Annotated in this window: 112 protein-coding genes, 1 tRNA gene and 1 pseudogene (2 of these 114 cut by a window edge); 79 read left to right on the top strand and 35 right to left on the bottom strand. The window is 66.3% G+C overall.

Annotation, left to right across the window (positions count from 1 at the left end):
• A protein-coding gene (locus tag AC1D2L_RS04185) for a DUF3750 domain-containing protein (protein WP_476844543.1) crosses the window boundary here: on the bottom strand, positions 1-169 show its beginning. 572 nt of this gene lie to the left of the window's left edge; 169 of the gene's 741 nt are visible here — the first part of the coding sequence; it begins with the start codon at positions 167-169; its stop codon lies beyond the left edge, outside the window.
• 212 nt (positions 170-381) lie between these two features.
• Here AC1D2L_RS04185 and AC1D2L_RS04180 point away from each other — a divergent pair, with 212 nt between their 5' ends.
• The 5 genes from AC1D2L_RS04180 to AC1D2L_RS04160 all read left to right on the top strand — a co-directional run bounded on the left by AC1D2L_RS04180 (position 382) and on the right by AC1D2L_RS04160 (position 4,814).
• On the top strand, positions 382-1,434 hold the full coding sequence (locus AC1D2L_RS04180; protein ID WP_476844672.1) for a polyamine ABC transporter substrate-binding protein: 1,053 nt from the start codon (positions 382-384) through the stop codon (positions 1,432-1,434).
• Between the two features lie 38 nt (positions 1,435-1,472).
• Positions 1,473-2,633 (top strand): ABC transporter ATP-binding protein, encoded by a 1,161-nt coding sequence (locus AC1D2L_RS04175; RefSeq protein WP_476844671.1) that lies wholly within the window; start codon positions 1,473-1,475, stop codon positions 2,631-2,633.
• Positions 2,630-3,529, top strand: coding sequence for an ABC transporter permease (locus AC1D2L_RS04170; protein ID WP_476844542.1), 900 nt, complete (start codon positions 2,630-2,632; stop codon positions 3,527-3,529). Before AC1D2L_RS04175 ends, AC1D2L_RS04170 begins: the two co-directional genes overlap by 4 nt.
• On the top strand, positions 3,526-4,311 hold the full coding sequence (locus AC1D2L_RS04165; RefSeq protein ID WP_476844541.1) for an ABC transporter permease: 786 nt from the start codon (positions 3,526-3,528) through the stop codon (positions 4,309-4,311). The genes AC1D2L_RS04170 and AC1D2L_RS04165 overlap by 4 nt, the downstream gene beginning before the upstream one ends.
• Before the next feature lie 233 nt (positions 4,312-4,544).
• Positions 4,545-4,814, top strand: coding sequence for a hypothetical protein (locus tag AC1D2L_RS04160; protein WP_476844540.1), 270 nt, complete (start codon positions 4,545-4,547; stop codon positions 4,812-4,814).
• Positions 4,815-4,878: 64 nt separating this feature from the next.
• Here AC1D2L_RS04160 and scpA read toward each other — a convergent pair whose 3' ends face one another.
• From scpA to AC1D2L_RS04140, 4 genes are all read right to left on the bottom strand, one after another.
• Positions 4,879-7,044 (bottom strand): methylmalonyl-CoA mutase, encoded by a 2,166-nt coding sequence (gene scpA / locus AC1D2L_RS04155; RefSeq protein ID WP_476844539.1) that lies wholly within the window; start codon positions 7,042-7,044, stop codon positions 4,879-4,881.
• Entirely contained in the window at positions 7,041-7,865 is an 825-nt protein-coding gene (thiD, locus tag AC1D2L_RS04150) for a bifunctional hydroxymethylpyrimidine kinase/phosphomethylpyrimidine kinase (RefSeq protein WP_476844538.1), read from the bottom strand. The genes scpA and thiD overlap by 4 nt, the downstream gene beginning before the upstream one ends.
• A 16-nt stretch (positions 7,866-7,881) precedes the next feature.
• Positions 7,882-9,771 carry a methylmalonyl-CoA mutase subunit beta gene (locus tag AC1D2L_RS04145; RefSeq protein ID WP_476844537.1) on the bottom strand — a complete coding sequence of 630 codons (1,890 nt, stop codon included), beginning with the start codon at positions 9,769-9,771 and terminating at the stop codon, positions 7,882-7,884.
• 172 nt (positions 9,772-9,943) lie between these two features.
• Positions 9,944-10,330 (bottom strand): DUF2267 domain-containing protein, encoded by a 387-nt coding sequence (locus tag AC1D2L_RS04140; protein ID WP_476844536.1) that lies wholly within the window; start codon positions 10,328-10,330, stop codon positions 9,944-9,946.
• 151 nt (positions 10,331-10,481) lie between these two features.
• Between AC1D2L_RS04140 and AC1D2L_RS04135 the strand changes: the two genes are divergently transcribed.
• The 10 genes from AC1D2L_RS04135 (at position 10,482) to AC1D2L_RS04090 (ending at position 19,568) form a co-directional block, all read left to right on the top strand.
• On the top strand, positions 10,482-12,044 hold the full coding sequence (locus tag AC1D2L_RS04135) for a helicase HerA-like domain-containing protein (protein ID WP_476844535.1): 1,563 nt from the start codon (positions 10,482-10,484) through the stop codon (positions 12,042-12,044).
• Positions 12,045-12,242: 198 nt separating this feature from the next.
• A complete protein-coding gene (locus tag AC1D2L_RS04130) occupies positions 12,243-13,625 on the top strand; it encodes a dipeptidase (RefSeq protein ID WP_476844534.1) in 1,383 nt (460 codons plus the stop codon).
• Entirely contained in the window at positions 13,622-14,203 is a 582-nt protein-coding gene (locus AC1D2L_RS04125; protein ID WP_476844533.1) for an LOG family protein, read from the top strand. The genes AC1D2L_RS04130 and AC1D2L_RS04125 overlap by 4 nt, the downstream gene beginning before the upstream one ends.
• Positions 14,204-14,362: 159 nt before the next feature.
• Positions 14,363-14,758 carry a hypothetical protein gene (locus tag AC1D2L_RS04120; RefSeq protein ID WP_476844532.1) on the top strand — a complete coding sequence of 132 codons (396 nt, stop codon included), beginning with the start codon at positions 14,363-14,365 and terminating at the stop codon, positions 14,756-14,758.
• On the top strand, positions 14,694-16,004 hold the full coding sequence (locus AC1D2L_RS04115; protein WP_476844531.1) for a DNA-packaging protein: 1,311 nt from the start codon (positions 14,694-14,696) through the stop codon (positions 16,002-16,004). The genes AC1D2L_RS04120 and AC1D2L_RS04115 overlap by 65 nt, the downstream gene beginning before the upstream one ends.
• Positions 16,005-16,215: 211 nt before the next feature.
• Positions 16,216-17,400 (top strand): phage portal protein, encoded by a 1,185-nt coding sequence (locus AC1D2L_RS04110; protein WP_476844530.1) that lies wholly within the window; start codon positions 16,216-16,218, stop codon positions 17,398-17,400.
• Positions 17,397-17,609 carry a hypothetical protein gene (locus AC1D2L_RS04105; RefSeq protein ID WP_476844529.1) on the top strand — a complete coding sequence of 71 codons (213 nt, stop codon included), beginning with the start codon at positions 17,397-17,399 and terminating at the stop codon, positions 17,607-17,609. Before AC1D2L_RS04110 ends, AC1D2L_RS04105 begins: the two co-directional genes overlap by 4 nt.
• On the top strand, positions 17,593-17,781 hold the full coding sequence (locus tag AC1D2L_RS04100) for a hypothetical protein (protein ID WP_476844528.1): 189 nt from the start codon (positions 17,593-17,595) through the stop codon (positions 17,779-17,781). The genes AC1D2L_RS04105 and AC1D2L_RS04100 overlap by 17 nt, the downstream gene beginning before the upstream one ends.
• Positions 17,778-18,299, top strand: a complete 522-nt coding sequence (locus tag AC1D2L_RS04095; RefSeq protein ID WP_476844527.1) for an HK97 family phage prohead protease — start codon at positions 17,778-17,780, stop codon at positions 18,297-18,299. Before AC1D2L_RS04100 ends, AC1D2L_RS04095 begins: the two co-directional genes overlap by 4 nt.
• A 24-nt stretch (positions 18,300-18,323) precedes the next feature.
• Positions 18,324-19,568 (top strand): phage major capsid protein, encoded by a 1,245-nt coding sequence (locus tag AC1D2L_RS04090; RefSeq protein ID WP_476844526.1) that lies wholly within the window; start codon positions 18,324-18,326, stop codon positions 19,566-19,568.
• A 54-nt stretch (positions 19,569-19,622) separates the two neighbouring features.
• On the opposite strand, the gene AC1D2L_RS04085 is transcribed toward AC1D2L_RS04090, so the two are convergent.
• Together AC1D2L_RS04085 and AC1D2L_RS04080 are read right to left on the bottom strand one after the other, a co-directional pair.
• Entirely contained in the window at positions 19,623-20,459 is an 837-nt protein-coding gene (locus tag AC1D2L_RS04085) for a S1 family peptidase (RefSeq protein WP_476844525.1), read from the bottom strand.
• 64 nt (positions 20,460-20,523) lie between these two features.
• Positions 20,524-21,300: a S1 family peptidase gene (locus AC1D2L_RS04080; protein ID WP_476844524.1), complete on the bottom strand. Its 777-nt coding sequence runs from the start codon at positions 21,298-21,300 to the stop codon at positions 20,524-20,526.
• A gap of 72 nt (positions 21,301-21,372) precedes the next feature.
• Here AC1D2L_RS04080 and AC1D2L_RS04075 point away from each other — a divergent pair, with 72 nt between their 5' ends.
• The 22 genes and pseudogenes from AC1D2L_RS04075 (at position 21,373) to AC1D2L_RS03970 (ending at position 43,660) form a co-directional block, all read left to right on the top strand.
• Positions 21,373-21,942 (top strand): head-tail connector protein, encoded by a 570-nt coding sequence (locus AC1D2L_RS04075; RefSeq protein WP_476844523.1) that lies wholly within the window; start codon positions 21,373-21,375, stop codon positions 21,940-21,942.
• A gap of 3 nt (positions 21,943-21,945) precedes the next feature.
• Positions 21,946-22,281 (top strand): phage head closure protein, encoded by a 336-nt coding sequence (locus tag AC1D2L_RS04070; RefSeq protein ID WP_476844522.1) that lies wholly within the window; start codon positions 21,946-21,948, stop codon positions 22,279-22,281.
• Positions 22,278-22,688, top strand: coding sequence for a DUF3168 domain-containing protein (locus AC1D2L_RS04065; RefSeq protein ID WP_476844521.1), 411 nt, complete (start codon positions 22,278-22,280; stop codon positions 22,686-22,688). The genes AC1D2L_RS04070 and AC1D2L_RS04065 overlap by 4 nt, the downstream gene beginning before the upstream one ends.
• 23 nt (positions 22,689-22,711) lie before the next feature.
• Positions 22,712-23,122 carry a phage major tail protein, TP901-1 family gene (locus AC1D2L_RS04060; RefSeq protein ID WP_476844520.1) on the top strand — a complete coding sequence of 137 codons (411 nt, stop codon included), beginning with the start codon at positions 22,712-22,714 and terminating at the stop codon, positions 23,120-23,122.
• Between the two features lie 10 nt (positions 23,123-23,132).
• The gene (locus AC1D2L_RS04055; protein ID WP_476844519.1) at positions 23,133-23,489 is read left to right on the top strand and encodes a gene transfer agent family protein; all 357 of its coding nucleotides are present in this window, start codon (positions 23,133-23,135) and stop codon (positions 23,487-23,489) included.
• Positions 23,486-23,692: a phage tail assembly chaperone gene (locus tag AC1D2L_RS04050; protein WP_476844670.1), complete on the top strand. Its 207-nt coding sequence runs from the start codon at positions 23,486-23,488 to the stop codon at positions 23,690-23,692. Before AC1D2L_RS04055 ends, AC1D2L_RS04050 begins: the two co-directional genes overlap by 4 nt.
• 230 nt (positions 23,693-23,922) lie before the next feature.
• Entirely contained in the window at positions 23,923-24,516 is a 594-nt protein-coding gene (locus AC1D2L_RS04045) for a phage tail tape measure protein (RefSeq protein ID WP_476844518.1), read from the top strand.
• 16 nt (positions 24,517-24,532) lie between these two features.
• Positions 24,533-25,173: pseudogene (locus tag AC1D2L_RS04040) on the top strand (phage distal tail protein, Rcc01695 family).
• A 9-nt stretch (positions 25,174-25,182) separates the two neighbouring features.
• Positions 25,183-26,064: a DUF2163 domain-containing protein gene (locus AC1D2L_RS04035; RefSeq protein ID WP_476844517.1), complete on the top strand. Its 882-nt coding sequence runs from the start codon at positions 25,183-25,185 to the stop codon at positions 26,062-26,064.
• The gene (locus AC1D2L_RS04030; protein ID WP_476844516.1) at positions 26,061-26,501 is read left to right on the top strand and encodes a C40 family peptidase; all 441 of its coding nucleotides are present in this window, start codon (positions 26,061-26,063) and stop codon (positions 26,499-26,501) included. Before AC1D2L_RS04035 ends, AC1D2L_RS04030 begins: the two co-directional genes overlap by 4 nt.
• Positions 26,501-30,421 carry a baseplate multidomain protein megatron gene (locus AC1D2L_RS04025; RefSeq protein ID WP_476844515.1) on the top strand — a complete coding sequence of 1,307 codons (3,921 nt, stop codon included), beginning with the start codon at positions 26,501-26,503 and terminating at the stop codon, positions 30,419-30,421. Before AC1D2L_RS04030 ends, AC1D2L_RS04025 begins: the two co-directional genes overlap by 1 nt.
• A 100-nt stretch (positions 30,422-30,521) precedes the next feature.
• Positions 30,522-30,800, top strand: coding sequence for a PepSY domain-containing protein (locus AC1D2L_RS04020; RefSeq protein ID WP_476844514.1), 279 nt, complete (start codon positions 30,522-30,524; stop codon positions 30,798-30,800).
• A 60-nt stretch (positions 30,801-30,860) separates the two neighbouring features.
• Positions 30,861-31,529 (top strand): response regulator transcription factor, encoded by a 669-nt coding sequence (locus AC1D2L_RS04015; protein WP_476844513.1) that lies wholly within the window; start codon positions 30,861-30,863, stop codon positions 31,527-31,529.
• Positions 31,530-31,538: 9 nt separating this feature from the next.
• Positions 31,539-32,915 carry a sensor histidine kinase gene (locus AC1D2L_RS04010; RefSeq protein WP_476844512.1) on the top strand — a complete coding sequence of 459 codons (1,377 nt, stop codon included), beginning with the start codon at positions 31,539-31,541 and terminating at the stop codon, positions 32,913-32,915.
• 56 nt (positions 32,916-32,971) lie between these two features.
• On the top strand, positions 32,972-34,102 hold the full coding sequence (gene ccmI / locus AC1D2L_RS04005) for a c-type cytochrome biogenesis protein CcmI (RefSeq protein WP_476844511.1): 1,131 nt from the start codon (positions 32,972-32,974) through the stop codon (positions 34,100-34,102).
• Between the two features lie 41 nt (positions 34,103-34,143).
• Positions 34,144-34,611 carry a cytochrome c maturation protein CcmE gene (gene ccmE / locus AC1D2L_RS04000; RefSeq protein WP_476844669.1) on the top strand — a complete coding sequence of 156 codons (468 nt, stop codon included), beginning with the start codon at positions 34,144-34,146 and terminating at the stop codon, positions 34,609-34,611.
• A 7-nt stretch (positions 34,612-34,618) separates the two neighbouring features.
• Positions 34,619-36,601, top strand: a complete 1,983-nt coding sequence (locus tag AC1D2L_RS03995) for a heme lyase CcmF/NrfE family subunit (protein ID WP_476844510.1) — start codon at positions 34,619-34,621, stop codon at positions 36,599-36,601.
• Entirely contained in the window at positions 36,598-37,077 is a 480-nt protein-coding gene (locus tag AC1D2L_RS03990; RefSeq protein ID WP_476844509.1) for a cytochrome c-type biogenesis protein, read from the top strand. Before AC1D2L_RS03995 ends, AC1D2L_RS03990 begins: the two co-directional genes overlap by 4 nt.
• 127 nt (positions 37,078-37,204) lie before the next feature.
• Entirely contained in the window at positions 37,205-38,395 is a 1,191-nt protein-coding gene (locus AC1D2L_RS03985) for a trypsin-like peptidase domain-containing protein (protein WP_476844508.1), read from the top strand.
• A 118-nt stretch (positions 38,396-38,513) separates the two neighbouring features.
• The gene (locus tag AC1D2L_RS03980; RefSeq protein ID WP_476844507.1) at positions 38,514-39,194 is read left to right on the top strand and encodes a winged helix-turn-helix domain-containing protein; all 681 of its coding nucleotides are present in this window, start codon (positions 38,514-38,516) and stop codon (positions 39,192-39,194) included.
• On the top strand, positions 39,181-40,686 hold the full coding sequence (locus AC1D2L_RS03975; protein WP_476844506.1) for a HAMP domain-containing sensor histidine kinase: 1,506 nt from the start codon (positions 39,181-39,183) through the stop codon (positions 40,684-40,686). The genes AC1D2L_RS03980 and AC1D2L_RS03975 overlap by 14 nt, the downstream gene beginning before the upstream one ends.
• Before the next feature lie 16 nt (positions 40,687-40,702).
• On the top strand, positions 40,703-43,660 hold the full coding sequence (locus AC1D2L_RS03970) for a bifunctional [glutamine synthetase] adenylyltransferase/[glutamine synthetase]-adenylyl-L-tyrosine phosphorylase (protein WP_476844505.1): 2,958 nt from the start codon (positions 40,703-40,705) through the stop codon (positions 43,658-43,660).
• 3 nt (positions 43,661-43,663) lie between these two features.
• Here AC1D2L_RS03970 and AC1D2L_RS03965 read toward each other — a convergent pair whose 3' ends face one another.
• The 3 genes from AC1D2L_RS03965 to AC1D2L_RS03955 all read right to left on the bottom strand — a co-directional run bounded on the left by AC1D2L_RS03965 (position 43,664) and on the right by AC1D2L_RS03955 (position 50,338).
• Complete coding sequence (locus AC1D2L_RS03965; protein ID WP_476844504.1) at positions 43,664-45,775, bottom strand: PAS domain-containing sensor histidine kinase; 2,112 nt, start codon at positions 45,773-45,775, stop codon at positions 43,664-43,666.
• Positions 45,776-46,175: 400 nt separating this feature from the next.
• Positions 46,176-48,821: an aminopeptidase N gene (gene pepN, locus AC1D2L_RS03960; protein WP_476844503.1), complete on the bottom strand. Its 2,646-nt coding sequence runs from the start codon at positions 48,819-48,821 to the stop codon at positions 46,176-46,178.
• Between the two features lie 92 nt (positions 48,822-48,913).
• Positions 48,914-50,338 (bottom strand): cation diffusion facilitator family transporter, encoded by a 1,425-nt coding sequence (locus AC1D2L_RS03955; protein WP_476844502.1) that lies wholly within the window; start codon positions 50,336-50,338, stop codon positions 48,914-48,916.
• 96 nt (positions 50,339-50,434) lie between these two features.
• Between AC1D2L_RS03955 and AC1D2L_RS03950 the strand changes: the two genes are divergently transcribed.
• The 7 genes from AC1D2L_RS03950 to ureC all read left to right on the top strand — a co-directional run bounded on the left by AC1D2L_RS03950 (position 50,435) and on the right by ureC (position 56,525).
• Positions 50,435-50,884 (top strand): VOC family protein, encoded by a 450-nt coding sequence (locus AC1D2L_RS03950; RefSeq protein ID WP_476844501.1) that lies wholly within the window; start codon positions 50,435-50,437, stop codon positions 50,882-50,884.
• Positions 50,885-51,091: 207 nt separating this feature from the next.
• Positions 51,092-51,985 (top strand): PfkB family carbohydrate kinase, encoded by an 894-nt coding sequence (locus tag AC1D2L_RS03945; RefSeq protein ID WP_476844500.1) that lies wholly within the window; start codon positions 51,092-51,094, stop codon positions 51,983-51,985.
• Between the two features lie 113 nt (positions 51,986-52,098).
• Positions 52,099-52,953 carry an urease accessory protein UreD gene (locus AC1D2L_RS03940; protein ID WP_476844499.1) on the top strand — a complete coding sequence of 285 codons (855 nt, stop codon included), beginning with the start codon at positions 52,099-52,101 and terminating at the stop codon, positions 52,951-52,953.
• A gap of 10 nt (positions 52,954-52,963) precedes the next feature.
• Entirely contained in the window at positions 52,964-53,284 is a 321-nt protein-coding gene (locus AC1D2L_RS03935) for a hypothetical protein (protein WP_476844498.1), read from the top strand.
• On the top strand, positions 53,281-53,901 hold the full coding sequence (locus AC1D2L_RS03930) for an urease subunit gamma (protein WP_476844497.1): 621 nt from the start codon (positions 53,281-53,283) through the stop codon (positions 53,899-53,901). Before AC1D2L_RS03935 ends, AC1D2L_RS03930 begins: the two co-directional genes overlap by 4 nt.
• A gap of 34 nt (positions 53,902-53,935) precedes the next feature.
• Complete coding sequence (locus tag AC1D2L_RS03925) at positions 53,936-54,748, top strand: DUF1003 domain-containing protein (protein WP_476844496.1); 813 nt, start codon at positions 53,936-53,938, stop codon at positions 54,746-54,748.
• A gap of 40 nt (positions 54,749-54,788) precedes the next feature.
• A complete protein-coding gene (ureC, locus tag AC1D2L_RS03920) occupies positions 54,789-56,525 on the top strand; it encodes an urease subunit alpha (protein ID WP_476844495.1) in 1,737 nt (578 codons plus the stop codon).
• Positions 56,526-56,710: 185 nt separating this feature from the next.
• Here the strand turns inward: ureC and AC1D2L_RS03915 are convergent, their stop codons facing one another.
• Positions 56,711-57,334 carry an FMN-dependent NADH-azoreductase gene (locus AC1D2L_RS03915; protein WP_476844494.1) on the bottom strand — a complete coding sequence of 208 codons (624 nt, stop codon included), beginning with the start codon at positions 57,332-57,334 and terminating at the stop codon, positions 56,711-56,713.
• 77 nt (positions 57,335-57,411) lie between these two features.
• Between AC1D2L_RS03915 and AC1D2L_RS03910 the strand changes: the two genes are divergently transcribed.
• The 6 genes from AC1D2L_RS03910 to AC1D2L_RS03885 all read left to right on the top strand — a co-directional run bounded on the left by AC1D2L_RS03910 (position 57,412) and on the right by AC1D2L_RS03885 (position 61,779).
• The gene (locus AC1D2L_RS03910) at positions 57,412-57,831 is read left to right on the top strand and encodes a winged helix-turn-helix transcriptional regulator (RefSeq protein ID WP_476844493.1); all 420 of its coding nucleotides are present in this window, start codon (positions 57,412-57,414) and stop codon (positions 57,829-57,831) included.
• A gap of 136 nt (positions 57,832-57,967) precedes the next feature.
• Positions 57,968-58,726, top strand: coding sequence for an urease accessory protein UreE (locus AC1D2L_RS03905; protein WP_476844492.1), 759 nt, complete (start codon positions 57,968-57,970; stop codon positions 58,724-58,726).
• Between the two features lie 6 nt (positions 58,727-58,732).
• On the top strand, positions 58,733-59,419 hold the full coding sequence (locus AC1D2L_RS03900) for an urease accessory protein UreF (RefSeq protein WP_476844491.1): 687 nt from the start codon (positions 58,733-58,735) through the stop codon (positions 59,417-59,419).
• The gene (gene ureG, locus AC1D2L_RS03895; protein WP_476844490.1) at positions 59,416-60,048 is read left to right on the top strand and encodes an urease accessory protein UreG; all 633 of its coding nucleotides are present in this window, start codon (positions 59,416-59,418) and stop codon (positions 60,046-60,048) included. Before AC1D2L_RS03900 ends, ureG begins: the two co-directional genes overlap by 4 nt.
• Positions 60,049-60,076: 28 nt before the next feature.
• Positions 60,077-60,658: a HupE/UreJ family protein gene (locus AC1D2L_RS03890; protein WP_476844489.1), complete on the top strand. Its 582-nt coding sequence runs from the start codon at positions 60,077-60,079 to the stop codon at positions 60,656-60,658.
• Positions 60,659-60,765: 107 nt separating this feature from the next.
• The gene (locus AC1D2L_RS03885) at positions 60,766-61,779 is read left to right on the top strand and encodes a DNA topoisomerase IB (protein ID WP_476844488.1); all 1,014 of its coding nucleotides are present in this window, start codon (positions 60,766-60,768) and stop codon (positions 61,777-61,779) included.
• Positions 61,780-61,981: 202 nt separating this feature from the next.
• On the opposite strand, the gene AC1D2L_RS03880 is transcribed toward AC1D2L_RS03885, so the two are convergent.
• On the bottom strand, positions 61,982-62,803 hold the full coding sequence (locus tag AC1D2L_RS03880; RefSeq protein WP_476844487.1) for an ATP-binding cassette domain-containing protein: 822 nt from the start codon (positions 62,801-62,803) through the stop codon (positions 61,982-61,984).
• A gap of 538 nt (positions 62,804-63,341) precedes the next feature.
• Between AC1D2L_RS03880 and AC1D2L_RS03875 the strand changes: the two genes are divergently transcribed.
• The 8 genes from AC1D2L_RS03875 to AC1D2L_RS03840 all read left to right on the top strand — a co-directional run bounded on the left by AC1D2L_RS03875 (position 63,342) and on the right by AC1D2L_RS03840 (position 71,887).
• Positions 63,342-65,393: a hypothetical protein gene (locus AC1D2L_RS03875; RefSeq protein ID WP_476844486.1), complete on the top strand. Its 2,052-nt coding sequence runs from the start codon at positions 63,342-63,344 to the stop codon at positions 65,391-65,393.
• Positions 65,394-65,572: 179 nt separating this feature from the next.
• Entirely contained in the window at positions 65,573-67,525 is a 1,953-nt protein-coding gene (locus AC1D2L_RS03870; protein ID WP_476844485.1) for a S8 family serine peptidase, read from the top strand.
• 222 nt (positions 67,526-67,747) lie between these two features.
• A complete protein-coding gene (gene dusA / locus AC1D2L_RS03865; RefSeq protein WP_476844484.1) occupies positions 67,748-68,779 on the top strand; it encodes a tRNA dihydrouridine(20/20a) synthase DusA in 1,032 nt (343 codons plus the stop codon).
• Between the two features lie 10 nt (positions 68,780-68,789).
• Complete coding sequence (locus tag AC1D2L_RS03860) at positions 68,790-69,251, top strand: PaaI family thioesterase (RefSeq protein WP_476844483.1); 462 nt, start codon at positions 68,790-68,792, stop codon at positions 69,249-69,251.
• A gap of 114 nt (positions 69,252-69,365) precedes the next feature.
• Complete coding sequence (locus tag AC1D2L_RS03855) at positions 69,366-69,665, top strand: ArsR/SmtB family transcription factor (protein WP_476844482.1); 300 nt, start codon at positions 69,366-69,368, stop codon at positions 69,663-69,665.
• A gap of 46 nt (positions 69,666-69,711) precedes the next feature.
• Positions 69,712-70,152, top strand: a complete 441-nt coding sequence (locus AC1D2L_RS03850) for an SRPBCC family protein (protein ID WP_476844481.1) — start codon at positions 69,712-69,714, stop codon at positions 70,150-70,152.
• Positions 70,153-70,339: 187 nt separating this feature from the next.
• Positions 70,340-71,089 carry a DUF899 domain-containing protein gene (locus AC1D2L_RS03845; RefSeq protein WP_476844480.1) on the top strand — a complete coding sequence of 250 codons (750 nt, stop codon included), beginning with the start codon at positions 70,340-70,342 and terminating at the stop codon, positions 71,087-71,089.
• An 87-nt stretch (positions 71,090-71,176) separates the two neighbouring features.
• Entirely contained in the window at positions 71,177-71,887 is a 711-nt protein-coding gene (locus AC1D2L_RS03840) for a DUF1428 domain-containing protein (RefSeq protein ID WP_476844479.1), read from the top strand.
• A 75-nt stretch (positions 71,888-71,962) separates the two neighbouring features.
• Here the strand turns inward: AC1D2L_RS03840 and AC1D2L_RS03835 are convergent, their stop codons facing one another.
• Complete coding sequence (locus AC1D2L_RS03835; RefSeq protein ID WP_476844478.1) at positions 71,963-73,192, bottom strand: SMP-30/gluconolactonase/LRE family protein; 1,230 nt, start codon at positions 73,190-73,192, stop codon at positions 71,963-71,965.
• Between the two features lie 314 nt (positions 73,193-73,506).
• Between AC1D2L_RS03835 and AC1D2L_RS03830 the strand changes: the two genes are divergently transcribed.
• On the top strand, positions 73,507-74,340 hold the full coding sequence (locus tag AC1D2L_RS03830; RefSeq protein WP_476844477.1) for a sulfite exporter TauE/SafE family protein: 834 nt from the start codon (positions 73,507-73,509) through the stop codon (positions 74,338-74,340).
• 59 nt (positions 74,341-74,399) lie between these two features.
• Here AC1D2L_RS03830 and AC1D2L_RS03825 read toward each other — a convergent pair whose 3' ends face one another.
• Both AC1D2L_RS03825 and AC1D2L_RS03820 read right to left on the bottom strand, forming a co-directional pair.
• Positions 74,400-74,576, bottom strand: a complete 177-nt coding sequence (locus tag AC1D2L_RS03825) for a DUF1289 domain-containing protein (RefSeq protein WP_476844476.1) — start codon at positions 74,574-74,576, stop codon at positions 74,400-74,402.
• Positions 74,573-75,421 carry an adenosylcobinamide-GDP ribazoletransferase gene (locus AC1D2L_RS03820; protein ID WP_476844475.1) on the bottom strand — a complete coding sequence of 283 codons (849 nt, stop codon included), beginning with the start codon at positions 75,419-75,421 and terminating at the stop codon, positions 74,573-74,575. Before AC1D2L_RS03820 ends, AC1D2L_RS03825 begins: the two co-directional genes overlap by 4 nt.
• A gap of 124 nt (positions 75,422-75,545) precedes the next feature.
• Between AC1D2L_RS03820 and cobT the strand changes: the two genes are divergently transcribed.
• From cobT to AC1D2L_RS03805, 3 genes are all read left to right on the top strand, one after another.
• Positions 75,546-76,565, top strand: coding sequence for a nicotinate-nucleotide--dimethylbenzimidazole phosphoribosyltransferase (gene cobT, locus AC1D2L_RS03815; protein ID WP_476844474.1), 1,020 nt, complete (start codon positions 75,546-75,548; stop codon positions 76,563-76,565).
• Positions 76,566-76,652: 87 nt separating this feature from the next.
• Positions 76,653-76,916, top strand: coding sequence for a hypothetical protein (locus AC1D2L_RS03810; protein ID WP_476844473.1), 264 nt, complete (start codon positions 76,653-76,655; stop codon positions 76,914-76,916).
• 166 nt (positions 76,917-77,082) lie between these two features.
• Positions 77,083-77,526: a hypothetical protein gene (locus AC1D2L_RS03805; protein ID WP_476844472.1), complete on the top strand. Its 444-nt coding sequence runs from the start codon at positions 77,083-77,085 to the stop codon at positions 77,524-77,526.
• A gap of 43 nt (positions 77,527-77,569) precedes the next feature.
• Here the strand turns inward: AC1D2L_RS03805 and AC1D2L_RS03800 are convergent, their stop codons facing one another.
• Complete coding sequence (locus tag AC1D2L_RS03800; protein WP_476844668.1) at positions 77,570-79,090, bottom strand: sensor histidine kinase; 1,521 nt, start codon at positions 79,088-79,090, stop codon at positions 77,570-77,572.
• A gap of 190 nt (positions 79,091-79,280) precedes the next feature.
• Between AC1D2L_RS03800 and AC1D2L_RS03795 the strand changes: the two genes are divergently transcribed.
• The 5 genes from AC1D2L_RS03795 (at position 79,281) to AC1D2L_RS03775 (ending at position 82,097) form a co-directional block, all read left to right on the top strand.
• Entirely contained in the window at positions 79,281-79,832 is a 552-nt protein-coding gene (locus tag AC1D2L_RS03795) for a thermonuclease family protein (RefSeq protein WP_476844471.1), read from the top strand.
• Positions 79,833-79,922: 90 nt separating this feature from the next.
• The gene (locus AC1D2L_RS03790) at positions 79,923-80,534 is read left to right on the top strand and encodes a glutathione S-transferase family protein (protein WP_476844470.1); all 612 of its coding nucleotides are present in this window, start codon (positions 79,923-79,925) and stop codon (positions 80,532-80,534) included.
• Complete coding sequence (locus AC1D2L_RS03785; protein WP_476844469.1) at positions 80,534-81,001, top strand: hypothetical protein; 468 nt, start codon at positions 80,534-80,536, stop codon at positions 80,999-81,001. Before AC1D2L_RS03790 ends, AC1D2L_RS03785 begins: the two co-directional genes overlap by 1 nt.
• Positions 81,002-81,009: 8 nt before the next feature.
• The gene (locus tag AC1D2L_RS03780) at positions 81,010-81,474 is read left to right on the top strand and encodes a hypothetical protein (RefSeq protein ID WP_476844468.1); all 465 of its coding nucleotides are present in this window, start codon (positions 81,010-81,012) and stop codon (positions 81,472-81,474) included.
• Positions 81,471-82,097 carry a uracil-DNA glycosylase family protein gene (locus AC1D2L_RS03775; protein WP_476844467.1) on the top strand — a complete coding sequence of 209 codons (627 nt, stop codon included), beginning with the start codon at positions 81,471-81,473 and terminating at the stop codon, positions 82,095-82,097. Before AC1D2L_RS03780 ends, AC1D2L_RS03775 begins: the two co-directional genes overlap by 4 nt.
• A 12-nt stretch (positions 82,098-82,109) precedes the next feature.
• Here the strand turns inward: AC1D2L_RS03775 and AC1D2L_RS03770 are convergent, their stop codons facing one another.
• Positions 82,110-82,493, bottom strand: a complete 384-nt coding sequence (locus AC1D2L_RS03770) for a hypothetical protein (protein WP_476844466.1) — start codon at positions 82,491-82,493, stop codon at positions 82,110-82,112.
• A 168-nt stretch (positions 82,494-82,661) separates the two neighbouring features.
• Positions 82,662-83,747 carry a TRAP transporter substrate-binding protein gene (locus tag AC1D2L_RS03765; RefSeq protein ID WP_476844465.1) on the bottom strand — a complete coding sequence of 362 codons (1,086 nt, stop codon included), beginning with the start codon at positions 83,745-83,747 and terminating at the stop codon, positions 82,662-82,664.
• A gap of 313 nt (positions 83,748-84,060) precedes the next feature.
• Here AC1D2L_RS03765 and speB point away from each other — a divergent pair, with 313 nt between their 5' ends.
• Positions 84,061-85,128: an agmatinase gene (gene speB, locus AC1D2L_RS03760; RefSeq protein WP_476844464.1), complete on the top strand. Its 1,068-nt coding sequence runs from the start codon at positions 84,061-84,063 to the stop codon at positions 85,126-85,128.
• On the top strand, positions 85,125-85,610 hold the full coding sequence (locus AC1D2L_RS03755) for an Lrp/AsnC family transcriptional regulator (RefSeq protein WP_476844463.1): 486 nt from the start codon (positions 85,125-85,127) through the stop codon (positions 85,608-85,610). Before speB ends, AC1D2L_RS03755 begins: the two co-directional genes overlap by 4 nt.
• Before the next feature lie 146 nt (positions 85,611-85,756).
• Here the strand turns inward: AC1D2L_RS03755 and AC1D2L_RS03750 are convergent, their stop codons facing one another.
• Complete coding sequence (locus AC1D2L_RS03750) at positions 85,757-86,425, bottom strand: spermidine synthase (protein ID WP_476844462.1); 669 nt, start codon at positions 86,423-86,425, stop codon at positions 85,757-85,759.
• A 25-nt stretch (positions 86,426-86,450) separates the two neighbouring features.
• A complete protein-coding gene (locus AC1D2L_RS03745; RefSeq protein ID WP_476844461.1) occupies positions 86,451-87,935 on the bottom strand; it encodes a SulP family inorganic anion transporter in 1,485 nt (494 codons plus the stop codon).
• 379 nt (positions 87,936-88,314) lie between these two features.
• Between AC1D2L_RS03745 and rocD the strand changes: the two genes are divergently transcribed.
• The 4 genes from rocD (at position 88,315) to AC1D2L_RS03725 (ending at position 92,040) form a co-directional block, all read left to right on the top strand.
• The gene (gene rocD / locus AC1D2L_RS03740; protein ID WP_476844460.1) at positions 88,315-89,535 is read left to right on the top strand and encodes an ornithine--oxo-acid transaminase; all 1,221 of its coding nucleotides are present in this window, start codon (positions 88,315-88,317) and stop codon (positions 89,533-89,535) included.
• 220 nt (positions 89,536-89,755) lie between these two features.
• Positions 89,756-90,529, top strand: coding sequence for a transporter substrate-binding domain-containing protein (locus AC1D2L_RS03735; RefSeq protein WP_476844459.1), 774 nt, complete (start codon positions 89,756-89,758; stop codon positions 90,527-90,529).
• A gap of 69 nt (positions 90,530-90,598) precedes the next feature.
• The gene (locus AC1D2L_RS03730) at positions 90,599-91,327 is read left to right on the top strand and encodes an ABC transporter permease (RefSeq protein WP_476844458.1); all 729 of its coding nucleotides are present in this window, start codon (positions 90,599-90,601) and stop codon (positions 91,325-91,327) included.
• A complete protein-coding gene (locus AC1D2L_RS03725) occupies positions 91,324-92,040 on the top strand; it encodes an ABC transporter permease (protein WP_476844457.1) in 717 nt (238 codons plus the stop codon). The genes AC1D2L_RS03730 and AC1D2L_RS03725 overlap by 4 nt, the downstream gene beginning before the upstream one ends.
• A 15-nt stretch (positions 92,041-92,055) precedes the next feature.
• Here AC1D2L_RS03725 and map read toward each other — a convergent pair whose 3' ends face one another.
• Positions 92,056-92,805, bottom strand: coding sequence for a type I methionyl aminopeptidase (gene map, locus AC1D2L_RS03720; RefSeq protein ID WP_476844456.1), 750 nt, complete (start codon positions 92,803-92,805; stop codon positions 92,056-92,058).
• A gap of 143 nt (positions 92,806-92,948) precedes the next feature.
• Between map and AC1D2L_RS03715 the strand changes: the two genes are divergently transcribed.
• Positions 92,949-93,815 carry an NAD(P)-dependent oxidoreductase gene (locus tag AC1D2L_RS03715; protein ID WP_476844455.1) on the top strand — a complete coding sequence of 289 codons (867 nt, stop codon included), beginning with the start codon at positions 92,949-92,951 and terminating at the stop codon, positions 93,813-93,815.
• Between the two features lie 82 nt (positions 93,816-93,897).
• Here AC1D2L_RS03715 and AC1D2L_RS03710 read toward each other — a convergent pair whose 3' ends face one another.
• Genes AC1D2L_RS03710 through solA form a run of 3 tightly spaced genes read right to left on the bottom strand, consistent with a single transcriptional unit; the run spans position 93,898 to position 97,155 of the window.
• Positions 93,898-95,088, bottom strand: coding sequence for a multidrug effflux MFS transporter (locus tag AC1D2L_RS03710; RefSeq protein ID WP_476844454.1), 1,191 nt, complete (start codon positions 95,086-95,088; stop codon positions 93,898-93,900).
• The gene (locus tag AC1D2L_RS03705; protein ID WP_476844453.1) at positions 95,085-95,990 is read right to left on the bottom strand and encodes a DMT family transporter; all 906 of its coding nucleotides are present in this window, start codon (positions 95,988-95,990) and stop codon (positions 95,085-95,087) included. Before AC1D2L_RS03705 ends, AC1D2L_RS03710 begins: the two co-directional genes overlap by 4 nt.
• A gap of 25 nt (positions 95,991-96,015) precedes the next feature.
• Positions 96,016-97,155, bottom strand: coding sequence for an N-methyl-L-tryptophan oxidase (gene solA / locus AC1D2L_RS03700; RefSeq protein WP_476844452.1), 1,140 nt, complete (start codon positions 97,153-97,155; stop codon positions 96,016-96,018).
• A 168-nt stretch (positions 97,156-97,323) separates the two neighbouring features.
• Between solA and AC1D2L_RS03695 the strand changes: the two genes are divergently transcribed.
• Positions 97,324-99,093: a methyl-accepting chemotaxis protein gene (locus AC1D2L_RS03695; RefSeq protein WP_476844451.1), complete on the top strand. Its 1,770-nt coding sequence runs from the start codon at positions 97,324-97,326 to the stop codon at positions 99,091-99,093.
• A gap of 14 nt (positions 99,094-99,107) precedes the next feature.
• Here AC1D2L_RS03695 and AC1D2L_RS03690 read toward each other — a convergent pair whose 3' ends face one another.
• The 4 genes from AC1D2L_RS03690 to moaA are packed head-to-tail and all read right to left on the bottom strand — an operon-like array spanning position 99,108 to position 103,030.
• Positions 99,108-99,872: a hypothetical protein gene (locus tag AC1D2L_RS03690; protein ID WP_476844450.1), complete on the bottom strand. Its 765-nt coding sequence runs from the start codon at positions 99,870-99,872 to the stop codon at positions 99,108-99,110.
• Between the two features lie 14 nt (positions 99,873-99,886).
• Entirely contained in the window at positions 99,887-101,344 is a 1,458-nt protein-coding gene (locus AC1D2L_RS03685) for a hypothetical protein (protein WP_476844449.1), read from the bottom strand.
• Positions 101,334-101,921, bottom strand: coding sequence for a hypothetical protein (locus AC1D2L_RS03680; RefSeq protein WP_476844448.1), 588 nt, complete (start codon positions 101,919-101,921; stop codon positions 101,334-101,336). Before AC1D2L_RS03680 ends, AC1D2L_RS03685 begins: the two co-directional genes overlap by 11 nt.
• A gap of 59 nt (positions 101,922-101,980) precedes the next feature.
• Positions 101,981-103,030, bottom strand: a complete 1,050-nt coding sequence (gene moaA / locus AC1D2L_RS03675; RefSeq protein ID WP_476844447.1) for a GTP 3',8-cyclase MoaA — start codon at positions 103,028-103,030, stop codon at positions 101,981-101,983.
• A gap of 123 nt (positions 103,031-103,153) precedes the next feature.
• Between moaA and AC1D2L_RS03670 the strand changes: the two genes are divergently transcribed.
• Positions 103,154-103,525: a gamma-butyrobetaine hydroxylase family protein gene (locus tag AC1D2L_RS03670; RefSeq protein WP_476844667.1), complete on the top strand. Its 372-nt coding sequence runs from the start codon at positions 103,154-103,156 to the stop codon at positions 103,523-103,525.
• Between the two features lie 94 nt (positions 103,526-103,619).
• Here AC1D2L_RS03670 and AC1D2L_RS03665 read toward each other — a convergent pair whose 3' ends face one another.
• The 5 genes from AC1D2L_RS03665 to AC1D2L_RS03645 all read right to left on the bottom strand — a co-directional run bounded on the left by AC1D2L_RS03665 (position 103,620) and on the right by AC1D2L_RS03645 (position 106,339).
• On the bottom strand, positions 103,620-104,201 hold the full coding sequence (locus tag AC1D2L_RS03665) for a L,D-transpeptidase (protein WP_476844446.1): 582 nt from the start codon (positions 104,199-104,201) through the stop codon (positions 103,620-103,622).
• A gap of 177 nt (positions 104,202-104,378) precedes the next feature.
• Positions 104,379-105,266, bottom strand: coding sequence for a transglycosylase SLT domain-containing protein (locus tag AC1D2L_RS03660; RefSeq protein ID WP_476844445.1), 888 nt, complete (start codon positions 105,264-105,266; stop codon positions 104,379-104,381).
• Positions 105,267-105,275: 9 nt separating this feature from the next.
• Complete coding sequence (locus AC1D2L_RS03655; RefSeq protein ID WP_476844444.1) at positions 105,276-105,635, bottom strand: RidA family protein; 360 nt, start codon at positions 105,633-105,635, stop codon at positions 105,276-105,278.
• A 183-nt stretch (positions 105,636-105,818) separates the two neighbouring features.
• Complete coding sequence (locus AC1D2L_RS03650; protein WP_476844443.1) at positions 105,819-106,016, bottom strand: hypothetical protein; 198 nt, start codon at positions 106,014-106,016, stop codon at positions 105,819-105,821.
• Positions 106,017-106,117: 101 nt separating this feature from the next.
• Positions 106,118-106,339, bottom strand: coding sequence for a hypothetical protein (locus AC1D2L_RS03645; protein ID WP_476844442.1), 222 nt, complete (start codon positions 106,337-106,339; stop codon positions 106,118-106,120).
• Between the two features lie 446 nt (positions 106,340-106,785).
• On the opposite strand from AC1D2L_RS03645, the gene AC1D2L_RS03640 reads away from it, so the two are divergent.
• A complete protein-coding gene (locus AC1D2L_RS03640) occupies positions 106,786-106,998 on the top strand; it encodes a hypothetical protein (protein ID WP_476844441.1) in 213 nt (70 codons plus the stop codon).
• Between the two features lie 340 nt (positions 106,999-107,338).
• On the opposite strand, the gene AC1D2L_RS03635 is transcribed toward AC1D2L_RS03640, so the two are convergent.
• Positions 107,339-107,413, bottom strand: a tRNA-Val gene (locus AC1D2L_RS03635).
• A 37-nt stretch (positions 107,414-107,450) separates the two neighbouring features.
• Positions 107,451-108,140: a phosphoglycolate phosphatase gene (gene gph / locus AC1D2L_RS03630; RefSeq protein WP_476844440.1), complete on the bottom strand. Its 690-nt coding sequence runs from the start codon at positions 108,138-108,140 to the stop codon at positions 107,451-107,453.
• A gap of 195 nt (positions 108,141-108,335) precedes the next feature.
• On the opposite strand from gph, the gene AC1D2L_RS03625 reads away from it, so the two are divergent.
• Complete coding sequence (locus AC1D2L_RS03625) at positions 108,336-108,683, top strand: hypothetical protein (RefSeq protein WP_476844666.1); 348 nt, start codon at positions 108,336-108,338, stop codon at positions 108,681-108,683.
• Between the two features lie 123 nt (positions 108,684-108,806).
• A protein-coding gene (locus tag AC1D2L_RS03620) for an NAD-dependent succinate-semialdehyde dehydrogenase (protein ID WP_476844439.1) crosses the window boundary here: on the top strand, positions 108,807-110,176 show its 5' portion. Its footprint extends 82 nt past the window's final position; 1,370 of the gene's 1,452 nt are visible here — the first part of the coding sequence; it begins with the start codon at positions 108,807-108,809; its stop codon lies off the right edge, out of view.

Genomic DNA, 110,176 nt, shown 5'->3' with positions numbered 1-110,176 from the left:
CGGTCGCCTCGGGCTCGGTGGCGGCGGCGGGCAGCAGCTTTGCACTCGACCAGTCGGCGCGCTGCCAGTCCTGCGCCAGCGGTTGCCAGTACCACCAGGCGGCATGGCTTGCGACGGGAAGCAGGAAAAGCACGGCAAAGACGAGCAGGAACAGGCGGAGGGGATGCATGCTCGACGATATGTGCCGGGCTCGTTGCATCGCAAGATCGAAGCTGCGTCAGACTGCACGCCTGCCGTTCACGAAAAGGTGGTTGAGGCTTGCCGGCAAGCTGGTAGCGTGCCGCATTCGACGCAAGATCGATTGAAAGGATTGGGGAATTGAGTCGTTCGGCATGGGGGCTGAGGGGGCTGGTCGGAGCGTTCGCGCTGGGACTCGCCGTGATGACGGGGGCGCCGTCGCAGGCGCAGGACAAGCAGCTGCGGATCTTCAACTGGTCCGACTATGTCGACCCCGAGGTGCTGGATGCCTTCAAGAAGGAAACCGGGATCACGGTGGTCTACGACACCTTCGACCAGATGGAGACGGTCGAGACCAAACTGCTGGCTGGCAAGACCGGCTATGACCTCATCGTGGTGACGGCATCGTTCCTGCCGCGCCATATCCCGCTCGGCCTGTATGCGCCGATCGATCGCGCCAAGGTGCCGAACCTCAGGAACGTCTGGCCGGAGATCCAGGGCCGTCTGGCGAAATACGACCCCGGCAACACATTCGCCGTGAACTACATGTGGGGCACGACCGGGATCGGCTACAACGTCGCCAAGATCAAGGAGCGGCTCGGCCCCGATGCGGTCATCGATTCCTGGCGCATCCTGTTCGAGCCCGACCAGCTCAAGAAGCTGTCGAACTGCGGCGTGCATGTCCTGGACGCCGTCGAGGAGATGTTCCCCGCTGCCCTGCGTTATCTCGGCCTCAATCCCGATTCGAAAGCCGAGGCAGACCTCAACAAGGCCGGCGAGCTGCTGCGCAAGATCCGCCCGCACATCCAGAAATTCCACTCGTCGGAATACATCAACGCGCTCGCCAATGGCGATATCTGCCTGGCTGTCGGCTACTCCGGCGACATCCTCCAGGCCAGGAAACGCGCCGAGGAAGCCAAAAACAGGGTCGAGATCGCTTATTCCATCCCGAAGGAAGGCGCGCTGATGTGGTTCGATTCCTTTGTCATTCCGAAGGACGCCGGCAATCCAGAAGCTGCGCTGAAGTTCATAGACTTCGTCAACCGTCCCGAAATGGCCGCCAGGAACTCCGACTTCATCCAGTACGCAAACGGCAACCTTGCCTCGAAGCCGTTGCTCTCGGCGGCGGTCCGCGACAATCCGGGCATCTATCCGCCCGATGCGGTGATGGCGCGGCTGTACACGATCACGCCCTATGACCAGAAGGCGCAGCGGCTGGTGAACCGGCTCTGGACACGGGTCAAGACCGGCAAGTGAGCACCACCGGACCCGTGGCCACGCCAGCGCTCACCGGCGTGTCGCCGCGAAAGCCATCGCCCGGCAGCGTACGGCGGGCCTTCCAGCCCTGGAACGACCCGGCGGCCAGACCGCTCGTCGAATTCCGGAGCGTGACCAAGCGCTTCGGCACGATGACGGCAGTCGCGGAGCTTTCGCTGTCGCTCTACCCGCGCGAGTTCTTCGCGCTGCTCGGCCCCTCCGGCTGCGGCAAGACCACGCTGATGCGGATGCTGGCGGGGTTCGAACAGCCGGATGCCGGCCGCATCCTGCTGGATGGCGTCGACATCACGGAAGTGCCGCCGCATCTGCGGCCGGTCAACATGATGTTCCAGTCCTATGCGCTGTTCCCGCATCTCAACGTCGCCGACAATATCGGCTACGGCCTGCGGCGCGAGGGCCTGCCGCGCGCCGAGATCGCGCGTCGCGTCGAGGACATGCTCGCGCTTGTGAAGCTCGATGGCCTCGGCAAGCGCCGGCCCGACCAGCTCTCGGGCGGGCAGCGTCAGCGCGTGGCACTCGCCCGCTCGCTGGCAAAGCGGCCAAAGCTTCTCCTGCTGGACGAGCCGATGGCCGCGCTCGACCGCAAACTGCGGGAAGCGACGCAGTTCGAACTAATGGATTTGCAGAGCGAGCTCGGCCTGACCTTCATGGTCGTCACCCATGACCAGGACGAGGCGATGACCATGGCAGACCGGATGGCGGTGATGGATCACGGCAGGCTCGTCCAGATCGCGCCGCCGGACGTGATCTACGAGGCGCCGATCAACCGCTACGTCGCCGAGTTCGTCGGCGACATCAACGTGTTCAATGGACGCGTCGCAGGCGCGGAGGGCGAGGTCTACCGCATTGAGACCCCGCACGCGGGCACAATTTCGCTCGATGAGCAGCAAGGCCGGCTCGTTCTTGGCCAGCAACTCCTTGTCGGTCTGCGGCCCGAGAAGATCGACATCAGCCATGATGAGCCCGCGGACGTCGCGAACAAGGTGCGCGGCGAGATCTGGGATATCGGCTATCTCGGCGATTTCACCATGATCCAGGTCATGGTCGGCGGCGAGCACGGCCAGTTGCTCAAGGTCGCGCTGGCAAACCGCAGCCGGCGCAGCGCTCAACCTTTTGCCTGGGAGGACAGGGTCTGGCTGTCCTGGGACATCGAGGCGGGGCTGGTGCTGGAGCCATGAGCGCTCCGCCTGCCCGGCGTCTCGGCCGCCTCGTCGTGGCTTTGCCCTATCTCTGGCTGCTCGGCTTCTTCCTGGTGCCTTTCGCCATCGTGCTGCGCATGGCGCTGTCGGATGCGGCCACCGCCCTGCCGCCCTATGCCCCGCATTTCGAGGGGCTATCGATGCTTGGCGAATTCCTGTCTCAGCTCGATCTCGAGAATTTCCGCCTGCTCGGCGAGGATGCGCTCTACTGGCAGAGCTATCTTTATTCCCTGCGCATCGCGGCGCTGACGACCCTGATCGCGCTCGCGATCGGCTATCCGCTGGCATACGCGATGGCTTCTGCGTCCAGGCGCTGGCAAGCCGTCCTCGTGGTGATGGTGATCCTTCCCTTCTGGACGTCCTTCCTAATCCGCGTCTACGCCTGGATCGGGATCTTGCGTCCAGATGGCCTGCTCGACGCAGCCTTGCGCGCGCTCGGCTTCGAAGTTGAGGCGCTGCGCCTGCTCAACACCGAAACGGCCGTCCTGATCGGCATGGTCTATTCGTATCTGCCCTTCATGGTGCTTCCGCTTTTCACGACGCTGCAAAAACTCGACCGCAGCCTGCTGGAAGCGGCTGCCGATCTCGGTGCAACGCCGATCAAGGCTTTCCTCACCGTGACGTTGCCCCTGTCGCTGCCGGGCATTCTGGCCGGCAGCGCGCTCGTCTTCATCCCGGCGGTCGGCGAGTTCGTGATCCCGGACCTGCTCGGCGGCCCCGATACCACCATGATCGGCAAGGTGCTTTGGACCGAGTTCTTCTCTAACCGCGACTGGCCGTTGGCCTCTGCGGTGGCGATCGCGCTGCTCTTGCTGCTCGTCTTGCCGCTCGTCCTGCTCCAGCGGGCCAGGCTTTCGCGGGGAGGGGCGGCATGAAGCGCCTCGGCCCTGGCCTGATCCTGGCGCTCATCGCCGGCTTCGCCTTCCTCTATTTGCCGATCCTGGCGCTGATCGCCTACTCCTTCAACTCCTCGCGGCTGGTTACGGTCTGGGGCGGATTTTCCACGCATTGGTATGGCGCGCTGCTTCACAACCAGCCGCTGCTCGATGCCGCGTGGCTGAGCATCCGGCTCGGTCTTGTCTCCGCGACGGCTGCAACAGCGCTCGGCACGCTCGCCGCACTGGCTCTGACGCGTCACGGCCGCTTCTTCGGGCGTACGCTGTTCTCAGGGATGGTGCTGGCGCCGCTGGTGATGCCCGAGGTGGTGACGGGGCTGTCGCTGCTGCTGCTGTTCGTCTCGGCCGATGTCGAGCGCGGCTTCTGGACGGTGACGATCGCCCACGCGACCTTCGGAATGGGCTTTGCCTGCATCGTCGTGCAGGCGCGCCTCGCGGGCTTCGACCGCTCGCTGGAAGAGGCCGCGCGCGACTTGGGAGCGACCCCGCTCGTCACCTTCGCGACCGTGACATTCCCGCTGATCTGGCCGGCCGTGGCCGCGGCCTGGATGCTCGCGTTTACGCTGTCGCTGGACGACCTCGTGATCGCGAGTTTTACGACGGGGCCCGGCGCCACAACCCTGCCGATGCGGCTCTATTCGGCCGTGAAGCTCGGCGTCTCCCCAGAGATCAACGCCGCCTGCACGATCATGATCGGGGCTGTGGCGGTCGTGGTCATCGTGGCGTCGCTGCTGCTGAAGCGCGACCAGGCTGCGGCGTGAGACTACCGCTCAGACCTCCCCGTCATTGCGAGCGCAGCGAAGCCATCCAGGAGCCGTAGAGCGCTGCCGCCTCTGGATTGCTTCGTCGCTGCGCTCCTCTCAATGACCGTGGTGCGCAACTCCGCCCAGCTAAACGGCGGCTGAACGGCGCCCTCAAGGGCCGTTCAGCTGCACTCTGCGAATGTCCGGGTCAGGCAAGGGGATGTCCCCCGCCATCAGACAGGACAGGAACCATGTTCCGCAGATTTGCCGGGATCAGCCTCGCCACCTTCGTGATCGGCGCGACCGCATTGACCGCGGCCAGCCTCGCGACAACGCAATCGGCACAGGCCTTCGGAGACCGCTACGAGGGTGGCTACGAGCGGCCGGCTCCCCGGTGGCGTCCGCCGCCGCCGGCCGTGCATGGCTATTGGGGCCATCAGCGCTGGCGCCGCTACAATGACGGCTTTGGTTGGCGCCCGCCGCCGCCACCGCCGCCGCGCTACGGCTACGGTTGGCGGTAATTGCCGCGCACTGCCGACCTGTGACCGTGGAAGGGGACGTGCCTTGCCAGGCGCGTCCCCTTTTTCATTCCGCTGCGGTTCGCTGGGCATACCCCAGCCGCGCGTTCAGTTCTTCGAGGAGCTTTTCCGCTGCATCGGCGATCACCGTTCCCGGCGGGAAGATCGCGCTGGCGCCCGCTTGCATCAGCGCATCGAAATCCTGCGGCGGGATCACGCCGCCGACCACGATCATGATGTCGGGCCGGCCGGCCTGGGCCAGCGCCGCCTTGAGCTCCGGCACCAGCGTCAGATGGCCCGCCGCCAGCGAGGACACGCCGATGATGTGCACGTCGTTCTCGACGGCCTGCCGGGTTGCCTCCTCGGGTGTGGCGAAGAGCGGTCCGATGTCGACGTCGAAGCCGAGATCGGCGAAGGCGGACGCGATGACCTTCTGGCCCCTGTCATGGCCGTCCTGGCCCATCTTGGCGACGAGGATGCGCGGCCGGCGGCCATCGGCTTCCTCGAATGCCTCGGTCATCCCCTGCACTCGCATGACGGCTGGGTTCATCGTGCCGACCTCCCGCTTGTAGACGCCGGAGATCGACTTGATCTCGGCCCGATGGCGCCCAAATACCTGCTCCATCGCCATCGAGATTTCGCCGACGGTGGCCTTTGCGCGGGCGGCCTTGACCGCGAGGTCGAGCAGGTTGGCGTCGCCGCGTGCGCCATCGGTCAGCGCAGTGAGTGCCGCCTGGACATCGGCCTCGTTGCGCTCGGCCTTGAGCCTGCGCAGCTTCTCGAGCTGCTGGCTGCGCACGGAGGCGTTGTCGACCTTGAGGACGTCGATGGAGGCTTCGTTCTCCGGCTTGAACATGTTGACGCCGATGATGCCCTGCTGGCCGCCATCGATGCGGGCCTGCGTCTTGGCCGCGGCCTCCTCGATGCGCAGCTTGGGAATGCCGGCTTCGATCGCCTTTGCCATGCCGCCCAGCGCTTCGACCTCCTGGATATGGCCCCAGGCCTTGGCGGCGAGCTCGGCAGTGAGCCGCTCGACATAATAGGAGCCGCCCCAGGGGTCGATGACGCGCGTCGTGCCGCTCTCCTGCTGCAGCACGATCTGCGTGTTGCGGGCGATGCGTGCGGAGAAATCGGTCGGTAGCGCCAGGGCTTCGTCGAGCGCGTTGGTGTGCAGCGACTGGGTATGGCCTTGGGTGGCTGCCATCGCCTCGATCATGGTGCGCGGCACGTTGTTAAACACGTCCTGCGCCGTCAGTGACCAGCCCGAGGTCTGGCAATGCGTCCGCAGCGGCAGCGACTTCTCGTTGGTCGCGCCAAAGTCCTTGACGAGCTTGGCCCAGATCAGGCGTGCCGCCCGGAGCTTGGCGACCTCCATGAAGAAGTTCATGCCGATCGCCCAGAAGAACGACAGGCGTGGCGCGAAGACATCGACGCCCAAACCCGCCCGCTGGCCCGCCCGGATATATTCGACGCCGTCCGCCAGCGTGTAGGCGAGCTCAAGGTCCTGCGTCGCTCCCGCCTCCTGCATGTGGTAGCCGGAGATCGAGATCGAGTTGAATTTCGGCATGTTCTGCGACGTGTAGGAAAAGATGTCGCCGATGATCCGCATCGAAGGCGTGGGCGGATAGATATAGGTGTTGCGGACCATGAACTCCTTGAGGATGTCGTTCTGGATGGTCCCCGAGAGCTTTGCCGCCGGCACGCCCTGTTCTTCCGCCGCCACGATATAGAGCGCCAGCACGGGCAGGACCGCGCCGTTCATCGTCATCGAGACGCTCATCTGCTCGAGCGGGATGCCGGAGAACAGCGTGCGCATGTCGTAGATCGAGTCGATCGCGACGCCCGCCATGCCGACATCGCCGCCGACGCGCGGGTGGTCGGAATCGTAGCCGCGATGAGTCGCCAGATCGAAGGCAACCGAGAGGCCCTTCTGTCCCGCCGCCAGGTTGCGGCGATAGAAGGCGTTGGAATCCTCAGCCGTCGAGAAGCCCGCATATTGCCGGATCGTCCAGGGCTGGTTGACGTACATGGTGGGGTAGGGACCGCGCAGATAAGGCGCGATGCCAGGCAGGGTGTCGACGAAGGGCAGGCCCGCGCGATCGGCCGCCGTGTAGAGCGGCTTGACGGGAATGCCCTCGGGCGTCAGCCAGTCCTCGCCTCCCGGCAATGCGGCTGGACCTGCCGGCTTGCCGTCGGCGAAGGCGAGCTGAGAAAAGTCCGGGATCGCGGTCATGGCTGTCCCCCGTCGGTTGGATCCCACCAATGGTGGAAATGATGCACCGGCCCGTGGCCGTGGCCAACCTGAACCTGATCGGCCGCCGCGATGGCCGCTGTGATGTAGGTCTTGGCGTGGCCAACGGCCTCGGGGAGGTCGAGGCCCTTCGCCAGTCCCGACGCGATCGCCGAGGACAGGGTACAGCCGGTGCCGTGTGTGTTGCGCGTCTCGTAGCGCGGCGCACTGAAGCGCTGTCGGGCGCCGCCGGCGAGCAGCAGCAGGTCGCTGCTGACGTCGCCGCGGCCATGCCCGCCCTTGATCAGTACGTTGGCTGCGCCGAGCGCCATGAGTTTCTCGGCCTGCGCGTCGACGGCAGCCTCGGTCTGCGCCTCGCTTGTTCCCAGCAGCGCCGCGGCTTCTGGAATATTCGGCGTGATCAGCGTCGCCAGCGGGAAGAGGTGGCGGCGGATCGCATCGACGGCATCGGATTCGAGGAGGCGCGCGCCCGACGCGGCGATCATCACCGGGTCCAGCACGATGGTGCGGGCGTTGTGACGCTTCAGCCCGGCCGCCACCGTCTCGATCAGTTCGGCTGTCGCCAGCATGCCGATCTTCACCGCGGCGACGTCGAGATCCTCGAACACGGCATCAATCTGCTGGGTAACGAAGGCGGCGGGCACGGCGTGGATGCCGCTGACGCCCCTCGTGTTCTGCGCGGTCAGCGCGACGATGACGCTCACGCCATAGACCTGATGCGCCGCGAAAGTCTTGAGGTCGGCCTGGATACCGGCGCCGCCGCTCGAATCCGAGCCGGCGATCGTCAAGGCGATGGCTGTCACGTCGTCAAATCTCCGTTCAGGCGGTCGCAATGGCGTGCGCGCGCTCCAGCGCATTGAGCACGTCGCAGCCTGCAAAAATGAACGAGGTCACGCCCGCTTTGTTCAGGGCGGCTTCGCTGTCGCCCGGGCGTCCGGCGAGCCAGACGGTGGCTCCCGCCGCAGTGAGTGCTTCCGTGGCGGCGCTACCCTCGGCGGCATAGCCGGCGTCGGATCCGCACAGGCAGGCCAGGCGCGCGCCCGATACCTCGAAGGCTGCCACCAGTGCGGCGAGGTCGGTCACGCCGTCGCCCGCGAAGCCCTCGCCGCTGGGGGCAGCGAGCCCGCCCGCCTCGAATAGGTTTCGCGCGAAACCGGCGCGTGCTGCGAAATCGGCGATCGGGCCCAGCGTTGCGAGGAAGACCGCAGGCCGATCGGCAAATGCCTCCGCCTTGTCGCGCAAGGTCTCGTAGGGCTCGGCCAGCCGATGGCTGGGCAGAGGTTCCGTGCTGATCGCGCTCGCGACAGTCCGGTCTGCAGCCTCGACCGGCCCGACCGCGAGCACGGTCACTGCCGCTTCCTTGAGATTGGGGAACTCGCTGGTGCCCGTAATCGGCTCGCGGCGGCTGGCTATGGCCTTGGCGCGGCTCTCGCGTTGCTTGGCGAGGCCCGACTGAACATGGCCGTTGAGCAACGCGGACACGATACCCGGTAGTCCGTCGGCTGCCTCGCGCTCCAGCCCCTGAAGCTTCGTCCAGGCCTGTTCACAAAGCGCCTGCGTCAGGGCTTCGAAACTGCCGGCGCCGGCTGCGGGATCGGCGACGCGCCAGAGGCTCGCCTCCTCGAGCAGCACAAGCTGCGTGTTGCGGGCGACCCGCCGGGCAAAGGCGTCGGGCAGGCCAAGCGCGGCGGTGAAGGGCAGGACTGTGAGCGAATCCGCGCCGCCGACTCCGGCCGAGAAGGTCGCGATGGTGCCGCGAAGCAGGTTGACCCAAGGGTCGCGCTTCGTCAGCGAGCGCCAGGCGGTCTCGGCGTGGAGCAGCATCGGCTTCGGCGCGAGGCCGCAGGCGCCCTGGACGCGCTCCCAGAGCAGGCGCGCCGCCCGGAACTTGGAGATGGTCAGGAATTCATCGGTATCGGCGACGAGCACAAAGGATATCGCGTCGCGCGCCGTGTCCAGCGCCATCCCATTGGCTTCCAGCGCGCGCAGATAAGCGATCGCCGTCGCCAGGGCCGCGCCGAGTTCCTGCGCCTCGCTGGCTCCCGCCTCGTGAAAGGGGCGGACGTCCACGGTGATGAAGGGCCCCTTGAAGCCGCGCCCGCTCAGCTCGCGGATCGCCTCAGCGAGCTCGCGGCCGGTCTCCTGCCAGGACGCTGGCAGCGAACCCTGGCTGGCGAGCACGCCGATGGGATCGAGCCCGAAGTCGATCGAGGTCGTCTGGGGAGCATGGCTCCTACTCTCGACGAGATCCGCCATCAGACGCGCCTTTGCGACGCCGTGCGCTACCGGATCGATCCGCAGGCGGATCAGGTCGAGCATCACGCCGTTGAGGGCGGCATCGAGGGCCGCGCTATCCTCGGCGACGAGGCCGTATCCGCGTGCCGCCTGGGCTCCCGCGAAGCTCAGCGAAAGAGAATCCGCGCCGCCTTCGAGATCGGCGAGCGCAAGCTTCCTCGCCTCCTCAGGGACGGGATGATCGAGCCGTGCCGTGACATGCCAGCGGCCCGCTTCGGCACGCACTGGCCGGCCGGTTGGCTCCGCCGCGGGGTAGAGTGGTTCGATGCGGATGCCGTCGGCACTGCGGCCGACCAGACGCTTCTCGAAGTCTCCGCCCTTCAGGACCTTGTCGACCGCCGCGCGCCACGCGTCATGCGAAGGCGTCGGGAATGCATCGAGATAAGCCAGATCGGGTGTCGGGGCCGAGTCCATGCGCGCCGGTGCTCCTCTCCTGCCATTGTGCAGTCGTGGGCTGCTGATTGCCATGCGGCAACGCGCACCGCCACCCTTCTTGTCGGAAAAAGCGGATGCGCAAATCCGCCCCGAAACGACAACGCCGCCCGAGGGGCGGCGTTGCTTCAGGCTGCTTGCCTGCAAGGACCGCTCAGACGAACTGGCCGAGGCCCGGGATCGCGCCGACGATGGCGCCCATCGTGTCTTCGCCGGCCTGCTCGCGACCAACCGCGAACATTTCCTTCGAAACGGTCTGGATCTGGCCCATCGAGAGGCCTGCGCCCATCAACTGGCCGCCCAGCGCCATCACGCCGCCACCGCCGCCCATCAGGCCGCCGACCATGCCCATCAGGCCGCCCTTGGCGCCGCCCTCGGCGTTGGCGAGGTCCTGCGCGCCCGGAAGCGCTGCCATCAACTGGCCGATCTCGGCTGCCGGGCCTTCCTTCTGCAGGAACGCGAGGATGATGCCGATCGCCTTGCGGGCGAGCTCTTCGTTGAGCCCGGAGGCCGCCACGATGCGGGAGATCAGTTCATCCATGTTCATGTCCTTGAGTTTATCTCAGCTGAGAGAAGCTGGCGATAGTTTACATGTTTACGATCCGATTCCAACCGGCTTCGGGCTTCCGCCGGCTGGCTCGTTTCGCTACACCCGATGCTCGACTTATTCGACAACCTGACAGGCGGATATCATGGCGAAAGCGGAGATCACGGTCGATCCAGGCGCGATCCTGATCGGCAAGAGCTGGAAAGCCGAGAATCTGCTGCTCAAGCTTGCCAACCGCCACGGCCTGGTGACCGGCGCGACAGGGACCGGCAAGACCGTGACCCTGCAGGTCATGGCCGAGGGTTTTGCCCGCAACGGCGTGCCGGTCTTCGCTGCCGATATCAAGGGCGATCTCTCGGGGATCGCGGCGCCCGGCGATTCCAAGACCCCTTTCGTAAACCGCGCCGAGGAGATCGGCGTGAAGTACGAGCCCGACCAGTTCACCACCGTGTTCTGGGACGTTTTTGGCGAACAGGGCCATCCGGTTCGCGCCACCATCTCCGAGATGGGGCCCCTCCTGCTCGCCCGCCTGCTCGATCTCAACGACACCCAGGAAGGCGTGCTCAACATCGCCTTCCGCATCGCCGACGAGCAGAAGCTCCTGCTGCTCGACCTCAAGGATCTGCGCGCGATCCTGGCGCACATCGCCGAGAACGCCTCCGAGCTCACCACCAAATACGGCAATGTCACCGCCCAGTCGGTCGGCACGATCCAGCGCGCCTTGCTCGTGCTAGAGAACCAGAAGGGCGACATGTTCTTCGGCGAGCCTGCGCTCGACATCAACGATCTCATGAAGACCGACCGCTACGGCCGCGGTATCGTCAACATCATGGCCTCCGACAAGCTGATGGCCAATCCGAGGCTCTACGCCACCTTCCTGCTCTGGCTGTTGTCGGAGCTGTTCGAGCAGCTGCCCGAAGTCGGCGATCTCGAAAAGCCCAAGCTGGTGTTCTTCTTCGACGAGGCGCACCTGCTGTTCAACGGCGCGCCCAAGGCGCTACTGACCGCGGTCGAGCAGGTCGTGCGGCTGATCCGCTCGAAGGGTGTCGGCGTCTATTTCGTCACCCAGAACCCACTGGATATTCCTGACACCGTGCTGGCCCAGCTCGGCAACCGCGTCCAGCATGCGCTGCGCGCCTTCACCCCGCGCGACCAGAAGGCCGTGCGTGCCGCCGCCGAGACCTTCCGCCAGAACCCGAAATTCAAGACCGAGGACGCGATCACCCAGCTCGCGGTCGGCGAGGCGCTGACCTCGACGCTCGAAGGCAAGGGCACGCCGACCATGGTCGAACGCACCCTGATCGCGCCGCCGATGGCACAGGTCGGCCCCTGCAGCGTCCAGCAGCGCCAGCAGTCGATGGTCGAGTCGGGCTTCAAGGGCAAATACGACACGATGATCGACCGCGAGTCGGCCTATGAGATTCTGATTCAGCGCAAGAACATCGACGCCAATGGTGGCGCGGTCGAAGCCTCGACCTCTGGCGGTGGCGGCATCCTCGACACGATCGGCGGCTGGATCGGCACGGCGACGCAGCCCGCTCCCCGCCCCAAGACCGGACCGGGCAGCCGCGGCGGCGCCCTGCCGCAGAGCATGACGGAGAAGATCATCACCTCGGCAGCGCGCTCGGCGGCGACATCGATCGGCCGCCAGGTCGGCAGCGCGATCCTGCGCGGCGTGCTGGGGTCGATGATGGGCGGCAAGCGCTGACGCTCGCGCTCGGCACCGCCCCGAGCCGCTCCAGCCGAGCGACCGAAAGGCGGCGATCAGCTGCGCGCGGGTGCGACGCGCATTCGCCATGCAAACGACGGTGCTGACGCCACAGGCCGATCCCGCCATGATGGCGTCAACCGAAACGGCTCCCGGCACACGGGCGCCGATATCCTCCACCACAGCCGGATGAGCGCCATGTCAAAGCTGCCTGCTATTCTGTCCCGCCTCGACACCGATCTCGAGACTTCGCTGACGCGCCTGTCGTCATGGCTGGAAATTCCGTCGATTGGCACCGATCCGGCGTTCAACGCCGATACCCGCCGTGCTGCTGAATGGCTCCGCGCCGATCTCGAATCGCTGGGCTTCGAGGCTTCGCTGCGCGAGACCGCCGGCCAGCCGATCGTGCTCGCTCACCGGCGCAAGGAGGGTGCGCCGCACGTGCTCTTCTACGGTCACTACGATGTGCAGCCGGTCGATCCGCTGAATCTGTGGGAGAGCGACCCGTTCAAGCCTGTGGTCAAGGAGATCGAACCCGGTCGCAAGGCGATCCTGGCGCGTGGCGCCTGTGACGACAAGGGCCAGGTCATGACCTTCGTCGAGGCCCTGCGCGCGACGCTCGCCGAGACGGGCGACCTGCCCGTCAGTCTGACCATCCTGGTCGAGGGCGAGGAGGAGTCAGGCTCGCCGAATCTGCCGGGCTTCATCCGCGACAATGCCGCCGAGCTCAAGGCGGACGTCGCAATGGTTTGCGATACTGGCATGTGGGACCGCGAGACGCCGGCGATCACCTCTTCGCTGCGTGGCATGGTCTACCAGGAAGTCACGCTGACCTGCGCCGACCGCGACCTGCATTCGGGGCTCTATGGCGGCGCGGCTGCCAATCCGATCCATGTGCTCTCAAAAGTCGTCGCAGCGCTGCATGACGAGACCGGCCGCATCACGCTGCCGGGGTTCTACGAGGGCGTCGAGGAGCCCACCAACGCGCAGAAGGCCGACTGGGCAGATCTTGCCCTTACGGAAGAGGATTTCCTCGAGCCGATCGGCCTCAAGCACTCGATCGGCGAAAAGGGCCGCATGCTGATCGAGCAGATCCAGTCTCGCCCGACCTGCGACGTCAACGGCATCTGGGGTGGCTATACCGGCGAGGGCAGCAAGACCGTCATCGCCTCAAAGGCCTCCGCAAAGGTTTCGTTCCGTCTCGTCGGCAAGCAGGACCCGGCCAGGATCGCGGCTGCCTTCCAGGATTTCGTGCGTGCGAACATCCCCGACGACGTCACGGCCGAGTTCATCAGCCATTCCGGCTCGCCGGCGCTGGCGATTCCCGTCGATTCGCCGCTGCTGCGCAAGGCGAGCGATGCGCTGACCGAGGAATGGGGCCGCAAGGTCGTGACCATCGGCTCGGGCGGTTCGATCCCCGTCGGCGGCGACTTCAAGCGCACGCTGGGGCTGGACACCCTTTTCGTCGGCTTCGGCCTGGAGGACGATCGGGTCCATTCGCCCAACGAGAAATACGACCTCTCGTCCTTCCATAAGGGCCAGCGCTCCTGGGCCCGAATCCTGCAGGCTATCGTCTCATGAAATCGGTTTGCGTCTTCTGCGGCTCCAATCCAGGCAATGATCCGGTCTATGCGACGGGGGCACGCGCCATGGGTGCCGAGATCGCCCGGCGCGGGCTCGTGCTGGTCTATGGCGGCGGTGCGGTCGGGCTGATGGGGATCGTCGCCGATGCCGCGCTCGCGGCCGGTGGCGAGGTCCATGGCGTCATCCCGCAGGCGCTGCGCCAGAAGGAGGTGGGCCACCACCATCTGACCCGGCTCGAGGTCGTCGACACCATGCACACCCGCAAGGCGCGGATGGCGGAGTTGTCGGACGGCTTCATCGCGATGCCGGGCGGGATCGGCACCTTCGAGGAGTTGTTCGAGATCTGGACCTGGGGCCAGCTCGGCATCCATTCCAAGCCACTGGGCCTGCTGAATGTCGCCGGATTCTATGATCCGCTGGCGGCTTTCCTCGATGGCACAGTGGAGGCCGGCTTCCTCAAGCAGACCCACCGCGCCATGGCCATGACCGACACACAGCCCGCGACCCTGCTCGACCGGATGGAGCAATACGTCCCGGCCCAGACGATCAAATGGGTCGAGAAGGAAGAGACCTGAGCGCGTGCGGTCTCATCTCAGGATTGTAGGAATTTAGTCCTTGACATCGTGACGCTGATCGGGTAGAGATCAGGAACGCTCACGAAGTGTGACCAGAAGCCAAGCCGCCGCGCTCTCCAGCCGGCGGCTTTTGCGTGTCCGGTCTGCGGGGATCTCACCATGGCCGAAGACGACGAAGACGCGCCGGCAACACCGGCCGCGAAGCGCAGGCGGCTGCCTGTCGGCCGCAAGGCTGTGGTCGACAAGCTCTGGCGCGCCGCCAAGCGCCAGCTCGTGGCGCATGAGGCCCATCTCGATGAATTGCCCGCTGGAACCGCCGCCAGCGAAAGCGACGCCAAGGCGCTGGCGACACTCGCCCGCACGGTACGGGAATTGGTTGCGTTGGAAGCGGCGACTGCAACACCGGAGGGACAATCGACCGATGATCTCTCGTCAGCCGCCGGTTTGCGACATGTCGCCGAGCTCCGCAGAGAGCTTGCACGCCGTCTTGATGCGCTTGCCGCCGCAGAGGCGGGTGCCTCTGTTGAGGAAGCTGCTCGAGATCGCGACGCCTGACGAATACGAGGTCATCCTCGTCGAATGGATGATCTGGGCTCGTCCAGACCAAAAGCCGTCGGGACCGCCACCCAAACCCGTCTGGCTCGTGCTCGGCGGGCGCGGCGCTGGCAAGACGCGCACCGGGGCCGAATGGGTCAAGGGCATGGCGCTGGGCCAGCCGCCCTTCGCCGATAGCCCAACCGGCCGGATCGCGCTGGTGGGCGAGACGCAGGGCCAGGTCCGCGACGTCATGGTCGAGGGCGTCTCCGGCCTGCTCTCGATCCATACGCGCTGGGAGCGCCCGACCTGGTCGCCTTCGCTGCGGCGGCTGAAATGGCCCAATGGCGCCATCGCGCAGGCCTTTTCGGCTGAGGATCCAGAAGGCCTGCGCGGCCCGCAATTCGGCGCCGCCTGGTCCGATGAACTGGCCAAGTGGCCCAATCTTCAGGAGTGCTGGGACATGCTGCAATTCGGCCTGCGCCTCGGCGAGAACCCCCGGCAGGTGGCGACGACGACGCCGCGCCCGGTGGCGCTGATCAAGCGCCTGCTGGCCGACCCCCATGTGGCGGTGAGCCGCGCCGCGACGCGCGCCAACCGCTTCAACCTCGCGCCCGACTTTCTGCGCACGGTGCAGGAAGCCTATGGGGGCACGCGGCTCGGCCGACAGGAACTCGACGGCGAGATCGTCGAGGAAAGCGCCGATGCGCTCTGGACGCGGGCAATGATCGAGGCTTGCCGCCAGACGACGCATCCCGCGATGGCGCGGATCGTCGTCGCCATCGACCCGCCGGCCTCGTCCTCGCAACGCGCGGATTCCTGCGGATTGGTCGTGGCCGGGATCGACAGCGAGGGCATCGGCCATGTGCTGGAGGATGCGACCTTGTCGGGCGCCCGGCCCCATGACTGGGCGACGCGGGCGGTCGCGCTCTACCAGCGCCATGAGGCCGACGCGCTCGTAGTCGAGGTCAACCAGGGTGGAGAGATGGCCACAAGCGTGATCCGCGAGGTCGATCCGGCCGTGCCGGTCACGGCGGTGAGGGCGACGCGCGGAAAATACCTGCGGGCCGAGCCGGTTGCGGCGCTCTATGCCCAGGGTAGGGTGCGCCATGTCGGCGCCTTCCCGGCGCTCGAGGACGAGCTCTGCGACTTCGGCCCCGGCGGGCTCAGCTCGGGCCGCTCACCCGACCGCCTCGACGCGCTGGTCTGGGCGCTCACCCATTTGATGCTGACGTCCAAAGCCCGTCCCCGGGTGAGGGGGATTTAGCTTCGCCTGGACCGTCATTGCGAGCGTCAGCGAAGCAATCCAGAGGCGGCAGTGCTCTACGGCCCCTGGATTGCTTCGTCGCTTTGCTCCTCGCAATGACGGTCGCGTTTCAACCGGGTCGGAAGCCGGACTAACTGCCGTCATTCGGCAAGAGATGCCCGGGTCAAGCCCGCGCATGACGTGCATTTCACGCCTCAATAGCGAGACATCCATGCTCAATTTTCTTCGCAGCCTGCGCGGCATCGCCGCGCCGGATCAAAAGCGCTCGCGCGTCGGGCCGCTCGTCGCACTCCATGAAGCGGGGCGGCCGGTCTGGACGCCGCGCGACTACGCTGCGCTCGCCCGCGAGGGCTACGAGCGTAACCCGGTCGTGCATCGCTGCGTCAGGCTGATCGCCGAGGCGGCGGCGCAGATGCCGCTGATCGCCAAGGTCGGGAGTCGAGAGACGCCCGATCATCCGGTCCTGGCGCTGATCGACCGGCCCAATCCCCGGCAGGGCGGCATCGCCTTCCGCGAAATGCTCTACGGCCATCTGCTCGTCGCCGGGAACGCCTATGTGGAGGCGGCCTCCGTCGGACGGGAGCCGCGCGAGCTGTTTGCGCTGCGGCCCGACCGGATGCGCCTGGTGCCGGGGCGCGACGGCTGGACCGAGGCCTATGACTACACCGTCGGCAATGAGACGGTGCGCTTCCGCCAGGGGGAGGGCGCGCTCGCGCCGATCCTTCATCTGACGCTGTTTCACCCGGTGGACGATCACTACGGCCTGTCGCCGATCGAGGCTGCCGCCTGTTCGCTCGACATCCACAACGCCGCCAGCAACTGGCACAAGGCACTTCTCGACAATGCCGCCCGGCCCTCCGGCGCGCTGGTCTATGACGGGCCCGATGGCGCCGGCCTTACGGATACGCAGTTCGACCGGCTCAAGGCCGAACTGGAGGAGAGCTTTCAGGGCGCGCGCAATGCCGGCCGGCCGCTCCTGCTCGAAGGCGGGCTCGATTGGAAACCACTCTCCCTGACCCCGGCCGAGCTCGATTTCGTCGCGGCGAAGGGCGTTGCGGCACGCGAGATCGCGCTGGCGTTCGGAGTGCCGCCGCTGCTGCTCGGCCTGCCCGGTGACAACACCCACGCCAATTTCGCCGAGGCCAACCGCGCCTTCTGGCGGCAGACCGCCGTGCCGCTGGTCAGGCGCACCGCGCAATCGCTGGCGCAATGGCTCGGTCCCGCCTTCGGGGACGATCTCGCACTGGAACCCGATCTCGATGCCATCGAGGCGCTGGCAGACGAGCGGGAATCGCTCTGGCGCCGGCTCGGCGCTGCGACCTTCCTCAGCGAGGACGAGAAGCGCGAGGCGGTCGGCTACGGCCGCCGCCTGCCAGCACAGGAGGATGGCTCATGAACGCGTTCGAACAACTCCTCACCGCCTTCATCGGTCGTGGCGATGTCGGCCATCTCGGCCTGCTGCTTTGGGCGGGCTCCGCCTCGGCCTTCGCCTATTTCATGCTGCGCGAACTCACGGCGGCCAACCGGCGCTTCGACGAGTTCGTGCGCGAGCTCAACCGCTTCAATGCCCGGCACGAGGGAGAGAGCCATGACCCGGTCCAGTGACAAGAAGCCTTCGCCGTCGACAGCGTCCGGCGCGGGCAGGGCTCCCGATCGCAAGCCCGGCCGCAGCGCCAGCACCGAGGCGTTCGGCCGCTTCGTCGGCACTCTCGCGCGGCTCGAAGGCGGCAAGCTGCAGAAAGGCCAGGACCAGGCAAGCAAGGAGGCCGGCCGATGAGGGCGCTGCATACGACAGGCCCGCTGGCGCGCGAGTCGAAATTCCTGGCGCAGCCACCGACTCGCGTCCGGCCGGACGGCATGTTCGAAGGCTATGCCAGCCTGTTCCGCATCGCCGATCTCGGCCGGGACGTCGTCGAGCCTGGCGCCTTTCGCGAAAGCCTCGTCCGTCGCGGGCCGACGGGTGTCAAACTGCTCTGGCAGCATGATCCCGCCGAGCCCATCGGCCGCTGGCTCAGCCTGATCGAGGACGGTCGCGGCCTTTTCGTGCGCGGCCAGTTGCTGCTCGCCGTCGCCCGCGCCCGCGAAATCCACGCGCTGATGCGCGAGGGCGCCGTCGACGGGCTGTCGATCGGCTTCCGCTCCGAGAAGGCCCGCACCGAGCCGCGCACCGGTTTGCGTCGGCTCGAGCGCGTCGATCTCTGGGAGATCTCGCTCGTCACGTTTCCGATGCTGCCGCAGGCCCGCGTCAGCGCCGTCAAGGCGTTGCCCAGCCCCTGCGCCTCCATTCACGCCTGATTCGCTTCACTCCGAGGAGAGACCATGACCACCTTTAACCATGCTCCCGAGACCAAGGCTGCGGGCGCCGATCTCGCGCTCGCCTTCGACGATCTCCGCTACACGCTGGAGAGCTACCGCGTCAGCAATGACGAGCGCCTGGCCGAGATCGAGACGCGCCGCGGAGCCGATCCGCTGACGCAGGAGAAGATGGCGCGCATGGATGCCGCGCTCGACGAGGCCCAGCGTCGGCTCGACCGCCTGACGCTGGACCGCAGCCGACCGGCGCTCGCCCAGGACGGTGAGCGCGATCCCCATGTCGCCGAGCACAAGGCCGCCTTCGCCACCTACATCCGCAATGGCGAAGCCGGCAGCCTGAAGCGACTCGAGGGCAAGGCTCTCTCGGCCGGATCGGGCCCTGATGGCGGCTATCTCGCGCCCTCGACCGTCGAGAGCGAGATCCTGCGCCGCCTCGCCAATGTCTCGCCGATCCGCGCTATCGCGACCGTCCGCACCATTTCGTCTGGCACCTACAAGAAGGCGTTCTCGACAACGGGCCCGGCCGCCGGCTGGGTGGGCGAAGCCGCATCGCGGACCCAGACCGACACCGCGACGCTGGCCGAGCTCTCGTTCCCGACGATGGAGCTCTATGCCATGCCGGCCGCGACGCAGACGCTGCTCGACGACGCCATCGTCGATATCGACCAGTGGATCGCCGAGGAGGTCGAGAGCGCCTTCGCCGAGCAGGAGGGCGCTGCCTTCGTCAATGGCGACGGTTCCGACAAGCCCAAGGGCTTCCTGGCCTATGACACGGTCGCGGATGGCAGCTGGACCTGGGGCAAGATCGGCGTGCTCAACACCGGCGTCGCCGGCGGATTTCCGACATCCAGCCCGTCCGACATCCTGGTCGACCTGATCTATGCGCTGAAGGCCGGCTACCGCCAGAACGGCTCCTTCGTGATGAACCGCAAGACGCAGGCTGTGCTACGCAAGTTCAAGGACTCGGCCGGGCACTATCTCTGGCAGCCGCCGGCCTCGGTTGGCGCATCGGCGACGCTGATGGGCTTTCCGCTGGTCGAGGCCGAGACCATGCCCAATATCGCCAGCGGCGCGGTCCCGCTCGCATTCGGCGACTTCCGACGCGGTTACCTGGTAGTCGACCGGGCAGGCGTCCGCATCCTGCGCGATCCCTACTCCGCCAAGCCCTATGTGCTGTTCTACACGACCAAGCGCGTCGGTGGCGGCGTCCAGGATTTTGCCGCCATCAAGGGGCTGAAGTTCTCGGCCTGATGCAGGGAGCGGACAGGGCGCTCCGGGGTCACGACCCGGGGCGTTTGTCCCGGCTCAGCGGGAGAACCACCAGCTGTAGCCGGCGCGGGGGGGCGCAGCTTCGCCAATGCGGCCATCCGCGCCCATCGCCATCAGGCGGGCGCTCGCCTCGGTGATCCAGGAGCGGTGGTCGCCGACGGGAGTGATGGCAGTGAAGCCGCCGCAGATCTTGCGGACCCGCGAGTTCAACGGACCGCTCGACCAGCTGACGATACCCACGAGATCGCGGGAGTGCGACAGGCCGCGCAGGACCGGCCCGCCGGAATCGCCGCGGCAGGCGCCCGCGCCCGGGCTCTCGCCCTTGTTCTCGGTGTCGACCGCGACCTTGACGGTGTTGGCGGTAGTATAGCTGCCGGCATTGACGAGTTGCGTCTCACGTAAGCGCCGGGCGGTGTTCTTGTTGGTCTCGACGCCCAGTCCGAAGCCGGCCATCGTGACCGTTTCGCCCTGCCAGAGGCCCCCGCCAAGTGTAACCGGCTCTATGTCTCGAGGCAGAGGTCCGGCCAGACGAAGTACGGCCAGGTCAGCGCCAGGCTGTGTGCGCGGCGTCGTGCCGGGCACGAAGCTCGGATGCGGCAGAACCGCGATCACGGCGTGGCGGCGAGGCCGAAAGCGCGCGTCGAGACTGACGATGCTGACCGCGCCGCCCCCCATGATGCAATGGGCGGCGGTCAGGACGAGTTCGGGGCCGATGGCCGCGCCGGAGCAAAGCTCGCCGCGGCTCGTCTCGACCCGCAGCGTCGAGGCGCGCACGCCGCTGACGTCGCGCGAGTTCGTTCCGCCCACCACCGCGAGGGCAGGCGAAGCGGCGGCCCAGAGGGCGGCAGTCAGAACGAGCGTGCGCAATGTCATATCGGGAACCGGTTGAACGTCACTGTCAGTCTATGGCCTGGCGCCCGCCAGTCCAGTCCCTACGTCAGCGACCCATCGTCCAGGTAGCGCTTTCGCCCCAGTTCGACAGGGTCCGGTCGATCCAGCCGCGCTGCGGCCCGACCAGGACGCCCTGGCTCAGGAGGCCGCAATTCCGGCCCTTCGGACCGGTCGACCAGCTCGCGACCGCGACCACGCCATCGCCAATAGTGATCGGCCCGCCGGAATCGCCCTGGCAAGCGCCGATGCCGGGATTTTTGCCTCCGCCGGCGGGATCGGCGGCCCAGATCAGCAGACGGCCGGGTCCGTAGGGCTCGACTGCAACTAGCGCTGCCGAGCGATAGGTGCCCGTCGTCCGGGCCTCGCCTTCGCGCAGGACGCCGTAGCCGGCGAGCGTGATCGCTGCCCCCGCGCGCGGCAGGCCGCCATCCACGAGGTCAGCGGGCACGAAGCGCGCCGGCAGCGGCGAGGACAGCCGCAGCAGGACCATGTCGATCGAGCGGCGCCGGTTGGCGATGGCGCCGCCGTTGAACTCGGGATGCACGGCGACGCTCGCCGGCGTGATCAGTACCGGTTCGCCGCTGCCGTCCTTCCAGTGCACTCGCAGATCGACACCGCCGGCGACGCAATGCGCCGCGGAGAGGATCGCGCGTGGCGAGAGCACGATGCCGGTGCAGACCCCGCCTCGCGCATTCAGCACCATCAGGGTCGAGGATTGCGCCGGTCCGCCGTCGCGCCCGCCGAGCACGGCCTGCGCCGGCCAGGACGCCGCCATCGCGCCGAGCGCAAGCCCGGCCGTCACGATCCATCGTCCGATGCCCATCGCATGCTCCTTCTTAGTACAGGGCTCGATAGCGCGTCGGCTCCCGCATTTGAACCCGCATTCGGAGCGACCATGACGCCACTTGCCTTGACGCCGCCGGCGCTGGAACCGGTCTCGCTCGACGAGGCCAGGGTCTTTCTGCGGCTCGACCAGACCGACGAGGATGAACTTCTCTCGACCCTGATCACGGCTGCACGCCTTATGGTCGAGGCCGCCTCGGGCCGGATGCTGATCGAGCAGACCTGGCGCATCGTGCTCGATGCCTGGCCGAGGGGAGGCGAGATCCGCCTGCCGCTTTCGCCGGCGCGCAGCATCGAGGCGGCCCGCGTCTATGACGCCGAGGGCGCCGCGCAGAGCGTGCCCGAGGCCGCGCTGCAACTCGACGGCGCGGCCGATCCGCCGGTGATCCGGTTGGCCGGCCCGGTGCCCGAGGTCGGCCGGAGACGAGGCGCCATCGAGATCGATGTCGTCGCGGGCTACGGTCCCGAGGCGATCGACGTGCCGGCCTTGCTGCGCCATGCGGTCCTGCAGCTTGCGGCGCGCTGGTTCGAGCAGCGCGGCGATGTCGCCGGCCGGGACGGGACGGCATTGCCGTCCGAGATCATGGCGCTGGTCGCGCCGTTTCGCCGGACGAGGCTTTGAGCGATGGCGGATCGTGACCACGGCATCGGCGCGCTGCGCCGTCGCCTCGTCCTCGAGGCGCCCGTCGCGACGCCCGACGGGCTCGGCGGCGCCACCCAGGCATTCGAAACGACTGCCGCCGTCTGGGCGCAGATCGAATGGCTTTCCGGCGGCGAGCGCTGGCGGATGGGCCGCGCGGAGCAGTACGCGACGCATCGCATCACGATGCGCCGGCGGGATGGCGTCGACGCCGGCCAGCGCCTGCTCGACGGAACCCGCGTCTTCGACATCAGGGCGGTCGCCGATCCCGATGGCGGCCGTCGACGGATGACCTGCCTGGTCGAGGAGATCACGCCATGAGCGACGCAACGCTTGCCCTGCGCGCTGCGATCCAGACGCATCTCGCAACCCATGCCGGGCTGACCGCCGCGATCGGCGCTGACCGGATCTTCGACGAAGCCCCGCGCGCCGCCAGCGGTGTCTATGTCGTGCACGGCGATGTCGAGGCGCAGGACTGGTCGACCGGCAGCGATACGGGCTGCGAGCAGGATCTCGGCCTTGTGGTCTGGGCCGGGCAGAGCAGTTCGGCGCGCCAGGCGCTCGAAGCTGCAGCCATCATCACGGACGCGCTCCACGACGCAGAGCTCGAGCTCGACGGCCACCGCCTGATCAATCTCCGCTGGCGCGCGAGCCGTCTGGCGCGTGACGCCCGCAATGGCCTGGCCTTCGTCACCATCCGCCTGCGCGCGGTCACCGAAGCCATCTGATTTCAAGCCAAGGGGAGACGCCGATGTCGGCACAGAAGGGCAAGGACCTGCTGCTCAAGGCGGCTGACGCCGAGGGTGCTTTCGTTACCGTCGCAGGGCTTCGCGCCCGCCAGATCGCGTTCAATGCGGAGGCGGTCGACGTGACCCACGCGGAGTCGGCCGGCCGCTGGCGCGAATTGCTCGCGGGGGCCGGTGTCCGGCGCGCCAGCATCAGCGGCGCCGGCATCTTCAAGGACGCCAGCTCGGACGCGCTGGTGCGCCAGATCTTCTTCGACGGCGCAATCCGCAACTGGCAGGTCATCGTACCCGATTTCGGCACCATCGCCGGGCCGTTCCAGCTGTCGAGCCTCGAATATCGCGGTGACCACGCGGCCGAGGTCACCTTCGATCTCTCGCTGGAATCGGCCGGCGCGCTCAGTTTTACCGCGCTGTAAGGGGGCTGGTATGGTCAATCGCTACCGGGGCGAGACGCCTCTTCTGGTCGATGGCGAGACATTGCCGATGCGCTTGACGCTTGGTGCGCTGGCCGAGCTCGAGGACGCCTTTCAGGTCGACAGCCTGCCGGCGCTCGGCGAGCGTTTCGCGCAAGGCAGGCTCTCGGCGCGCGACGTCACCCGCATCCTGACGGCAGGCTTGCGCGGAGCCGGCAGCAGCGTCAGCGTCGAGCATGTCGCCGGGCTGGCCTTCGATGGCGGCCTCAATGGCGCGATTGCGGCAGCGATCCGCCTGCTCGACGCCACCTTCGGCGAAGGCAATGGAGGGGCGGAACCGCCGCGCCCTCCGCAGCCGCCGGAAGCCTGACGCCGCCGGCGGCACCACCACCGTTCCCCTGGCGCGAGGTGATGAGCTTTGGGCTCGGCCGCCTTGGCTGGCCGCCAGACGTGTTCTGGAGCGCCACGCCGCGCGAGGTCGCGGCGGCCCTTCAGGCTCACCGGAAGCCAGGCGCCATTGCTCCCGGACGTGACGCGCTTGCGCAGCTGATGGCGGCGCATCCCGACAGCTGAAGGCGCAGCCCAACCAGTCCGCATCGTAGGACGTGCGGCATCCGTCATTGCGAGGAGCGCAAGCGACGAAGCAATCCAGGCTGGCGCCCTCGACCGTCTGGATTGCTTCGCTTCGCTCGCAATGACGACCCGCCTGATCACTCCCAGCCATTGCCATCCTTCGAGACGACGCTGCGCCTCGCCTCAGGATGAGGGCTCTCTCCACCACCCAAGCCAAAGGCTGTAACCACATGGAAGATGACGACCTGATTTCCTCGGCGCGGCTCTCCGACATGCGCGCCTTGAACTCCCTGACTCAAGATCTCAGCAAGACGTCGGAAAGCTTTGGAAGATCGATCACAAACGCGTTCTCAAGAGGCATCGTCGAGGGCAAGCGCTTTGAGGATGTGCTGCGCAATGTCGGCAAGGCGATGACCTCGAGCCTTCTCAAGACTGCGCTCAATCCGCTGCAGACGGGCCTCTCCGGTCTGCTCTCCAGCAGCGTCAAGGGGCTGAGCGGACTGTTCAGTGGCGGCCTCGGACTGGGTGGCGGGGCGAGCGTGCCGGTTGCGCCCTTCGCCGATGGCGGTGTCGTTGCCTCGCCATCCTATTTTCCGCTCGGGCGGGGACTTGGCCTGATGGGCGAGAGGGGCGCGGAGGCGATCATGCCGCTCGCGCGCGGACCCGATGGCAGGCTCGGCATCCGCAGCGGTGGGGCGAGCAGCAGGCCGCTCAGCGTCGTCGTCCAGGTCTCGACGCCCGATGCCGACAGTTTCCGCCGCTCCGAGGCGCAGGTCTCCGCCGCGATCGCGCGGGCCGTGGCGCGCGGCAGCCGCGCGCTGTGACGAGAGGAGCCACGCGATGACAGATTTTCACGATGTCCGGTTTCCCTTTGACATCGCGCGCGGCGCACGCGGTGGTCCCGAGCGCCTGACGCAGATCGTCACGCTGGCTTCGGGCCGCGAGGTCCGCAACAGCCGCTGGGCGCATTCGCGACGGCGCTACGATGCGGGCTTCGGCATCCGCACGCTTGATGCGCTGGCGGAAACGGTCGCCTTTTTCGAGGAGCGGCGCGGCCGGCTTTACGGCTTCCGCTGGCGCGATCGCTTGGACTGGAAGAGCTGTGTGCCCTCGCAGGCGCCGGCGGCGACCGACCAGACCATCGGCACCGGCGATGGCGTGAGACGCAGCTTCCAGCTCAGCAAGACCTATGGCACCGGCTCGCCGACTACAGGCGCCCGATCACAAAACCCTGGGCCGATGAGGTGCTCGTCGCCGTCGATGGCGTGGTTCAGGAGCAACCGCTCGCGGTCAGCTGCGATGCCGCCACCGGCACGCTCACCTTCGCGATCGGCCATGAGCCCGCCGACGGCGCGAGCATCACCGCCGGCTTCCTCTTCGACGTGCCGGTGCGCTTCGACATCGACGCCATCGAGGTCGATTTCTCGGCCTTCGAGGCCGGCGAGATCCCAAAGATTCCGATCATCGAGATCATGACCTGAGGCATTCCCATGCGCGAGATTCCTGAAGGCCTGGCTGCGCATCTGCAGCAGGAGGCGACGACCCTGTGCCGCTGCTGGAGCCTGACCCGGCGTGACGGCGAGGTGCTCGGCTTCACGGACCATGATCGCCCGCTCGCCTTCGACGAGATCAATTTCGCCGCGGTGACGGGGCTTGAAGCTGCCGAATCCGCCAGCGAACTCGGGTTTGCGATTGGCGGTGGTGAGGTCGCCGGAGCCTTTGCCGCGACCGGCCTCAACGAGGCGGATCTGGCGCGCGGGCTCTATGACGATGCGCGCGTTTCGGTCTGGCTGGTGAACTGGGCCGATGTCGAGCAGCGCCTGCTGCTGGAGACCGGCTTCGTCGGCGAGATCAAGCGCGGCGATGCCGCCTTCACCGCCGAGGTTAGGGGGCTGGCAAAGGCCTTCGACGAGGAGCGCGGCCGGCTCTATCTGCGCGCCTGCTCGGCCGATCTCGGCGATGCCCGCTGCGGCGTCACCGCCGTGCCGGTCGAAGGTGTTGTCGCAAGCAGTGACGGCCGCATCGGCCTGACCGCGCCGTGCCTGGGCAGCTACCCGGACGGGCATTTCACCGGCGGCCGCATCGTCTTCACCAGTGGTGGCAATGTCGGCTTCGCGACCGAGATCAAGCGTCACGCCGCCCGCGACAGCGAGGTCGCGTTCCAGCTCTGGCAGGCCGCGCCGCAGCCGATCGAGCCCGGCGACGCCTTCACGCTCACGCCCGGCTGCAACAAGAGTTTCGCCACCTGCCGCGCGAAATTCGCCAATGGCGTCAACTTCCGCGGCTTTCCCCACATCCCCGGCAACGATTTCATCGTCGGTGGCGTCAGGCCGGGCGACGGCCAGCTCGATGGCGGGAGCCTGTTTCGATGAGCGGCGCGACGCGTGCCGACATCGTGACCGCTGCCCGGGATTGGCTCGGCACGCCCTATCATCATCAGGCCTCGCTGCGAGGCGTCGGCTGTGACTGTCTCGGTCTGGTGCGGGGCATCTGGCGCGAGCTCTACGGGCCCGAGCCGGAGGCTGCGCCGCCCTATTCGCCGGCCTGGGCGGAGAGCCTGCGCGAGGAGGCGCTCGCCGCCGCCGGGCTGCGCCATCTGCGCCCGGTGGCACTGGGCGCCGAGCAGCCGGGCGATGTCCTTCTGTTCAGGTGGCGGGCGCATCTGCCGGCCAAGCATTGCGCCATTCTCGGCACGCCGAAAACGATCATCCACGCCCATGACGGTGCGGCGGTCAGAGAGGTCGCCTTAACGCCCTGGTGGCGCCGGCATCTCAGCCACGTGTTCTCGTTTCCGGAGGTTATCGGCTGATGGCGACGCTTCTTCTCCAGGTCGCGGGCGCGGCGCTCGGCACGGCGCTGGGCGGCCCCGTGGGCGGCATGATCGGTCAGGCGCTCGGCGGTATCGCCGGCAGCCAGATCGACGGCGCGCTCCTCAACACCGGCGGCGGCACAAAGATTGTCGAGGGGCCGCGCCTGACCGAGATCAACGGACTGGCCTCGACCGAAGGCGCCGCGATCCCCAGGGTCTATGGGCGCGCACGCCTGGGTGGACAGTTGATCTGGGCGACGCGGTTCGAAGAGGAGGTCGCGGTCAATGTCACCCGCACCAAGAGCGGCGGCAAGGGCGGCAAGGCGCAGAAGACCTACGAGACCACCTACAACTACTACGCCAATCTCGCGATCGGGCTCTGCGAGGGGCCGATCAGCTTCATCCGCCGGATCTGGGTCGACGGACGTGAACTCGATGTCGCGACTGTTCAGATGCGCGTCCATCTCGGCGGCGAGGACCAGGAGGCCGATCCGCTGATCGCGGCCAAGGAAGCGGGCGAGGCGCCCGCTTATCGCGGCCTGGCCTATGTCGTCTTCGAGCGCTTCGGGCTGGCCGAATACGGTAACCGCGTGCCGCAATTCTCCTTCGAGGTCGTGCGCGCGGTCGACGGTTTGCGCCAGATGGTGCGGGCCGTCACGCTGATCCCCGGCGCCGGCGAGTTCGTCTACGAGGCTGATCCCGTCAGCCACGAGCCTGAGCCCGGCATCACGCAGAGCCTGACCCGCAACCAGCTTTTTGGCGATGTCGACGTCGACACGGCTCTGTTTCATCTGGTGTCGCTGTGTCCCAATTTGCGGCGGATCTCGCTGGTGGTGACGTGGTTCGGGGACGATCTGCGTGCCGGCCACTGCACGCTCTCTCCGCGCGTCGAGGTCGCGCACAAGCCGACGATCGGCGCGCAATGGTTAGTGGCGGGGCTCGACCGCGCCTCGGCCCGGACAGTGAGCCAGGTCGATGGCCGCCCCGCCTTCGGCGGCACGCCCTCCGATGCGAGCGTGATCAAGCTGATCCGCCGCCTACGCGACGAATACGGGCTCGAGGTTACGCTCTACCCTTTCATCATGATGGACATCCCCGCCGGGAACAGCCTGCCCGATCCGCATAGCGGTGAGGACGACCAGCCGGTCTATCCCTGGCGCGGTCGCATTACCGCCGATCCGGCGCGCGGGTTGCCCGATGCCGCCGACGGGACTGCGGAGGCTGCGGAGCAGGTCGGAGCGTTTCTGGGCACGGTAGCGCCCGCAGACCTTTCGGTCACCGGCGAGGCCGTGACCTGTGGCAAGCCCGATGAATGGAGCTATCGCCGCCTGGTTCTGCACTGCGCGGCGCTGGCGCAGGCTGCCGGCGGGGTCGAGGCCTTCATCATCGGCTCCGAGCTGGTCGGACTGACGCATCTGCGCGGCGAGACGCGCTACCCGATGGTCGAGGGGCTGGTCGCGCTCGCGGCCGATGTCGCGGAAATGCTTCCTGAAGCCGCGCTGACCTATGCCGCCGACTGGAGCGAATATGGTGCCGACGTCCGCGCTGCCGGCGAGGACGTGGGTTTTCCGCTCGATCCGCTCTGGGCCTGCGAGGCGATCGATGCGATCGGGATCGACTACTATCCGCCGCTCTCCGACTGGCGCGATTCCAGCGACCACCTCGATACCGCGACGGCGCGTGGCCCCACTGATCTCGCCTATCTCCGCAGCCGTCTGACAAGCGGCGAGGCCTATGACTGGTACTATGCCGATCCCGCCGGCCGCGCCGCGCAGGATCGGCTTGAGATCACCGATGGCGCCTATGGCAAGCCGTGGCTGTTCCGGCCCAAGGATCTCTGGGGCTGGTGGAGCAATCCGCATATAGAGCGCGCTGGCGGCATCGAGACGACCGCGACGGCCTTCGTGCCCGGCGCAAAGCCGATCTGGCTGACCGAGATCGGCATTCCCGCGGTGGACAAGGGCGCCAACGCGCCAAATGTGTTTCCCGATGCGCGCTCCTCGGAGGGAGGCTTTCCCTACTTTTCGAGCGGCGCCCGCGACGATCTCGTGCAGGCGCGCGGGCTGGAGGCGATCATCTCGGGCTTCGATCCGGCACGGTTGGGCTTCGAGGTCTCCCGCAATCCGGTCCACCCGGTCTCGGGCCTGCGCATGGTCGATTCCGAGCGCATCTTCGTCTGGGCCTGGGACGCTCGCCCGTTCCCGGCCTTCCCGGATGTTGGCGCAGTCTGGGCCGACGGAACCAATTTCGAGAGCGGCCATTGGCTGAACGGGCGCATCGAGGGTGCGCCGGTCGACTGGCTGGTGAGTGCGGTCCTCACCGATCTGGGTTTGTCGGCAGCTGACGAACTCGCCATCGACGGCTTCGTCGACGGCTATGTGCTGGATCGGCCAATGTCGGCAAGGCAGGCGCTGGAGCCGTTGGGACAGGCCTTCGGGTTTGACGCGACCATGAGCGGGGGGCGTCTCGGCTTCAAGGGGCGTGGCGGCAAGGTCGCCCGCCGGCTCGACCAGGACGACCTCCTGCTCGACCGCGACGCGCAACCCTTCCAGCTTCTGCGCTCGCAGGAAACCGAACTGCCGCGTGAGCTCCGCCTGGCCTTTAGCGACAGCGACAATGATTACCGAAGTGCCGCGACCCGCTCGCGCCGACTGGCCGGGGCGGCGCGCCGCGAGGTTTCTGTCGATACCGCGATCGTGACACGCATGGCCGAGGGGCAGCGTCTCGCCGACCAACGTCTGCAGGAGGTTTGGGCAGGGAGAGAGACTGTTGAACTCGACCTGTCGCCGCGATGCCTGGCCCTTGAGACGGGTGATGTCATTGCGCTGGATGTTGACGGCCATGACCGCCTTTATCGGCTGACCCGCATTGCGGATGGACCGAGCCGCCGCGCCAGCGGCCGGGCCGTGGAGCCGGCGATCTACGTGACATCGGGTGTTCGTGGCGGCGTCAGGCCCACGCCGCGTCCCGCGCCGGCATTGCCGGGCCGCCCCTATGTCATCCCGCTGGCCTTGCCCATTGTCCGGGCGCAGCCTCCACCGCTGCTGATGCTCGCCGGCTTCGCGTCGCCCTGGCCCGGTGCGCTGATGATCTGGCGGGCCGACGAGGCCGGGCAATTCGAGCCGTTACACCTGATCGAAGCGCCATCCATCGTCGGCGAAACGCTCCAGGCCCTGCCGCCCGGACCGATCTGGCGCAGCGATCGCCGCAACACGCTCGATGTCAGACTGCGCGGCGGCACTCTGTCATCCGTGACCGCTGATGCGGCGCTGGGTGGCGCCAACGCCCTGGCGTTGCTGGACGATGCCGGCGAGGTCGAGATCATCACCGCCGCGCAGGTCAAACTGATCGGTACCAGGCAGTTCCGGCTGTCGGGGCTGATCAGGGGGCTTGGGGGATCGGAGGCTGCGGCCTCCCGCTCGCTTCCTGCGGGATCGCGCGTCGTCGTGCTGGACGGTGCGGCGGTCTCGCTGACCAGCGAACTCGCTGACCTCGGCCGTGCGCGGCGTTATCGCATCGGCCCTGCGCAGCGTGACCTAGGTGATACGACCATGGTCGAGCTGGAGGCCAGCGCTGGCCAGGTGGCCCTGCTGCCACTCTCGCCTGTCCGCCCCAAGGCGCGTCGCCGCGAGGGCGGGATCGCGCTCAACTGGGTCCGCCGGACACGTATCGACGGTGATTCCTGGGACCTGCTGGAAGTGCCGCTTGGAGAGGAGACCGAGCGCTACGCTGTGACGATCCTCGATGGTGACACGCCGATCCGGCAGCTGGTTAGCACCGGACCGGACTGGGTTTATCCTGAAGGGCACGAGACGGCCGATTTCGGCTCGGCACAGTCGGAACTCGCTCTTGTGATCGCACAGCTCAGCGCAACGGTCGGTCTAGGCCATGAATGGCGTGGACGGGTGCCGGTCACCTGACTACGCTGATCATGCTCGTCTGGTATTCATGGCCCGTTCAGTCACCTGGGGTTAACTGATGTCGATGATGCCCGTCGAACCCCTCCTAGCGCTTGTTTTGATGGCGTCGCCACTCCCGGTGGTCCGCGTCGACAATCCGACGCCGATCTCTTGCCTGTCGGCCGAGGAGATGCGCGACGCGGTCAGCGAGGGGCGCGTGATCGAGCCGGTGCAGGCCTCTCGCCGTGCTCGCACCGCGGCGCCCGGGGAGGTCGTGCGCATCCGCCTCTGTCGCCAGGGCGATGACTATGTCTATGTCGTCACCACGCTGAAGCGTGATGGCCGCGTCGCCCGGGTGACGCTCGAAGGCCAATCGGGCAAGGTCGCGACGATCCGCTGAATCGTTTCCACATTCGGCCGCCTGCGCATTGCTGGCATGCCCTTCAAGGAGTGAGCCTACGTGAGACTGCTCGTCGTCGAGGACGACAAGGACCTCAACCGCCAGATCGTTTCCGCGCTTGAGAATGCCGGCTATGCCGTCGACAAGGCTTTCGACGGCGAGGAGGGGCTGTATCTCGGCGAAACCGAGCCCTACGACGCCGTCATCCTCGATCTCGGCCTGCCCAAGCTCGATGGCGTTGCCGTGCTTCAAGGCTGGCGCAAGGCCGGCAAGGCCATGCCCGTGCTGATCCTGACCGCACGCGACCGCTGGAGCGACAAGGTCTCGGGCTTCGATGCCGGCGCCGACGACTATGTCACCAAGCCCTTCCACGTCGAGGAATTGCTGGCGCGCGTACGCGCTCTGCTGCGCCGGGCGGCGGGCCATGCCACCTCCGAGCTGGTCTGCGGACCGGTGCGCCTCGATACCCGCGCCAGCCGCGTCGTCGTCGACGGCAATCCTGTCAAGCTGACCTCGCATGAGTATCGGCTCCTGGCTTATCTGATGCACCATCAGGGCCGCGTCGTCTCGCGCACAGAACTGGTCGAACACCTGTACGACCAGGATTTCGACCGCGATTCCAATACGATCGAGGTGTTCGTCGGCCGCCTGCGCAAGAAGCTCGGCGTCGAGGTCATAGAGACCGTCCGTGGCCTGGGCTACATCGCCGCCGCTCCCGAAAAAGTCTGATCCCGCGCAATGCCGTTGAAGTCGCATCGCTATTCGCTCGGCGCGCGACTTTTCCTCTCGGCGACGCTGTGCTGCGCCATCGTCTTGCTTCTGGCAGGCTTCGGACTGACGACATTCTATCGCCGCTCGGCGGAGCGCGGCTTCGACGAGCGCCTCAGCGTCTACATCAAGGAGCTCGTCGCCGATCTCGCCGCGCCGCCCGAGGCTGAACGCCAGGCGATCGGCGATCTCGGCGAGCCGCGCTTCGACCTGCCCTTGTCGGGCTGGTACTGGCAGATCATCCGCCTCGACGGCGACCGGCCGACGGTGCGCACCTCACGCTCGCTAGTCGGCGGGCAACTGCCGAAACTGCTCGACCAGAAGCTCCAGCCCAACGCGCGTGGCCTGCGCGAAAGCTATGTGTCGGGACCAGATGACCGCTCGCTGCGCGTGCTCGAGCGGGAGATCGATGTCGGCGAGGATGGCCGTTTCACCGTCGCTGTCGCTGCGCCTTCCGACGAGATCGACGGCGATATCCGCGACTTCCGCTTTGCGCTCACGCTGACCTTCGTCCTGCTCGGGCTGGCGCTCGTGGCCTCGACGCTGATCCAGGTGCGCTTCGGTCTGCGACCGCTGGTCAGGCTCGGCACGGCCGTCGGTGCGGTGCGGACCGGCGAGGCGCCTCGCATCACGGGACGGTATCCGCCCGACCTCGCACCGCTCGCCGGCGAACTCAACCAGCTCATCGATGCCAACCGCGAGATCCTCGAGCGCGCCCGCACCCAGGTCGGCAATCTCGCCCATGCGCTCAAGACGCCGCTCAGCGTGATGATGAACGAAGCCGCGACGGCGCAAGGACACCTGCCCGAGATCGTCCAGTCGCAGGCTGCGGTCATGCGAGACCAAGTTCAGTACTATCTCGATCGTGCGCGGGCCGCTGCACTTTCGGGCGCACTCGGTGGCGTCACCGAGATCGCTCCTTCGCTCGACGCACTGATCCGTACCTTCACCAAGATCTCCGGCGATCGCGCCATTGTCGGCAGCCATACCGTGCCCCCCGGACTGCGCTTCAGGGGAGAGCGCCAGGATTTCGAGGAGATGCTGGGCAATCTGCTCGACAACGCCTTCAAATGGGCCGCCTCGACCGTGAACGTCAGCGTCGCTGCGCAAGGCGATGCCGCCGAGGAGCGCTTCGCGCTGCTGATAGACGATGACGGGCCGGGCCTTCCCGACGAAGCCAAGGTCGAGGTGCTGAAGCGCGGCCGCCGGCTCGACGAGACGACACCAGGCTCGGGGCTAGGACTCTCGATCGTCGTCGATCTCGCAAAACTCTATGGCGGCGAGCTTTCGCTGGAGACCTCGCCGCTCGGTGGCCTGCGTGCGCGCCTTTCGCTTCCCTCTGTCTGACACCATCCACCACATTGCCCGCGTGACCCTTTGTCGCCATCTTGGGACATGATGTGGTGCTCGCGATTGTCTATGAACGCCTCATGCTGATCTGGATCATCTTCGCGGCTATGACCGGGGCGGCGGTTTTCGCGCTGCTCTGGCCGCTCGGGCGCGGCAATGCCGGCGCATTCGCCGATGCCGCCGATGCCAAGAGCCTATATCGCGCGCAGCTCGGCGAAATCGATCGCGATCTCTCTCGCGCGCTGATCGGCCCGCAGGAAGCCGAAGCTGCGCGGGCGGAAGCCGGCCGACGCCTGCTGCGCTCGACCGACGAAGCCACTGGACCCACTGGTGAAACCGAGGCGTCGTTGCGGCGCCGCAGGGCGAGCTCGGCGCTTGCGCTTTCCTGCGTGCCGCTGGTCGCACTCCTCGTCTATGGCGCCTATGGCTCGCCCTCCAATCCCGATCAGCCCTTGTCGGCGCGGCTGCAGGCTGATCCGTCCCAGCAGGATTTTGCCGTTTCGCTCGCGCGGATCGAGACGCATCTCGCCGCCAATCCCGGCGATGGCCGCGGCTGGTCAGTGCTGGCGCCGGTCTATCTGCGGCAGCAGCGCTATGACGATGCCGTCCGCGCTTTCGCCGCCGCGATCCGCAATGGCGAGGACAATGCCGAGATGCAGGCCGGGCTGGGCGAGGCCCAGATCCTGGCTGCTGGCGGGGTGGTCACGGGCGCCGCGCGCGAAAGCCTGGCCGAGGCGGTGAAGCGCGACGCGCAGAACGCCCGCGCCCGCTTCTTCCTGGCGATCGGGATGGAGCAGGATGGCGATGCCGTCGGCGCCGTCGTGGCGTTGCGCGCTCTGCTCAAAGATGCCCCGCGCGGCGCCAGCTGGGAGCAGGCGGTGAGCCAGCGCCTTGCGCGGCTCGAGGGCGATCAGTCCGGCCGCGCTATCGCGGCCCTTCCGGCGGGCGACCAGATGGCGGCGATCCGTGGGATGGTCGAAGGGCTCAGCCAGCGTCTGAAAGAGAGTGGCGGCAGCCTCGACGAATGGGAGCGCCTAATCCGCTCGCAATCCGTGCTCGGAAACAAGCCGGAAGCGCGCGAGGCTGTTGCGCTCGCGCGCCAGCGTCTGGCGCAGGACAACGCTGCGTTGGCGCAACTCGATGCATTGGCCGGCGAACTCGGGCTGAAGGAAACCGCCCCATGAGCATCGCAGCCCCCGCACGCCCGGTTGCGACGAAGCGCAAGATGACCCGGAAGCAGCGGCGATTGGCGCTGATCGGCGCAGCCGGCCTCGTGCTCTGTCTGGCTGCCGGTCTCGTCCTCGTGGCGATGCGCGACAGCATCGTCTTCTTCTATGGCCCGACCGAGATCGCCGAAAAGGGGATCATGCCGGGGACGCGCATGCGCATGGGCGGGCTCGTCGAGCAGGGCTCGGTCAAGAAGGGGGCGGGCCAGCGGGTCGTCTTTGCCGTGACGGACAGCAAGGCAACGATGAACGTAACCTATGAGGGCCTGTTGCCGGACCTGTTCCGCGAAGGGCAGGGCGTCGTCACCGAGGGCGTTTTCGAGGGTGGCGACCGGTTCCGGGCCGACTCCGTGCTGGCCAAGCACGACGAGACCTACATGCCGCGCGAAGTCGCCGACACCTTGAAGAAGCAGGGGCATTGGCAGGGCGATACGGCGCGCCCAGCCACGCCGACGGCTACGAAGTGAGGCGCGCGTGATCGTCGAGATTGGCCATTTCGCGCTGGCGTTGGCGCTCGGTGTCGCCGTTGTGCAGGCGCTCGTCCCGCTCTGGGGCGTCGCGCGGCAGGACAGGGCGCTGGCCTCGGTCGGGTCAAGTGCCGCTATCGCCTGCTTCCTGCTGGTGGCGCTGTCGTTCGCTGCGCTCACCGCCTCCTATGTCCGCTCGGATTTCTCCCTCGAGAACGTCGTCGCCAACTCCCATTCAGCCCAGCCCCTGATCTATCGATTGACCTCAGTCTGGGGCAATCACGAGGGCTCGATGCTGCTCTGGGTGCTGATCCTGACGCTGTTTGGCGCGCTCGTGGCGATGACGCGGCGGTCGCTGCCGGCACGGCTCAAGGCCGGCACGCTGGCGACGCAGGGCATGGTCACCGTAGCGTTCCTCGCCTTCACCCTGCTGACCTCGAACCCGTTTCGCCGGCTGGTGCCTGCGCCTGCCGAAGGGCAGGATCTGAATCCGATCCTGCAGGACCTTGGCCTCGCGATCCATCCGCCGCTGCTTTATGTCGGCTATGTCGGCTTCTCGATCACGTATGCCTTTGCGGTGGCAGCGCTGATCGACGGTCGTATCGATGCGGTCTGGGCCCGCGCCGTGCGCCCCTGGACGCTGCTCGCCTGGGTCTTCCTGACGCTCGGCATCGCCATGGGCTCCTACTGGGCCTATTACGAGCTCGGCTGGGGCGGCTGGTGGTTCTGGGACCCGGTCGAGAACGCCTCGCTGATGCCATGGCTGGCGGGCACGGCGCTGATCCATTCGACTGTGGTCATGGAGAAGCGCGACGCCCTGAAAGTCTGGACGATCCTGCTCGCGATCCTGACCTTCTCGCTCTCGCTGCTGGGCACCTTCATCGTGCGCTCCGGGGTGCTGACCTCGGTGCATTCCTTCGCCAGCGATCCGGCGCGGGGCATGTTCATCCTGGGCATCCTGATCGCCTTCGTCGGCGGCTCGCTGGCGCTCTTCGCGTGGCGTGCGCCATTGCTGCGACAGGGGGGACTGTTCGCGCCCGTCTCACGCGAGGGCGCTCTCGTCGTCAACAATGTCTTCATTGCGACGGCCTGCGCGACGGTATTCATCGGCACGCTCTATCCCCTGGTGCTCGAGATGGCGACGGGCGACAAGATCTCGGTCGGCCCGCCCTTCTTCAACGCAACCTTCGTGCCCGTGCTGGTGCCGCTTCTGCTGCTTTTGCCCGTCGGCCAGTCGCTGGCCTGGAAGCGCGGCGATCTGCTGGGCGCCGCCCAGCGCATGGCGCTTGCCTTCGGCCTCGGCATTCTCTCGGCCGTCGCCCTGTTCGCTATGACGCGTGGAGGGCCGGTGCTGGCGCCGATCGGGATCGGACTTGGCGTGTTCCTAGTGGCGGGCGCTGCCTTCGATATCGGCGAGCGCATCGTCGCACGCGCCAGCAATGCCTCGGCAATCTGGTCCCGCGCGAAGGGGCTGCCGCGCTCGGCCTGGGGCACGGCCTTGGCCCACGCCGGTGTCGGCCTCAGCGTCATTGGCATCGCCGCCGCGGCCTGGAGCAGCGAGGGCATCGGCGTGCTGAAGCCGGGCGAAAGCCTGACGAGCGGGCGCTATCGCGTCGTCCTGCAATCGATCTCGCCGCGCACCGGGCCGAACTGGCGGGCCGAGATCGCGCGCTTCCAGGTCTTCTCCGGCGAACGTGAGCTTGAGCCGGTCGAGGCCGGCAAGCGCATCTATATCGCGCGCGCCATGCCGACGACCGAGGCCGGCATCCGGACCGACGGCCTGAGCCAGGCCTATGTCAGCCTTGGAGAGCCACAGGCCGATGGCGGCATTGCCGTGCGGCTCTACGACAAGCCGCTGATCTTGCTAATCTGGATCGGCGCGGTGGTGATGGCGCTTGGCGGCGCGCTTTCGCTGACCGACCGGCGCTTCCGCCTCGCCGCCCCCAAGCGGGCCGCGACAGTTCGTCCAGCCATGCAGCCGGCGGAATGACCGCGATGGTTCACTCCGCGACCCTAGGTCTGGCCCTTGCGCTCGTCCTCTCCACGCCGACGCTGGCCGTCCAGCCCGACGAGATCCTGCCGAACGCCGCCCTGGAGCAGCGCGCACGCGAGATTTCCGGCGGGCTGCGTTGTCTCGTCTGCCAGAACCAGTCGATCGATGATTCCGACGCGCCACTGGCTAAGGATCTGCGCGTGCTGGTGCGAGAGCGCCTTGTGGCAGGCGACAGCGATGTCGCGGTGCGCGAATTCGTCGTCGCCCGCTATGGCGATTTCGTGCTGCTGCGCCCGCCGATCAACCTGCGCACGCTGGCGCTCTGGTCCGCACCCTTCCTGATCCTGCTCGCCGGGCTCGGCTTCGTCTGGCGGCGCGGGAAGCGGATGGCCAGGCCTGTAGGCCACGCTGCGGCCCTGTCGCCCGACGAGCGCAAGCGTCTCGATGCGCTGCTGCAGGACGAGCGCGGCTGAACGCCAGCGCGGAAATCCGCAACCTTACGAAAACGTCATCTGCGGGCGAAACCGACGTAACGAGCCATCAGCCATGGTCCTCATCACAGGCAGGGAACGCCCTGCCGGCGATATGAGGGTTCCGCTAATGACGACCAATTCGACTCCCAACAAGTCCATCCTGAAGCGCGGCATCATGATCGCCGGCGCCGCAACCCTGGGCATCGGCCTCGCGGCTGGCCTGGCCGATGGCGCGCTCAAGTTCGATCATCCTGCCTTCGCCCAGCCTATCCAGCTCTCCGGCGTCCAGTCGCAGCTGCCCTCCTTCGCCGACATGGTCGACAAGGTGAAGCCGGCTGTCGTCTCGGTCCGGGTCAAGCAGAAGGTCGCCGGCGATGTCGCGACCAGCGATGACCAGGGCAGCCTCGACGACCTTCCCCCCGGCCTGCGCCGCTTCTTCGAAGACCAGACTGGCCCGCAGCGTGGTCAGCGTCCTGACCGGCCGAAGGCACAGCAGGCCATGGCTCAGGGTTCGGGCTTTTTCATCAGCCAGGACGGCTATGTCGTGACCAATAACCATGTCGTCGAGAACGCGGCTTCGGTCCAGCTCGTGACGGATGACGGCAAGACGCTGGACGCGAAGGTCATCGGCACCGATCCGCGCACCGACCTCGCTTTGCTCAAGGTCACCGAGAGCGGCAGCTTCCCCTTCGTCCAGCTCGCCTCCGGCAAGCCACGTATCGGTGACTGGGTGTTGGCGGTCGGCAATCCCTTCGGCCTCGGCGGCACGGTCACGGCCGGTATCGTCTCGGCGCAGGGCCGTGATATCGGCTCGGGCCCTTATGACGACTTCCTGCAGATCGATGCGGCGGTGAACCGCGGCAATTCCGGCGGCCCGACCTTCAACCAGAAGGGCGAAGTCATCGGCGTCAACACCGCGATCTTCTCGCCCTCGGGCGGCAATGTCGGCATCGCTTTCGCCGTTCCGGCCGCGACCGTCGAGCAGGTCATCAGCCAGCTCAAGTCGGACGGCAAGGTCTCGCGCGGCTTCATCGGCGTGCAGATCCAGCCGGTCACGGCCGAGATCGCCGCGGCGATCGGTTTGAAGGAGACGCATGGCGCTCTGGTTGCGGCAGCCGAGAAGGACAGCCCCGCGGCCAAGGCCGGCATCAAGCGCGGCGACACGATCCTGGCCGTCGATGGCGAGCAGGTGAAGGACGCCCGTGACCTGTCGCGAAAGATTGCCAAGTTTGCGCCTGGCTCCAAGACCAGCATCACGGTGTTCCGCGATGGCAAGGAGCGTCAGCTCAGCTTCGAGGTCGGTCGCCAGCCCGCGTAACCGGGTCGGCTTGCCTCCCGGTAACGTCGCCCCCACCGGGACGCAAGCCTTCACAGCGGCAGGCCGGATGTGCTTATCCGGCCTGCCGTTTTTTCATTTCGTAGGCTAGAGTTCCGACATGCGACTCCTGATCGTCGAAGATGATGCCGAGGCTGCGGCCTACCTCACAAAAGCCTTTCGCGAGGCGGGCCATGTCGCCGACCACGCGGCCGATGGCCTCGAAGGCTATTCCATGGCCGAAGGCGGCGGCTACGACGTGCTCGTCGTCGATCGCATGCTGCCGCGCCTCGACGGGCTCTCGCTGATCCGTTCGCTGCGCGAGCAGAACGACACGACGCCGGCCCTAATTCTCTCGGCGCTGGCGCAGGTCGACGACCGTGTGAAGGGCCTGCGCGCCGGCGGCGACGACTACTTGCCGAAACCCTATGCGTTCTCCGAGCTGCTCGCCCGGGTCGAGGTGCTATCGCGCCGCCGGGCGGCGCCGACCTCCGAGCCGACCACCTATCGCGTCGGCGATCTCGTGCTCGATCGGCTGGCCCATCGCGTCACACGCGGCACGGACGAGATTCCGCTCCAGCCACGCGAGTTCCGGCTGCTCGAATACCTGATGAAGCATGCCGGCCAGGTCGTCACCCGCACCATGCTGCTGGAGAATGTCTGGGATTATCATTTCGACCCCCAGACCAATGTCATCGACGTGCATGTCAGCCGCCTGCGCGCCAAGATCGACAAGGGCTTCGAGCACCAGATGATCCACACCATCCGCGGCGCGGGATACATGGTCCGTGACGCGCGCTGACGCCCCGCTCTCGAGGTCGCCGGCGCGTCATTTGCTGCCGAACCTCTTCCGCACGACTGCCTTCAAGCTGACAGCTGTTTACCTCGTCATCTTCACGCTCTTCGCCGGTTTCGTCCTCGGCTATGTCGCGTGGAATGCGCGGCGCCTGCTCGACGACCAGATCCGCTCGACCATCGACGCCGAGATCCAGGGCCTCGCCGAGCAGCAGCGCATCGGCGGCATCAGGCGGCTGGTGACCATCATCGAGCGGCGCTCCCGAGCGCCCGGTGCCTCCCTCTATCTGGTGACGACGCCCATCGGGGAGCGGCTCGCTGGCAATGTCGAGGCGCTGCCAGCCGGCGCGCTCGACAAGCCCGGCGAGAGCGAGATCGAGTACTCGCGGACGAGTGAGGGCGTTGAAAAACCCAATTTCGCGCTGGTCCGGGTGTACACCCTGCCGGCCGGTTTCCGCCTGCTCGTCGGTCGCGATCTCGAGGAGCGCGAGCGGCTCGGCACCGTGATCCGGCGTGCCGCCGGCTGGTCTCTGGCGCTGGTCTTCGTGCTCGGCTGCTGCGCGAGCTGGTTCGTGGCGCGGCGCGTTCTCAAGCGCATCGACGACATGACCGACACCGCCCAGTCCATCATGGCCGGCGACCTCAAGGGCCGCCTTGCGATCTCGGGCACCGGCGACGAGCTCGACCGTCTCGCGCTCAACCTCAACGCGATGCTCGATCGCATCGGCGAGCTGATGGCGGGCATGCAACAGGTCTCGGACAACATCGCCCATGACCTCAAGACGCCGCTGACGCGCCTGCGCAATCGCGCCGAGGAAGCGCTGCGCACGGCCAAATCTCCCGAGGAGCTCAGGGCCGCGCTCGACGGCTCGATCGACGAGGCCGACAACCTGATCCGCGTCTTCAATGCGCTCCTGATGATCGCCCGGCTCGAGACTGGCCGCATCCAGGACAGCATGGATGCGCTCGATCTCTCCGAGATCGTTTCCGGACTTGCCGAGCTCTACGAGCCTCTCGCGGAGGAGGCGGGTCTTGCCCTCACCACCGATGTCGCGCCGGACCTTCAGGTACTTGGAAACCGCGAGCTGATCGGCCAGGCCCTGGCCAATCTCATCGACAACGCCTTGAAATACGGCCAGCCAGGGGAGGGCGGCCAGGCGGCGGTCCTGGTTGCCGCGCGGCGGCACGGCAACGAGATCGAATTGTCGGTGGCCGACCATGGCGCGGGTATACCGGAGGCCGATCGTGGCCGCGTCCTGGAGCGTTTCGTCAGGCTGGACCAGAGCCGCAGCAAACCCGGCTTCGGGCTCGGACTCGCGCTGGCGGCCGGCGTGGTGCGGCTGCATGGCGGCCAGCTGCGGCTCGAGGACAACATGCCGGGCCTGCGCGTGGTGATCGCACTGCCGGCAATCGAGGCAAAGCCTGTGGACATGGCGACTGCAGCCGCACCGCCGGCCTCGACAGCGCCGGCCAACCCTGCTGCCGTGGAATCCGTTTAGACGGCGGGACCATGCGATGACAGGGCGGCTTTGCGATCGATTGACGACGGCGCCGGTTCTGCCGGGCAGGGCCAAAGTCGAGCCACTGATCGCCCGCGACCTGATCGAACGCCTGCGCGACGAGGACGCCGCGCAGGTGCTGCAGGCTCATCTCGCCGCCGAGCCACGCTCGGCCGCTCTGGTTGCGGGGTTGCTGGCGCATTCGCCCTTCCTCACGCAGATCATGCGGCTCGATCCGGCCGGACTGCTCGCCTCGCTTGAGCACGAGCCGGAGGCGCGTCGCGACGCGTTGCTCTCCGAGATCACGGCGTTCGGTCGCACAGGGGCCGATACCGCGGAGTTGATGCGTGCCCTGCGCCGCTTTCGACAGGCCATGGCGCTGTTGATCGCGCTCGCCGATACCGGAGGCATCTGGGATGTCGAGACGGTGACGCAGGCGCTGACCGCCACGGCCGATGCGGCGGTACGGCTCGCCACGGACCATGCGCTGCGGCAGGCGGCGGACCTCAACCGCATCAGGCTGGGCGATCCCGACGAGCCCGGAAAGGGGTGCGGCCTTGTCGTGCTCGCCCTCGGCAAGCATGGCGCAGGTGAGCTGAACTACTCCTCCGACATCGACATCGTCGTCTTCTTCGATCCCGAGGCCGCCGAGCTTGCCGGCGTCGCCGAGCCCTCGAGCTTCTTCGTCAAGCTGACCCAGCTGATCGCACGCATCATCCAGGAGCGCACGCCAGACGGCTATGTCTTCCGTGTCGACCTGCGCCTGCGGCCCGATCCCGCCTCCACCCATGTCGCCGTCTCGCTGCCGTCGGCCTATTCCTACTACGAGACGGTGGGGCAGAACTGGGAACGCGCCGCCATGATCAAGGCGCGTCCTGTCGCCGGCGACATTGCGGTGGGCGAGCGCTTCATCAGGGATCTCGCGCCCTTCATCTGGCGCAAATATTTCGACTTCGCCGCGATCGCCGACATCCACGCGATGAAGCGCCAGATCCAGACCGTGAAGGGACACGAGACCATCGCGGTCGCCGGGCACAATGTGAAGCTCGGGCGCGGCGGCATCCGCGAGATCGAGTTCTTCGTGCAGACGCAGCAGCTCGTCTTCGGCGGTCGTCGCCCGGCATTGCGCGGACCCCGCACGCTCGACATGCTCGGCGGCCTGACCAGCGAGGGCTGGATCACCCCGCAGGCGCGCGACGAACTCACGGAATCCTATCGCTTCCTGCGCACGATCGAGCATCGCCTGCAGATGCGCCATGATGAGCAGACGCAGACCTTGCCCAAGGCGGCCGCCGACCTCGATGCCTTTGCGCGCTTCTGCGGCTATCCCTCGACTGCCGCTTTCGGCAAGGCGCTGACGGCGCATGCCCGCTGTGTCGAGGGGCACTATGCGCTGCTCTTCGAGGACGCTCCGACGCTGGCCAGCGAAGCGGGAACCTTGAGCTTCACCGGGACCGAGGCCGATCCCGATACGCTCGACACGTTGCGCAAGCTCGGCTTCCGCGATCCGCGTACCGCCACCGAGACCGTGCGCGGCTGGCATTTCGGCCGTCGTGCCGCCGTCACCAGTGCCCGCGCCCGCGAGGTGCTGACGGAGCTGACGCCGGCGCTGCTGGTCGCGCTCGGCCGCACCATCGACCCCGACGGCGCGCTTGCCCATCTCGACAATGCCTTCGTGCGCATGCCGGCCGCCGTGGAGCTTCTGACCCTGTTGCGCTCGCATGGTTCGCTGCTGACGATCTTTGCCGACATCCTCGGCAGCGCGCCGCGCTTGGCCAAGGTCGCTGCCCTCCATCCTCATGTGCTTGACGGGATCATCGACCCCGCCTTCACCAAGGCAACGCTCGATACCGACGCGCTGACGCGGCGCATTCGCTCGGTCGTCGGCAGCCCGCCGCCGAGCGTCGAGGACGGGCTCGACCGCCTGCGCGATGCGGCCCGGCAGGAGAATTTTCTCGTCGGCGCCCGGCTGCTCTCGGGGGTCTATCCGGCGCAGGATGCGGGACGGGCCTATTGCGCCGTCGCCGAGGCCTGCCTGCGTGTTGCCTTCGACGACACCCGCGCGGCCTTCGTCGGGGATCACGGCACAGTCGAGGGCGCACAGGCCGTCGTGCTCGGCCTGGGGCGCCTGGGAGCGGGAGACCTGACGCCATCCTCGGACCTTGACCTGATCATGCTCTATGATCGGCCGGACGATGCCGACGGCAGCGACGGGCGCCGCAGCCTCGACCCCGTGACCTGGCATGTCCGTTTCACCCAGCGCTTCGTCGCGGCCCTGACTGTGCCGACACGGCGCGGCACGCTCTATCAGGTCGACATGCGGCTGCGGCCTTCAGGCAGCAAGAGCCCGGTCGCGACGCAGTTCTCCGGCTTCGAGGCGTATCATGCCGGCGAGGCCGAGATCTGGGAGGAGATGGCGCTGACCCGGGCGCGTATCGTCGCCGGGGACGCCGAACTGGCGGGCCGGGTCGAAGCGGCGATCACGAAGATCCTGCGGCGCGAGCGCGATCCCGCCAAGGTTGCGACAGCCGTGCTCGAAATGCGCCGCCTGATCGCCAAGGAAAAGGGCGAGACGGACCCCGGCGACCTCAAGCTCGTCGCCGGAGGGCTCACCGACCTCGATTTCCTGGCGCAATTCCTGCTGATCGCCCATGCCGCGCGCCATCCTGAGCTGATCGCGCCCGACACGGCCGCTGTGCTGGAAGCGGCGGGGGAGGTCGGGCTGCTGTCGAGCAGCGATGCCGCCTATCTGACCCAGGCCTACCGCCTGATCGGCGATGTCCAGCTCTGGCGGCGCTTCACCGTGGAGGAGACGCCCGATGGTGGGGTCGTACCGCCACGCGTCCTGCGGCGGATCGCGACGGCGGTCGGCCGTCCGGATGCGAAGGTCCTCAAGGCCGAGATGGACGAGACGCGGGCCGGTGTCCGCAAGCTCTTTGAGACGATTTTGACAGCCGCTATCCGGCGCAAGTGACGATCAGGCAGCCCGCGCTGTCACCCGGCCGCCCCCGCCGTCGAGTGGCAGGTGCACCATGACGATCGTTCCCGAGCCGATCGCCGAGCGCAGGCGCAGCGAGCCGCCATGGAGTTCGGCCAGCGAGCGGGCGATGGCCAGGCCCAGCCCCGAGCCCTTGTAGCTACGGATCAGGTCGCCCTCGACCTGCTCGAACGGCCGGCCGATCCTCTCTAGCTTTTCCTTGGGGATCCCGATGCCGGTATCCTCGATGTAGATGTTGAGCGCACCGTGGACCTGGCGCAGGCGCACCGCCACCTTGCCGTGCTCCGGCGTGAACTTGACGGCGTTGTCGAGGAGGTTGCCGAGGATCTGATAGAGCGCGTGCGGGTCGGCCTCGAGCTGCAGGCTGCGCGGACCCTCGACGCTGAATTCGATCTGCTTGCGCTCGATCTCCTCGTGGCGCTGGGCCACCGCCTCGTCGATCACGAGGCCGATCGTGACCTCCGACTTCTCGAGCCTCATCTTGCCGGATTCGATGCGTGACATGTCGAGGATGTCGTTGATCACGCTCAGGAGGTAGCCGCCGCTCGAGCGGATGTCGCGGACATAGTCGAGATAGCGGTCGCAGCCGAGATTGCCGAACAGCCCGTTCTCCATGATCTCCGAGAAGCCGATGATGGCGTTGAGCGGCGTGCGCAGCTCATGGCTCATATTGGCGAGGAATTCGGACTTGGCGCGGTTGGCGCTCTCGGCGGCGGCCTTCTGCTCGAGATAGCGTTCGGCGAGGTCGGCGAGCTGCTGGGCCTGGGCTTCCAGCTTCTGGCGCGAGGCTTTGAGGTCGGTGACGTGCATCAGGAGCTGATGCTCCGACTGCGTCAGGCGCTCTTCCTGCTGCTTCAGCTTGGTGATGTCGGTGCCGACGGAGACCGAGCCGCCATCCTTGGTGCGGCGTCCGTTGATCTGGAGCCAGCGGCCATCCGACAGGCGGGCCTCGTAGGACGAGGCGCCGGCGACGCCGCGCATGGTGCGCACCGGCTCGCGGTCGATGTTCGGCTGCGCGCTCAGCGCCATGACGGCTTCGTGGTCGGCGCCCATCTGGATGGCGTCGTTGGGCAGCTGGTGAAGCTGCTGGTATTTTGCGTTGCACAGCACCAGGCGGTTGTCCTGGTCCCAGAGTACGAAGGCTTCCGAGATCGCCTCGACGGCGTCGCGCAGGCGGGCGTCGGCGGTGGCTGTGCGCTCGGCCATGCGGCGCTGCTCGGAGATGTCGACGACGATGCCGACGAGATGCTTGGCATGGGTGCGGCGGTCGGTGACAAGTTCGGCGCGCGCCTTCAGCCAGACCCAGTTGCCGTCGACGTCACGGACGCGGAATTCCTGGTCGAGATGGCTGGCCTCTCCCCGGCTGATCGCATCGGCCAGCGCATAGAGATCGACATCGTCGGGATGGATGAAGCCGCTGACCTCGCCGAAGGACATGTAGTCGCCGGTGCGGCCGTAGCCGAGCATGGCGTACATTGAGTCCGACCAGTAGATCCGGCCGCGCGCCAGATCCCAGTCCCACAGGCCGCAATGGCCGCGATTCAGCGCGGTGTCGATGCGATCGCGCACGCAGTCGCAATCCTCGTCGGCAGCCCGCGCCCGGCGAGATTGCAGGAGGAAAGCCACCGTGATCGCAGCGAGGACGAAGCCGGCGGCGCTGAACAGCACGACCAGAGCGCCGCGCCGCGCATGCCACACGGCAAGGGCGCGCGAGACCGGCTGGAGGACCGCGACCTGCCCGAGGGGCGCAGCCAGGTTGCGCACCGAGGCGAAGACTTCCGGGCCGCCGGGCAGGGTGATGCGCATGACGCCGGCACGGTCACCGAACACGGTGAGAGGCTGGCTCTGCCCGAGGAAGTCGACAAGGGTGCGTGCAGTCTGGCCGATGACGGGTTCGCTGGCGATGACCTTGCCGTCGGCGCCGCTGACATGGACGACGCGGCCATGGGGGGCGAGGTGGCGCGCGGTCAGCGTCGCAAGAACAGCCTCGGGCGACGTTTCGAGACGCGTAGCAATGTCGAGCTCTCGCGCGATCAGGGCCGAGACGAGATCCATGTCGTTCGAGGCATCGATCAGGGTGTCCTGGCGCATATTCGAGGTCTGAACCGTCGCACCTGTCGCGAGGATGATGATGAAGACCGCAACAAGCGCGGGCAGAACTGTCCGGAAAGTCGGTTCGAGGGTTTCAAACCGCTGATAAAGCGGATGAGTCAGCGATCTCGCGACTCCCAGAATCGTGCGTGCGCGCACAGGTGCGCAGCTCGCGTTGGCACGCGTCATGCCCGTTCCCCTTCGGATACTTTACCGTGAGAGTCGGGAGACGTGCCGCATCCCCGCGAATCACAGTCAATAGAATCCGCGGAGGTGCCTTTGTCCAGCTTCGAGTTGAGTGAACCCGTACGAATTCGCCTTAAGGTTGTAGCGCTTAGGCGAATGAATCTTGTGCGGGTAATGAAACGTTAACCATACGGACAGATTGCCCGAACGCGGCTCAGGCGAGCGTGCGTTCGGCGATGTCGGAGACATCTCGGGACAGGCCCGGGGAGCGGGCGACGGCTCGAAGCGCGGCCTCGGCGAGACCCTTGCGGCCCGGTTCCAGCATGCGCCAGCTCTTGAACGAACCGAGCAGCCGCGAAGCGATCTGGGGATTGCTCCTGTCGAGCGCGCTCACCATCGCGCCGATGAACTGGTAGCCTGCGCCGTCCGCGCGGTTGAACTGCGTCAGGTTGCCGGCAAAGCCGCCGATCAGCGCACGCACCCGGTTCGGATTGGTCAGGGCAAACGCAGGGTGCTGCATCAGGTCCTTCACGCGATCGAGCGTGCCGGCCTCCGCGATTAGCGCCTGCGCCAGCAGCCATTTGTCGAGCACCAGTGGTTCAGCGGCATAAGCCTCTCCGAAGCGTGCGATCAGGTTTTCGCGGGCCTCGCCCGGGATCAGCGTCATCGCGGCGAGGGCGGCGAGGCGATCGGTGAGGTTGTCGGCCGTGGCAAACTGCGCCTCCGCGAGGTTCGCACCGGCTTCGGCATCGGCGATGGCGATCAACCCGAGCGCTTCGTTGCGCAAGGCACGCCGGCCGGCCGAGGCGGCATCGGGGCTGTAGGGGCCGCTGACCGCAAGGGCCTCGCGCATCTCGCTCAGCGGCGCGCGCAGGCTCTGGCCGACCTCGCTGCAGAGGCGGCGATGCGCCGTGAATATCGCCTGCGGATCGATGTCGCGGCCGATTTCGCGCGCGATGTCGGCCGGTGCGGGCAGCCGCAGCACCTGCGCGGCGAAGGCGGGGTCCGCCAGGGCCTGGGTCTCGACGAAGCTGCGCAGCGCGGTCGCTATCTCGCCGCTCTTCCGGGCGAGGGCGGCAAAGTCGCCGCCGGGCCGTCCCGCCGTCACCAGCGCGCGCGTCGCGACGCTTTGCAAGGCCTGCCAGCGGTTGAAGGAATCGCTGTCCGCCGAGAACAGTCGCAGCAGATCGCCGTCGCTCAGGTCGAGTTCGAGCCGTGCAGGCGCTGAGAAGCCGCGCAGCAGGGAGGGGATCGGCATCTCCGCGACATCGGTAAAGGTCACCGACAGGCTCGGGCGGTCGAGCACGATCAGGCCGTTGCCGACATAGGCCGGCGAATCCGTCTCGAGCGGCAGATCGCCCGCCCTGCCGACCAGCCCGAGCGCCACCGGCAGCACCACCGGCTGTTTCCGCGGCTGGTCTGGGGTGGGTGGCGTCGTCTGGGCGAGGTCGAGCGTGAACGTCTTAAGCCGCGCGTCGTAGTAGCCCGAGGCGACGATGCTGGGGGTGCCGGCCTGGTCATACCAGCGTGCGAACTGGGTCAGGTCGCGTCCGGATGTTTCTGCGAAGCAGGCCAGGAATTCCTCGATCGTCGCCGCCGTGCCGTCGCAGCGCTCGAAATAGAGGTCCATGCCGGCCTTGAAGGCATCGTCACCGATCAGGTTCTTGAGCATGCGGATCACCTCCGCGCCCTTCTCGTAGACCGTCGGCGTGTAGAAGTTGTTGATTTCCTTATAGGCGCGGGGCCTTACCGGGTGGGCGAGGGGGCCTGCGTCCTCCGAAAACTGGGTCGCGCGCAGGGTCCTCACATCGGCTATGCGCTTGACCGGGCGCGAGCGTTCATCGGCCGAAAATTCCTGGTCGCGGAAGACGGTGAGGCCTTCCTTGAGGCAGAGCTGGAACCAGTCGCGGCAGGTGATGCGATTGCCGGTCCAGTTGTGGAAATACTCATGCGCGATGATCGCCTCGATCGAGGCATAGTCGCCATCGCTCGCGGTCTGCGGGTCGGCCAGCACATATTTGTCGTTGAAGATGTTGAGGCCCTTGTTCTCCATCGCGCCCATATTGAAGTCAGACACGGCGACGACGTTGAACACGTCGAGATCATAATTGCGGCCGAAGACGCGCTCGTCCCAGCGCATGCAGCGAATGAGCGAATCCATCGCCCAGCCAGCGCGGTCGGCCTTGCCGGGCTCGACATAGACCGCAAGCTCGACGGAGGTCCCATCGGCTGTGACGTAGTCCTCACGAACACGGTCGAGCGCGCCGCCGACGAGCGCGAACAGATAGGCGGGCTTGGGGTGCGGGTCATGCCAGACAGCGAAATGCCGGTCGCCGCCCGGGACATCGCCCGTCGCCACGAGGTTGCCGTTGGCGAGCAGCACGGGCGCCTCGGCCTTCTCGGCCTCAAGACGCACGGTGTAGACCGACATCACGTCGGGCCGATCGAGGAAATAGGTGATGCGCCGGAAACCATCGGCCTCGCACTGCGTGCAGTAGACGTTCGAGGAGCGGTAAAGACCCATCAGCTTGGTGTTGGCCGAGGGGTCTAGCACCGTCTCGATGGTCAGTGTGAAGCCTCGCTGCGGCGGCGCATGGATGATTAGGGCCTGCGCGCTCGCGTCATAGGCGTCGCCCGGCAGCACCGTGCCGTCTAGCGCGAGGGACGCGAGTGCCAGTTCGTCGCCGTCAAGGCGAAGGGGCGCGCCTGCCTGCCCGGCTGGGTTCGGCCGCAGCGCCAACAACGTACGCACCCGTGTCTTGTGCGCGTCGAGGCTGACGTCGAGGTCGACGGTGTCGATCAGCCAGTCCGAGGGGCGGTAATCCTCGAGGCGGATCAGCGGGGCATCTTCGGTGCGCATGCGAGACCTGACGAAACGAGCTGTGTCGTTGCGTGTGTAGCCCTTGCTCCGCGCGGCCGAAAGCCTGCACCGCGCAGGAGCCCGGCGAAGCCTCAGCCCGGCAGCGGTTCCGCGTGGCTGACGAGCCGGCAGACGCGCGGCCGCGCCCGCCTGACCGCGCGCTCGATTGCGTCGACGGCCTCGTGCACGGCCATGACGTCGAGCGTGGGGTCGACACGGCAGTGATAGTTCACCACCAGCCCGTTCTCCGTCTCGCGCACGCGCACGCTGTGGATGTCGCGGACCGGCCCGCCAAGGGTGGTGGCCTCGCCGGCGAGCGCCTTGCCGATGTCCTCGACCGTTTCCCATGCGGCATTGTGGCCGGAGGGCTGACCGGTTTCCATGGGCTCGATATGAGTCTCGACCTCGGTCTCGCCGCCGAACTCCGCCCGGATCGCAGCCTCCAGCCGCGAGGCGATGTCGTGGGCTTCGCTCAGGGGCAGTCTGGCGTCGACCTCCATGTCGAGGCTGACCGAGAGCCGTTCGCCAATGCTGTGCACTGTGACGTGATGCACGGGGATCTTGAGCTTGAGCGCGATCAGGAGCACGCGCTCCAGCGCCGTCTCGTCGTCGACCTGGATCGGATTGGCTGCGACGGTGATCTCGGCGCCGGGTTCGATCTGCTGGATCGCGTCGAGGAGCGTCTGCTTGATCGCCACGACCCGGTCCAGCGGCAATGTCCGCGAAACCCGGATGCCGATCTCGCCAAGGATGCGCCCGCCCGCAGGCCGGACCCTGATCCAGTCGATCGCGACTATGCCGGCAACTGCGCTCGCGGCATCGTGCAGGCGCTCGCTCAGGCCCTTGGGAGCGGCATCGAGGAGCGTGTCGATCGTGCGGCGCCCGAGCTTGAATGCCGAGAACACCATGAAGGCGGCAATCGCGAAGGCAGCGACCGTGTCGGCTCGCACGAAGCCGTACCAGGATGCCACCAGCCCGGCGAGGACCAGCGCCGAGCCGACGAAATCCGTCGAGAAATGCGTGGCCTCTGCCGCCAGCGCGTCGCTGCCGGTCTCGCGGGCGACGACGGTCAAGGAGCGCCAGCGAATGGAGTCGACGATCATGGAGAGCAGCATGACGCCGATGACGATGGGCGTCACCGAGACGGTTTCGATCTGGGCAGTCCAGAGCCGGCTGCCGGCTTCCCACAGGATCGCGCCAGCCAGGGCGAACAGGATCGCGGTCTCGATCAGCGCCGCAAGCGCCTCCACCTTGCCGTGGCCGTAATGGTGCCTGTCATCCGCGGGCTTGTCGGCGGCGCGCACGGCAAACCATGTGAACAGCGTCGAGCCGATGTCGATCACGCCCTGCAGCGCATCTGTCATCAGGGCGAGCGAGCCCGAGAGCACCGCCGCGACTCCCTTGGCGAGTGTCAGCAGGATGGTCGCCATCACCGAAAGGATTGCCGCGCGCTGCTTGATGCTGGAGATTGTGCTCGCGTCGAGTCGCGCGGGCGCTTCGCCTTGCGTTTGGTTCATAGCGCTCTCGCGTCCCGCCTCTTGGAATGCGCAGGGTTTGGCCCGATCTAGGGCCGAGATCAACCCGTCGGTGATCGAAACTAGGGGACGTCCACGATGCGATATCTACACACCATGGTGCGGGTCACCGATCTCGATGCGTCGCTCGACTTTTACGTGAACAAGTTCGGGATGGTCGAGACGCGGCGCATCGAGAGCGAAAAGGGCCGCTTCACGCTGGTCTTCCTGGCATCGTCCGATGACGTCGAGCATGTCCGCAACGGTGGCAGCCGTGGCACCCCGACGCTCGAGCTGACCTATAACTGGGACCCGGAGGTGTATGCCGGCGGTCGCAATTTCGGCCATCTCGCTTATGAGGTCGATGATATCTACGCCACCTGCGACAAGCTGATGAAGGCCGGCGTCACGATCAACCGCCCGCCGCGCGACGGCAACATGGCGTTCGTGCGCTCGCCCGACAACATCTCGATCGAGATACTCCAGAAGGGCGAGCCCAAGGCGCCGGCCGAGCCTTGGCTCAGCATGCAAAACACCGGGGCCTGGTAAGCCGGTTCCGGCGCCACGCGCGGTATCCTCCGGTGGGACCATATGAATTAGTCCCTGCCGGAGGACAGCTGTGGCGCTGGTGATCATCACCCGCGACACCATCGGGGTCTCAGGAAAGCGGTCCGCGCCGCGCTGGACGAGGCGCGGACCATGGTCTGTCGGCGCGGCCGCTCGTGGCCCGCACGCCATTGCACGCATTGAGGCCTCATGACCGGCGTCTTCTGTCTAGGCATTGCTACGCTCGACTACGTCTACGGCGTCGACACCATGCCGACCCGCCCCGAAAAGCACCGAGCGCGCGACCTCGCCGTGGTTGGCGGCGGTTGTGCCGGCAATGCCTCGGTCGCCGTGGCGCGGCTGGGCGGCAGGTCATGGCTGGCGACGCGTCTTGGCGACGACCTGACCGGCGACCGCATCCTCGCCGATCTCGCAGAAGAGGGCGTCGAGACCGGCCCGGCACTGCGGTTTGCCGGGTTACGCTCGCCGGTATCGGCCATCTTCGTCGACGCGGCAGCCGAGCGCCTGGTGATGTCCTATTCCGATCCCGCCATGCCGGATTCCGCCGAGGGCTTGCCGGCGCGTCTGCCCGAAGGAGCGAAGGCGGTCCTGGCCGACATCCGCTGGGTCGAGGGCGCACGAGCGATCTTCCAGCGGGCGCGAGAGGCCGGAGTGCCAGCCGTACTCGATGCCGATCGCAATCCGCCTCATCCCGAACTCGTCTCCAGCGCCACCCATGTCGCCTTCAGCGCGCAGGCGCTGCTCGAAGCGTCGGGCGAGGAGGATCCGCGGCTGGGCCTTGCCAGGCTCGCACAGGGTACCGGCACCTGGCTTGCGGTGACGCTGGGCCATGAAGGCGTGCTGTTCCTGGAGAATGGCGAGATCGCCCATTCGCCGGCCTTCGATGTCGCAGCGGTCGATACGCTCGGCGCGGGCGATGTCTGGCACGGGGCCTTCGCGCTTGCGCTGGCGGAGGGGCAGGGCGAGCGCGCCGCAATCCGCTTTGCGTCCGCTGTCGCCGCCATCAAATGCACGCGCTTCGGCGGACGCGCTGGCACGCCCGGTCGCGGCGACGTCGAGCGCTTTCTCGCAGCAAACAGCTGAAGCCTGCCGCTAAGGCGAGTTGCCTAAAATTGAGGCGTTGCGACGGAGCATCGCTCTTGCCCGATAAGCGGGCGCGCGGAAGATTGACGCCACCTTTCGCCCGAGAGCCCTGCATGTTCGCGCCGCCTGTCCCGGCCGCAATCGATCCGCTCCTTCCGGCCTATGTCCGCGCTTCCGGCGGCGTCCGGCTGCGCTTTGGCCGCGTTGGCATGCGCACGCATCGGCTGGAACTCGCGGAGTCCGGCGGCTACCGCGCCCGCTTCCCCACGACCTTCGACGCCACCAGCGAGGCCGTCCTGATCAACACGGGCGGCGGCATGGCCGGTGGCGACGCGATGCGTGTCGAGGCGGTGATGGGGCCCGGCAGCGATGCCGTCATCACCACCCAGGCGGCCGAGAAGATCTATCGCAGCCAGGGCGCTGATACGCGCATCGAGACGAAACTGTCGCTGGAGACGGGCGCCAGTCTCGCCTGGCTGCCGCAGGAGAGCATCCTGTTCTCCGGGGCCAGGCTGTCGCGCAGCCTGACGATCGATCTGGCTGCCGATACACGTCTCGTTGCCTGCGAATCCGTGTTCTTTGGCCGCAGTGCGATGGGCGAGACCGTGCTGCGCGGCGCATTGCGGGACCGCTGGCGCATCCGGCGCGAGGGCCGGCTGATTTTTGCCGACGACCTCAGGCTGGATGGCGCGATCGCCGCCAACCTTGCCCGTCTCGCGGTGGCTGCGGGTGCGAAAGCGGCCGCGACCATAGTCGCAGCCGGACCCGACCATCTCGCCGGGCTCGATGCTCTGCGCGAGCGTCTTGCCGGAGCGGATTTCGCCGATGTCGAGGCCGGAGCCGGCATCGTGTCCGACCTGCTGGTGATCCGGCTGCTCTCCCTCGATGCGCAGGCGCTTCGTCGCGTCCTCGTCACGATGCTGGGGCAATTGACCGGCCGTGCGCTGCCGCGCACCTGGTCAACCTGAGGAGAGCGTCATGCTGGCGATCAAGGGTCTCAAATGCATCTACGACACCGGCGCGCGGGGCTGGTCGCTGGAACTCATCCTGGGCGGTGAGGGCGACGAAGCGGTTCGCCGCTTCGAGGTCGACGGTCCCGACGACGCCGAGATGCTGATCGAGGCGTTCGAGCAATCCTCCTCCAGCCTCTTCGACCCCGCCACCGGCGAGATCGTCTTCGCCTATGAGTACGCCGAGTACGGCGATGACGAGGACGAGGACGACGAGGAAGACGACGAGGACGAAGATGACGCGGAGGACGATGCCTCCGAAGACGAAGACAAGAAGGTCAAGTCATGAACCTGACGCCGCGCGAGAAGGACAAGCTCCTCATTGCCATGGCTGCCATGGTGGCGAGGCGCAGGCTCGAGCGCGGCGTCAAGCTCAACTATCCGGAAGCCATCGCGCTGATCACCGACTTCGTCGTCGAGGGCGCGCGCGATGGCAGATCGGTCGCCGACCTCATGGAGGCCGGCGCACATGTCATCGCTGCCGACCAGGTCATGGACGGGATCGCCGAGTTGATCCACGACGTGCAGGTCGAGGCGACCTTTCCCGACGGCACCAAGCTCGTCACGGTGCATGAGCCGATCCGCGGTTCGGCCGGTCGCCTGACGCCGGGCGAGATCACGACACTGCCGGGCGATCTGATCATGAACGAGGGCCGCGAGAGCCTGACGCTCACGGTCGCCAATTCGGGCGACAGGCCGATCCAGATCGGCTCGCATTACCATTTCTTCGAGGCCAACCCCGCCTTGCGCTTCGAGCGCGACCGGGCGCGCGGCTTCCGCCTCGATATCCCCGCCGGCACCGCCGTGCGCTTCGAGCCCGGCCAGACCCGCGAGGTCAGACTTGTGGCCCTGGCGGGTAAACGAGAGGTCTATGGCTTCCGCCAGGAGATCATGGGTAAGCTCTAGCCGCGCCGCCTCGCGGCACGCTCGGGAACCGCCCATGACAGACATCGCCGCAGAGCCGCCTCGTCCCGCGACCGAAAACGGCAACAGCAAGCACGGTGTCTGTGCGATTTCCGGCACAGAAACCAGCCGCAAGAACCTCGTGCCGCTGGAGACCTTGCGCCCGTCACTGGCGGAACGGATCCTCACCGATTTTCCGCATCTGACCGAGCAAAGCCTGATCAGCAAGGCAGCCCTGGCCCGCTATCGCACGCGCTATGTCGAGGAAATCCTGCGCGAGGAGCATGGCGAATATTCGGACCTCGACCGCCAGGTGGTCGAGAGCATCGCCAAGCAGGATACGATCGCAGCCAATGTCGAGGAGGATTTCGACGAGAAACGCACGCTGGGCGAGCGCCTCTCGGACGGGCTGGCGAGCTTTGGCGGTTCCTGGTCATTCCTGATCAGTTTCGGCTGCGTGCTCGTGGTCTGGATGGCGATCAACGTGATCGTGGGGCTCGACCGGGCTTTCGATCCCTATCCCTTCATCCTGCTGAACCTCGTGCTCTCCTGCATCGCGGCGATCCAGGCGCCGATCATCATGATGAGCCAGCGCCGGCAGGAGCAGAAGGATCGCCTGCGCTCCTCAAACGATTATCAGGTGAACCTGAAGGCCGAACTCGAGATCCGCCATCTCCATGAGAAGATCGATCACCTGATCACCAAGCAGTGGCAGCGCCTGGCCGAGATCCAGCAGGTCCAGCTCGAGATGCTGCAGGAGCAGCGTCCGAAGGCCAGACGCAAGGCTGTCGCCAAGACACCAAAGCGCAAAGGCGGAGGATCGCCGCCGCCGCCGGCTGCGTCGGTCTGAGATTTGCTTGCAGCCTCCCGATCGGAATCAGAGAGACGCCATGCCCTTTGCCTTCCCGCGCAACGCCTATGCCGCGATGTTCGGCCCCACCACCGGCGACATCGTCCGGCTGGGCGACACCGAGTTGCGGATCAAGGTCGAGAAGGACTTCACCACCTATGGCGAGGAGGTGAAGTTCGGCGGCGGCAAGGTCATCCGCGACGGCATGGGCCAAAGCCAGGTCCGCAACGCCGATGGCGCCGTCGACACCGTCATCACCAATGCGCTGATCCTGGACCATTGGGGCATCGTGAAAGCCGATATCGGCATCAGGGCAGGGCGCATCTGCGCCATCGGCAAGGCCGGCAATCCCGATATCCAGGCCGGCTTCGGCAATTTCGATCCCTCCGAGACCATCATCGTCGGCCCCGGCACCGAGGTCATCGCTGGCGAGGGCAAGATCATCACCGCCGGCGGCTTCGACAGCCACATCCATTACATCTGCCCGCAGCAGATCGAGGACGCGCTGATGTCAGGCCTGACCACCATGCTCGGCGGCGGCACCGGCCCCGCCCATGGCACGCTGGCGACCACCTGCACGCCCGGCCCCTGGCATCTCGGCCAGATGATCAAGGCGGCCGACGCCTTTCCGATGAACCTCGCCTTCGCCGGCAAGGGTAATGCGGCGCTGCCGGGCGCGCTGGTCGAGATGATCGAGGCCGGCGCCTGCGCCATGAAGCTGCACGAGGACTGGGGCACGACCCCTGCCGCGATCGACAACTGCCTCTCGGTCGCCGACGACTACGATGTCCAGGTGATGATCCACACCGATACCCTCAACGAGAGCGGCTTCGTCGAGGACACCATCAAGGCATTCAAGGGCCGCACCATCCACGCCTTCCACACCGAGGGCGCCGGCGGCGGCCATGCGCCCGACATCATGAAGGTGGCGGGGCTGCCCAACGTCCTGCCCTCGTCGACCAATCCGACGCGTCCCTTCACGGTTAATACGCTCGACGAGCACCTCGACATGCTGATGGTCTGCCATCACCTGTCGCCCTCGATCCCCGAGGACCTCGCCTTCGCCGAGAGCCGCATCCGCAAGGAGACGATTGCGGCTGAAGACATCCTTCACGATCTCGGCGCGCTATCGATGATGTCGTCGGATTCACAGGCGATGGGGCGCGTCGGCGAGGTCATCACCCGGACCTGGCAGACGGCGCACAAGATGAAGGTCCAGCGCGGAACGCTCGCGCAGGATGTCGGCACCGGCGCCGACAATTTCCGCGCCAAGCGCTACGTCGCGAAATACACGATCAACCCCGCGATCGCGCATGGCATCTCGCGCCATATCGGCTCGGTGGAGATTGGAAAACTCGCGGATCTGGTGATGTGGTCGCCGGCCTTCTTCGGCGCCAAGCCAGACATGGTGATCAAGGGCGGCATGATCGCGGCAGCCCCGATGGGCGATCCCAACGCCTCGATCCCGACGCCGCAGCCGGTGCATTACCGCCCGATGTTCGGCGCCTTCGGCAAGGCCGTGACGTCGACCTCGCTGGTCTTCGTCTCGCAGGCGGCGCTCGCCAACGGCCTGCGCAACCGTCTGGGGACCGAGAAGGAGATGGTCGCGGTGGAGAATACCCGCGGCGGCATCTCCAAGAAGAGCATGATCCACAACGACGCCACGCCAGACATCCAGATCGACCCGGAAACCTATGCGGTGGTGGCCGATGGCGAATTGCTGGTCTGCGAGCCCGCCAGGGAATTGCCGCTGGCGCAGCGCTACTTTTTGTTCTGACAGGTTTTCGCAGAGCGACGACGCTAACCGTCATTGCGAGCGCAGCGAAGCAATCCAGAACGGACGCGCTCGACGTCTCCCTGGATTGCTTCGTCGCTGCGCTCCTCGGAATGACGCCCTCAAGCGGCGCTGCTCGCTCGATAGTCGGACCGCTCGCCTGAGCTGGCGGGAGCCTTGGCTGCCGATCAGGCCGCCTTGGCGCTCGCGACGGGCAAGGCGTTGGCCGCAACCACGGCGTTCGTGAGCGCGGCCTTGCGCTGGTCGGGGCCGAGGTTGACGCCCTCGGCACGGACGAATTCGACATCGGTGATGCCGATGAACCCGAACACCGCGCGCAGATAAGGCTCCTGGAAGTCCAGCGGAGCGGCCGGGGCGCCATCCGAGTAAACGCCGCCACGAGCGATCGCGACGATCAGGCGCTTGCCGCCGGCCAGGCCCTGCGGACCGGTTTCGGTGTAGCGAAAGGTCTTGTCGCGGACCAAGACGCGGTCCAGCCAGGCCTTGAGCTGCGACGGGATCGCGAAATTATACATGGGCGCGCCGATGACAACGACGTCTGCGCTCAGGAACTCGTCCATGATCGCGGCGCTGTCGGCCACTTCCTGCTGGAAGCTTTCGCTGCCAGGCGCACCCGCCGCGGCGGCGAGATAGGCGCCCGACAGATGCGGCACGGGGTCGGCGGCGAGGTCGCGATAGGTGACGGCAAGGCTGGGATCGGAGTTGCGCAGCCCGGCGACGATGGCGGCCGAAACCTCCCGGCTGGCCGAGTTCTCGCCAAGGATGCTGGAATCGAGATGAAGCAGTTTCATGGGGGAGCCTCTATGGTATACGTTTGATACCGAGGCTATGTACGAGCCTGCAAGAAACGCCACAAGGAGGCACATTTTTGGAACAGGGGCACATTCATGTAACCGAGAGCTGTCGCCTCGTCGCACCTATCCTCAATCGCGTCGGCGACAAATGGAGCATCCAGATCGTCCGCCTGCTCGGCGACGGTCCCAGGCGCTTCAACGAGATCAAGCGGCTGATCGACGGCATCTCGCAACGCATGCTGACGCTCACCTTGCGGGGGCTCGAGCGTGACGGGCTGGTGAGCCGGACGGTGTTTCCGACCATCCCGCCGCGCGTCGACTACGAGTTGACCGATCTCGGCCGCTCGCTGTGGGAGCCTGTGCAGGCGCTCGGCGTCTGGGCGTTCGAGCATCTCGAACAGATCCACACGGCGCAGTTGAAGTTCGACAACCGCCTTGCCGAAGGCGACGAGCAGCCGCGCAAGATCCCGCTGCCCAAGGTCAGCGCGGCCTGAGAGTTACGGCGCCGCATCGGCTCATCGCTTGCCTGTGCAAGTCGGGACTTGCGCACGGGGCCGGCTGGTGGTCGAAGTGGCGCAAGCTGCGATCTCCTGATCGCTACCGAGCCATCAACATCACGGAATTGACATCATGCTTCGCGCCACCTCCGTCGTTCGCAAGGCCGCGGTCAAGGCGGACAAGGTCGTCGAGACGCTGACGCTCGACCACGAGGATCGCAACCGTCGCCGGCTCGCTCTCAAGGGCGATGGCGGGCTCGACATCCTGCTCGATCTCGACAAGCCGACCGCGCTTAGCGATGGCGACGCCGTGAAGCTCGAGGACGGCCGCCTCGTCCAGATCAAGGCAGCCGCGCAAAGCCTGCTCGAGATCCGCGCCGAAAACCCGCTGCGCCTGATGCGCGTCGCCTGGCATATCGGCAACCGGCACACCCCGGCCGAGATCACCGCCGACGCGATCTATATCGAGAACGATCACGTCCTGGCCGAGATGGTGCGTGGGCAGGGCTGCGCCATGGCGCTGGTGACGCGCCCGTTCCAGCCCGAGCGTGGCGCCTATGATCATGACGGGCACGACCACGCCAGTTGTGACCACCCTAGCCATGCCCATGGTCACGACCATACCCATGGTCACGACCATGCTCATGCGCATCATGACCACGATCACGCCCACGCGCATGATCATGAAGGGCATGATCACAAGGGCCATGACCACAAGGCGCACGATCACGCCCACGACCATGCCGCGCATGATCACGGGCATGCACACGCTCACGGCGCCGCCTGCGGCTGCGGACATGAGCACAGTGATCACGACCATGGCCACAAGCATGATCACGGCCACAAGCATGGGGCCGAGCACGGCCATAAGGGTCACTCGCACGATCACTGAACGCCGATGACATCTTCGGCTTCGGCCCATCTGCCGCTCATGGTCTGGCTGTCGCCGTCCTTTCCGGTCGGCGCCTTTGCGTACTCGCATGGGCTCGAATGGGCTTTCGAGGTCGGCGACCTCAATGACCGTGCCACGTTGACCGACTGGCTCGATGTGCTGGTGCAGCACGGCTCGCTGCGCAACGATCTCATCCTGTTCGCCTGCGCCTATCGCGCCTGCCGCGAGGGAGATGGCGCGGGTCTGGCGCAAGCCGCCGAGCTTGCGCTGGCGCTGGCGAATTCGGCGGAACGCCGGCTCGAGACTGTGACCCAGGGCAACGCGTTCCTCGCCGCCGGTCGCGCCGCATGGCCCTGCGAGGCTTTCGATGCCTTGAGAGCGACCTGGACCGGCGACATCGCCTATCCCATCGCGATCTCGGTCGCTGCTGCTGGCCACGGTGTACCGCTGCTGCCCGCTCTGGAGGCCTACGGGCTGGGCTTCGTCGCCAACCTGGTCTCGGCTTCCGTGCGGCTCGGCATCGTCGGGCAGACTGACGGCCAGCGCATCACGGCTGGCTTGGTGCCGGTCTTGCATGAGGCCGCGGCAGCCGCCGAGACGGCAACGCTCGACGATCTCGGAGGCTGCGCCCTGCGTTCGGATCTCGCATCCCTGCGTCACGAAACCCAGTATTCGAGGCTGTTTCGCTCATGACCCGCTCCCCGCACGGCCCCCTGCGCGTCGGCATCGGCGGCCCCGTCGGCTCCGGCAAGACCGCGCTGATGGAGGTTCTGTGCAAGCGCATGCGCGACACCTACGACCTCTGCGCCATCACCAACGACATCTACACCAAGGAGGATGCGCGGCTTCTGACGGTGGCGGGTGCGTTGCCGCAGGAGCGCATCATGGGTGTCGAGACCGGCGGCTGCCCCCACACCGCGATCCGCGAGGACTGCTCGATCAACCTGGCGGCAGTCGAGGAGATGCGGGCAAAGTTTCCCGATCTCGATATGATCCTGATCGAGTCCGGCGGCGACAACCTGGCCGCGACCTTCTCGCCCGAGCTTGCCGACCTGACGATCTACGTCATCGACGTCGCGGCCGGCGAAAAGATCCCGCGCAAGGGAGGTCCGGGCATTACGCGATCCGACCTGCTGGTCATCAACAAGACGGATCTCGCCCCCCATGTCGGCGCCGATCTCGGCGTGATGGAGCGGGACTCGCGCATGATGCGCGGCAAGCGCCCCTTCGTATTCACCAATACGCGCGCGGGCGACGGGGTCGACGCGGTCGTGGATTTCATCGAGATGGCGGGCGGGCTGAAGGCCGTAACGGCCGCCTGACGCGCAGAGCTGGAAGAGGACGATGACCATGAAGACGATGATCAAGCGGGCGGGTTTCACGGCACTGCTGCTGGGCGCGGCCGGGCCGGCGCTGGCGCATACCGGGGTCGGCTCCGTGCACGGTTTCACGGCGGGGCTCGCGCACCCGCTGGCCGGGGCTGATCACCTGCTGGCGATGCTGGCCGTCGGCCTCTGGGCCGGCCTCGTCGGCGGCCGGGCCCGGCTGGCCTATCCGCTCGCATTCGTCGCGATGATGGTGGTTTCGGGCCTGTGGGGCATGTCGGGCGCGGCGCTGCCGGGCGTCGAAATCGGCATCGCGGTATCCGTCATCACGCTCGGACTGGCCATCGCGCTCAAGGCTGCGCCCCCGCTTGCCGCCGGTACCGCCGCCTGCGCGCTGTTTGCGATCTTCCATGGGCACGCCCATGGCGCGGAACTCCCCGAGGGTGCGAGCAGCCTCGGCTATGCGCTCGGCTTCGTGCTCTCGACAGTCGCTCTGCATGGCGCTGGCCTCGCGCTTGCCGGTGTCCTGGCTGCCCGCGCACCGCTCGTCGCACGCATTGCCGGTGGAGGCCTGGCGCTGGCCGGCGTTGCAATCCTGGCGGGCTGAGCAGCCCTGTCGCCACAGTCGCGCTGATTTGATCTCAGCGCGACCCGCCACCCCGGAACCTTGCTGGCGCACCCCGCTTGTACCGCTATCCGGACAGGGTGGGCGGCATGACAGCGCAGGCGACGGAAACAGGTGGTGGCAGACTTAAGCGTATCCCGGCGGCGGCCCTGAGTATCCGCCGCATGAAGCGCGGGCGCGGCTTCTCCTATGCGGATGCCGAGGGCCACGCGATCCGGGATGCCGATACGCTCGACCGGATACGCTCGCTGGCGATCCCGCCCGCCTATGCCGATGTCCGCATCGCCGCAGATCCCCGGGCCCATCTCCAGGCCGTCGGGCGCGACGATGCCGGGCGCATCCAGCATCGCTACCATCCCGATTGGGACAAGGTCCGCGAGCGCCGCAAGCTCGCCCGCCTCAAGCTGCTGGTCGAGGCCTTGCCGAAAATCCGCGCGGCCATCGCGCGCGACCTGAAGCTGCGAACCCTGTGCCGGGAGAAGGCGCTGGCCTGCGCAGCCTGCATCATCGATCGCTGCCACATCCGCGTCGGCAGCGAGAGCTACGCCAAGGCCAATGGCAGCTATGGCGCGTCCACGTTGCTCAAGCGCCATGTGGCCGTGGTCGGCGGCCGGGTTGAACTGACCTTTCGCGGCAAGAGCGGCAAGGACATCGCCTGCGCCTGCGATTTCGCGCCCCTGGCGAGAGCGCTGACGCGCATCATCGCCTTGCCGGGCCGGCGCCTGTTCCAGTACCGTCGCGAGGACGGCACTGTCGCGGCGCTGCATTCCGGCGACATCAACGCCTATCTGGCGGAAGCCGCGGGCATACAGGTCTCGAGCAAGGATCTGCGGATGCTGGCGGCCAATGCCGCGGCTGCCGAACTCCTGCTCGCCAGCGACATCGCCGCGAGCGAAGCCGGCCGCAAGCGCCAGCTTGCCGACATCATGAAGGCGATCTCCGAGCGGCTGGTGAACACGCCGGCCGTGGTGCGCAAGAGCTATGTCCACGAGGTCGTGGTGCGCTCCTATGCCAGCGGCAAGCTCAAGCGCTCCTATGCCAAGGCCCGCGCCCGTGGCGGCTGCAGCCGCATCGAACGCGCGCTGGCGCTGCTGGTGCCATAAGGCTCGGCCGGTTCAGCGCGTCCTGTGACCGAACGTCATCCTGGGCAGTGGCCGTCATTGCGAGGAGCGAAGCGACGAAGCAATCCAGGGGGCCGTAGAGCACTGCCGTCTCTGGATTGCTTCGCTCCGCTCGCAATGACGGTCATCGGCAAAGGCCGACCTCGCCCCGGTGGTGGCGGGCGTCAGGCTCACTGCGCAAACCTCAGCGCACGAAGCTGATCGGCACACCCGTGTCGGGGTTGGCGATGACGCCCATGGCGATGCCGTAGATCGCCTCCAGTTGCGCAGGCGTCATGATCTCGGCGGGCGTGCCGCGCGCGATCAACCTGCCGCCGTGCAGCGCGACGATCTCGTCGCAGAAGCGCGCGGCCATGTTGACGTCGTGCAGCACCACGACCACGCCGAGGTCGCGCTCGCGTGCCAGCCGTTGCACCAGCGACAGCACCTCGACCTGATGGGCGACGTCCAGCGCCGAGATCGGCTCGTCGAGCAGCAGGCATTCCGCGTCCTGCGCCACGAGCATCGCGATCCAGACGCGCTGGCGCTCGCCGCCCGACAGCGTGTCGACGAGACGATCGGCGAAGGGCTCGATCCCCGTCAGCGCCATCGCCTCGCGCACCTTGCGTCTATCCGTGTCGCTGAAGCGCCCGAGCGCGCCGTGCCAGGGATAGCGCCCCAGCGCCACCAGTTCCTTGACCAGCATCCCGGCCGCCGCCGGTGTCTGCTGCGGGAGATAGGCGACCTTGCGCGCAAAGTCGCGGCCGCTCCAGTCGTCGAGCGCCTTCCCCTCGAAGCGGATCGTGCCAGTCGAGCACGGCTGCTGGCGCGCCAGCAGCTTGACCAGCGTCGATTTGCCGGAGCCGTTATGCCCGATCAGCCCGACCACGCTGCGGCTCGGCAGGTCCAGCGTCAGAGGTTGCAGCAGCGCCCGGCCTGGAATGGCAAAGCCCGCGCCTTCGAGCCGAAACAGCGGCTCGGCGCCCGCAACGGATGAGAAGTTCGGGGCGGTCTCGAGCAGTTGCATCGGGTGGGAACAATCCTGATGGAGCGGCCTGTCGGCCCAATCGCATGACAGCATGAGGGCTCCGCGAACCGCTGGCATGGTTGACCATGTCTAGGGGAGCGGCAATTCCCGAGCAACAAGAATATTTTGGAGTATTTCTAGTATTCCCCGGAATGCCGGCCAGCACGGCGGCATGAGACGCGTTGGTCTCACGCAGCAGTGGCCAGTCGGTCAGTCCCGGCGGTCGTTGAGCGACGTCCAGCCGCTTGATCGCGGAGTTTGGGTGGGACGGCTGGTCCGATTGGACGAGCGAGGCCGCGGTCAAGATGCCGTTGTGGATAGTTGGGAGCGGCCCGAATTCGGGAGAAGAAGGGGGCGTCGCATGACGTAACGAACGCAATCTAAAAATCGAAAGTGACGTAGCGGTATGATCGTAACGAGATTAACCATTTAGTAGTAATTGTCAATAAAGTGTTAATTCGCAATTGCATTTGATTAAAAATGCAGCGATTTTCCCTCCATCCGCATCAAGCGGGCTGTGGGTTGAGGGGAGTTCCAAATGGCTACCGAGGCTGTTCCAGGCAAAACCGTTACTCAGGATGACTCTGCGACACTTCCGTCGCTCATCGTGTCCAATTTCTTTACGGGTGCGACGCCGCTTTTTGAGAAGCTTGCCGACCTGAGCGCGTTCGCGCAGGTCCAGTACGCATATTATGCATCGATGGGGGTTGGGCAGCCGCTGCTGGGACCCTATGAGGCGCTCGGTCGCGGCTTCGCCGAAACCGAAGCCTTTGCGAATAAGTATGGCGTGCTTGGCAGCGAGTTCGTCAATGTCGCGTACAACGATGTCTTCGGCAGGGCTCCGACCGCCGAGCAGAACGCTCATTTCCAGGCGCAGATCGACTATTTCGTCTCGATCTACACGAAGGTCGGGATATCAGCCGACTCCGCGACCTTGTTTGCCAGAGGTGCGGCGATTGGCCAGATGCTCGGCGAGGCTGCCCTCAACGGGACGTCAGTGTTCGACTATGCCGGTGCCGCCAAGGCATTCATCGAGAAGATGGGTGACGCTGATTTCGTGCCCGGTCAGCCGCTTTCGAATTTCGATGACGCGCCTGTTGTTTCTCCGGGCGGTGGTGGTTCGCCGCCGGCGGATACAGTGGATTATACGCTCCAGAACGGCGTTCTGACGCTGACCGCCAATGGCGGATATGTCGGCACGATCGACCAGGCAAATCTCAAGATTGTCGAGCCCGACGGCCAGACGCGCGTGATAGATCTGGCTGCGATCACAAAGATCGTCCTTGTTCAGCAGGGCACCAAGTTCAATGTCGACGGGGCTGTGCTCAACGGCAAGGCGATTGCAGTCGACGGGGCCGGCGTCCTCAATGTCACTGGGGTCGGTTTCCAGGCTGCGATTGGCGCCACGCAGTTCGAGCCGACCGTCAATCTCGATCAGCTTATCCACTCCTCACAGGGCTTCGTGTCGGCGCAGAGCCAATTTCTCGTCAACGGTTCAGTAAGGGACGCCATCAAGGTCCAGTGGGATTTCTGGGACGACAAGTACGTCGTTGCAGGCCAGCAGGCTTACACAAACTTGGAGATCAATGAGGCGACCATCCGCCTTGGCGTCAAGTATATCAATGACATCGACCCCGCTGCGGGCGCTGGCGGAAACGTCGCGAACGTCATCACCGATATCGTCGGGAAAGCGAGTGCGGATGGGCGTTCGCAGCTGCTGCACGACAACCTGCTCGGCAATGTCGGAGCAGCCTCGATGGGCGATCGCCAATTCAGCGACGCCAAGCTGACGGAATTGAAGAATTTGGTTCGTGATGAATACGAAAACCGCCCGTGGATCAGCGGTGAGCTGGCCGATGCTGCAACTGCTCCGGTTGGCGTGGCGAAGGCTTTCGACTTTGCGAAGGGCTTTGCTCGGCCAGATTATATCATGGAAGCCATGAATAAATCCGTTGATATGGCGGCCCGCAAGGGTGCCGAGATGTTCTACGGTGATGGCAATACGGTTACTGGGTTCAATTTGGTCAGGCATGAAGGTTTAGGTATTGAGCTTGGATTGAAAGCGAAGGAACGCGGTGGTCCGGATATAATTGGAATCAAGGGCCAAGATGGATTAGTCCATTACCAAGCCGACACGGGAGTATCCCCGTCTAACGCAAACCGCGCAGATTGGAGTTTTGATTTCTCGGTCTTGACAGGGCTCAACGGTCGATCCGAGACGTTGAACAACTACACCTTTAAACTTCTCGTCGATACGGACAAATCAGTCGGGACTTCGTACCAGGAACTCAAGCTGACCCAGATCACCCCTGGTGTCACGCCTTGGATTGATCCTGCTGGTAAGTTGACCGGCTTTATCAATGACGACGATGGTAATGCGGCCGGAAGCGCTATTCGCTCTCAGAACTCCGTAAATTTTGGCTTTGATTGGCTCAAGAACATAATCGATTCAAATTCGGAGATCGATGGGATCCAGCCCTATGACTACAGTGCCGGCCGTTTCGATATCTTGTTGGTTGCCGAGGATAAGGCGACAGGGGTCAAAATCGTCGGCACACATATCGTCGTTGACGTGGGGGCCTTGATCTAGAATCGGGGTTAAATCGTCACCCATGCAAGCGGGCCATTGGCCCGCTTGTTTTTTTGGTAGGGGTAATAAAGTACTAATCCAATATAGATCAAATTCGACTTAATTTTCGGAGCGTTTATTCGAAAAGCATTCGTAGTCTTCACCCATGAGTTTCGCAACGTTCGCGATCGGGTGGGGCTATGTCGATCAAAACTAATGATCCGTTACTCTCTCAGCAGTGGCACCTTGACCGTATTGGTCTCGATTACGTCTACGAACAGTATCGTGGATCGGGTATCAAGGTCGGGGTTTACGATACCGGTATCCAAGCGACCCACGCCGGGTTGAAGCAGAACTACATGGCGTCACTCGAAATAGGTGCTGGCAATGGCGTCGGCGGCGCACACGGTACAGCGGTCGCGGGCATCATTGCCGCTGCCGCCAACGACGGCAACGGTGGCATCGGCATCGCCAGCGACGCGCGGGTGACCGGCGTCAATGTCTTCGGAGCATCGAGCGACATGCTTACCTCGATGCAGCAGATGTCGCGCTTCGATGTCGTCAACAATTCCTGGGGCTGGACGGAGCGCTACTCCGACGGCGCCGACACCACCTTCGGACGCAGCTTTGTGGCCTCTCTCGAAGCTGGAGTGCAGAACGGTCGCGGCGGGCTCGGCACAATTGTCGTGAACTCGTCCGGGAATGACTGGCTGAAAAGCCGGGTCGACGCCAACACCAGCGAATTCAGCGCCAGTCGCGCCACAATCACTGTCGGCGCCGTCACGGACCAGGACTTCGTCGCCGGCTATTCGAACCGCGGCGCAAGCCTGCTGGTCTCGGCTCCCTCGAGCGGGGGAGCCAAGGGTATCGCCACGACGGACATGACGGGCAGCGCGGGGTATTCGACCGGCGACACCACGACCACCTTCGGCGGCACCTCGGCCGCCGCGCCGATCGTCTCGGGTGTGGTCGCGCTGATGCTCGAAGCCAACCCCAATCTCGGTTGGCGCGACGTCCAGGACATCCTGGCGCTGAGCGCCCAGCATGTTGGATCCGCCATCGGAGCCGGCGCGCAGAACGGCGAGGCCTATGGCTGGATCATCAACCACGCCAACTCCTTCAATGGTGGCGGGCTGCATTTCTCCAATGACTACGGCTTTGGACTGGTCGATGCCCGCTCCGCGGTGCGGATGGCCGAAGTCTGGTCAGAGTTCGGATCCGCCAAGGTCAGCGGCAACGAACTCAGCACGTCCAGCTCGGTGACCCTCAATCGCATGATCGCCGACAAAGCGACGACGAGCTTCGAGACGAAGATCGGCGCATCGATTTCCGTCGAGCATGTAGAATTGACGCTCAACCTGACGCATTCCGACGTGAACCAGATGCGCATCGAACTGGTTTCGCCATCGGGGACCGTGTCCGAACTGCTCTCCGCTGGCGCCGGCGCCAAGGAAACGCACATCAACTGGACCTGGACCTTCGGTTCCGAGGCGTTCCGTGGCGAGGATTCGACGGGAACCTGGACCGTCCGCCTCATCGACACCGTTACAGGTGCTGTCGGCATGGTCTCGTCGGCGAAGGTGACGGTATATGGCGCGGAGCAATCGGCCGACGACGTTTATCACTTCACCGATGCCTTCGGCCTGCTTGCTGCGACCGATCCGTCTCGCGCGGTCCTCGATGACCTCAACTGGGGCAATGACTGGATCGATGCCTCGGCGACGCGGGCCGGGGTCCTTGTGAACCTCGCCCCCGGGTCTGTCTCGCAGATCGGCGGCGCGATGCTGAGGACGACCGGCACGACAGCAATAGAGAACGTGGCGGGCGGCGACGGCAGTGACGTGCTGATCGGCAACGTGTGGAACAACATCATGGTCGGAGGCCGCGGCAAAGATAGCTTTGTCTTCGCCAGCGCCGATTTCGGCTTCGACCATATCCGGGACTTTACGAAGGGCGAGGACAAGATCGTCTTCACGCAGGGGCCTGCCGGGATGGCACAAATCGGTATCGTCGAGACTTCCCATGCGACGATCGTGGTCTACGGCGGGTCGTCGGTGACGCTCGACGGCTTCCACGGCCTTGATGCGACAGACTTCCTTTTCAACGTCAATCTTGCGGGCCTGGCTCCCCATGCGGCGCTGGATCTCGCGTGATAGGGGGCGAAAGGGGTTCGTTCTTCCAGCCATGAGGCTCAACTGAGGCGCTGGTGTCGGTCAGCGCTCTCGCTTTGGACGGGAATTTGGGTCATATAGGCGCTGGTTCCCTCCCGGTTGGTCGAGAAGGTTGCGCCTTGCTATCGCGCGGCCCTGCTCGGTGCGATGCGCGATCTCGCTCGTGGCCGGCAGGGGCTGGCATGGCAAAGCGAGCATTCTGACTTGAGCGAGACGACCTATAATCGCGGCGCGATCCCGCCGAACGGCTTCTGGCGCTTCTCCGTGGCGCCGATGATGGATTGGACAGATTCCGCCTGCAGGATCATCCATCGGCTGATGTCGCGCCATGCGCTGCTCTATACGGAGATGGTCACTGCCCAGGCCGTGATCCGTGGTGATCGGCAGCGCTTGATCGGCTATGACGACTTCGAGCATCCCATCGCGTTGCAACTCGGCGGCAATGATCCCGCATTGCTGGCAGAGGCCGCGAAGATTGGCGCCGACTTCGGCTATGACGAGGTCAATCTCAACTGCGGCTGCCCGTCGGACCGCGTGCAGGGCGGGGCGTTCGGCGCCTGTCTGATGCGCGAGCCCGCGCTTGTCGGCGATTGTATCGCGGCGATGAAGGCTGCGGTCTCGATCCCGGTCACGGTGAAGTGCCGCATCGGCGTCGACGACCAGGATCCCGAAGCCGCGCTCGATGCCCTCACCGCGACGGTGCGCGCAGCCGGTGTCGACGCTGTGATCGTACATGCGCGAAAAGCCTGGTTGCAGGGCCTGTCGCCGAAGGAAAACCGTGAGATTCCGCCGCTCGACTACGAGCGCGCCTATCGGCTGAAGGTCGCCAATCCCGATCTCGTCGTCGCGATTAATGGCGGGATCCGGGCGTCGGAGGAGTGGGTTGGGCATCTCCAAAAGCTCGACGGCGTCATGATCGGGCGCGAGGCCTATCAGAACCCCGAATCCCTGCTGCAGGTCGACCCGCTGCTGTTCGGTGCTGACGCACCGGTTGCCGACGCCTTCGAAATGCTGGAGGCGCTCGAGCCGCATATCGCAGCGCATCTCGAGCGTGGCGGGCGCCTGCATGGTTTCACGCGCCACCTCGTCGGGCTTTTCCCCGGCCGGCGCGGCTCGCGGCTGTTCCGCCGCCATCTTGCCGAGCATTGCGTCGGCGCCCAGGCGGGGCTGGCGGATTTGCGCGCTGCGATCGCGCATGTCTCGCGCTATGAGGATGTTCCGCTCGCAGCCGAATAGGAACGCCGCCATGCCGACCGAGGGACCGCAGCAAGCGCCGGCCGAGATCGTCGCGCGCGTCGAGGCCAGCTTCGCCAAGCAGGCTTTCATGACTACGATCGGTGCGCGGCTCGTCCATGTCGGGCGAGGCGGGGTAGAGATCGAAATGCCGGTCTCCGCGCATCTGTCGCAGCAGCACGGCTTCGTCCATGCGGGCGCGGTGGCGACCATCGCCGATTCCGCCTGCGGCTATGCGGCGCTGACGGCCATGGCCGCGGGCGCAGGCGTCCTCACTGCCGAGTTCAAGATCAATCTGCTGGCGCCGGCCGCCGGCGAGCGCCTGGTCGCAAAGGGCCGGGTGGTCAAGGCGGGGCGCACGCTGACGCTCGCCATGGCCGAGGTTTTCGCGGTGTCTGACGGCAAGCCCAAGCTCTGCGCGATGATGACGGCGACCTGCATGGCGGTGGTCGGCCGCGAGGGCGTGTCCGACTGAGCGGCTGTCCCCGGGGTGGAATCGCGCCAGGGGTTGACGCCATAGCCCAGCATGCATACACTTAACTTTATGGTTAAGTTTCAGCAATCACAGCTCGACCGCACCTTTTCTGCCTTGGCAGACCCGACACGCCGGGCGCTGCTGGCGCGTCTCGAAGGTGAGGATGGGCTGTCGGTCAGCGAATTGGCGCGTCCGTTCCCGGTCTCGCTGCCGGCGATCATGAAGCATCTCGACGTGCTCTCCGATGCCGGCCTGGTCACGCGTTCGAAGCAGGGACGCACCGTCTCCTGCCGCCTCAACGCGGAACCGATGGAGGAGGCAATGAGCTGGCTCGCGCACTACCAGCGCTTCTGGTCGCAGCGCCTCGACGCGCTTGAGGCGATGCTGAACCAGCAGCGCCAAGAGACCATCTGACCGGACAATCAAGGCGTTTGACGACGAAGCCGCAGGAGGCGACGCGATGGACAAGAAGGTCGAGACCACTCCGAGCCTGACGATGAAGCGGCGGCTGAACGCCAGTCCTGCCGAGGTTTTCAAGGCCTGGACCGACCCGAGGCTGCTGACCCGCTGGTTCGGCCCGGAAAATGTCGAGACGCTCGAAGCCGAGGTCGATTGCCGTATCGGCGGCCGCTACCGCGTCGTCATGCTGGAGGATACCGGGGAGCGCCACGAGGTATCGGGCACCTACCAGGAAGTCGTCGAGAATGAGCGGCTGGTATTCAGCTGGTCCTGGGTGACGACGCCCGAGCGCGTGTCGCGCGTCACCGTCACATTGAAGCCCGATGGCGATGTGACGATCCTGACGCTGCTGCACGAAAAGCTCTTCGACGAGACGGTGGTCGCGAGCCACACCCATGGTTGGACCGGCTCCATGGTCAAGCTGGAACTGCTGTTCTCCTGACAGGGATCGACCTGCGGCGGGCCTAGGCTCGCCGCCCGGATGGACCTCGAAGAACCACGCGATGAACGCGCCGCGGCCGCCGCTGGCAGGCCCGCGCGAACGGATAGCCTTTGCCGAAAACGTGCCACCGCGCCGGCACAGGCCCGATTTCGCAGCCAGGCATGGCTGCTCGTGAGGGAGAAGGACGATGCAACACGAAGTCGTATCCCGCGAAGCCTGGCTGGAGGCCCGCAAGGCACATCTGGCCGCCGAAAAGGACTTCACCCATGCCCGCGACAGGCTTTCGGCACAGCGGCGCGCCTTGCCCTGGGTCTGCATCGACAAGGACTACATCTTCGAGGGCCCGAACGGCCGCTTGACCCTGGGCGATCTCTTCGCCGGCAACAGCCAACTGGTGATCTACCACTTCATGTTCGGGCCCGGCTGGACCGAAGGCTGCCCGGGCTGCTCGTTCCTGGCCGATCATTTCGATGGCCCCAACCAGCATCTCAGGCATCATGATGTCAGCCTGGTCGCGGTCTCGCGCGCGCCCTATGCCGAGTTCCAGCCGTTCCGGAAGCGGATGGGTTGGCAGTTCCCCTGGGTGTCCTCGGCGGGCAGCGAGTTCAACTACGATTTCCACGTATCGCCGAGCCCCGGCGAGCAGGCGGCGGGTCGCTACGAGTATAACTACGCGATGCATGACGGGGAGGGCGGCGAGATGCCTGGTTTCAGCGTGTTCTATCGCAACGAGGCCGGCGAGATCTTCCACACCTATTCGAGTTTTGCGCGCGGCGGCGATCTGCTGATCGGCGCCTACAACCTCCTCGACATGACGCCCAAGGGCCGCAACGAGGACGGCATCATGGACTGGATGCGCCACCATGACCGCTATGAGCAGCAGCCCGGCTCGGCATCGTTCCAGCCGCTTCTGGCGACAGGCACCTGCTGCGGCTGAGCCGCGCCACCACCCTAACCCAGGGACTAGACAAAGCACTCACCCAGGCCCCCGGAAACAGGGGGCTGCAACACCAGGAGCCAAGCTATGACCTATGTGCAGGGATTTGTCGTGGCCGTACCTGCGGCCAACAAGGAGGCCTACCGCAAGCACGCGGCCGACGCCGTCGGCCTGTTCAAGGAGTTCGGGGCGACCCGGATGGTCGAGGCCTGGGGCGACGACGTGCCCGATGGCAAGCTCACCGACTTCAAGGGCGCGGTGAAGGCGGAGGACGGCGAGGTCGTCGTCTTTTCCTGGCTCGAATATGCCGACAAGGCGACGGCCGATGCCGCGAGCGAGAAGATGATGAACGATCCGCGCATGAAGGAGATGGGCGAAAACATGCCCTTCGATGGCAAGCGCATGATCTATGGCGGATTCTCGTCGCTGACACAGCAGGGGAACGCGGGCCGCATGGCCTATGTCGACGGCATGCTCGCGGCGGTTCCCGTCGACCAGAAGGACGCCTATCGCGAGTTCGCCCGGCATCACGGTGCCGTCCTGTGCGAGCATGGCGCCGCGCGCGTCGTCGACAGCTGGGGCACGGACGTCCCCGAGGGCAAGGTCACCGACTTCAAGCGAGCGGTGAAGGCGACGGACAACGAGGCCGTGGTTTATTCCTGGATCGAGTGGCCATCCAAGGAGGTCCGTGACGCCGGCTGGCAGAAGGTCATGGCCGACCCCCGGATGCAGCGCGACATGCCCTTTGACGGCAAGCGGCTTGTCCATGGAGGCTTCGCGCCGATCCTCGACGCGTAAGCAGCGGCATTGCCGGCAATGACGCTGGAGCCCCGGCGCGGCACGCCGGGGCTCGCTCACATGAGGCGGACGCGTTCAGCCGGGGCCGGCGCCCTGCGTGGCGAGGTAGACCGCATAGAGCGATTGGCTGGCAGCCATGAACAGCCGGTTCCTCTTGGGCCCGCCGAAGGTAATGTTGCCGCAGACCTCCGGCAGCCGGATGCGGCCGATCAGGTTCCCGGCCGGGTTGAAGACCGAGACGCCGCTATAGCCGACATTGCGCCCGGCATTGCTGGATGCCCAGAGGTTGCCTTCGACATCGCAGCGCAGCCCGTCCGGCCCGCAATTGATCCCGTCGAGCATGCAGTCCGAAAACAGCTTGCCGTTCGAGAGCTTGTTGTCGCTGCCGACATCGAAGACATGGATGTCGCCCTTGCCGCCGGGGCCGGTATCGCCGGGGCCCTTACCGGTCGAGGCGATGTAGAGCTTCTTGTAGTCGGGCGAGAAGCACAGGCCGTTGGGATCGGGCACCTGCGCCTCCGTGACGACGAGATCGATGCGCCCGCTCGGGTCGATCCGGTAGCAGTTCGTCGGCAGTTCGCGCCGGGCAAGGCCGATCCCGGGCGGCTGGCCGAGACGGGAATTGATCTTGCCGTTCGCGTTGCTCGGGCCGCCGGCGACGTCGGGCGCGCCCTCATAGAGCTGTCCGCCATAGGGCGGGTCCGTGAACCAGTAGCTCCCGTCGGGGTGGGCGACGATGTCATTGGGCGAGTTCAGCTTCTTGCCGTCGAAGCTCTCGGCCAGCACCGTCGCCGAGCCGTCGAGCTCGTAGCGCACGACGCGGCGGTTGAGATGCTCGCAGGAGAGTTGCCGGCCCTGGAAGTCGAAACTGTTGCCGTTGCTGTTGCCGGATGGCGCGCGGAACACGCTGACCCGCCCGTCATCCTCGAGCCAGCGCAGTTGCCGGTTGTTGGGGATGTCGCTCCAGACGAGATACTTGCCCTGTGCGTTCCAGGCCGGGCCTTCCGCCCACAGCGCACCGGTCCAGAGCCGCTGGATCGGCGCATTGGGTTGGGCGAGATTGTTGAAGGATGGATCGACCGCGATCACGTCGGGGTCCCAGAAATAGGTGGTCGGGGCGCCGCGCCGGCTGAAGTCGCGCGGTGGGTTGGTGACCACGCTCGGCGGCGCCTGCGGTCCCCCGGCGGTTTGCGCCAGCGCTGGGCCGGCAGCGGCCACCAGCATTCCGATGCCGCCGGCCCTGAGCAGGACCCGCCGTGACAACGGCCCGCCGAACTCGTCCGCCTCTGCATAGATATCTGCCATCGTGACCTCCCTCAATCTTGAATGATTGAAATGATTTAGCCCGATTGCCGTCCGCTGTTGCGCAGCGTTCCTCCTTCCATGCCTCCGCCTGCTGTGGTGTCGGCCCGGGCATGCCGAAACCAGATCATCGCGGTCATCCTAGCCGCGCCCACGCCCGCTGCGAAACCCCGCATAAAGCGATTGAGGTTTTCGAAAGCGGCGTTGCACGCCTGCCTCCTGCCTGCGGGCATGCCAGCCCTGTCCCGGTAGCCTTGCGGCAGTGGCGGAAATCGCCCACAGCGTCGGGACCATTTCGCACTGGACGATGAAATCCCATGTTCGCTGGCATCCCGATTGGCGATCTCGCCTTCCTCGCCGTTTCGCTCGTCGTCGCGGGCGCCTTCACCGGAATCCTCGCCGGTCTCTTTGGCGTCGGCGGTGGCGCGGTCATCGTGCCGATCCTCTACGAGGTCTTCCGCGTTATCGGCGTGCCCGAGGATGTGCGCATGCCGCTCTGCGTGGGCACCTCGCTGGCGATCATCATCCCGACCTCGATCCGCTCCTTCAATGCCCACCGTGCGAAGGGGCTGGTCGACCTCGACATTCTCAAGGTCTGGGCGGTCCCGGTCGTGCTCGGCGTCATCGCGGGCAGCTATATCGCCCGCTTCGCTCCGGCGGACCTGTTCAAGATCGTCTTCGTGGTCGTCGCGGTGGTCAGCGCGATTCGCCTGCTTTTCGCGTCCGATCGCTGGCAGTTGGGCACTGAGATGCCCGGCAAGGCGCTGATGACGGTCTATGGCGGCATCATCGGTGTGCTTTCGGCCCTGATGGGCATTGGCGGCGGGCAGTTGTCGAGCCTGTTCATGACCTTCTACGGACGCCCGATCCACCAGGCGGTCGCGACCTCGTCGGGCCTGGGCGTGCTGATCTCGATCCCGGGCGCGCTCGGCTTCATCTATGCCGGCTGGCCCAAGATGGACGTGCTGCCGCCGCTGTCGCTCGGCTATGTCTCGCTGATCGGGTTCATCCTCTTCATCCCGACCTCGATCTGGATGGCGCCGATCGGCGCGCGTCTGGCGCATCGCCTGTCTAAGCGTCGCCTCGAAGTCGTGTTCGGACTTTTCCTGCTGGTGGTCGCAAGCCGCTTCATCTGGCAACTGGCCTTCTGACGATCCGGCGGCGGCCCTGACCGCCAATGCCGGCTTGGCTCCGGAGCGCGGCTGAGACGTCAGCCCCGCCGTTGCGCGAGTCGCGCGGGAAGCAGGGCCATGATGGCGCGGCGCTCTGCCTCGCTGAGGCGGCTCCACTGCGCGATCTCGGCGAGCGTCCGGCCGCAGCCCTCGCACAACCGGCTGAGGGGATCGATCACGCAGATCCTGACGCAAGGGGTCGAGGCCTCAGTCACGGCCAGCCCACACCGAGCGCCAGCGCCAGGCCGAGATAGATCGCGAACTCGCTGACCTGCTGGGCGGCTCCGAGAATATCGCCGGTCTGCCCGCCGATCAGCCGCTGCGACAGCCTCCCGAGCCAACGTGAAGCGAGGTTGGCCAACGCCAGCCCCAGGAGCATCCCAAGCAGCGGTAGTCCCGTCGCCAGCGCCAGCGCTATGGCAAGCGTTGCCGCGAGAACCGCGGCGATCGCAACCGTAGCAGAGGTCGCCTGGCCGACGGCGGCTGCCGTCCCGACCGAGCGCGCCTGGCCTTGCGTGGCGAGCAGGCGCAGGCCCTCGAACCGTGACCAGGGCGCGGCCGCGAGCAAGGCTGCCGCCACGGCCAAGGCGCCGGCTGCGTCCAGGATCGAGGACAGCGCGCTCGCCCGCAGCAGCAAGGTCAGCACCATCGCCGCGCCGCCATAGGAGCCTATGCGGCTGTCCTTCATGATCTCGAGGCGGCGCTCGATCGTGTGGCCGCCGAACAGGCCGTCGGCGCTGTCCGCGAGCCCGTCCTCGTGAAAGACGCCGGTCGTCAGAACCAGGACCGTGATGGCGAGCGTGCCGGCCAGCATCGAGCCGAGCCCGGCAAGCCCGGCGCCGAGCAGGACGAGCGCTGCCGGCAGGGCGATGACGAGAGCGGCGAAGGGCAGGGCGCGCGGAATCAGGCGGAAGTCCGGCAGGCTATGGAGGTCGCGCTCGCCGGGCATCGCAGGGACCGGCAACCGCGAATAGAAGCGAATGCAGATCGCGGTCGCTATGACCCATCCGGGCCAGTATGGTGCCGACATGGCATCGGGTTCGCTGTTGGAATCGGCCATGCCGTGTCAGCATCCTTGAATGGCGCGGTCGATTGTCTTCGCGCGTCGCAGCCTATAGCAGCACCTGCAACCGCGCCGCCATCCGCGCCTGCGCCCGCCGCCACACTGCTGGACTGAGAACATCATGTCTGCCTCCGGACTGCCCTTCGACGATATCCGCGATCTCATTGCCGCCATGCCCGGCCCTGACATGGCCGCTGCCAACGCCGTCCGCGCGCGCGACAAGGACCTCACCAAGCCTGCAGGAAGCCTCGGCCGGATGGAGGAGATCGCCGAGTGGCTCGCAGCCTGGCAGGGCAAGGCCAAGCCGAGCGTCGACCGGCCGCTGGTCTGTGTCTTCGCCGGCAATCACGGCGTGGTGGCGCAGGGGGTCTCGGCCTACCCGCAGGCTGTGACCCGCCAGATGCTGGAGAATTTCGCCGCCGGCGGCGCTGCCATCAACCAGATTTGCGCGGCCTTCGATCTCGGCTTCAAGGTGTTCGACCTCGCCCTCGACCTGCCCACCGGCGACTTCACGCAAGGCGATGCGCTCGACGAGCGCGCCTGCGTCGCCACCATGGCCTTCGGAATGGAGGCGCTGGTCGGCGGCACAGATCTGCTCTGCCTGGGCGAAATGGGGATCGGCAACACGACGTCGGCAGCCGCGATCTACGCCGCGCTCTATGGTGGCGAGGCTGCGATGTGGTGCGGACGCGGCACCGGGCTCGATGACGCCGGGCTGAACCGCAAGGTCGCCGCGGTCGAGGCTGGTCTCGCGCTGCACGCCGCTCATCTGAAGGACCCTCTCGAGGTCCTGCGCCGCTTCGGTGGGCGCGAGATCGCAGCCATCTGCGGCGCGATCATCGCCGCGCGCTCGCAGCGCATACCGGTGATCCTCGACGGCTATGTCGTCACCGCCGCCGCCGCGATCCTGCATGCCATCGAGCCGTCCTCGATCGACCACTGCCTGGCCGGCCACCTCTCGGCCGAGGGGGCCCATGCGCACGTCCTCGCGCATCTCGGCAAGCAGCCCCTGCTGGCGCTGGACATGCGCCTGGGCGAGGGCACGGGTGCCGCGCTGGCGGCGAGTCTCGTCAAGGCGGCCGCCGCGATCCACAATGGCATGGCAACATTCGCGCAGGCGGGTGTTGCCGGGAAGGGCTGAACGAGGCTGGGAACGACGTCTTGGCGGCGGTGGCCGGGTCACGGTTGGCCGTTGCAGGTATCCACAACAGCGGGAGAACGAGATCACATGATAGACGCCAGAAGGATTTCACAGCTGCTGATGCTGGCCTTGCCGGCATTTGCCATCGCTGGCTGCGCCTCTCGGGAGGCGGTCCAGGCCGAGCCCGTCATGATGTCGTCATCGGCTCCACCGCCCAGCCGCAGCTATCTCGATCCGGGTCCCGCCGTCTCGAATGGCGGAGGACCCGCTTATGTGCGCGACAACCTTTCGAGCTCGCCACGCCAAACTGACGGCTTCGGGAACGGCACCCTGCCGCAATTGCCATACTGAACCCGTCTTCCCGGGGCGACGCGATGGCAGAAAAGGCGTAATGGTTACAGCGTCGACATATCGGTCTCCAGCCATCGCATTCCCATCATCAGGGCGACCGGCCCAAATCGTAGGTTGAGGTTTCTGTTTCTGCTGCGGCACATCGATCCATGCGGAGGAGATAACCATGCCATCATTGAGAGCGACGACGATCGTCCTGGCTGCGACATTGCTCGCGCCTGCCGCCTGGGCACAGCAGCGCGATCTCGGTCCGCCTACGGGCTCGGTGTCGATCCGGCAGGTGCAGGTGGCGTTCATCGGTTCCGGAGAGGTCGGTGGCGGAACCCTGATCTATCGAAGCCGCAGCTACGGCATCACTGTCGGCGGGCTCGGCATCGGCGGCATCGGCGCCTCGCGCCTGACGGCGACAGGCACTGTCTATGGCCTGACACGCCGCGAGGACTTCACCGGGCCCTATGTACAGCTGCGCGAAGGCTGGGCGGTCGGCGACCAGGGGCGCGGCCGCCTCTGGCTTCGCAATAGCAAGGGCGTCACTCTTAGTCTGGCGACGCGTCGTCAGGGGTTGCAGCTGTCGCTTGGCGCCGACGGCGTCCTGATCGGCTGGAAGTAGTAGGTATTCCGCCGGCTGCCACTGCTCGGCAACGCGGGCACGGTCAGGCGGCCCGCGTCGTCGGCTCCGGCAGGGCAGCCAGCGTGTCCATCACGCGCTCGGCCGGCAGGGTGATGGTGACGTCGGTTCCCGCGCGCGGTTTCGACTTCAGCTGGAAGCCGCCGCCATGGAGGTCGATCAGTCCCTTCACGATAGGCAGGCCCAGCCCCGAGCCCTGCTCGGCGGTCTTGATCGCCAGAGACCCGCGACCAAAGGTCTGCAGCACGATCGGGATTTCTTCCTCGGGGATGCCAGGGCCGGTGTCGCTGACCGAGACATATTGCCCGCCCGTCGCCGTCCAGCCGACCTTGATCGAGATCTCGCCGCCCTGCGGGGTGAACTTGATCGCGTTCGAGAGAATGTTCAGCACAACCTGACGCAGCGCGCGCTCGTCGGCCCAGATCTTCGGGAGATCGAGCTCGATCGCCTCGCGGATCGACTGCCCCTTCGCCTTGGCGCGCAGCTTCAGCATGTGGCTGCAATCGTCGACGATAGCCGCCAGCGAGATGGCTTCCTCGTTGAGCTCGTACTTCCCGGCCTCGATGCGGGAGAGGTCGAGGATCTCGTTGATCAGGTTGAGCAGATGCTGGCCGGAGCCGTGGATGTCGCCGGAGTATTCCTTGTATGCCGCATTGGCATGGCCGCCGAACACCTCGTTCTTCATGACCTCCGAGAAGCCCAGGATGGCGTTGAGCGGCGTGCGCAGTTCGTGGCTCATCGTCGCCAGAAAGCGTGACTTGGCGAGGTTCGCCTCCTCGGCCTTGCGCCGTGCCTCGTCCGAATTGGCAGTGGCGGTCTCGAGTTCGGCGATCAACGCATCCTTCTCGGCCCGGAACTCGATCGTCGACAGCGAGCTGACATACAGGCGGTTGGCGAGAAACAGAAAGAAGAGCTGCGCCGAAGCCGCCATCAGCGCCATCGTGACGCTGTCGATGTCGGTGCGGCCCCAGAAGAAGAAGCCGATGCCGACACCTATCGGCAGCAGCCCGGCATAGACCGCGGCAGGGATCGAGGCCGCCAGCATCACCGTCAGGGCGCTGACGATCAGCAATGTGGTGGTGACGAAGACTTTTGCGCCGGCAGCGTCGCCCTGCGTGAAGAGCACGAGGATCAGCGACCATGACAGGCCATGGAAGCCCTCGGCGAAGGTGAACAGCCGGCGCCAGCTCCTGATTGCGATATTGTCGGTGGCGGCCTCGGCCAGGAACCGGCGGCACAGGAACATCTCACCCAGCGACGCCACGATGACGATGCTGAGCCAGAAAAGGACCGAAAAGACCGGCGCCCACAGGCAGGCTGCTGCCGCGACGCACAGGGCCATCACCAGCGTGCCGACTGAGCCGTGCATGCGGTATTGCGCGAACAGGCGCAGCAACTCCTGGTCGAAGGCGCGCACGAGTCCGGTGGACGAGGTCAGGCGTTCGCGCACCGATTTGACCTCGCGCGTGACGAGCTTTCGGCGCGCCAAGGCATGCGGATCCGGTCCGCGCCCGCGTTGCACCTGTTCGGCCGTCACTTCCGCCATGGTCGCGATCAAGATCTCCCGATGCATCGTCCCGTCAGGCGAAATACGATTTCGCCGCGAGGACCATGCGTAGAAACAAGGTGCTGCAGAGGTTCCCGATCCCGTAGGCCCGTTCGATTCCGAAGCCCGGTCGCGTCACTCCACGCTACCGGCTCGCCATCATGGGCACCAAATCGTTAAGCTCTTCCTGATGGCGCTCTTTGGATTCGGTCGATCGCGAAACGGACCCCTCGGCTGGCGGCGCGTCAGCCGCCCGGTCGATTTCGTCGTCGCGCTCGGCATCCTCGGCCTCCTGGCGATCGCGGGAGCTGTCCTGCAATATCGGCTCGGCCCGGCCCGCAGCCTGATCGGTGCCGCGCATGTGATCGACGGCGACTCGCTGCGGCTAAACGGCGAGGAATTGCGTCTGGAGGGTCTCGATGCCCCCGAATTCCGCCAGACCTGCACCGACAAGGCCGGACGGCAGGTCCCCTGCGGACGCGAGGCGCGCCGGGCGCTGGCCGAACTGGTGCAGCGCGGCATCGTGACCTGCGACATTGGCAAGATCGACCGCTACGGCCGCGGCCTCGCACGTTGCCGGCAGGGCGAGATCGACATCAACGCGGCCATGGTCAGGCAGGGCCAGGCCGTCGCCTATGGCGGATACCGCAGCGAGGAGGCGGAGGCGCGGGCCGCAGGGCGCGGCATCTGGGCCTTTACCTTCGAGCGTCCCGAAACCTGGCGGCGCCAGCAGGCACGCTGATTGTCGTACGGGCGCGATGCAGTTCGTCGGGATGGTTGACCGGGAAGCCCTCGCCATGGTCCGGTCGGTCGACGGCAGGAGATGGTCTCGATGAAACTCTATGATGGCGGGCGGGCGCCCAATCCGCGGCGGGTGCGGATATTCTTTGCCGAGAAGGGCATCCCCTTGCCCGAGATCGTCCCGATCGACATCGGGCGCAAGGAGCATAAATCCGAGGCGTTCACCAAGCTCAACCCTGCCCAGCGGCTGCCGGTCCTGCAACTCGACGATGGCACGGCATTGGCCGAAACCATCGCGATCTGCCGCTATGTAGAGTCGCTGCACCCGAAGCCGGCGCTGTTTGGCAGCGAGCCGCGCGAACAGGCGCTGATCGAGATGTGGAACCGCCGCGTCGAACTCGGATTATTCTCCAGCGTCACGGCGGTCTTCCGCCATAGCCATCCTTCGATGGCGGAACTGGAGGAGCAGGTGCCCGAATGGGCCGAGGCCAACCGCGAGCAGATCGACGATCATCTTCTGATTCTGGAATTGCAGCTGTCGGGGAATCGCTATCTCTGCGGCGAGACGCTGACGGTCGCCGATATCACGGCGGGGATCGCGATCGATTTCATGAAGCCTTCGCGCATCCCGCTGCCGGACGATTTCGTCAATATCCGCCGCTGGCACGGCGAGCTCTCGGCGCGGCCGAGCTGGAAGGCTTGATGCGGCGCGCCTTTCTTCTGCTGGCGCTGCTCGCCTGCGTCGTGCCCGCTTCCGCTGCCGAGCGCCTCAGTGGGGAGGCGATCAAGCAGGCCTTCGAGGGCAACACGGTGAGCGGTCGCTATGCCAATGGCGGGTTCTTCACGGAGTTTCACGGCACCGACGGGCGAGCGCTCGGCAATAATGGCTGGCAGGACAACAAGGACGCCTGCTGGATCACCAAGGAAGACCAGGTCTGTTACTACTACGGCCCGCAATCGGACCGTACCGTGCATTGTTTCACCGTCGAGATGACCGACAGGCTCTACATCCTGCGCAACACCTCAAATGGCCAGATCAATGCGCTCGCGACGGTCGAGCCCGGCAACCCGCGCGCGCATACCGACAACGGCCAGCCCTGGTATTGCGACGGCATGATCTCCCGTGCTCCGGAGCCCCTGATGTCGCGGCGGCGACTGGCGGCCCGCTGATGGGCGGCGTGAAGACGATCGCGCTCGGGCTCGGGCTGGCAGGCGCGCTGTCCTGCACTGTCGGCCAAGCGGCCGAACGGATGAGCGGCGACGAGATCCGCCGCGCCTTCGAGGGCAATACGGTCAGCGGCCGCTATTCCGGCAGCAATCTGCCGTTCAGCGAATTCCACCACCGCGACGGCCGGGTCAGCGGGCACAACCGCAATATCGCCAACACCGACGCCTGCTGGACAACGACGTCCGACGCCGTCTGCTACTACTACGGCCCGCACGAGACCCGCCGGACCTATTGCTTCACCGTCGAACTCAGCGGGAAGCTGCATGTGTTGCGCAGCCGTCCGAGCGGACGCATCAACGGCATGGCCGTGATCGATCCGGGAGACCCCAACAACTTCGCCAGGAGCGCGGCGCAGTGGACCTGCGACGGTCTGATCTCGCGCGCCCCGGGCGGCAGGCGGCTGGCGTCGCGATGACAGGTGCCGAGCCGCTGGACGCGGTGCTGCGCGACCTGCGCGCCTGCCGAATCTGCCGCGACGCGCCATTGTATCTTCCCGGCCTCGCCCATGAGCCGCGCCCGGTCATCCAGGCCAGCCCGAGCGCCCGGCTCTGCATTGCGGGGCAGGCGCCGGGAACGCGGGTCCACGCCAGCGGCAAGCCGTTTACCGATCCATCGGGCGTGCGCCTGCGCGGCTGGCTGGGCCTCGACGAGGCCGCGTTCTACGACGCGGCGAAGGTCGCGATCATACCCATGGGACATTGCTTTCCGGGGCTGGACCGGCATGGTGGGGACCGTCCGCCGCGGCGTGAATGTGCTCCGACCTGGCGCGCCCGCGTCTTCGCCGCCTTGCCACAAGTGGAGCTCGTGCTGGCAATCGGGCTCTATGCGCAGGCCTGGCATCTCGGCCGGTCGAAGGCGGCCTCGCTGTCCGCAACGGTGGCGAACTGGCGCGAGATCCTGCAGGAGCCGCGCCATCCTCGCGTGCTGCCGTTGCCGCACCCGTCCTGGCGCAACAATGCCTGGCTGAAGCGCAATCCATGGTTCGAGGCCGAGCTGGTGCCGGTGCTCAGGGCCGAGGTCGAGAAGCTCTTAGGCTGAAGCGGCGCGCGCTCAATAGCGGTAGCGACCGGCATCGAGGTTGCGCTCGATCTGGCCGCCAGCCCGCACGACCGTGCGCACGCTCCCGAAGCTGGTCTCGCCCCGGGTCTCTAGCTCCGCCATGCCGCGAACCGCCGAGCCCGTGCCATAGCGCGAGCTCTTGCCGACATCGACCCTGACGGAGCCGCCCGCTCGCACGCACAGCGACGAGCCTTCCACTTTCACGAAGCCCGGTCCGTATTGCGGGCAGGGGCGGGCTGCAGCGGATTCGGGCTTCCATGGAGCGGCCTTGGACGCGGCTTTCCCGCGGCCGGGGATGGGTTCGCCGATGCTTTGCCCGAAGGCCGGCGCGAGCGCGGCACAGGCGAAGAGCATCGAGAGGAACAGGCGGGTCATGCGGACATCCCTGTCGCAGGGCTGCGATTCAGCTTTGGCGACCATCATCCTACCGGGAAAGTTGGGGCGAAGTCATGTCGTGCGGAAGCGTCGCGCCGCCCAATGAAAAACCCCGGCCGCGAGGCCGGGGTTTCGAAAGGCTGCAAGGCATGGCGCCCGCGTACGGTCTCAGCGTGCGCGCGTGCGCACCTGGAAGACGTCGAAGCTGAGTTCCGCGACCTGCCACCAGAGATACTGGTCCGAGCGGAACGCGGCCATGGCCTCGATGCCCTTCTTGAAGTCGGGGTTTTTGGCCGAGATCTCTGCATAAAGCTCATTGGAGGCCTTGAGGCAGGCCTCCATGACGTCCTGCGGGAAGGGGCGCAGCTGCGTGCCGGCACCGACCAGACGCTTTAGCGCCGGGGGGTTCACGACGTCGTACTTGGCCGCCATCTGCGTGTTGGCATAGGTGCAGGCGGCGGTCAGAACGGCCTGGTACTGCTTGGGCAGGGCGTTCCACTTGTCCAGGTTGACGAAGGCATGGACCGTCGGCCCACCTTCCCAGAAGCCCGGATAGTAGTAGAACGGCGCGACCTTGGAGAAGCCGAGCTTCTCGTCGTCATAGGGGCCGACCCACTCGGCACCGTCGATGGTGCCCTTTTCCAGCGCCGGATAAATGTCGCCGCCGCCGAGTTGCTGCGGCACGAGGCCGAGCTTCTGCAGCACCGAGCCCGCGATGCCGCCGATGCGCATCTTCAGGCCCTGGATGTCCGCGACCGACTTGATCTCCTTGCGGAACCAGCCGCCCATCTGCGCGCCGGTGTTGCCGCAGGGCAGGCCGTAGATGTTGAATTTCTTGTAGAACTCGTTGAACAGGTCGTTGCCGCCGCCCTGGAACAGCCATGCATTCTGCTGGCGGGCATTAAGTCCGAACGGCACCGAGGCCGGGATGGCGAAGGTCGGGTCCTTGCCGACATAGTAGTACGAGACGGTGTGGCACATCTCGACGGTGCCGTTGGTGACCGCATCGGCTGCCTGCAGCGCGGGAACGATTTCGCCGGCCGCGAAGACCTGGATCTGGAACTTGCCGTCGGTGAGGTCTGAAACCATCTTGGCCATGACCTCGGCGCCGCCGTAGATCGTGTCGAGAGACTTCGGGAAGCTCGACGCCAGGCGCCACTTCACCTCAGGCATGGATTGGGCGACCGCCGGCATGGCGACTGCTGTGGCAGCCGCGCCTGCGGTGGCGGCCTGGATGAATTGACGACGCTTCATATTGGACATCTCCTCGGGGAAAGCAGCAAAGCGGTGCGCAAACGGGTTTGATCCCATTCTGCGACGTTTCAGGACATTTGCAGTGGATTCCGGCAATCAGCAAGGGCGCGCAGCGTTGTTCTTTGGTGCAACGCATTGGGCCGAACTGATGTCATGCTTGCCTAGATTTTGCGCACCTCAGTCTTCGCGCGGGGAGCGCAGTTCCCGTCCAGGCTCGACAATCGCGCCCGGAGCATGGCACGGCTGCGTTTGAAGCGCATGAAGTTTTTCTCCCGCGCGTCCACCCTCCGCGCAGTCATCAAGCGGACCAGAGATGAAAGGCGCCGAAATGGACCGGAAGAAGCTGGATGCGCTCAAGGCGCGCTATGACGGCGCCAGCGGCGCCGACATCCATGACCCGCGCTTTGCCAAGGTCGCGGCCGACCAGTTCAAGGGCGACAAGCGCAAATGGCCGTTCTCGGACGTCGCGACCTTCATCAGCGCGCCCTATCGCCCCGATGCACTGAGCCTGCCCGATCTCGGTGGTCTTGATGTCGCGATCATCGGCCTGCCGATGGATCTGGGCGTCACCAACCGTGCCGGCACCAGGCTCGGACCGCGCGCGGTGCGCGCCGTCGAGCGCATGGGGCCGATGGACCATGTGCTGGGCACCGCGCCGTTCGGCATGCTGAAAGCCGCCGATATCGGCGATGTGCCTTTTCGCTCGCGCTATTCGCTGGAGAGCTGCCACGAGGACATCGAGGCGACATTCAAGACCATCGTGGCAGCCGGCGTCTCGACGCTGGCGGTCGGCGGCGACCACTCCATCACCTATCCGATCCTGAAGGCGGTCGGTGCGAAACGCCCGGTCGGCATGGTCCATATCGACGCCCATTGCGACACTTCGGGCCCCTATGAAGGCTCGAAATTCCATCATGGCGGACCGTTCCGCCAGGCGGTGCTCGACGGCGTGCTCGATCCCGAGCGCGTCATCCAGATCGGCATCAGGGGCGGGGCGGAATATCTCTGGGAGTTCTCCTACGAGTCCGGCATGACCGTGATCCATGCCAACGAAGTCGACGACCTCGGCATCGAGGCGGTGATCGCCAAGGCGCTCGCGGTCATCGGCGACGGGCCGACCTATGTCTCGTTCGACGTCGACTCACTCGATCCGGCTTTTGCACCCGGTACCGGGACCCCGGAGGTCGGTGGCCTCACGCCGCGCGAGGCGCTTGCCATCCTGCGAGGCCTGAAGGGTGCCGACATCGTCGGCGCGGACGTCGTCGAGGTCGCCCCGCAATATGACGCAACCACCAACACTGCCCAGTGCGCGGCGCAGGTGCTGTTCACCGAACTCTGCCTGATCGCCGAGGCCCGCGCGCGCGGCAAGGGCAGACCGTGAAGCGAAAGCCTGTCCAGCTCGATGCGATCGATCGCGCCATCGTTGCGATCCTGCGCGATGAGGGCCGTATCACCAACCAGGCGCTCTCGGAGCGCGTCGGCCTGTCGGCGCGGCCCTGCCTCGAGCGCGTGCGCAAGCTCGAGGCCTCGGGGCTGATCCAGGGCTATGGCGCGCGGCTCTCGCCGGAACTGGCAGGGCACGCCGTAGTCGCCTTCGCACAGATCTCGCTGCGCGACCATTCGGTCGGGCGGCGCGAGCGGGTCGAGAAGGTGCTGAAAGCCTGCCCCGACGTGGTCGAGGTGCAGGTCGTCAGCGGCGAGGCCGACTACCTCGCCCGTATCGTAGCGGGTTCGCTGGCCGATTATGAGGAATTGACCGGGACCTGGCTCTCGGATGCGCAACTCGGCGTGGCCCGCATCGCCACGACCTTCGCGCTGAAGGCGCTGAAAGAGTTCGACGGCTATCCGCTCGCGGAAGGGTGACGCCGTCACCGCTGGGCGGCGCGGCGCGTCGCGCCTGGATGGGCTGAACCGTCATTGCGAGCGTCAGCGAAGCAATCCAGAACGGCCGGGTGCGGCGCACCCCTGGATTGCTTCATCGCGTTGCTCCTCGCAATGACGCTGGCGGGCTAGCCCTTCACCGCCAGCCAGATGACGTGGCGCTTGCCGCGTCCGCGGCCGGCGCGGACGGTGTGCTCGTCGACGCCGAAGCCCGCCTGCTTGAGCCGCCCCGTAAAGCGCCCGTCGGGGCCCTGCGACCAGACCGCCAGGATGCCGCCGGGCCGCAGCGCCGCCTTGGCGAGATGCAGGCCGGCATCGCTGTAGAGCGCATCATTGGCCTCGACGGTGAGCCCGTCTGGACCGTTGTCGACGTCGAGCAGGATCGCGTCGTAGCCCGCCTTCGCCGAGGCGATCACCTTGGAGACATCGGCTAGTGTGACGCTGACGCGGGGATCGTCGAGACATCCGCCGAAGACCTCCGCCATCGGGCCTCTAGCCCATGCCACGACCTCCGGCACCAGCTCGGCGACCTCGATCGTTGCGCGCTCGCCCAGGAGCGGCAGCGCCGCGCGCAGCGTAAAACCCATTCCGAGCCCGCCGATCAGGATGCGGGCCTTTCCGGGGTCACGCAGGCGCGCGCCGCTCAGCGTGGCGAGAGCTTCCTCGGAGCCGCTGAGGCGGCTGTTCATCAACTCGTTGGCGCCGAGCATGATCGAGAACTCGCTGCCGCGACGCTTGAGCCGCAGGTCGCCGCCGCCGGGCAGGGCGGCCGTATCGAGCAGAATCCAGGGGATCATCGGCAGCGCTCCCTTTGCGCACGGTTCAGTGTGCCGACGTCGCGGCGCCCGCGCCGACCTTGTCATGGGTCGCGAGCTTCTCGATCATCGATGCGGTCGCCTCGTTGATGCCCACGATCTCGACGGGAATGTCGTGGTGGCGGAATTTCAGCACGACGCGGTCGAGCGCGTTGATCGCCGTGATGTCCCAGAAATGCGAGGCGTGCAGGTCGATCACGATGCGCGTCAGCCCGTCCTCGCGGAAGTCGAAGGCGGAATGGAAAGCCTCGGCGGTCGCAAAGAAGATCTGGCCGGTGACAGCATAGGTTCGAATGGAGGTTGCCTCATTGCGGGTGGAGGTCACGCCGAAGAAGCGCGTCACCTTATGCGCGAAGAACAGCCCGCTCAGCACCACGCCGAAGAGCACGCCTTTGGCAAGGTCATGCGTCCAGACCACGACCACGACCGTGGCGAGCATGACGATGCTGGAGCTTCTCGGATTGCTCAGCAGGGTCGCAACGGAGCGCCATTGAAAGGTGTTGATCGAGACCATGATCATCACGGCGACGAGGGCCGCCATCGGGATCTGCGCGACATAGGGGCCGAGCACGACGATCAGGAACAGCAGGAAGGCGCCAGCCCACAGCGTCGAGAGCCGGCCTCGACCACCGGACGAGACGTTGATGACCGACTGGCCGATCATCGCGCAGCCCGCCATGCCGCCGAAGCAGGAGGAGACGATGTTGGCCAGCCCCTGGCCGGCACATTCGCGGTTCTTGTCGGAGGTCGTGTCGGTCATCTCGTCGATGATCGCCGCAGTCATCAGGCTTTCCAACAGGCCGACCATGGCGAGCGTCAGCGAGTAGGGCAGGATGATCTTCAGCGTCTCCAGCGTCAGCGGCACCTGCGGCAGTGCGAAGAACGGCAGTTCGTCAGGAAGCTGCCCCATGTCGCCGACGGTACGGATGCCGAAGCCGAAATACATCGAAAGTGCGGTCATCAGGACGATTGTGACGAGCGGCGAGGGGACAGCCTTGGTCAGGTAGGGCAGGCCATAGATGATGAGGAGCCCGGCGGCCGTCATCGCATAGACGGTCGGTCCCTTGCCCAGGAGTTCGGGCATCTGCGCCATGAAGATCAGGATCGCGAGCGCATTGACGAAGCCGGTGACCACCGAGCGCGAGACGAAGCGCATCAGGTTGCCGAGCTTGAGAAGGCTGGCGGCGATCTGGATAACGCCGGTGAGCAGGCTCGCGGCGAAGAGATAGCCTAGGCCGTGCTCCTTCACGAGCGTGATCATCAGGAGCGACATCGCGCCAGTGGCCGCCGAGATCATCGCTGGTCGCCCGCCGGCGAAGGCGCTGACGACCGCGATGCAGAATGAGGCGTAGAGCCCGACCTTGGGGTCGACGCCGGCGATGATCGAGAAGGCGATCGCCTCGGGGATCAAGGCCAGCGCGACGACCGTGCCGGCGAGCAGGTCACGCGTGATGTTGGGAGACCATTCGCTCCGCAACTGCGCAAGGTTCATGTGCCAAGGTCCTTATGCCCCGCGCGCAAAGCGCCGGCGGGATTGGAAGATCACAAGCCTCGGGGCGCCAGGCGCCTCCTTAGGCCTAAACAGCCTGTTCCAGCTGCGCGCTATGGTGGCGCTGGGCCGCCCGCGGGAGCTGGATAATCTGTCGTCATCGGGCGTGCCTAGCACGGTTCTGCTGCGATGCAGCATGCATCGGCGGCGATTTCAGCCCTGCCAGCCGCATGGCTCCCCGCCGGGACCCGACTTGCGACGCTGTCGCATATCGCCCGATCCTGTCGCCTGAACGACAGGATCGGCTGTCGTCGGCGTGCCTCGCAGCGCGTCTCGGCCGCCGGCCGAGGCTTATCCTTGGCAGGATTCAGGGAGAGCCGCGATGAATGCCATTACCCGCGAGAACGCCGTCTGTGCACAGAACTATGCGCCGCTGCCGATCATGCTGTCGCATGGCGAGGGTGTCTGGTTGACCGATACCGCAGGTGTGCGGCGGCTCGACATGATGAGCGGCTATTCCGCCGTCAGCCTGGGCCACGGCCATCCGCGCATCCTCAAGGTGATGGCGGAGCAGGCATCCAGGCTCGCCGTCACCAGCCGTGCCTTTCATTGCGAGCCGCTCGGCCCCTTCCTCGAAAAGCTCTGCGAAGTGTCCGGCCAGGACATGGCGCTGCCGATGAACACCGGCGCCGAGGCCGTCGAGACCGCGATCAAGGCCGCGCGGCGCTGGGGCTATGGGATCAAGGGCATTGCAGCGGGCAAAGCCGAGATCATCGTCGCCGCCGGCAACTTCCATGGCCGCACCACCACGATTGTCGGCTTCTCATCCGATGAAAGCTATCGCGACGGCTTTGGCCCGTTCGCGCCGGGCTTCGTCGAGGTGCCGTTCGGCGATATCGATGCGGTCGCAGCAGCGATCACTCCCGATACCGCCGCGATCATGATCGAGCCGATCCAGGGCGAGGCCGGCATCGTCATGCCGCCGCCCGGTTACCTGAAGGCACTGCGCGCGCTCTGCGACCGGCACAATGTCCTGCTGATCCTCGACGAGGTCCAGTCTGGCCTCGGCCGCACCGGGCGCTGGTTTGCCCATCAGCATGACGGGATCCGCCCCGATGGCCTGATCGTCGGCAAGGCGCTCGGCGGCGGCGTCTATCCCGTTTCCGCCTTCCTCGCCTCCCGCGAGGTGATGGATCTTTTCGAGCCGGGCTCGCATGGCTCGACCTTCGGCGGCAATGCACTTGCAGCAGCGATCGGGCTCGAGGCCCTGACCGTCATCGCCGAAGAGCGGCTGGTCGAGCGCTCGGCCGAGCAGGGCACCTATATGAAGACACGGCTGGAGGCTATGACTGCCGGCCTCTCGCGCTCGGTACGCGGCCTCGGGCTCTGGGTCGGCGTCGAGATCGATCCGGGGATGGCCTCCGCCAAGGCTCTGGTCAAGCAGCTGGCCGGGGCCGGCGTGCTGACCAAGGAGACGCATGAGACGGTCATCCGCTTCGCGCCGCCGCTGACGATCACGCGCGCAGAACTCGATTGGGGGCTTGGCCGCTGCGAGGCGGTTTTCCGCGACGCAGGTGCCTCGCTGCTGGTCTCTGCCGCCTGAGCGTCTCGGGGCGATCGCGGAAGGTCGTGGGCGCGATAATCCGTGCTATCAAAAAATATGAGCGATAACAGTTGCTTGCGCTGATTGTTCTTTAGGCGGAGAAGCCGAGAAAAGCTGCATCAGCCCCCTTGCGGGCAAAGGCCATCCAAGCCCAATCTGTGGGCACAAGCCGGGTGCGGATTTGCTCCGCGCCCGGACGGCCAATTCCAAGGGAGGTAGCATGAAAGCTTTCGTTCGGTTCATCGCGGCGGCGGCGCTGACCGCTGTTGGCGCGACCGCCGCGCTGGCGCAAGCCACGGAGTGGAAAGAGATCCGCATCGGCACGGAAGGCGCCTATCCGCCCTACAACAACCTCAACGCCAAGAAAGAGCTGGAAGGCTTCGAGATCGATCTCGGCAACATGCTCTGCGAGAAGATGAAGGTGAAATGCACCTGGGTGGTGCAGGACTGGGACGGCATCATCCCGGCGCTTCTGGCCAATAAATACGACATCATCATCGCCGGCATGAACGCCACCGACGAGCGCAAGAAGCAGGTGAACTTCACCTCCGTCTACAGCAAGACCCCGATCTGGATGGTGGGCCCGAAGACCACGGCCTCCGCCGACATCTCGCCGGCGGCGCTCAAGGGCAAGGCGATCGGCGCGCAGGGTTCGACGATCCACGCCAACTACCTCGAGAAGTTCTACAAGGACTCCAACGCCCGCCTGTATCCGACCCAGGAAGAGGTCAATCTCGACCTGATCAACGGCCGCCTCGACTACGCCGTGGCCGATGCGCTGGCGCTTGCCGACTTCCTGAAGGGACAGGGCAAGGATTGCTGCAAGAAGATCGCGGAAGTCACGCGCGACGACGCGATCCACGGAGCCGGCGTCGCTGGTGCCGTCCGCAAGGCCGACGTGGCTCTGAAGGGCCTGTGGGACAAGGCGATCGCCGAGGCGATGGCCGACGGCTCGCACAAGAAGCTCGAAGACAAGTGGTTCAAATTCGACTGACCGCCTGACCCTATCGACACACGCCGGCGCGCAAAGCGCCGGCGTCCCGTTCCCCCTCCCGGCAGGTTCATGCTCGACAAATTCGCATTGCTCGGCTTCGGGAGCGGGGGCTGGGGACCGGCGCTGCTCCAGGGCGCGTTCATCACCATCTCGATCGCGCTGGCGACATTGCCTTTCGGGCTCGCGCTCGGGCTGATCGTGGCGCTCGGCAAGCGCTCCGCGAACCCCGTCGCGCGCTGGCTGGCCACTGTCTACACAACCGTGTTTCGCGGCGTGCCCGAACTGCTGACGCTCTACATCATCTATTTCGGCATCCAGATCCTGCTGCAGCAGCTCTGGTTGAAGCTGGGGTTGCCCGGCAACTTCTCGATGCCGCCATTCGTTGCCGGTATGGTCGCGCTCGGCGTCGTACTCTCGGCCTTCTCCAGCGAAGTCTGGGTCGGTGCGCTCAACTCGATCCAGAAAGGCCAGCGCGAGGCCGCGTCGGCGCTGGGGCTGAGCAAGGCGCAGGCCTTCCGGCTGGTCGTGTTCCCCCAGCTCATCCGCGTCGCTCTGCCAGGACTGGGCAACAACTGGATGGTCCTGCTCAAGGAGACCTCGCTGGTTTCCGTCATCACGCTGCAGGACATCATGTTCGTCACCACCCGCGCCAATGTGGTGACCAAGGAGCCGTTCCTGTTCTTCGGCGCCGCGATGCTGATCTATTTCGCCTTCTCGCTCATCTCGTCCTACGGATTGGGCCGGCTGGAGGATCGAACCAATCGCGGCATGGCGACGTTCGGGGGCGCGACTCGATGAGCTGGTGCGAATATCCCGGCTATCTCGTCGGCAGCGAGGTCTTCCAGAACTATGGCTGCCGCATGTTCGGCGGCCTGTGGATCACCACCCAACTGGTTGTGATCTCGGTCGCCATCGGATTCGTGCTGGCAATCGGCTTGGCGGTTGCGCGGCTATACGGGCCGCGCTGGGCGCAGGTTGCGATCAACGGCTACACCACCTTCTTTCGCGGCACGCCGCTGCTGTGCCAGCTCTTCCTCATCTATTACGGGCTCGGGCAGTTCCGGCTGTTCTGGCAGGATGTCGGGCTGTGGTGGTTCTTCCGCGAGCCGTTCTACTGTGCCGTCTTCACCTTCACGATCAACACCGCAGCCTATCAGGCCGAAATCCTGCGCGGCGCGATCCAGTCGATCCCGCGCGGGCAGTTCGAGGGTGCGCTCTCGCTCGGCCTGCATCGCTGGGCGACTTTGCGCCATGTCGTCATGCCTCAGGCGATGATCCTGGCGCTGCGTCCGCTTGGCAATGAGCTGATCGTGATGATCAAGTCGAGCGCGATCGCCTCGCTCGTGACCCTGTTCGACCTGATGGGCGCGACGCGTTTGGCCTTCGCCCGGTCCTTCGATCTCACGATCTATCTCTACGCCGCACTGATCTACCTGGCCCTGACCGAGGTGATCAGGCGCGTCTGGGACAGGCTGGAGCTGCGCCTGACCCGGCACATGGCGCTGCGCTGAGGCGCGGCCGTCGCCTCAGCCGGGCAGGGTAAGGATGAGCGGCCCGTTCGCGGTCGCCACGACTGTATGCTCGAACTGCACAGTCGGAGCCCTGGGCTCGCCATAGAGCGTCCAGTCGTCGTCGCCATTCTCGGCCCAGTTCGCGCCGAGCGAGAGGAACGGCTCGACGGTGAATACGAGCCCTTTCTCCATCACGCGCCGCTCCGAGCGCTCGGGCCAGGTCGCGATCTCCTTGGGCTCCTCATGGAGCGAATAGCCGATGCCGTGGCTGGCGAGGTTGCGCACCAGCGTATAGCCGTTCTTCTCGGCGAAGCGGCCGACAGCCTGTCCGATGCCGGCCAGCGGCTTGCCTGCGCCCACCTGCGCCAGCCCGGTGAACAGCGCCCGGCGGCCATCGCGGCAAAGCCTGCCCGTGGCGCGCGAGACCGGAGGGACGGCGAAGGACGCGCCGGTATCGGAAAAGAAGCCGTTCAGCTCGGCCGAGACGTCGATATTGACGAGGTCGCCGGCCTTGATCTGACGCGGCCCCGGGATGCCGTGGGCGACCTCCTCGTTGACGCTGATGCAGGTTGCGCCGGGAAAGTCGTAGACCAGCTCCGGAGCGGACCGCGCTCCGGCCTGCTCCAGGATCTCGCGGCCGATCTTGTCGAGTTCGGCCGTGGTAATGCCGGGCTCTAGCGCCTTGCCCATGGCAGCCAGCGCATTGGCCACGACACGCCCGATCGCCTGCAGGCCAGCGAGCTCGTCTTCGTTTGAAATCGTCATGGCGCGCTTCCTAGCGTGCCGTTCGATCTCGAACAATGACACCACCGCATTCTGCGGATGCGCGGATGCGTGCGTTGCGGCTTCCCACCCCGGTCGCGAGGCGCTAGAGCGCTAGCTCTCTTGATCACACTGCGGAGTATCCCATGACCAAAGTCGCCTTCATCGGTCTCGGAGTGATGGGCTATCCCATGGCCGGGCATCTCAAGGCCAAGGGCCACGAGGTCACGGTCTACAACCGCAACCCCACCAAGGCTCAGGCCTGGGTCTCCCAGCATGCCGGCGTCAGCGCCCCGACCCCTGCCGATGCGGCCAAGGGCCAGGAGATCGTCTTCGCCTGCGTCGGCAATGACGACGACCTGCGCTCGGTGACGCTTGGCGAGACCGGCGCCTTCGCGGGCATGGAGAAGGGCGCGATCTTCGTCGACCACACCACCGCCTCGGCCGATGTCGCGCGCGAACTCGACGCAGCCGCGACCGCAGCCGGCTTCGGCTTCATCGACGCGCCGGTCTCCGGGGGCCAGGCTGGCGCCGAGAACGGCGTGCTGACCGTGATGTGCGGCGGCGATGCGGCCGTCTATGCCCGCGCCGAGCCGGTGATCGCCAGTTTTGCCCGCATGTGCAAGCTGATGGGCCCGGCCGGCTCCGGCCAGCTGACCAAAATGGTCAACCAGATTTGCATCGCCGGCCTCGTGCAGGGACTGTCCGAGGGCATTCACTTTGCCAAGCGCGCCGGGCTCGATGTCGAGGCCATGCTCGAGGTGATCTCGAAGGGTGCCGCCGGCTCCTGGCAGATGGAAAACCGCGGCAAGACCATGAACGTCGGCAAGTTCGACTATGGCTTCGCCGTCGACTGGATGCGCAAGGATCTCGGCATCGTGCTCGGCGAGGCCCGCCGCAATGGCGCGCAGCTGCCGGTTACCGCGCTGGTCGACCAGTTCTATGCCGAAGTCCAGAAGAACGGTGGCGGGCGCTGGGACACCTCCAGCCTCCTGACTCGCCTGGAAGACTGAACGACATCGCAAGCTGTGATCCCGGGACGATGCTTTCGCGTCGCCCGGGGTGACAATGTCGTCTTGAGGCGAGGTCGCGTCGCTACGACGCCCGGCTCTTCCGGTCGTAGCGCAGCGCCAGCAGCCCGATGCCCATGGCGGCCCACATCATCACGACCAGCGCCTGCGGCCAGAGCGTTACGAGCCAGCTGATCACGATGGTCGTCAGCGCGCCGGAACCCAGCTGGATCGCGCCCATCAGGCCCGCGGCCGAGCCTGCGAGTTCGGGCCGGGCCGAGAGCGCCTCGGCGGTCGAGCCCGGAATGGTCAGGCCATTGCCGAGGGCGCTGAAGGCCAGCGGCAGGAACAGCATCACCGGCGACCAGTCGGGCAGCAGCGAGAGCGGCAGCGCCACGCACATGCTCACAAACGAGATGATCAGCCCGAACCGGACCATCCTGCGCGTGCCGATGCGGATCGCCAGCCGCGACATCGCGAAATTGCCGACCATGTAGCCGAAGGCGTTCATGATGAAATAGGCGCCATAGGTGTCTGGGCCGCGCCCCATCGCCTCGACGACGATATAGGGCGCCGCCGCGATGAAGCCGAAGAACGCCGCCGAGGTCATCGACAGCGCCACCACGTTGGCGATGAAGCTGCGATCGCCGATCAGTTGCGGGAAGGCGCGGAACACCCCGAGCAGCGACGTCCTGTTGCCGAGATTGGGCGCCGTCTCCGGCAGGCGCATGATCGTGAGCGTCAGCACCACGCAGCCGATCGCGGTCATGACCCAGAAGATCATGCGCCAGCCGGCGAGCGTCTCGATCTGGCCGCCGAGATAGGGCGCCAGCATCGGCGCCACCACCATGACCATGGTGACAGTGGCGATCTGGCCAGCGGCGGCGTCGCGGCTGGCGGTGTCGCGGATGATGGCGCGCGACAGGGCAAAGGCGCAGCCCGAGCCTGCGCCTTCGAGGACGCGGGCGACCAGCAGCATGCCCGTGGAGGTCGCGACAGCGCCGAGCACCGAGCCGGCGATGAACAGCGCGATCCCGACATTGATGCAGGGGCGGCGGCCGAACCGGTCGGATAGCGGGCCGACGATGAGCTGCATCACCGCGACCGCGACGAGAAACAGCGTCAGCGTCAGCTGGATGGTGGCGTAGCTCTCGGCGAAATGGCGCGCGAGGGTCGGCGTCGACGGAGCCAGCAGGTTGAGCGCGATCGGCTGCAGGGCCGATATTGCCACCAGGATGGTCAGGGTCGGTTTGGGCGGTAGCGTTGCGCCTGTCATGCCGGGGGCGGTCCGTCGGGGCTCTTGAGCTTGGAATCGGGCAGCACCTGCTGCCGATGGAGGGTGTAGAGCCCGCTCCCTACGATCAATACGATGCCGGCGATCGCAAGGCCGTCAGGAACATCGCCCCAGACCAGATAGCCCATGATCACGGCGAAGATCACGATCGAATAGCGGAAGCCGGAGACGACGCCGATATCGGTGTTCCGGAAAGCGCTGATGATGCAGAAGCTCGCAGTCGCGACAAGGATCGCCGCCGCGGCGAGATAAGCCGTTTCGACACGCCAGATCGGCTCCCAGCTCTCCGACAGCCCGGAGCCGAAGGCAAGCGTGCCGACCATGATCGTCGCCGACAGCGAGATGACCGTCGAGGGCACGTCGGGGCCGATGCGCCGGGTCAGGAGGTCGCGAGCCGCGACGAGTACGGAGTTGAACAGGGCCACCATGGCCGCCAGGCTGAATCCGTCCGCGGAGGGGCGCACCACGATCAGCACGCCGCAAAAACCCACGGCCACCGCGACCGTGCGACGCCAGCCGACCTTCTCGATACCCAGCATCACGGCCAGAACCACGATCACCAACGGCGAGGCCATACCGATGGCCGTGATGTTGCCGAGCGGCAGTTTCCCGAGCGCCCAGATGAAGCATAGCGCGCCGATCGCGTCGCACAGGCCGCGCAGCAGGACGACCGGGCGGAAGGCCAGCATCAGCTTGCCGCCCTCGCGCATGGCAAAGACCATGACGAAGCCGGTGATGATCGCGAAGATCGCGCGCAGCGCGATGGCCTGGCTGGCAGGGTAGACCTCGCGCGCGAGCTTCATCAGCGTGTCGTTGCAGACGAAGAGCGACATGGCCAAGACCATGGCGATGACGCCGCGGCGGTTTTCGGCTGCTGTGGCCAAGACGGGCTTTCAGAAACTGTGTCGCTCAGGCCGCGAAACGGGCGAGCGAAAAGGGCTGCAGGTCGAAGGCCGACTGGCCCGAGGTGGAGAGATCGGCGAGGATTTCGCCGATCGCGCTGGCGAATTTGAAGCCGTGACCGGAGCAGCACGAGGCGAACACCGCCTGCGGCACGCCCGGGACCGCATCGATGATGAAATCCTCGTCGGGCGAGACGCTGTAGACGCAGCCCTTCAGCGTCAGCGGCTCGCCAGCGGCGTCGGGCAGGTAGCGCGCCAGGCATTCGCGGATCAATTCGACCTGCCGGGGGCTGGGCGTCCGGTCGCCATCATGCGGATCCAGCGGCTCGCGGCCGAAATGCGGGCCGCCCAACTTGAAGCCGGGATGCTCGTAGAGCGGAAAACCGTAGAACGTGCCCTCGTCGACCTCGAGGATGAAGACAGGGAAGTTGCCCTGCCGGAACAGCTCCGGCCTGCGCGTCGTGAACCAGCCGATGGCCTGCTTGACCGTGGTGACCTTGCTCGCCAGCACAGGGACGGCGTCCGAGATCCAGCCGCCCGAGGTGATCACCAGCCGCCCCGCCGAATAGGTGCCGCGCTCGGTGCGCACGATCACACCGCCCTGCGCCGTCGGTGACCAGTCGAGCATCGGCTCGTTGGTGCGGATATCGGCGCCGCGCGACTGGGCGAGCCCGACATGGGCATAGATCGCCTTCTCGGAGGCCACGAAGCCGCCGTCGGGCTGCCACAGCCCGATATGGTTTGCGGGCAGCTGGAACGCCGGAAACCGCCGCGCGATCTCGGCGCCGTTCAGCACCTCATGCGTCAGGCCGTGGTCGAGGCAGGATTGCAGCGAGGCCTCGACATTGCCCGCGCCCTCCGGGGCGAGGTCGATGGAACCGGTGACGTGAAGCAGTTGCATGCCGGCGGCATCGCCCGTCTCGCGCCAGAGTTCATGCGCGCGCCGGACGATCGGCACGTAATGCGAGCCCTCAAAATAGGCGAGGCGGATGATCCGGCTGAGGCCGTGGGAGGAGCCCATGGCGTGGCCGAGGTCGAAGCGCTCGAGACCGAGCACCTTCAGGCCGCGCTGCGCCAGATGCCAGCAGGCGGCCGAGCCCATCGCTCCGACGCCGGCGACGATCACGTCATAGCTATGGCTCGTCATTGGTCGCGGACTCTCAGGCGCATGCCGATGGTTAAGGCATACAGCCGGCATTTGCGTGGGTCCATGCTCACAAGGTCGGGACCAACCTGCGCGCCGCGCCGGCTCTTTAGGCTCTCTTAATCATAACCTTAGATAAGGGAGTCAGATAGTTTCCCTTGGGATCGTTGGATGTTCGGCAGGTTTCGGCGATTGCTCGGCGATCTCGGTCGCACCGCGCCGGTGCCGCTTCCGGCCGAGGCCGGCGGCGCAGTGGCCGCCGTGGAGACATCCAGGCCGGACATTGCGGACGGCGCGTTTCGCGAGGCCGTCGATACGCTGGAGCAGGACGTCGTTGCGGCGATGCGCCGTCTCAGCACGAGCCTTGGCGATGCCGAGGAATCCTCGACGCGCGCTGGGCAACTCTCCGGCGAGATCCACGCCGGGATGTCGGAGCTGCGGGCGGCCACCGTCACCGCCAACAGCAATTCGGCAGCGCTGGCGAGCGCGACGCAGCAGGTGTCGGATGTGGCCGAGCAGATCGGCGCCAGCATGAACAGCGCCCGCGACAGGTTGGACGCCGCTGCGACCCGCGCCGGCGAGGCCACCATGATGATGGCCGGGCTGACCTCCGCGACTGACGAGATCCGCGGCATCGTCGACTCCATCGCCGAGATCGCGCGCCAGACCAACCTCCTGGCGCTGAACGCGACCATCGAGGCCGCGCGCGCTGGTGAGGCCGGCCGTGGCTTCGGCGTCGTGGCGCAGGAGGTCAAGACGCTCTCGATCGAGGTGCGCGAGGCCGTCGATCACATCCGTCGGCGCGTCGACAATCTCGCGCAGACCGCCCAAGGCTCGGCGGCAATCGTCAATGACGCGCTCAGCATGGTTCGTGAGGTCAATCCGGTGATCGCCTCGGTCGGCGGTGCCTCGCTCGAACAGGCTGCAGCGGTGGCAGAGCTCTCGCGCAGTGCCGGCGAAACCGCGCGCTTCGTCGAGACCGTGCTCCGGCAGGCCGATCGCATCGACACCATGGCACTCTCGGCCGCCGACGGCAGCGGCCAGGCCGGCAAATCCCTGTCCAGGGGCGCGCGTCAGGCGGAGAGCATGCTGCGTCGCTTCATCCCGACCTTGCGGCACGCCGCCTTTGCCGATCGTCGCCAGCATGATCGCTTCCCGGCCGAGCATCGCGTCGAGTTCTCCGGGGGAGGGCGCAGCTTCGTGACCCAAACCATCGATATCGGGCTCGGCGGCGCGCTGTTGGCGCCGGTCAGCGATGTCGGGCTGAAGCCGGGCGCGCTCGGCACGATCAGGATCGACACGCTCGCGCCCTTCGCCTGCAGGCTGCTTGCGGTCAGCGATATCGGACTGCATGTCGCCTTCGACGCGCGCGCGGTCGCATCAGACGAGCCGCTCAATGCGTTCCTGGCGGAGATCGCCTGCGCATATGGTCCTCTGATCGCGGGCGCGCAGGTCTTTGCCGGGGCGGTCGCTCAGACGATGCAGGACGCCTTGCTGAACGGCGCCCTCAGCGAAAGCGACCTGTTTGACATCGACTACAAGCCGCTGCCGGGCACCGATCCCCAGCAATACAGCAATCGGGCCCTGATCGTCCTGGAGACGATCCTGCCGTCGCTTCTGGCGCGCACGCTCGCAAGCGATTCACGCCTCGTCTTCGCTCTGGCGATCGACCGCAACGGCTATATCCCGGTCCACAACACGATGTTCGCGCAGCCACAGCGCCCGGGTGACCCGGTTTGGAACGCAGCCCATAGCCGCAACCGCCGCATCTTCGACGATCGCGCCGGCATCATGGCGGCGCGCTCCGTGCGGCCCTTCCTGGTCCAGTCCTATCGCCGCGACATGGGCGGCGGCGTCACGGTGCTGGTGCGCGAGGTCGATGCGCCCGTGCGCGTGATGGACCGGCATTGGGGTGGCGTGCGCATGGCCTACCGGATGTAGCTGGCGCGGCGCGGCTAGAGCCGCTCCCAGGCGAACGGAATGCCGAGCCCGCGAAACGCCTGCTGCCACAGGCTGCTGGCGTGTTCGAGGCGCTGCGCATCGTAGACGCCCTGGACCTGGTGAACCTGGAGCCGCCACGAGGCGCCGTCCGCATCCTGCCAGACCTTTCCGACCAGTCGTTTGAGCCGCTCGGGATCGCGGGCAGCGGTGCTGTTGCCGAAGAAGCTGAACTGAGCGGAATTTTGCAGCATGTCGGAGACCAGCACCAGCGAGCGATCGCCGCTGGCGACCCGGTTCTCCCGGCGAGAGAGCACGTCCCCGACAGCCTCGGCAACGGGCGAGAGGTTGCCCTTGGCCGGTTGGGCCAGAACCGCCAGAGCTTCGTCGAGCGGCCGGCCGAACTTCTCGACCCAGCGGACATAGTCGCGGCGGGGGTTGCCGATGATTTCGCTCGCGGTGCGGCCGGGATTGCAGAGCGCCAGCAGCGGCGGAAAATTCGGTTCGAACGCATCGTTGAACACAAAGACGGACATCAGCCTGTCGGCAGGCAAGGCCTCGCCGACCTGCTTGACCAGACGCTTCAGGCGCTCGGCCTGGACAGGGCTCCAGGGGTCGCTCTTGTCGACCAGGATCAATGTGTGGCCGACCGGCCCCGTTCTGGGGCAGAGGGTCTCGGCGTCGCGCGGCGGCCCGCTCAACAGCCTTGGCGCTGCAAAAAACCCCGCTAGGGCCACTCCTGCCAGCACCGAGGCCACCACAGCCCAATGTTCGCCCTTCATCGCTTGCGTTCGCCTCAGCGCGGTTCCGCGGAGAATTCCGCATGGGCCTGCTTGCGCGCCGCCTCCTCGCGCGCATGGGCCTCGCGGCCCGCCTCGATCGCGCTCGCCTTCAGCCGCTCGATCTCGCCCGCGAGATCGACGCCGCGCACAAGCGCAAGCTGGTCCCGAAGTTTCGCCTCGATCAGGGCCGGCATGTTGGCGAACTGCCTTTCGACGTCGTCGATCAGGTTGCGAACCCGCGCATACTCGGCCGGTTCCGTGGGCTCGTCGATCTCGGGCAAATTCAGCCCTTGCGAGAAATAGGCGGGGGGCATGTCGGTGCGGACCCGCAGATTGGCCTCGCGATATTGCATCAGCGCGGCGTCCTTGGCGGCGCGCAGCTGTGCGATCCGCGTGAGGTAGGTCTCGCGCGCCTGCGCGGCAGCGGAGCGGGCGATCTGCAACTGCCCGATCTCGCGCTGGCAGTCCTCGCGAAACCCGTCGACCTGTCCGCGCAGGGCATCGAGCTCGGGCATCATCTGCGTGTCGAGCCGGCGTCGCGTTGCCTCGACGGCCTCCCAGCGTTGACGCCAGCGCTTGAACGCCGAGGCCTGGCCGGGATAGCTGCCGAAGGCCGCATACCCCTTGGCGGCCGAGAGAAAGGCGATCAGGCAGCCGATGATCACCAGCGCGATCGACTTCAACTCGTAGATCGCGAACAGGTTGTCGAGCATGCGCGGCACGACCTGCTGCGACGCGCCGTCCGGATTGGCGATCAGCAGCTCGCGGTAGTGTCCCACGGCGAGGTTGAACAGCACGATGAGCGTGATCATGCCGGCATAGGCCGGCAGCGCCCAGAACAGGTGCGAGGCCCTGGCATGCTGGCAATAGCGCGCCGGCCACCAGCCCATGACGAAGCCGAGAGATATGTTCAGCGCCGAGATGATGACGGCCGTCGCCGCGCCGCCAACCAGTCCGAAATCGCTCGCTTCGGCAAAGAAGTTGCCGTTGAGCAGGCTCTCGATCGCCAGCGGCACCATCAGGAAGGCCAGCGTGAACTGCCATTTCTCAAGCTTGGGATCGCTGTTCAGCTTGTTGGTGTAATTGAAGTATTCGTATTCGCGCTTGGCCTTGAGCGCGTCGAAGACCTGCTGCTCGAGCTCGCCGCCGCTCTTGGCCAGCATCGCCTTCATGCCGGCTTCGATGCCGCGGATGCGGGTGGAGTAGCGCTCTTCGGTCAGGGTCTCGCGCTGCCGCAGCACCTCGGCATGGATCGCGTTCAGGCGGTCGCCCGCCTCGCGACGGATGTCGCCAAGGATCTCCGTGACGCGAGCGAGCACCGCGTGCTCCGTCTGGGATGGCATGGTCGAGTGCGCAGGCGGGTTGTTCGAGACGGCATCGCTCGCGCCGCGCTCGCCGGCCTGGACGGTCTCCGCTAGGTGATAGGCGGTGATGGGGGGCACGCGCGTCGTGCCGCTTGGCTCATCCGACATGGGCGGCTCGCGCGAGCTGCTGGCGTGCCGTGACGACGTCGCCATGGAAGTCGCGAAAGCCGGGATAGGCTGGCCGGCGATAGGCTCGCTCGAACCAGAGCGCGAGCGCGACGAGGGCCAGTGCAATCCCGCATGGCAGGATGATCTCGGGTCTGGCGCTGTCGCCGCCGCTGAGCGCGAGCAGGGCGAATGACACGGCGATCACGGTGGCGAGGCTCAACAGCGCGCCGATCCGGTGCCGGCCCAGGTCATAGGACAGGCGCAGCAGGCCATGCAGCGCGTTCAGCAGGCTGGCGCAGCACAATTCCAGCATCACGACAAAGGCGAGCAGGGCGGTCAGGATCGGCCAGACCAGCCATTCCGTCGCGGGCCGCACGCCGAGGAACACGGTGCGGGCTGTGAGCGCGGCGCCGGCCAGGCAGAGAAGCAGCAGCCCGATCAGCAGGATGGAGAGCAGGCGAGGGGCGCGCCAGAGACGCAGCGCCGAGACCGCGAGCCGCATGAAGAATGTGTCCTCGACCAGCCGGACGGCGCCGCCTGCAATCGCACTGAGCCGAGAACCAAAGCGTCTCGTCATGGGGCGCCTGTAGCCGGGACGGAAAGGAAACGTTAACCCAACCTCCCGGAGCGTCAAGCTCAGCCGCCGGTGACGCTCATATGGCGGCCGACCGCGGGCTTTTCCCGGCGCCTGTCGATGATGAAATCATGGCCCTTGGGCTTGCGCGAGATCGCCTCGTCCATCGCCCGGTGCAGCGCCGCGTCGTCGCTGGATGCGCGCAGGGGCGTGCGCAGGTCGGCGGCGTCCTCCTGGCCCAGGCACATATAGAGCGTGCCCGTGCAGGTGAGCCGCACGCGGTTGCAGCTCTCGCAGAAATTATGCGTCATCGGGGTGATGAAGCCGACGAGCCCGCCTGTCTCCTTGACGCGGACATAGCGCGCCGGCCCGCCTGTGCGGTATGGGTCCTCGATCAACGTGTATGTGTCCATCAGACGCGCACGCACAACCGAAAGCGGCAGGTACTGGTCGATGCGGCCGGGCTCGATCTCGCCCAGCGGCATCACCTCGATCAGCGTCAGATCCATGCCGAGCCCATGGCACCACTGCATCAGGCTCTCGATCTCGTCCTCGTTGACGCCCTTCAGCGCCACGGCGTTGATCTTGACCCGCATGCCGGCCTTGCGCGCGGCCTCGATGCCGCCCAGCACCTTGCCGAGATCGCCCCAGCGCGTGATCTGCTTGAACTTGCCGACGTCGAGCGTGTCGAGCGAGACATTGATGCGGCGCACGCCGTAATCGACCAGTTCCTGCGCATAACGATCGAGAAGGGAGCCGTTCGTCGTCAGCGTGAGTTCCTCCAGCGCGCCGGAGGTCAGGTGCCGCGAGAGCGAACGGAACAGGCTCATCACGTCGCGCCGCACCAACGGTTCGCCGCCGGTGAGCCGCAGCTTGCGGGTGCCGCGCATCACGAAGGCGCTGGCGAGGCGGTCGATTTCCTCCAGTGTCAGCAATTCGCGCTTGGGCAGGAAGGTCATGTCCTCGGACATGCAGTAGACACAGCGGAAGTCGCAGCGATCCGTCACCGAGATGCGCAGATACGAGATATCGCGGCCGAACGGATCGATCAGCGGCGCACGCGTCAGGGGCAAGGTGGGGTCTAGGAGCACGCTGGCGTCATTCCCTGTCATATATCGCGCTCGGCGAGCCGGGTGCCGCTGCGGCGCGATTGCTTTAGATTGCAGACATTGGCATTGCGCTCGCCAAGGTCAAGCGCGGCGATCGTCGCAATCGTCCGCGAGCAGGAGCACGACATGTCGGCATGGCCCACAGAGATCCGCCTGGCCAAGGATCGTCGCACCTTGCATGTCGCCTTCGAGGATGGCGCGAGCTTCGCCCTGCCGGCCGAATTGCTGCGCGTGGAGAGCCCTTCCGCCGAGGTGCAGGGGCATAGCCCCACGCAAAAACAGATCGTTCCCGGCAAGGCTGAGGTCGAGATCTTGAAGGTCGAGCCGGTCGGTCACTATGCCGTGAAGCTGACCTTCGACGACATGCACGACACTGGCCTTTTCGCCTGGGACTATCTGCGACGGCTAGGCGAGCAGGAGGCAGCGCTCATGCAGGCTTACCTGGATGCGCTCGCGGCCAAGGGCCTGTCGCGAGAGCCGGCAAAACGGAGGGGCTGAGGCCGAGTAAATCGGACGCTGGGCGTCAAAGAAAAAGGCCGACGTTTCCGCCGGCCTCGATTCAGCTCCCGCGTTGCGTTGCGCTGCGCTGGGCTCAGCGGGCGACGACGACCCGCGCGCCGACCTTGACGCGGTCATAGAGGTCGATGACGTCGTCATTAAGCATGCGGATGCAGCCCGAGGATACGGCCTGCCCGATGGTCTCCGGCTCGTTCGAGCCGTGGATGCGGTAAAGCGTCGAACCCAGATACATGGCGCGGGCGCCCATCGGGTTTTCCGGGCCGCCGGGCATGAAGCGCGGAAGGTCGGGACGGCGCTTCAGCATCGATGCCGGAGGGGTCCAGGTCGGCCATTCCTGCTTGCGCGTGACGGTCTGCGAGCCGGCCCAGTCGAAGCCCGGGCGGCCGACGCCGACGCCGTAGCGCATGGCTTTGCCATCGGGCATCACAAGATAGAGGCGGCGCTCGGAGGTGTTGATGACGATCGTGCCGGGGCGGTGCTGGCCGCCATAGGACACCATCTCGCGGGGAACCGTGGTCGCCTGCGCCTTGGCGGATTCTGCGTTCTGCATCAGAGGCTGACGGGTCAGCGGGTCGATCTCGTAAGCGCCTGCGACGGACGCGGCAGCAAACAGACCAAGCCCAGCGAGCATGGCCACGGGAAGTAAGCGGTTCATCAGGACCTCGGAGCAGACGGGCGGGGGCGAAGGACAGAAAGTTGACCCAAAATCGTCAACATCGCCTGAATTTTTTGTCAGACTCACCGGGGTGGTGCAATCGCCCCGTCATCACATCGATGCGAGGTCGCAGGCTTTGCTAGCGCCCGTTGCGCGCCAGCAACATAACGGGCCGCGTCAGCTTTTCAGGACGACGCAGGCGCCCCGGTTCGCCTGCAGGCGTTGGCACAGCGCGATCGCCGAGGCGCGGGTCGCGGCAGGCAGCCTGACCCGGTAGAAGGCGCGCGTTCCCCTGCTGCGCAGCCGCGTGCCGATCACCATGGGTGCGAGGTCCCCGATGATCGCACGCTGGCGCGAAGCGGCGCGCTGGAAGGCGGACAACGCCCGGGCTTTCGAGAAATTCGCCGCGAGCTGGACCCCCCAGGGCGCGAACGGCGCCTCGGCGATGGTCAGTGGCCCGCGGCCGGCGCGGATCGAAGCCAGCGTCACGCCGCAGGACGCCGCGCTGTTGGTGGTTGCGGGACGGGCGGGCCTCTCCTTGCCCTCCGCCACGGCACGGGCATCCTCGGCCCAGCTCTCGGCTGTCGCGCCGGTGATCGCCAGGACGTAGTTCTCGGTCTCGAAGGGCAGGCCGCCTTTGCCGGCCAGCCATGTCGCAACGCGGTTGGGGCCGCCATTGTACGCCGCGGCCGCTAGTCCCCATTGCCCGAAGCGCGCCTTGAGTTCCGCCAGAAAATGCGCAGCCTTGGGCACCGCCTGCTCGGGGTCGAACGGATCGAGCAGGCCGCGTTCGCGCGCTGTGCCGGGCATGAATTGCGCGACGCCCTGCGCACCCGCCGGGCTGGTGACGCCGGCGCGAAAGCTCGATTCCTGGAAGATCAGGCGCGTCAGGAATGCCGGCGGCACGCTCTGCGCGGCGGCTGCATCGTCGATGATGCGACACAGCGCCGTGGCGATGCCCGAGGAGGCGGGCTCCGGGTCGGTGGGCTCCTGCGCCCACGCAGGCGTGGCGCTCAGAAGGAGCCCCAGGATCGCTGCGCAGCGGACACGTCCAGTTCGCAGCATCGCGGATCCTCAGGCCGTCAGCTTGGCGGCGACGGCGGTGATCTCGATCGCGTAGCCTGGGGAGGCGAGCGCAGCGCCGACCGTGGCGCGCGCGGGCGCGTTGCCTTTCGCGACCCACTTGTCCCAGACGGCGTTCATCTCGGAGATCGCGCTCATGTCGGTCAGGAAGATCTGCACGCTGAGGATGCGCTCCTTCGCGCTCCCGGCGGCTTCCAGGGTTTCCTCGAGCAGGGCCAGAACCTCCTCGGTCTGTTCGCGCAGCGACGCGCCGGCGGTCTTTTCCGCGACATGCCCGGCCAGGAAGACGATGCCGTTGAAGGCCGCGGCATCGCACCAGCGCGCGGTCAGGCCTGTTCGTTCGATGGTCATGGGCTATCCTCGTTCAATTGCAGCGGCCTGTCGGCGGCTGGCGTTCAGCCGCCGCGTCGCGTTCCGTCGGGAACTCGCACATTCCACGTGAGCCGCAAAGCCTGGCGCAGGGCCCCCCGCAGCGAAGCCGCTGGCCGCGTGCCGTGAGGCAGGGGCCGCGCCAAGGACCGGCTCGCCGCGACGTCAGAGCATCGACTTGGCGTGATCGACCCTGGTGTCGAGTTTCAGCGGCATCCAGTGCTCGTAGCGAACCATGACGTAGATGCCGGCAAGGCCGAGCATAAGTCCCCCGCAGACGATCAGGAACCAGTAGGGCGCGAGCGCCCCTGGGCGTTGTGGGGCTTCTTCGTGAGGTTCGGGTTTATTGGCCGGCAGCGACAAGGCGCAAATCCGCAGGCTCGAGTGGTGCGACGTGCGTCATAGCAATTGCCGGCAAGATGTTCCAGGCAGGTGGGGCTGCACCATTGCCGCTGAGGTGGGCATCAGGTCCAGCGCACGATGCTGCCGGGGCCGATCTGATGCATGTCGATCTCCGCGTCGCTGAGGCGGCGCTGGAGCTTAAGCGAAGCGGCCGGCAGAACCTCGGGGTGCTGCGAAAGGGCCTCCATCGCCGCGGCGTCCGATTCAGCCTCGACGAAGAAGACCTGTTTTCCGCTCTGGGCCGAGGAACTGACCTCGATCTGGAATGCCTTGATCGAACTCATCGTCTACCCCGGTTCACTGGTTTGCGCCGAGGTAACACGCACTGACTCAACTAAGAAGCGGACAAGCGGTCGCGCGGCGCCCGCTGTTGGACTGCGACCGTCTCGTGTCGGCGGCAAGCAGCGTCGCTATTCGATGCGTACGACGTCGCTTGGGCGACTGGGGCATTTCCCAAAAGGGCAGAGGCGGGCCTCATTCAAGTGAGGCTGGCTCGCGGCGCGCTGTCGCCCTGGGTTAATCTGGCGAGCTGCGAAAACCGAAATTTCACAAGTTGACGTAAGGGAAAGTATGGATTAATTGCGGTAGCCCGTTAGGGGTACTGCGATCGTCTGGCTGTCTTAGACTTAATTTCGGAGATTTACTATGCTCCTGCGGATTAAAGAATTGACGCGAGGCTGATGGCGGCTATCGTTCTTGAAATCCAGTTGGAAGCCTAGGAAAAGACCGGATGATCGATCGTAATCGTCTCCACGCCGATGGTCGTGTCGAACAGGCTCCGAATCCCGACGTGTTCGCGGCGCTTGCCCGAGCGGCTTCGGGGTCATCATTGTTGAGCGCTGGCGAACTCGAGCAGATATTGGTCCGTCTCGATCATGTGACGGATCTGCTGGCGGCCATCGAGAAGAATACGCGCCCGGCCCAGGCAACGGGCGCGCGCTAGAGATAGCGCCGGATATCGACAACGTCCGCCGAGGTGAGGGGGGCGTGCGCCCGCCCAAGCGACTCGCTAGCGATGACGGATGAAGCGCGTCTCAAGGATAGAGCCTGGGACGAAGCTCACGCGAACACAGCAGACACCATCAACCACGGCCTCGCCCGGCTCGCTGAAAAGCGCCGGCGGAGGCCGTCCGAAGCTGTGCGAACGACGCGTCTAGTGCTGAGCGCGCCGGACGTGATTCTGAAAACGGCGAGGGAAGCGGCCTCCCCCAGATATCCCCCACATAGCCGTGCGCGTTCGTGCGCTGTTCTGCGCGATGGGCTATGGAAAACCTAAGGAAAAATGGTGGGCGACACAGGGATCGAACCTGTGACCACTCCCGTGTGAAGGGAGTGCTCTACCGCTGAGCTAGTCGCCCGCACCGGGGCTTCTCCTAGTCGGGTCGCGGCGCGCCGTCAAGAATGCGCGGGCACGAGTTTGACAACTTCTCGCACTGCTGCGGCCAGCGCGTCGAAATGCTGGATGATCACGTCGGGCTCGAGCGTCTCGATGGCGACGTCTGTGTAGCCGAAGGGCACGCAGATGCAGGGAATGCCCGCGGCGCGGGCGGTGGCGATGTCGGTCCGCGAATCGCCGATCATGACCGCGCGTTTCGGATCGCCGCCGGCGGCTTCGATCGTCATCGTGAGATGGCGGGGGTCGGGCTTGCTGAACGGGAAGGTGTCGCGCCCGGCGACTGCGGCGAAGCGGTCGGCGATGCCGAAATGGTCGAGGATCAGTCGCGTATGCAGGATCGGCTTGTTGGTGCAGACGGCAAGCGCGAAGCCCTCAGCCGCCAGCACGTCCAGCGCCTCAAGGACGCCCTCATAGAGATAGCTGTTGGCCGCGACATCCTTCGCGTAGATCACCAGGAAGTCCTGGAAGAGCCGCTCGAGCGTCTCGTCGTCCAGGGGGCGGCCCGAGACCTTGAAGCCGCGCTCGATCAGCGCGCGGGCGCCTGCGCCGACGAGTTCGCGGGCACGGTCGACGGCGATTGCTGCCAGGCCTTCCTTTTCCAGGATGACGTTCAGGGTCGCCATGATGTCGGGCGCCGTCTCGGCCAGGGTACCATCGAGATCGAAGACGACGATCGGGGAAAGGCTCATCGGGGTATCTCCTGACAGGCGTGGCCGGGCGGATCGGGACGGCAGCCTGCTTAAAGGCAGTTCATGCTGGCTTGGCAAGCGCAAGGCCGCCGCAAAGCCCCGTCAAGATCTGCGCCTTTGGTGGTATCATCCCGGCGATTCGCGAAAGGGATCTGTACTGTGTCGGAATTTCTAGGACAGCGTCGTGGCGCCCGGCTGCTTTTCGCGGCGGGATGCTGGCTGGCGTCGGCGGCCGGGGTGGTGGCTGCGCCCTTCGAATTCGCGCCGGCGCCGCAGATTGACCTGAACCGCGTCTATCGCGTCGACAAGGCGACGGGTGAGGTCGGCGCCTGCCAATTCCAGCTCAAGGAAGGCGGAATCGGCACGACGATGTGCTTTCCGGCCGGAGAGGGCGCAGGCCCGCAGGCGCCCAGCGACTACCAGCTCACGCCGTCGCGGCACGAACGCGAGGGCGGCATTTTCCGCGTCAATATCCGTACCGGCGAGATGAGCATCTGCTACGTCTTCGACGACAAGGTCGTCTGCACGCCACAGGCAAAATAGCCCGGAAACGCATTGCCGGGTTGCGTCGCGAAACGGCGGTGCATGCCGCATTTGGCGTCGGCATTCGCGGCGGGTTCATGCTAGAGCGCAGGCAGAAACTCAATCTGCCCGGTGAGGTCCGCCATGCTCAAGCTCAATGATCCCACGCTGCTCAAGTCCCAGTGCCATGTCGACGGGAGCTGGATCGGCGAAGGCGTCGATGTCGTCGACAATCCTGCGACCGGCGTCGAGCTCGCGAAGGTACCGCATTTCGGCGCCGACGAGACCACCGCTGCCGTCGAGGCCGCCTCGCGCGCCTTCAAGCCCTGGGCCAAAAAGTCAGCCAAGGAGCGCTCGGTCATCCTGCGCAAATGGTTCGACCTGATCATGGCGAACCAGGAAGACCTCGCCCAGATCATGACCGCTGAGCAGGGCAAGCCGCTGGCGGAAGCACGCGGCGAGGTCGCCTACGCCGCCTCCTTCGTCGAGTTCTATGCCGAGGAAGCCAAGCGCATCTATGGCGAGACGATTCCCTCGCCCTTCCCGAATTCGCGCATCATCGTCCAGAAGCAGCCTGTCGGCGTCTGCGCCGCGATCACGCCGTGGAACTTCCCCGCCGCGATGATCACGCGCAAATGTGCGCCGGGCCTGGCAGCAGGCTGCACCTTCGTCGTCAAGCCGGCTCCCGATACGCCGCTGACCGCGCTGGCGCTGATCGAACTCGCCATCCGCGCCGGCTTCCCGAAGGGCGTGCTCAACATCGTCATGGGTGACGCGGTCGCGATCGGCAAGGTCATGACCACGCACCCGGCCGTGCGCTTCGTCGGCTTCACCGGCTCGACGCCGGTCGGCAAGCTCCTGATGCAGCAGGCGGCCTCGACCGTGAAGAAGGTCGGCCTCGAGCTCGGCGGCAACGCGCCCTTCATCGTCTTCGACGATGCCGATGTGGACGCTGCCGTTCAGGGCGCGATTATCGCCAAGTTCCGCAACATGGGCCAGACCTGCGTCTGCACCAACCGCCTGTTCGTGCAGGACGGCATCCATGACGAGTTCGTCGCGAAGTTCGCGGGTGAGGTCGCCAAGATGAAGGTCGGCGACGGCGTCGAGGTCGGTGTGGTTCAGGGCCCGCTGATCAACCAGAACGCGATCACCAAGGTCGAGCGCCATGTCGCCGATGCCGTGGCGCACGGCGCCAAGGTCGTGGTCGGCGGCAAGCGCCATGCGCTCGGCCGCACCTTCTACGAGCCCACGGTGCTCTCCGGCGTCACCACCAAGATGCTGGTGACCAATGAAGAAACCTTCGGCCCGGTGGCCCCGGTCTACCGCTTCTCAACCGAGGAGGAGGTCGTTGCGATGGCCAACGACACCCCCTTCGGGCTCGCCGCCTATTTCTACTCGAAGGATCTCGGTCGCGCCTTCCGCGTCGCCGAGGAACTCGAATACGGCATGGTCGGCATCAACTCGGCCATTCTCGGCACCGAGGTCGCGCCCTTCGGGGGCGTCAAGGAGTCGGG

Source organism: Allobosea sp. P1_B10 (assembly GCF_056406735.1).
The sequence above is the reverse complement of the archived record's forward strand: the minus strand, read 5'-3'. Positions and strand labels throughout refer to the sequence as shown.

Excerpts from the sequence above, each read along its gene's own strand:
- pepN (WP_476844503.1), bottom strand. The coding sequence starts at position 48,821 with ATGCGCACCGAAGATGCCCCGCTGATCCGCCTCGAGGATTACCGCCCC.
- AC1D2L_RS03800 (WP_476844668.1), bottom strand. The coding sequence starts at position 79,090 with ATGGCGGAAGTGACGGCCGAACAGGTGCAACGCGGGCGCGGACCGGAT.
- AC1D2L_RS03730 (WP_476844458.1), top strand. The coding sequence starts at position 90,599 with ATGCTCGACAAATTCGCATTGCTCGGCTTCGGGAGCGGGGGCTGGGGA.
- AC1D2L_RS03640 (WP_476844441.1), top strand. The coding sequence starts at position 106,786 with ATGATCGATCGTAATCGTCTCCACGCCGATGGTCGTGTCGAACAGGCT.
- AC1D2L_RS04110 (WP_476844530.1), top strand. The coding sequence starts at position 16,216 with ATGCTCAATTTTCTTCGCAGCCTGCGCGGCATCGCCGCGCCGGATCAA.
- AC1D2L_RS04170 (WP_476844542.1), top strand. The coding sequence starts at position 2,630 with ATGAGCGCTCCGCCTGCCCGGCGTCTCGGCCGCCTCGTCGTGGCTTTG.
- AC1D2L_RS04130 (WP_476844534.1), top strand. The coding sequence starts at position 12,243 with ATGTCAAAGCTGCCTGCTATTCTGTCCCGCCTCGACACCGATCTCGAG.
- speB (WP_476844464.1), top strand. The coding sequence starts at position 84,061 with ATGAAAGGCGCCGAAATGGACCGGAAGAAGCTGGATGCGCTCAAGGCG.
- AC1D2L_RS04085 (WP_476844525.1), bottom strand. The coding sequence starts at position 20,459 with ATGACATTGCGCACGCTCGTTCTGACTGCCGCCCTCTGGGCCGCCGCT.
- AC1D2L_RS03725 (WP_476844457.1), top strand. The coding sequence starts at position 91,324 with ATGAGCTGGTGCGAATATCCCGGCTATCTCGTCGGCAGCGAGGTCTTC.
- moaA (WP_476844447.1), bottom strand. The coding sequence starts at position 103,030 with ATGACAGGGAATGACGCCAGCGTGCTCCTAGACCCCACCTTGCCCCTG.
- ureC (WP_476844495.1), top strand. The coding sequence starts at position 54,789 with ATGCCCTTTGCCTTCCCGCGCAACGCCTATGCCGCGATGTTCGGCCCC.
- AC1D2L_RS03665 (WP_476844446.1), bottom strand. The coding sequence starts at position 104,201 with ATGAACCGCTTACTTCCCGTGGCCATGCTCGCTGGGCTTGGTCTGTTT.
- map (WP_476844456.1), bottom strand. The coding sequence starts at position 92,805 with ATGACGATTTCAAACGAAGACGAGCTCGCTGGCCTGCAGGCGATCGGG.
- AC1D2L_RS04115 (WP_476844531.1), top strand. The coding sequence starts at position 14,694 with ATGCGCTTGCCGCCGCAGAGGCGGGTGCCTCTGTTGAGGAAGCTGCTC.
- AC1D2L_RS03655 (WP_476844444.1), bottom strand. The coding sequence starts at position 105,635 with ATGACCATCGAACGAACAGGCCTGACCGCGCGCTGGTGCGATGCCGCG.
- AC1D2L_RS03685 (WP_476844449.1), bottom strand. The coding sequence starts at position 101,344 with ATGTCGGATGAGCCAAGCGGCACGACGCGCGTGCCCCCCATCACCGCC.
- AC1D2L_RS04090 (WP_476844526.1), top strand. The coding sequence starts at position 18,324 with ATGACCACCTTTAACCATGCTCCCGAGACCAAGGCTGCGGGCGCCGAT.
- AC1D2L_RS03915 (WP_476844494.1), bottom strand. The coding sequence starts at position 57,334 with ATGAAACTGCTTCATCTCGATTCCAGCATCCTTGGCGAGAACTCGGCC.
- AC1D2L_RS03890 (WP_476844489.1), top strand. The coding sequence starts at position 60,077 with ATGAAGACGATGATCAAGCGGGCGGGTTTCACGGCACTGCTGCTGGGC.
- AC1D2L_RS04020 (WP_476844514.1), top strand. The coding sequence starts at position 30,522 with ATGGCGTCGCCACTCCCGGTGGTCCGCGTCGACAATCCGACGCCGATC.
- AC1D2L_RS03880 (WP_476844487.1), bottom strand. The coding sequence starts at position 62,803 with ATGCAACTGCTCGAGACCGCCCCGAACTTCTCATCCGTTGCGGGCGCC.
- AC1D2L_RS03765 (WP_476844465.1), bottom strand. The coding sequence starts at position 83,747 with ATGAAGCGTCGTCAATTCATCCAGGCCGCCACCGCAGGCGCGGCTGCC.
- AC1D2L_RS04030 (WP_476844516.1), top strand. The coding sequence starts at position 26,061 with ATGAGCGGCGCGACGCGTGCCGACATCGTGACCGCTGCCCGGGATTGG.
- AC1D2L_RS03670 (WP_476844667.1), top strand. The coding sequence starts at position 103,154 with ATGTCGGCATGGCCCACAGAGATCCGCCTGGCCAAGGATCGTCGCACC.
- AC1D2L_RS03820 (WP_476844475.1), bottom strand. The coding sequence starts at position 75,421 with ATGGCCGATTCCAACAGCGAACCCGATGCCATGTCGGCACCATACTGG.
- AC1D2L_RS04070 (WP_476844522.1), top strand. The coding sequence starts at position 21,946 with ATGGCGGATCGTGACCACGGCATCGGCGCGCTGCGCCGTCGCCTCGTC.
- AC1D2L_RS03770 (WP_476844466.1), bottom strand. The coding sequence starts at position 82,493 with ATGACCCGCCTGTTCCTCTCGATGCTCTTCGCCTGTGCCGCGCTCGCG.
- AC1D2L_RS03945 (WP_476844500.1), top strand. The coding sequence starts at position 51,092 with ATGACCGGCGTCTTCTGTCTAGGCATTGCTACGCTCGACTACGTCTAC.
- AC1D2L_RS03735 (WP_476844459.1), top strand. The coding sequence starts at position 89,756 with ATGAAAGCTTTCGTTCGGTTCATCGCGGCGGCGGCGCTGACCGCTGTT.
- AC1D2L_RS03840 (WP_476844479.1), top strand. The coding sequence starts at position 71,177 with ATGACCTATGTGCAGGGATTTGTCGTGGCCGTACCTGCGGCCAACAAG.
- scpA (WP_476844539.1), bottom strand. The coding sequence starts at position 7,044 with ATGACCGCGATCCCGGACTTTTCTCAGCTCGCCTTCGCCGACGGCAAG.
- AC1D2L_RS03810 (WP_476844473.1), top strand. The coding sequence starts at position 76,653 with ATGATAGACGCCAGAAGGATTTCACAGCTGCTGATGCTGGCCTTGCCG.
- ccmE (WP_476844669.1), top strand. The coding sequence starts at position 34,144 with ATGACCCGGAAGCAGCGGCGATTGGCGCTGATCGGCGCAGCCGGCCTC.
- AC1D2L_RS03660 (WP_476844445.1), bottom strand. The coding sequence starts at position 105,266 with ATGCTGCGAACTGGACGTGTCCGCTGCGCAGCGATCCTGGGGCTCCTT.
- AC1D2L_RS04140 (WP_476844536.1), bottom strand. The coding sequence starts at position 10,330 with ATGGATGAACTGATCTCCCGCATCGTGGCGGCCTCCGGGCTCAACGAA.
- AC1D2L_RS03925 (WP_476844496.1), top strand. The coding sequence starts at position 53,936 with ATGACAGACATCGCCGCAGAGCCGCCTCGTCCCGCGACCGAAAACGGC.
- AC1D2L_RS04065 (WP_476844521.1), top strand. The coding sequence starts at position 22,278 with ATGAGCGACGCAACGCTTGCCCTGCGCGCTGCGATCCAGACGCATCTC.
- AC1D2L_RS03775 (WP_476844467.1), top strand. The coding sequence starts at position 81,471 with ATGACAGGTGCCGAGCCGCTGGACGCGGTGCTGCGCGACCTGCGCGCC.
- AC1D2L_RS03785 (WP_476844469.1), top strand. The coding sequence starts at position 80,534 with ATGCGGCGCGCCTTTCTTCTGCTGGCGCTGCTCGCCTGCGTCGTGCCC.
- AC1D2L_RS03950 (WP_476844501.1), top strand. The coding sequence starts at position 50,435 with ATGCGATATCTACACACCATGGTGCGGGTCACCGATCTCGATGCGTCG.
- AC1D2L_RS03710 (WP_476844454.1), bottom strand. The coding sequence starts at position 95,088 with ATGACAGGCGCAACGCTACCGCCCAAACCGACCCTGACCATCCTGGTG.
- AC1D2L_RS04135 (WP_476844535.1), top strand. The coding sequence starts at position 10,482 with ATGGCGAAAGCGGAGATCACGGTCGATCCAGGCGCGATCCTGATCGGC.
- AC1D2L_RS03680 (WP_476844448.1), bottom strand. The coding sequence starts at position 101,921 with ATGACGAGACGCTTTGGTTCTCGGCTCAGTGCGATTGCAGGCGGCGCC.
- AC1D2L_RS04105 (WP_476844529.1), top strand. The coding sequence starts at position 17,397 with ATGAACGCGTTCGAACAACTCCTCACCGCCTTCATCGGTCGTGGCGAT.
- AC1D2L_RS04145 (WP_476844537.1), bottom strand. The coding sequence starts at position 9,771 with ATGGACTCGGCCCCGACACCCGATCTGGCTTATCTCGATGCATTCCCG.
- AC1D2L_RS03645 (WP_476844442.1), bottom strand. The coding sequence starts at position 106,339 with ATGAGTTCGATCAAGGCATTCCAGATCGAGGTCAGTTCCTCGGCCCAG.
- AC1D2L_RS04180 (WP_476844672.1), top strand. The coding sequence starts at position 382 with ATGACGGGGGCGCCGTCGCAGGCGCAGGACAAGCAGCTGCGGATCTTC.
- AC1D2L_RS04120 (WP_476844532.1), top strand. The coding sequence starts at position 14,363 with ATGGCCGAAGACGACGAAGACGCGCCGGCAACACCGGCCGCGAAGCGC.
- AC1D2L_RS03955 (WP_476844502.1), bottom strand. The coding sequence starts at position 50,338 with ATGAACCAAACGCAAGGCGAAGCGCCCGCGCGACTCGACGCGAGCACA.
- AC1D2L_RS03940 (WP_476844499.1), top strand. The coding sequence starts at position 52,099 with ATGTTCGCGCCGCCTGTCCCGGCCGCAATCGATCCGCTCCTTCCGGCC.
- AC1D2L_RS03875 (WP_476844486.1), top strand. The coding sequence starts at position 63,342 with ATGGCTACCGAGGCTGTTCCAGGCAAAACCGTTACTCAGGATGACTCT.
- AC1D2L_RS03985 (WP_476844508.1), top strand. The coding sequence starts at position 37,205 with ATGACGACCAATTCGACTCCCAACAAGTCCATCCTGAAGCGCGGCATC.
- AC1D2L_RS03860 (WP_476844483.1), top strand. The coding sequence starts at position 68,790 with ATGCCGACCGAGGGACCGCAGCAAGCGCCGGCCGAGATCGTCGCGCGC.
- AC1D2L_RS03830 (WP_476844477.1), top strand. The coding sequence starts at position 73,507 with ATGTTCGCTGGCATCCCGATTGGCGATCTCGCCTTCCTCGCCGTTTCG.
- ureG (WP_476844490.1), top strand. The coding sequence starts at position 59,416 with ATGACCCGCTCCCCGCACGGCCCCCTGCGCGTCGGCATCGGCGGCCCC.
- cobT (WP_476844474.1), top strand. The coding sequence starts at position 75,546 with ATGTCTGCCTCCGGACTGCCCTTCGACGATATCCGCGATCTCATTGCC.
- AC1D2L_RS03870 (WP_476844485.1), top strand. The coding sequence starts at position 65,573 with ATGTCGATCAAAACTAATGATCCGTTACTCTCTCAGCAGTGGCACCTT.
- AC1D2L_RS04075 (WP_476844523.1), top strand. The coding sequence starts at position 21,373 with ATGACGCCACTTGCCTTGACGCCGCCGGCGCTGGAACCGGTCTCGCTC.
- AC1D2L_RS03715 (WP_476844455.1), top strand. The coding sequence starts at position 92,949 with ATGACCAAAGTCGCCTTCATCGGTCTCGGAGTGATGGGCTATCCCATG.
- AC1D2L_RS04160 (WP_476844540.1), top strand. The coding sequence starts at position 4,545 with ATGTTCCGCAGATTTGCCGGGATCAGCCTCGCCACCTTCGTGATCGGC.
- AC1D2L_RS04080 (WP_476844524.1), bottom strand. The coding sequence starts at position 21,300 with ATGGGCATCGGACGATGGATCGTGACGGCCGGGCTTGCGCTCGGCGCG.
- AC1D2L_RS03885 (WP_476844488.1), top strand. The coding sequence starts at position 60,766 with ATGACAGCGCAGGCGACGGAAACAGGTGGTGGCAGACTTAAGCGTATC.
- AC1D2L_RS04095 (WP_476844527.1), top strand. The coding sequence starts at position 17,778 with ATGAGGGCGCTGCATACGACAGGCCCGCTGGCGCGCGAGTCGAAATTC.
- AC1D2L_RS04165 (WP_476844541.1), top strand. The coding sequence starts at position 3,526 with ATGAAGCGCCTCGGCCCTGGCCTGATCCTGGCGCTCATCGCCGGCTTC.
- AC1D2L_RS03935 (WP_476844498.1), top strand. The coding sequence starts at position 52,964 with ATGCTGGCGATCAAGGGTCTCAAATGCATCTACGACACCGGCGCGCGG.
- AC1D2L_RS03805 (WP_476844472.1), top strand. The coding sequence starts at position 77,083 with ATGCCATCATTGAGAGCGACGACGATCGTCCTGGCTGCGACATTGCTC.
- AC1D2L_RS03695 (WP_476844451.1), top strand. The coding sequence starts at position 97,324 with ATGTTCGGCAGGTTTCGGCGATTGCTCGGCGATCTCGGTCGCACCGCG.
- AC1D2L_RS04125 (WP_476844533.1), top strand. The coding sequence starts at position 13,622 with ATGAAATCGGTTTGCGTCTTCTGCGGCTCCAATCCAGGCAATGATCCG.
- AC1D2L_RS03690 (WP_476844450.1), bottom strand. The coding sequence starts at position 99,872 with ATGAAGGGCGAACATTGGGCTGTGGTGGCCTCGGTGCTGGCAGGAGTG.
- gph (WP_476844440.1), bottom strand. The coding sequence starts at position 108,140 with ATGAGCCTTTCCCCGATCGTCGTCTTCGATCTCGATGGTACCCTGGCC.
- AC1D2L_RS03845 (WP_476844480.1), top strand. The coding sequence starts at position 70,340 with ATGCAACACGAAGTCGTATCCCGCGAAGCCTGGCTGGAGGCCCGCAAG.
- solA (WP_476844452.1), bottom strand. The coding sequence starts at position 97,155 with ATGACGAGCCATAGCTATGACGTGATCGTCGCCGGCGTCGGAGCGATG.
- AC1D2L_RS04060 (WP_476844520.1), top strand. The coding sequence starts at position 22,712 with ATGTCGGCACAGAAGGGCAAGGACCTGCTGCTCAAGGCGGCTGACGCC.
- AC1D2L_RS04035 (WP_476844517.1), top strand. The coding sequence starts at position 25,183 with ATGCGCGAGATTCCTGAAGGCCTGGCTGCGCATCTGCAGCAGGAGGCG.
- AC1D2L_RS04025 (WP_476844515.1), top strand. The coding sequence starts at position 26,501 with ATGGCGACGCTTCTTCTCCAGGTCGCGGGCGCGGCGCTCGGCACGGCG.
- AC1D2L_RS03850 (WP_476844481.1), top strand. The coding sequence starts at position 69,712 with ATGGACAAGAAGGTCGAGACCACTCCGAGCCTGACGATGAAGCGGCGG.
- AC1D2L_RS03900 (WP_476844491.1), top strand. The coding sequence starts at position 58,733 with ATGACATCTTCGGCTTCGGCCCATCTGCCGCTCATGGTCTGGCTGTCG.
- AC1D2L_RS03905 (WP_476844492.1), top strand. The coding sequence starts at position 57,968 with ATGCTTCGCGCCACCTCCGTCGTTCGCAAGGCCGCGGTCAAGGCGGAC.
- AC1D2L_RS03790 (WP_476844470.1), top strand. The coding sequence starts at position 79,923 with ATGAAACTCTATGATGGCGGGCGGGCGCCCAATCCGCGGCGGGTGCGG.
- AC1D2L_RS03965 (WP_476844504.1), bottom strand. The coding sequence starts at position 45,775 with ATGCGCCAGGACACCCTGATCGATGCCTCGAACGACATGGATCTCGTC.
- AC1D2L_RS03930 (WP_476844497.1), top strand. The coding sequence starts at position 53,281 with ATGAACCTGACGCCGCGCGAGAAGGACAAGCTCCTCATTGCCATGGCT.
- AC1D2L_RS03980 (WP_476844507.1), top strand. The coding sequence starts at position 38,514 with ATGCGACTCCTGATCGTCGAAGATGATGCCGAGGCTGCGGCCTACCTC.
- AC1D2L_RS04045 (WP_476844518.1), top strand. The coding sequence starts at position 23,923 with ATGGAAGATGACGACCTGATTTCCTCGGCGCGGCTCTCCGACATGCGC.
- AC1D2L_RS03835 (WP_476844478.1), bottom strand. The coding sequence starts at position 73,192 with ATGGCAGATATCTATGCAGAGGCGGACGAGTTCGGCGGGCCGTTGTCA.
- AC1D2L_RS03990 (WP_476844509.1), top strand. The coding sequence starts at position 36,598 with ATGACCGCGATGGTTCACTCCGCGACCCTAGGTCTGGCCCTTGCGCTC.
- rocD (WP_476844460.1), top strand. The coding sequence starts at position 88,315 with ATGAATGCCATTACCCGCGAGAACGCCGTCTGTGCACAGAACTATGCG.
- AC1D2L_RS04055 (WP_476844519.1), top strand. The coding sequence starts at position 23,133 with ATGGTCAATCGCTACCGGGGCGAGACGCCTCTTCTGGTCGATGGCGAG.
- AC1D2L_RS03745 (WP_476844461.1), bottom strand. The coding sequence starts at position 87,935 with ATGAACCTTGCGCAGTTGCGGAGCGAATGGTCTCCCAACATCACGCGT.
- AC1D2L_RS04100 (WP_476844528.1), top strand. The coding sequence starts at position 17,593 with ATGACCCGGTCCAGTGACAAGAAGCCTTCGCCGTCGACAGCGTCCGGC.
- AC1D2L_RS03795 (WP_476844471.1), top strand. The coding sequence starts at position 79,281 with ATGGCGCTCTTTGGATTCGGTCGATCGCGAAACGGACCCCTCGGCTGG.
- AC1D2L_RS04010 (WP_476844512.1), top strand. The coding sequence starts at position 31,539 with ATGCCGTTGAAGTCGCATCGCTATTCGCTCGGCGCGCGACTTTTCCTC.
- AC1D2L_RS03970 (WP_476844505.1), top strand. The coding sequence starts at position 40,703 with ATGACAGGGCGGCTTTGCGATCGATTGACGACGGCGCCGGTTCTGCCG.
- AC1D2L_RS03750 (WP_476844462.1), bottom strand. The coding sequence starts at position 86,425 with ATGATCCCCTGGATTCTGCTCGATACGGCCGCCCTGCCCGGCGGCGGC.